This is a genomic window from Paenibacillus sp. ISL-20 (assembly GCF_018613005.1).
Taxonomy (GTDB): domain Bacteria; phylum Bacillota; class Bacilli; order Paenibacillales; family Paenibacillaceae; genus Paenibacillus_AQ.
In genome coordinates this window covers 564-115906 of record NZ_JAGGRD010000024.1, presented here as the reverse complement: position 1 = coordinate 115906, position 115343 = coordinate 564, and the positions used below count along the sequence as shown (strand labels likewise).

At 47.5% G+C, this 115343-nt stretch carries 109 protein-coding genes, 1 tRNA gene and 3 pseudogenes; 81 read left to right on the top strand and 32 right to left on the bottom strand.

From position 1 onward, the window contains the following. Positions 1 to 232 precede the first annotated feature (232 nt). The 8 genes and pseudogenes from J7E85_RS15085 to J7E85_RS34055 form a co-directional block, all read left to right on the top strand. Positions 233 to 1849, top strand: a complete 1617-nt coding sequence (locus tag J7E85_RS15085) for a helix-turn-helix domain-containing protein (protein WP_353049503.1) — start codon at positions 233 to 235, stop codon at positions 1847 to 1849. Positions 1850 to 1944: 95 nt separating this feature from the next. Then, entirely contained in the window at positions 1945 to 2952 is a 1008-nt protein-coding gene (locus J7E85_RS15080) for an ABC transporter substrate-binding protein (RefSeq protein WP_215159077.1), read from the top strand. A gap of 374 nt (positions 2953 to 3326) precedes the next feature. After that, positions 3327 to 4514 (top strand): multidrug effflux MFS transporter, encoded by a 1188-nt coding sequence (locus J7E85_RS15075; RefSeq protein ID WP_215159075.1) that lies wholly within the window; start codon positions 3327 to 3329, stop codon positions 4512 to 4514. 389 nt (positions 4515 to 4903) lie between these two features. Further along, complete coding sequence (locus J7E85_RS15070) at positions 4904 to 5164, top strand: hypothetical protein (protein ID WP_215159073.1); 261 nt, start codon at positions 4904 to 4906, stop codon at positions 5162 to 5164. A 71-nt stretch (positions 5165 to 5235) separates the two neighbouring features. After that, entirely contained in the window at positions 5236 to 6261 is a 1026-nt protein-coding gene (locus tag J7E85_RS15065) for a leucine-rich repeat domain-containing protein (protein ID WP_215159071.1), read from the top strand. Between the two features lie 284 nt (positions 6262 to 6545). Beyond that, a complete protein-coding gene (locus J7E85_RS15060; RefSeq protein ID WP_215159069.1) occupies positions 6546 to 7163 on the top strand; it encodes a DUF2975 domain-containing protein in 618 nt (205 codons plus the stop codon). Positions 7164 to 7181: 18 nt separating this feature from the next. Further along, the gene (locus J7E85_RS15055; protein WP_100538849.1) at positions 7182 to 7412 is read left to right on the top strand and encodes a helix-turn-helix domain-containing protein; all 231 of its coding nucleotides are present in this window, start codon (positions 7182 to 7184) and stop codon (positions 7410 to 7412) included. 28 nt (positions 7413 to 7440) lie between these two features. Further along, positions 7441 to 7729: pseudogene (locus tag J7E85_RS34055) on the top strand (hypothetical protein); the annotation flags it as partial. 86 nt (positions 7730 to 7815) lie between these two features. Here the strand turns inward: J7E85_RS34055 and J7E85_RS15050 are convergent. The 4 genes from J7E85_RS15050 to J7E85_RS15035 form a co-directional block, all read right to left on the bottom strand. Next, positions 7816 to 8652 carry a sulfurtransferase gene (locus J7E85_RS15050; protein ID WP_215159067.1) on the bottom strand — a complete coding sequence of 279 codons (837 nt, stop codon included), beginning with the start codon at positions 8650 to 8652 and terminating at the stop codon, positions 7816 to 7818. Between the two features lie 169 nt (positions 8653 to 8821). Continuing rightward, positions 8822 to 11035 carry an acyltransferase family protein gene (locus tag J7E85_RS15045; protein ID WP_215159065.1) on the bottom strand — a complete coding sequence of 738 codons (2214 nt, stop codon included), beginning with the start codon at positions 11033 to 11035 and terminating at the stop codon, positions 8822 to 8824. Positions 11036 to 11491: 456 nt separating this feature from the next. Further along, positions 11492 to 12652: a sporulation protein YhbH gene (gene yhbH, locus J7E85_RS15040; RefSeq protein WP_076324379.1), complete on the bottom strand. Its 1161-nt coding sequence runs from the start codon at positions 12650 to 12652 to the stop codon at positions 11492 to 11494. A 168-nt stretch (positions 12653 to 12820) separates the two neighbouring features. Continuing rightward, positions 12821 to 13243 carry a hypothetical protein gene (locus J7E85_RS15035; RefSeq protein WP_215159063.1) on the bottom strand — a complete coding sequence of 141 codons (423 nt, stop codon included), beginning with the start codon at positions 13241 to 13243 and terminating at the stop codon, positions 12821 to 12823. 211 nt (positions 13244 to 13454) lie between these two features. On the opposite strand from J7E85_RS15035, the gene J7E85_RS15030 reads away from it, so the two are divergent. Next, positions 13455 to 13835 carry a DUF423 domain-containing protein gene (locus J7E85_RS15030; RefSeq protein ID WP_215159061.1) on the top strand — a complete coding sequence of 127 codons (381 nt, stop codon included), beginning with the start codon at positions 13455 to 13457 and terminating at the stop codon, positions 13833 to 13835. Positions 13836 to 13922: 87 nt separating this feature from the next. Here the strand turns inward: J7E85_RS15030 and J7E85_RS15025 are convergent, their stop codons facing one another. Next, positions 13923 to 14471 carry a hypothetical protein gene (locus J7E85_RS15025; RefSeq protein WP_251035730.1) on the bottom strand — a complete coding sequence of 183 codons (549 nt, stop codon included), beginning with the start codon at positions 14469 to 14471 and terminating at the stop codon, positions 13923 to 13925. Positions 14472 to 14703: 232 nt separating this feature from the next. On the opposite strand from J7E85_RS15025, the gene J7E85_RS15020 reads away from it, so the two are divergent. Next, positions 14704 to 15006 carry a YunC family protein gene (locus J7E85_RS15020; RefSeq protein WP_098748449.1) on the top strand — a complete coding sequence of 101 codons (303 nt, stop codon included), beginning with the start codon at positions 14704 to 14706 and terminating at the stop codon, positions 15004 to 15006. A 171-nt stretch (positions 15007 to 15177) separates the two neighbouring features. On the opposite strand, the gene mtnA is transcribed toward J7E85_RS15020, so the two are convergent. Both mtnA and mtnK read right to left on the bottom strand, forming a co-directional pair. Then, positions 15178 to 16257, bottom strand: a complete 1080-nt coding sequence (gene mtnA, locus J7E85_RS15015; RefSeq protein WP_215159057.1) for an S-methyl-5-thioribose-1-phosphate isomerase — start codon at positions 16255 to 16257, stop codon at positions 15178 to 15180. Continuing rightward, entirely contained in the window at positions 16254 to 17477 is a 1224-nt protein-coding gene (gene mtnK, locus J7E85_RS15010; protein WP_215159055.1) for an S-methyl-5-thioribose kinase, read from the bottom strand. The genes mtnA and mtnK overlap by 4 nt, the downstream gene beginning before the upstream one ends. 307 nt (positions 17478 to 17784) lie before the next feature. Between mtnK and J7E85_RS15005 the strand changes: the two genes are divergently transcribed. The 6 genes from J7E85_RS15005 (at position 17785) to sufB (ending at position 23871) form a co-directional block, all read left to right on the top strand. Beyond that, positions 17785 to 18261 carry a Dps family protein gene (locus J7E85_RS15005; RefSeq protein WP_076324372.1) on the top strand — a complete coding sequence of 159 codons (477 nt, stop codon included), beginning with the start codon at positions 17785 to 17787 and terminating at the stop codon, positions 18259 to 18261. 443 nt (positions 18262 to 18704) lie between these two features. Then, a complete protein-coding gene (gene sufC, locus J7E85_RS15000; RefSeq protein WP_100538838.1) occupies positions 18705 to 19487 on the top strand; it encodes a Fe-S cluster assembly ATPase SufC in 783 nt (260 codons plus the stop codon). Between the two features lie 22 nt (positions 19488 to 19509). Beyond that, positions 19510 to 20814 carry a Fe-S cluster assembly protein SufD gene (gene sufD, locus J7E85_RS14995; protein ID WP_076324370.1) on the top strand — a complete coding sequence of 435 codons (1305 nt, stop codon included), beginning with the start codon at positions 19510 to 19512 and terminating at the stop codon, positions 20812 to 20814. After that, entirely contained in the window at positions 20811 to 22031 is a 1221-nt protein-coding gene (locus tag J7E85_RS14990; RefSeq protein ID WP_215159053.1) for a cysteine desulfurase, read from the top strand. Before sufD ends, J7E85_RS14990 begins: the two co-directional genes overlap by 4 nt. Continuing rightward, a complete protein-coding gene (sufU, locus tag J7E85_RS14985) occupies positions 22021 to 22440 on the top strand; it encodes a Fe-S cluster assembly sulfur transfer protein SufU (RefSeq protein ID WP_215159051.1) in 420 nt (139 codons plus the stop codon). The genes J7E85_RS14990 and sufU overlap by 11 nt, the downstream gene beginning before the upstream one ends. 33 nt (positions 22441 to 22473) lie before the next feature. Further along, on the top strand, positions 22474 to 23871 hold the full coding sequence (sufB, locus tag J7E85_RS14980) for a Fe-S cluster assembly protein SufB (RefSeq protein ID WP_215159049.1): 1398 nt from the start codon (positions 22474 to 22476) through the stop codon (positions 23869 to 23871). 272 nt (positions 23872 to 24143) lie between these two features. Here the strand turns inward: sufB and J7E85_RS14975 are convergent, their stop codons facing one another. Both J7E85_RS14975 and moaD read right to left on the bottom strand, forming a co-directional pair. Further along, positions 24144 to 25190, bottom strand: coding sequence for an HD-GYP domain-containing protein (locus J7E85_RS14975; protein ID WP_215159047.1), 1047 nt, complete (start codon positions 25188 to 25190; stop codon positions 24144 to 24146). Between the two features lie 87 nt (positions 25191 to 25277). Further along, complete coding sequence (gene moaD, locus J7E85_RS14970) at positions 25278 to 26015, bottom strand: molybdopterin converting factor subunit 1 (protein ID WP_215159045.1); 738 nt, start codon at positions 26013 to 26015, stop codon at positions 25278 to 25280. Between the two features lie 113 nt (positions 26016 to 26128). On the opposite strand from moaD, the gene J7E85_RS14965 reads away from it, so the two are divergent. The 10 genes from J7E85_RS14965 to J7E85_RS14920 all read left to right on the top strand — a co-directional run bounded on the left by J7E85_RS14965 (position 26129) and on the right by J7E85_RS14920 (position 36956). Further along, a complete protein-coding gene (locus J7E85_RS14965) occupies positions 26129 to 27562 on the top strand; it encodes a bifunctional metallophosphatase/5'-nucleotidase (protein ID WP_215159043.1) in 1434 nt (477 codons plus the stop codon). Positions 27563 to 27631: 69 nt separating this feature from the next. Then, positions 27632 to 28456, top strand: coding sequence for an undecaprenyl-diphosphate phosphatase (locus J7E85_RS14960; RefSeq protein ID WP_251035729.1), 825 nt, complete (start codon positions 27632 to 27634; stop codon positions 28454 to 28456). 108 nt (positions 28457 to 28564) lie between these two features. Next, positions 28565 to 29650, top strand: a complete 1086-nt coding sequence (locus J7E85_RS14955) for an HD-GYP domain-containing protein (RefSeq protein WP_215159041.1) — start codon at positions 28565 to 28567, stop codon at positions 29648 to 29650. A gap of 29 nt (positions 29651 to 29679) precedes the next feature. Continuing rightward, complete coding sequence (locus J7E85_RS14950) at positions 29680 to 31941, top strand: MMPL family transporter (RefSeq protein ID WP_215159039.1); 2262 nt, start codon at positions 29680 to 29682, stop codon at positions 31939 to 31941. Between the two features lie 138 nt (positions 31942 to 32079). Beyond that, positions 32080 to 33219: a radical SAM/CxCxxxxC motif protein YfkAB gene (yfkAB, locus tag J7E85_RS14945; protein ID WP_215159037.1), complete on the top strand. Its 1140-nt coding sequence runs from the start codon at positions 32080 to 32082 to the stop codon at positions 33217 to 33219. 25 nt (positions 33220 to 33244) lie between these two features. Continuing rightward, the gene (locus J7E85_RS14940; RefSeq protein WP_215159030.1) at positions 33245 to 34570 is read left to right on the top strand and encodes a hemolysin family protein; all 1326 of its coding nucleotides are present in this window, start codon (positions 33245 to 33247) and stop codon (positions 34568 to 34570) included. Between the two features lie 34 nt (positions 34571 to 34604). Next, on the top strand, positions 34605 to 35636 hold the full coding sequence (gene ytvI, locus J7E85_RS14935) for a sporulation integral membrane protein YtvI (protein WP_215159027.1): 1032 nt from the start codon (positions 34605 to 34607) through the stop codon (positions 35634 to 35636). Positions 35637 to 35786: 150 nt separating this feature from the next. Next, on the top strand, positions 35787 to 36008 hold the full coding sequence (locus J7E85_RS14930; RefSeq protein WP_213643601.1) for a spore coat associated protein CotJA: 222 nt from the start codon (positions 35787 to 35789) through the stop codon (positions 36006 to 36008). 6 nt (positions 36009 to 36014) lie between these two features. Next, a complete protein-coding gene (locus J7E85_RS14925; RefSeq protein WP_353049502.1) occupies positions 36015 to 36290 on the top strand; it encodes a spore coat protein CotJB in 276 nt (91 codons plus the stop codon). A 96-nt stretch (positions 36291 to 36386) separates the two neighbouring features. Next, positions 36387 to 36956: a manganese catalase family protein gene (locus J7E85_RS14920; RefSeq protein WP_215159355.1), complete on the top strand. Its 570-nt coding sequence runs from the start codon at positions 36387 to 36389 to the stop codon at positions 36954 to 36956. Positions 36957 to 37063: 107 nt separating this feature from the next. Here the strand turns inward: J7E85_RS14920 and J7E85_RS14915 are convergent, their stop codons facing one another. Both J7E85_RS14915 and J7E85_RS34050 read right to left on the bottom strand, forming a co-directional pair. Further along, positions 37064 to 37906 carry a HAMP domain-containing sensor histidine kinase gene (locus J7E85_RS14915; RefSeq protein ID WP_353049501.1) on the bottom strand — a complete coding sequence of 281 codons (843 nt, stop codon included), beginning with the start codon at positions 37904 to 37906 and terminating at the stop codon, positions 37064 to 37066. A 34-nt stretch (positions 37907 to 37940) separates the two neighbouring features. Beyond that, positions 37941 to 38236 (bottom strand): annotated as a pseudogene (locus J7E85_RS34050) (response regulator); the annotation flags it as partial. Positions 38237 to 38391: 155 nt separating this feature from the next. Between J7E85_RS34050 and J7E85_RS14905 the strand changes: the two are divergent. Beyond that, positions 38392 to 38814 (top strand): DUF6220 domain-containing protein, encoded by a 423-nt coding sequence (locus J7E85_RS14905; protein WP_251035728.1) that lies wholly within the window; start codon positions 38392 to 38394, stop codon positions 38812 to 38814. A 28-nt stretch (positions 38815 to 38842) separates the two neighbouring features. Here J7E85_RS14905 and J7E85_RS14900 read toward each other — a convergent pair whose 3' ends face one another. Further along, a complete protein-coding gene (locus tag J7E85_RS14900; protein WP_215159025.1) occupies positions 38843 to 39103 on the bottom strand; it encodes a hypothetical protein in 261 nt (86 codons plus the stop codon). 193 nt (positions 39104 to 39296) lie between these two features. Here J7E85_RS14900 and J7E85_RS14895 point away from each other — a divergent pair, with 193 nt between their 5' ends. Next, the gene (locus J7E85_RS14895; protein ID WP_215159022.1) at positions 39297 to 39983 is read left to right on the top strand and encodes an HAD family hydrolase; all 687 of its coding nucleotides are present in this window, start codon (positions 39297 to 39299) and stop codon (positions 39981 to 39983) included. Between the two features lie 104 nt (positions 39984 to 40087). On the opposite strand, the gene J7E85_RS14890 is transcribed toward J7E85_RS14895, so the two are convergent. Genes J7E85_RS14890 through J7E85_RS14865 form a run of 6 tightly spaced genes read right to left on the bottom strand, consistent with a single transcriptional unit; the run spans position 40088 to position 46797 of the window. Then, a complete protein-coding gene (locus J7E85_RS14890) occupies positions 40088 to 41203 on the bottom strand; it encodes a YheC/YheD family endospore coat-associated protein (RefSeq protein ID WP_215159020.1) in 1116 nt (371 codons plus the stop codon). Next, the gene (locus J7E85_RS14885; RefSeq protein WP_215159018.1) at positions 41185 to 41724 is read right to left on the bottom strand and encodes a GNAT family N-acetyltransferase; all 540 of its coding nucleotides are present in this window, start codon (positions 41722 to 41724) and stop codon (positions 41185 to 41187) included. Before J7E85_RS14885 ends, J7E85_RS14890 begins: the two co-directional genes overlap by 19 nt. Positions 41725 to 41777: 53 nt before the next feature. Further along, positions 41778 to 42884, bottom strand: a complete 1107-nt coding sequence (locus tag J7E85_RS14880; protein ID WP_215159016.1) for a YheC/YheD family endospore coat-associated protein — start codon at positions 42882 to 42884, stop codon at positions 41778 to 41780. Then, positions 42881 to 44254, bottom strand: coding sequence for a YheC/YheD family endospore coat-associated protein (locus tag J7E85_RS14875; RefSeq protein ID WP_215159014.1), 1374 nt, complete (start codon positions 44252 to 44254; stop codon positions 42881 to 42883). The genes J7E85_RS14880 and J7E85_RS14875 overlap by 4 nt, the downstream gene beginning before the upstream one ends. Next, positions 44251 to 45387: a YheC/YheD family endospore coat-associated protein gene (locus J7E85_RS14870; protein ID WP_215159012.1), complete on the bottom strand. Its 1137-nt coding sequence runs from the start codon at positions 45385 to 45387 to the stop codon at positions 44251 to 44253. Before J7E85_RS14870 ends, J7E85_RS14875 begins: the two co-directional genes overlap by 4 nt. A gap of 15 nt (positions 45388 to 45402) precedes the next feature. Then, positions 45403 to 46797 carry a YheC/YheD family endospore coat-associated protein gene (locus tag J7E85_RS14865; RefSeq protein ID WP_215159010.1) on the bottom strand — a complete coding sequence of 465 codons (1395 nt, stop codon included), beginning with the start codon at positions 46795 to 46797 and terminating at the stop codon, positions 45403 to 45405. A 136-nt stretch (positions 46798 to 46933) separates the two neighbouring features. Between J7E85_RS14865 and J7E85_RS14860 the strand changes: the two genes are divergently transcribed. The 4 genes from J7E85_RS14860 (at position 46934) to J7E85_RS14845 (ending at position 50464) form a co-directional block, all read left to right on the top strand. Beyond that, positions 46934 to 48100 carry a DUF445 domain-containing protein gene (locus J7E85_RS14860; RefSeq protein WP_215159008.1) on the top strand — a complete coding sequence of 389 codons (1167 nt, stop codon included), beginning with the start codon at positions 46934 to 46936 and terminating at the stop codon, positions 48098 to 48100. Positions 48101 to 48175: 75 nt separating this feature from the next. Then, a complete protein-coding gene (locus J7E85_RS14855) occupies positions 48176 to 48523 on the top strand; it encodes a YlbF/YmcA family competence regulator (protein ID WP_215159006.1) in 348 nt (115 codons plus the stop codon). 141 nt (positions 48524 to 48664) lie between these two features. Then, positions 48665 to 48952, top strand: a complete 288-nt coding sequence (locus tag J7E85_RS14850; RefSeq protein WP_076324342.1) for a hypothetical protein — start codon at positions 48665 to 48667, stop codon at positions 48950 to 48952. A 177-nt stretch (positions 48953 to 49129) separates the two neighbouring features. After that, complete coding sequence (locus J7E85_RS14845; RefSeq protein ID WP_215159004.1) at positions 49130 to 50464, top strand: DRTGG domain-containing protein; 1335 nt, start codon at positions 49130 to 49132, stop codon at positions 50462 to 50464. A gap of 71 nt (positions 50465 to 50535) precedes the next feature. Here the strand turns inward: J7E85_RS14845 and J7E85_RS14840 are convergent, their stop codons facing one another. The 3 genes from J7E85_RS14840 to J7E85_RS14830 all read right to left on the bottom strand — a co-directional run bounded on the left by J7E85_RS14840 (position 50536) and on the right by J7E85_RS14830 (position 51771). Then, a complete protein-coding gene (locus J7E85_RS14840; RefSeq protein WP_215158997.1) occupies positions 50536 to 50847 on the bottom strand; it encodes a YtpI family protein in 312 nt (103 codons plus the stop codon). Positions 50848 to 50937: 90 nt separating this feature from the next. Next, positions 50938 to 51441, bottom strand: coding sequence for a sporulation membrane protein YtrI (locus J7E85_RS14835; protein ID WP_215158996.1), 504 nt, complete (start codon positions 51439 to 51441; stop codon positions 50938 to 50940). Positions 51442 to 51444: 3 nt separating this feature from the next. Then, complete coding sequence (locus tag J7E85_RS14830) at positions 51445 to 51771, bottom strand: YtrH family sporulation protein (RefSeq protein ID WP_076324338.1); 327 nt, start codon at positions 51769 to 51771, stop codon at positions 51445 to 51447. A gap of 178 nt (positions 51772 to 51949) precedes the next feature. Between J7E85_RS14830 and J7E85_RS14825 the strand changes: the two genes are divergently transcribed. The 8 genes from J7E85_RS14825 (at position 51950) to J7E85_RS14790 (ending at position 61187) form a co-directional block, all read left to right on the top strand. Continuing rightward, entirely contained in the window at positions 51950 to 55678 is a 3729-nt protein-coding gene (locus J7E85_RS14825; protein WP_215158994.1) for a DNA polymerase III subunit alpha, read from the top strand. A 145-nt stretch (positions 55679 to 55823) separates the two neighbouring features. Next, entirely contained in the window at positions 55824 to 56318 is a 495-nt protein-coding gene (locus tag J7E85_RS14820) for a phosphatidylglycerophosphatase A family protein (RefSeq protein WP_076324336.1), read from the top strand. 155 nt (positions 56319 to 56473) lie between these two features. Next, a complete protein-coding gene (locus J7E85_RS14815) occupies positions 56474 to 56662 on the top strand; it encodes a hypothetical protein (RefSeq protein WP_006212044.1) in 189 nt (62 codons plus the stop codon). A gap of 92 nt (positions 56663 to 56754) precedes the next feature. Continuing rightward, entirely contained in the window at positions 56755 to 57648 is an 894-nt protein-coding gene (gene accD, locus J7E85_RS14810; protein WP_071218063.1) for an acetyl-CoA carboxylase, carboxyltransferase subunit beta, read from the top strand. Beyond that, the gene (locus J7E85_RS14805) at positions 57648 to 58637 is read left to right on the top strand and encodes an acetyl-CoA carboxylase carboxyltransferase subunit alpha (RefSeq protein ID WP_213643621.1); all 990 of its coding nucleotides are present in this window, start codon (positions 57648 to 57650) and stop codon (positions 58635 to 58637) included. Before accD ends, J7E85_RS14805 begins: the two co-directional genes overlap by 1 nt. A 111-nt stretch (positions 58638 to 58748) precedes the next feature. After that, positions 58749 to 60176 (top strand): pyruvate kinase, encoded by a 1428-nt coding sequence (gene pyk, locus J7E85_RS14800; RefSeq protein WP_098748411.1) that lies wholly within the window; start codon positions 58749 to 58751, stop codon positions 60174 to 60176. A gap of 104 nt (positions 60177 to 60280) precedes the next feature. Beyond that, positions 60281 to 60790: an acyl-CoA thioesterase gene (locus J7E85_RS14795; protein ID WP_215158992.1), complete on the top strand. Its 510-nt coding sequence runs from the start codon at positions 60281 to 60283 to the stop codon at positions 60788 to 60790. Positions 60791 to 60794: 4 nt separating this feature from the next. Continuing rightward, positions 60795 to 61187: an FxsA family protein gene (locus tag J7E85_RS14790; protein WP_098748409.1), complete on the top strand. Its 393-nt coding sequence runs from the start codon at positions 60795 to 60797 to the stop codon at positions 61185 to 61187. Between the two features lie 51 nt (positions 61188 to 61238). On the opposite strand, the gene ytvI (J7E85_RS14785) is transcribed toward J7E85_RS14790, so the two are convergent. Continuing rightward, positions 61239 to 62357, bottom strand: a complete 1119-nt coding sequence (ytvI, locus tag J7E85_RS14785; protein WP_215158991.1) for a sporulation integral membrane protein YtvI — start codon at positions 62355 to 62357, stop codon at positions 61239 to 61241. Between the two features lie 376 nt (positions 62358 to 62733). Here ytvI (J7E85_RS14785) and citZ point away from each other — a divergent pair, with 376 nt between their 5' ends. The 5 genes from citZ to J7E85_RS14760 all read left to right on the top strand — a co-directional run bounded on the left by citZ (position 62734) and on the right by J7E85_RS14760 (position 67970). Then, positions 62734 to 63846 carry a citrate synthase gene (citZ, locus tag J7E85_RS14780; RefSeq protein WP_215158988.1) on the top strand — a complete coding sequence of 371 codons (1113 nt, stop codon included), beginning with the start codon at positions 62734 to 62736 and terminating at the stop codon, positions 63844 to 63846. 143 nt (positions 63847 to 63989) lie between these two features. After that, positions 63990 to 65282, top strand: a complete 1293-nt coding sequence (icd, locus tag J7E85_RS14775; protein ID WP_098748407.1) for an NADP-dependent isocitrate dehydrogenase — start codon at positions 63990 to 63992, stop codon at positions 65280 to 65282. A 14-nt stretch (positions 65283 to 65296) separates the two neighbouring features. Continuing rightward, on the top strand, positions 65297 to 66238 hold the full coding sequence (gene mdh, locus J7E85_RS14770; RefSeq protein WP_215158986.1) for a malate dehydrogenase: 942 nt from the start codon (positions 65297 to 65299) through the stop codon (positions 66236 to 66238). Between the two features lie 152 nt (positions 66239 to 66390). Further along, entirely contained in the window at positions 66391 to 66816 is a 426-nt protein-coding gene (locus J7E85_RS14765) for a hypothetical protein (RefSeq protein WP_215158984.1), read from the top strand. Positions 66817 to 67103: 287 nt separating this feature from the next. Beyond that, on the top strand, positions 67104 to 67970 hold the full coding sequence (locus J7E85_RS14760) for an SDR family oxidoreductase (RefSeq protein ID WP_215158982.1): 867 nt from the start codon (positions 67104 to 67106) through the stop codon (positions 67968 to 67970). A gap of 129 nt (positions 67971 to 68099) precedes the next feature. Here the strand turns inward: J7E85_RS14760 and J7E85_RS14755 are convergent, their stop codons facing one another. Further along, positions 68100 to 68471 (bottom strand): hypothetical protein, encoded by a 372-nt coding sequence (locus tag J7E85_RS14755; RefSeq protein ID WP_215158980.1) that lies wholly within the window; start codon positions 68469 to 68471, stop codon positions 68100 to 68102. 218 nt (positions 68472 to 68689) lie between these two features. Between J7E85_RS14755 and J7E85_RS14750 the strand changes: the two genes are divergently transcribed. From J7E85_RS14750 to J7E85_RS14680, 15 genes are all read left to right on the top strand, one after another. Further along, positions 68690 to 70246 (top strand): fumarate hydratase, encoded by a 1557-nt coding sequence (locus tag J7E85_RS14750; protein ID WP_215158978.1) that lies wholly within the window; start codon positions 68690 to 68692, stop codon positions 70244 to 70246. A 163-nt stretch (positions 70247 to 70409) separates the two neighbouring features. Next, positions 70410 to 71381 carry a bile acid:sodium symporter family protein gene (locus tag J7E85_RS14745; protein WP_215158976.1) on the top strand — a complete coding sequence of 324 codons (972 nt, stop codon included), beginning with the start codon at positions 70410 to 70412 and terminating at the stop codon, positions 71379 to 71381. Between the two features lie 25 nt (positions 71382 to 71406). Continuing rightward, positions 71407 to 73221 carry a two-component system histidine kinase PnpS gene (gene pnpS / locus J7E85_RS14740; RefSeq protein ID WP_215158969.1) on the top strand — a complete coding sequence of 605 codons (1815 nt, stop codon included), beginning with the start codon at positions 71407 to 71409 and terminating at the stop codon, positions 73219 to 73221. A gap of 69 nt (positions 73222 to 73290) precedes the next feature. Continuing rightward, the gene (locus J7E85_RS14735) at positions 73291 to 74022 is read left to right on the top strand and encodes a response regulator transcription factor (RefSeq protein WP_076324321.1); all 732 of its coding nucleotides are present in this window, start codon (positions 73291 to 73293) and stop codon (positions 74020 to 74022) included. Between the two features lie 174 nt (positions 74023 to 74196). Beyond that, positions 74197 to 75387 (top strand): methyl-accepting chemotaxis protein, encoded by a 1191-nt coding sequence (locus J7E85_RS14730; RefSeq protein WP_215158952.1) that lies wholly within the window; start codon positions 74197 to 74199, stop codon positions 75385 to 75387. A gap of 129 nt (positions 75388 to 75516) precedes the next feature. Beyond that, a complete protein-coding gene (locus J7E85_RS14725; RefSeq protein WP_215158944.1) occupies positions 75517 to 76518 on the top strand; it encodes a PstS family phosphate ABC transporter substrate-binding protein in 1002 nt (333 codons plus the stop codon). Positions 76519 to 76616: 98 nt separating this feature from the next. Continuing rightward, positions 76617 to 77510 (top strand): phosphate ABC transporter permease subunit PstC, encoded by an 894-nt coding sequence (gene pstC, locus J7E85_RS14720; RefSeq protein WP_372238813.1) that lies wholly within the window; start codon positions 76617 to 76619, stop codon positions 77508 to 77510. Then, a complete protein-coding gene (gene pstA / locus J7E85_RS14715) occupies positions 77511 to 78386 on the top strand; it encodes a phosphate ABC transporter permease PstA (RefSeq protein ID WP_076324317.1) in 876 nt (291 codons plus the stop codon). Positions 78387 to 78434: 48 nt separating this feature from the next. Further along, complete coding sequence (gene pstB / locus J7E85_RS14710) at positions 78435 to 79190, top strand: phosphate ABC transporter ATP-binding protein PstB (protein ID WP_076324316.1); 756 nt, start codon at positions 78435 to 78437, stop codon at positions 79188 to 79190. Positions 79191 to 79239: 49 nt separating this feature from the next. Then, positions 79240 to 79899 (top strand): phosphate signaling complex protein PhoU, encoded by a 660-nt coding sequence (gene phoU, locus J7E85_RS14705; RefSeq protein ID WP_076324315.1) that lies wholly within the window; start codon positions 79240 to 79242, stop codon positions 79897 to 79899. Positions 79900 to 80166: 267 nt separating this feature from the next. Beyond that, on the top strand, positions 80167 to 82827 hold the full coding sequence (gene polA, locus J7E85_RS14700) for a DNA polymerase I (RefSeq protein WP_215158942.1): 2661 nt from the start codon (positions 80167 to 80169) through the stop codon (positions 82825 to 82827). 145 nt (positions 82828 to 82972) lie between these two features. Continuing rightward, positions 82973 to 83806, top strand: a complete 834-nt coding sequence (gene mutM, locus J7E85_RS14695) for a DNA-formamidopyrimidine glycosylase (RefSeq protein ID WP_215158940.1) — start codon at positions 82973 to 82975, stop codon at positions 83804 to 83806. Positions 83807 to 83928: 122 nt separating this feature from the next. Next, entirely contained in the window at positions 83929 to 84669 is a 741-nt protein-coding gene (locus J7E85_RS14690; RefSeq protein WP_215158938.1) for an MntP/YtaF family protein, read from the top strand. Between the two features lie 9 nt (positions 84670 to 84678). Next, positions 84679 to 85278, top strand: a complete 600-nt coding sequence (gene coaE / locus J7E85_RS14685) for a dephospho-CoA kinase (protein WP_215158936.1) — start codon at positions 84679 to 84681, stop codon at positions 85276 to 85278. Continuing rightward, complete coding sequence (locus J7E85_RS14680; protein ID WP_076324310.1) at positions 85275 to 85841, top strand: lytic transglycosylase domain-containing protein; 567 nt, start codon at positions 85275 to 85277, stop codon at positions 85839 to 85841. Before coaE ends, J7E85_RS14680 begins: the two co-directional genes overlap by 4 nt. A gap of 68 nt (positions 85842 to 85909) precedes the next feature. Here J7E85_RS14680 and J7E85_RS14675 read toward each other — a convergent pair whose 3' ends face one another. Beyond that, on the bottom strand, positions 85910 to 86137 hold the full coding sequence (locus J7E85_RS14675) for an alpha/beta-type small acid-soluble spore protein (RefSeq protein WP_053492022.1): 228 nt from the start codon (positions 86135 to 86137) through the stop codon (positions 85910 to 85912). A gap of 148 nt (positions 86138 to 86285) precedes the next feature. On the opposite strand from J7E85_RS14675, the gene nrdR reads away from it, so the two are divergent. Together nrdR and J7E85_RS14665 are read left to right on the top strand one after the other, a co-directional pair. Then, positions 86286 to 86759, top strand: coding sequence for a transcriptional regulator NrdR (gene nrdR / locus J7E85_RS14670; protein WP_076324309.1), 474 nt, complete (start codon positions 86286 to 86288; stop codon positions 86757 to 86759). 176 nt (positions 86760 to 86935) lie between these two features. Further along, positions 86936 to 87008 (top strand) — tRNA-Ala (locus tag J7E85_RS14665). A 220-nt stretch (positions 87009 to 87228) separates the two neighbouring features. On the opposite strand, the gene J7E85_RS14660 is transcribed toward J7E85_RS14665, so the two are convergent. Beyond that, positions 87229 to 88344 carry a tyrosine-type recombinase/integrase gene (locus J7E85_RS14660; RefSeq protein ID WP_215158934.1) on the bottom strand — a complete coding sequence of 372 codons (1116 nt, stop codon included), beginning with the start codon at positions 88342 to 88344 and terminating at the stop codon, positions 87229 to 87231. A 388-nt stretch (positions 88345 to 88732) separates the two neighbouring features. Continuing rightward, a complete protein-coding gene (locus J7E85_RS14655) occupies positions 88733 to 88945 on the bottom strand; it encodes a helix-turn-helix domain-containing protein (protein WP_215158932.1) in 213 nt (70 codons plus the stop codon). A gap of 398 nt (positions 88946 to 89343) precedes the next feature. Here J7E85_RS14655 and J7E85_RS14650 point away from each other — a divergent pair, with 398 nt between their 5' ends. After that, positions 89344 to 91332: a hypothetical protein gene (locus J7E85_RS14650; RefSeq protein WP_215158930.1), complete on the top strand. Its 1989-nt coding sequence runs from the start codon at positions 89344 to 89346 to the stop codon at positions 91330 to 91332. A 159-nt stretch (positions 91333 to 91491) separates the two neighbouring features. Further along, positions 91492 to 92571 carry a replication initiation factor domain-containing protein gene (locus tag J7E85_RS14645; protein WP_215158928.1) on the top strand — a complete coding sequence of 360 codons (1080 nt, stop codon included), beginning with the start codon at positions 91492 to 91494 and terminating at the stop codon, positions 92569 to 92571. 62 nt (positions 92572 to 92633) lie between these two features. Here J7E85_RS14645 and J7E85_RS14640 read toward each other — a convergent pair whose 3' ends face one another. From J7E85_RS14640 to radC, 6 genes are all read right to left on the bottom strand, one after another. Next, positions 92634 to 93125 carry a lecithin retinol acyltransferase family protein gene (locus tag J7E85_RS14640; protein WP_215158926.1) on the bottom strand — a complete coding sequence of 164 codons (492 nt, stop codon included), beginning with the start codon at positions 93123 to 93125 and terminating at the stop codon, positions 92634 to 92636. 35 nt (positions 93126 to 93160) lie between these two features. Continuing rightward, entirely contained in the window at positions 93161 to 94462 is a 1302-nt protein-coding gene (locus tag J7E85_RS14635; RefSeq protein WP_215158924.1) for a stalk domain-containing protein, read from the bottom strand. 22 nt (positions 94463 to 94484) lie between these two features. Then, entirely contained in the window at positions 94485 to 96020 is a 1536-nt protein-coding gene (locus J7E85_RS14630) for a hypothetical protein (RefSeq protein ID WP_215159393.1), read from the bottom strand. 36 nt (positions 96021 to 96056) lie between these two features. Next, positions 96057 to 96221, bottom strand: a complete 165-nt coding sequence (locus J7E85_RS14625; protein WP_165593413.1) for a hypothetical protein — start codon at positions 96219 to 96221, stop codon at positions 96057 to 96059. Then, positions 96218 to 96598, bottom strand: coding sequence for a helix-turn-helix domain-containing protein (locus J7E85_RS14620; protein WP_215158922.1), 381 nt, complete (start codon positions 96596 to 96598; stop codon positions 96218 to 96220). The genes J7E85_RS14625 and J7E85_RS14620 overlap by 4 nt, the downstream gene beginning before the upstream one ends. A 411-nt stretch (positions 96599 to 97009) precedes the next feature. After that, entirely contained in the window at positions 97010 to 97618 is a 609-nt protein-coding gene (gene radC / locus J7E85_RS14615) for a RadC family protein (RefSeq protein WP_215158920.1), read from the bottom strand. Between the two features lie 248 nt (positions 97619 to 97866). Between radC and J7E85_RS14610 the strand changes: the two genes are divergently transcribed. The 17 genes and pseudogenes from J7E85_RS14610 to J7E85_RS14535 all read left to right on the top strand — a co-directional run bounded on the left by J7E85_RS14610 (position 97867) and on the right by J7E85_RS14535 (position 115120). Beyond that, complete coding sequence (locus J7E85_RS14610; protein ID WP_215158918.1) at positions 97867 to 99357, top strand: hypothetical protein; 1491 nt, start codon at positions 97867 to 97869, stop codon at positions 99355 to 99357. 6 nt (positions 99358 to 99363) lie between these two features. After that, positions 99364 to 100224, top strand: coding sequence for a DNA adenine methylase (locus J7E85_RS14605; protein WP_215158916.1), 861 nt, complete (start codon positions 99364 to 99366; stop codon positions 100222 to 100224). A gap of 59 nt (positions 100225 to 100283) precedes the next feature. Continuing rightward, positions 100284 to 101831, top strand: coding sequence for an AAA family ATPase (locus J7E85_RS14600; RefSeq protein ID WP_215158914.1), 1548 nt, complete (start codon positions 100284 to 100286; stop codon positions 101829 to 101831). A gap of 252 nt (positions 101832 to 102083) precedes the next feature. Beyond that, a pseudogene (locus J7E85_RS35145) lies at positions 102084 to 102177 on the top strand (transposase); the annotation flags it as partial. Between the two features lie 898 nt (positions 102178 to 103075). Further along, positions 103076 to 103306 carry an acyl carrier protein gene (locus tag J7E85_RS14595; RefSeq protein WP_215158912.1) on the top strand — a complete coding sequence of 77 codons (231 nt, stop codon included), beginning with the start codon at positions 103076 to 103078 and terminating at the stop codon, positions 103304 to 103306. Positions 103307 to 103336: 30 nt separating this feature from the next. Beyond that, positions 103337 to 104218, top strand: coding sequence for a diiron oxygenase (locus J7E85_RS14590; protein ID WP_215158910.1), 882 nt, complete (start codon positions 103337 to 103339; stop codon positions 104216 to 104218). Positions 104219 to 104220: 2 nt separating this feature from the next. Next, complete coding sequence (locus tag J7E85_RS14585; RefSeq protein ID WP_215158908.1) at positions 104221 to 104493, top strand: phosphopantetheine-binding protein; 273 nt, start codon at positions 104221 to 104223, stop codon at positions 104491 to 104493. Between the two features lie 122 nt (positions 104494 to 104615). Then, positions 104616 to 105467, top strand: a complete 852-nt coding sequence (locus J7E85_RS14580; protein ID WP_215158907.1) for an aminoacyl--tRNA ligase-related protein — start codon at positions 104616 to 104618, stop codon at positions 105465 to 105467. Further along, complete coding sequence (locus J7E85_RS14575; protein WP_215158905.1) at positions 105464 to 106447, top strand: NAD(P)H-dependent flavin oxidoreductase; 984 nt, start codon at positions 105464 to 105466, stop codon at positions 106445 to 106447. Before J7E85_RS14580 ends, J7E85_RS14575 begins: the two co-directional genes overlap by 4 nt. Further along, complete coding sequence (locus tag J7E85_RS14570) at positions 106444 to 107079, top strand: histidine phosphatase family protein (RefSeq protein ID WP_215158903.1); 636 nt, start codon at positions 106444 to 106446, stop codon at positions 107077 to 107079. Before J7E85_RS14575 ends, J7E85_RS14570 begins: the two co-directional genes overlap by 4 nt. Before the next feature lie 23 nt (positions 107080 to 107102). Further along, entirely contained in the window at positions 107103 to 107594 is a 492-nt protein-coding gene (locus J7E85_RS14565) for a hypothetical protein (RefSeq protein WP_215158901.1), read from the top strand. Between the two features lie 40 nt (positions 107595 to 107634). Further along, on the top strand, positions 107635 to 108366 hold the full coding sequence (locus J7E85_RS14560; protein WP_215158899.1) for a metallophosphoesterase family protein: 732 nt from the start codon (positions 107635 to 107637) through the stop codon (positions 108364 to 108366). A gap of 301 nt (positions 108367 to 108667) precedes the next feature. Continuing rightward, entirely contained in the window at positions 108668 to 109450 is a 783-nt protein-coding gene (locus tag J7E85_RS14555; RefSeq protein WP_215158897.1) for a hypothetical protein, read from the top strand. Then, entirely contained in the window at positions 109447 to 111258 is a 1812-nt protein-coding gene (locus J7E85_RS14550) for an ABC transporter ATP-binding protein (protein WP_215158895.1), read from the top strand. The genes J7E85_RS14555 and J7E85_RS14550 overlap by 4 nt, the downstream gene beginning before the upstream one ends. A gap of 16 nt (positions 111259 to 111274) precedes the next feature. Next, the gene (locus J7E85_RS14545) at positions 111275 to 113026 is read left to right on the top strand and encodes an ABC transporter ATP-binding protein (RefSeq protein WP_215158893.1); all 1752 of its coding nucleotides are present in this window, start codon (positions 111275 to 111277) and stop codon (positions 113024 to 113026) included. A gap of 64 nt (positions 113027 to 113090) precedes the next feature. Continuing rightward, positions 113091 to 114704 (top strand): discoidin domain-containing protein, encoded by a 1614-nt coding sequence (locus tag J7E85_RS14540; protein ID WP_215158891.1) that lies wholly within the window; start codon positions 113091 to 113093, stop codon positions 114702 to 114704. Between the two features lie 242 nt (positions 114705 to 114946). Further along, on the top strand, positions 114947 to 115120 hold the full coding sequence (locus J7E85_RS14535) for a hypothetical protein (protein ID WP_215158890.1): 174 nt from the start codon (positions 114947 to 114949) through the stop codon (positions 115118 to 115120). Positions 115121 to 115343: the final 223 nt, after the last annotated feature.

The following is a 115343-nucleotide window of genomic DNA, read 5'->3' as shown; positions in this document are numbered from 1 at the left end:
CTTAATTCAAGCGTAGCACATTTAAGCAAGTGGAGAGCTTATGCAGGTTTAGGGCAGGCATGGTCGGCGAAACCCGTCACACAAGTCGAATGTTTTAGATAGGGCTTCGCCATGATTGCTTGGGAAGGAGGAAGCGTATGAAATGGATTTAACGTAACAGATGGAGCAAGCATCTGGTATAATAACAACACATTAAATTGATAATGATTATCATAATCAAGAAGGTCGTTCCGTGTCACTACCTTCAACGAATAAACTTCCCCCTCATTTTTTTCACGTACCGACTCGTTTAATGGGATTGGATGAAGAGATTCCGAGCGCCAGCGGAAATCATCAAGAGCAGAGCTATCGCATCATGATCATCCAGGAGGGAGAGGGCCTGCTGCATGTGGATGAGCGATCCTATCCGGTTTTCAGAGGAAGCGTATTTGGTTCCGGCAGCCTAACGGAACTCAAGCTGGAATCCATAAGATTAACGCCTTTACGGGGGCTTTATATGGAATATCGATGCTTATGTGTAGATGACAGTGCATCTTACGGACTTGAATGTAAAGTTCCGATTCATGACATTCCGTCCGAGATTTTACGGCTGGCCGAAGAACTTGAGAGCATCTGGGGAGGTGCGGATCACAGGGAGCCTTTTCAGCTGCAGCATCTGTTCATTAAACTGCTGCAAGAGATCCATGCGGAGACGATATCAAGATCATCTTCACAGCAACGATCTTGGGTGGAACAAGCCCTGCAGTATATGGAAGAGAACTACTATAAAGATCTGACAAGAGAGCAGATGGCCGCTAGGGCGGGTGTTAGTCCGGAGCATTTCTCGCGTAAGTTTCGTAAGCATGCCGGACGTACCTTTAATGAATACTTGACCCTGTTTCGAATACGCAAAACGCAAGGACGACTGTTGACCGGATCGCAAGATTTAAATACACTGGCGCAGGAAGTAGGGTATAAGGAGGGCTTGTACCTCAGCCGTAAATTCAAGGAAGCCGTAGGCATGTCTCCCACGGCTTATAAACGTAAACCAAAGCGAATCACCGCATTGAACCTAAACCATACGGCATCCTTGTTAGCGCTTGGCGTTACACCTGAGCTGGGGGTGTATACTCCTTGGATTCAGCAGACCCCATACAGCAATCATCTGAGTGCAGACCAACGTTTCGACCCGTATGCTCTCGCATTCGATCATTATTATGAGACGATAGCTTCATCCAATCCGGATCTGATCATCAGCTACGATTCGGCAATTGAGAACAAGGCGCTGCTCGCTTTGGCGCCTGTCCTGGAGCTGCCGTTCAAGACGATGAGCTGGCGCGAGCAATTCCGCTTCATCGCTTCCGCTATAGATAAAGATGCGGCAGCGGAGGAATGGCTGTCGCGTTACAACGAACGGGTCGATCACTCGAATGAGGTACTCAATGGAGTGCTTGGTAAGCGGGGAAGCGCCGTCGTTTGGGAATTTTGCGCGGATACAGCCTATTGCTTCAGCGGCAGTTTTGGCAGAGGGAGCCAGATTCTATATGACGATATTGGATTTCATCCGCCTGCCGGGCTGGTGGATGAAGGGCTCCATCGCCGCGGATATGTGGAAGCGGCAATCGGCAAGGTCGCTTCTTACGCGGCCGATCATATATTCATAACGTCATTACCTAACCATCCCCACGGTCTGGAGCGAGTCAAAGCATTGTTCAGATCACCGGATTGGCGCCATTTGGATGCGGTACAGCACAATCGAGTCTATGTTCTGAATCAACCGGAATTATTCTTCGGATATGATCCTATCTCCTCGCAAGCACAGCTGAGCGAATTGATGAAAGTGCTGACAAGACATCATAAATTTGCATGAGTAGACATCATTTTAAGGCATAGCCATTGGAGGGGACAGGAGGTAATGTTTATGTGAGAATGATTATCGTTATCGATATATAAGGGGGATATAAAGTGTTTTCTTTTCGTAGTTTAAGCAGAAGGCGTGTAACTCTTGTTACCGCAGTGCTCTTTCTGGCATTTATGCTCAGTGCCTGTGGTGTGGGAGAGACAAGTAAGGGGAATAATACGGAGACCGTACCGACCGCAGCTAGTGATTCATCGCAAGCGCTGGATACGAATTCGGTGGAAGAATCCAAAGTGAAAACCGTCTCTACCGTCAATGGCGATATCGAAGTTCCGTTGAGTCCGAAGCGCATCGTCGCAGAAGAATATTTGGGCAGCCTGATTGCGCTTGATGTCATTCCGGTTGGAGCGCCGGGGCTAACCATCCAAAATTATTATTTTAAAGAATCTTTAAAAGGAATCGAGGATATCGGGGATTACGGAAAACCGTCGGTCGAGAAAGTCATGGCTTTAAACCCGGATCTCATCATTACCGGCAATGGGGAAACAACCTATGAGCAGCTAAGCAAAATCGCCCCCACTATCGTCATTCCATATGGAGATTTAAAGAATGCCCATGAAGAGTTAACTTATTTCGGCGAGTTATTTGGTAAGGAAGAGGAAGCCAAAACCTGGCTCGAGGAGTATGATCGGCGCATTGCGGCAGCCAAAGCTAAAGTCGATGCAGCGATTCCGGCGGATGCGACCTTTAGCATTATGGAAGACGGCGAGAAGACAACCTGGGTGTACGGTGATAATTTCGGCCGTGGCGGTCAGCCTGTCTATCAGGCATTGGGAAGAAAGCCTCCGAGCGGAGTGGCTGCGGAAATATTAGAGAAGCAATGGGCTGAGTTAACGGCTGAAATGATAGGAAAATACGCGGGCGATTACATTATTATGACGTCCAATACACGTACGATCGAAGATTTCCGAGCAGATCCGATTTGGGGCAGTCTCCCTGCGGTCAAGCAGGGGAACATGTATGTATGGCCCGAGGAGCGTTCCTGGTATTACGATCCGCTTGCCGTTCTTGCCCAGACGGAAGAATTGGCAGAATGGCTCTCCAAGAAGAATTGATACATAACAAAGGTGCTCTCCAGAGACTTGTCATTATACAGGGCGATGGTAGGGCACCTTTTTTTGATCGTGACGCAAATACGAGAAATCAATTCCTCAAAAAAATAAAACCTCATCATTTTTCTGTTCTTGCTGTCCCTGGCCCAAAGTGTAAGGCCTCCCGTGGGAGGGAGAGTCAAGAGCTCAAGAGCTCAAGAGCGCATTTTGGCCTGTAATTCTGCTATAATACTCGGTAGATATAACCCCCTTATTCAGAAAAAAAGGTGACTTTTCATGCTTTCATTTACTAGACTAACGAAATGCAAACCCCCGATCCCGTAATTTCTTTGCCAGCCAACTAGAGATTTTTTGAAATAATAAGGGGGATGTTAGCTGTGCAAAGAAAAATCTCAAATCCATCCATATGGTTATTAATTATCCTTGTGGGTTTCCCACAAATTAGTGAAACGATATATACACCTTCATTACCGGACATTGCCCATCAATTGGGAGCAAGCAACAATGCAATCCAACTAACGCTCAGCATTTACTTCTTAGGCTTTGCCTTCGGAGTGTTTTGCTGGGGAAGGCTTTCGGATTCCATCGGACGTCGTCCTGCCATGCTGTGGGGTATCCTGGTTTATGGATTAGGCAGCATGGGCTGCTATCTATCCGGTTCGGCCGAATGGTTATTGGTGAGCCGATTCATTCAGGCTTTTGGTGCCAGCACCGGCTCGGTCGTCACCCAAACCATTTTGCGTGAGAGTATCGATGGAGCCAAGCGTCATGCGGTGTTTGCCCAGATCTCGGCAGCGCTTGCGTTTACGCCCGCTATTGGGCCGCTCATTGGCGGATGGGTGGATCAATCTCTTGGTTTCAGAGCAGTGTTCTTGACGCTGGTTTTGATGAGCGCCGCCATTTTGTTGTATACCTGGACTTCTCTGCCTGAAACCAGGGTAAAGGCGGTCTCGAAGATTAACACCCTCTCCGTGGGCAAACGCCTGGTCTCCGACCCCAGAATATGGGGATTCGGTTTTCTCATTGGAGCCACCAACGGCATATTGTTCAGTTACTATGCGGAGGCCCCGTTTATTTTTATTGAATTTTTTCAGATGAGTCCCGGCGGGTTTGGTTTCTTTGGTATCTTTGTTGCGATGTCATCCATCTTAGGTGCGATGCTGTCGAAGAAACTGCTGACCAGGCTCCAGGCTGAGCGCATTATCGTGATCGGCACGATCATTACGATGCTGGGGGCACTTTGCCTTACCGTTCTTGCTGTTAGCGGAATTAACGCCACAATAATGGATATGGTGTTTGTGGTAGCGTGTATTTTTATTCTGCTGCTCGGCATCGGAATGGCGATTCCGAATTGCCTTAGTCTGGCGCTGAACCAATATGGAGATGTGCTCGGAACGGCAGGAGCGATCTTCGGATTGGGTTATTACATTGTTGTCAGCCTGATTACGAGCAGCATGAGTCTTCTTCACAATGGCTCGTTAATCGTGATGCCCTTGTATTTTCTTGGCCTTGCCGTAGTCATGGTCTGCGTGAGCAAGAAGCTTGCTGGATATGCGCGGAGGTAGTTTGGCATCTTGTTTAAGTTTCATATAGGATTGAAAAGAAGCTGTCCCCTTTCTAGCAGGAGGGGCAGCTTTTTCTTGTTCCACTGAATTAATAGAGCGGCGGCTATCAATAAAATATTCCCTCCGTAGTGGAGTATTTATCCATGGTTTGGTACCATTTTAACTAAGATTTGTCTTCCAATATTTTGACCGAGCCTATCAATACGGGAAGAATAGGGCTTTCCAGGGAAGACCGAAGAAATATCTTGATTATTATCTGGGTCGAATCAAAGGGTAGACCGTGGATGCGGGACAGACTTCGTGTCGATGGCTGCCTGAAAGAGCCTGAACGGTCATTTCCGGAACACAAACGACTGATTATATGGTTATCTAAGGAGTGAACAGAATGTATGGCGAGCAGCCTCCGACCTGCTTCAAGGGAGGAGCAAGCGACCCAAAAGGCACTGAGGGAGGTCACCGATCTCGGTTTGCTGGAAATCTATGAGCGAATGCTGTGCCAGCATAAGATTAACAAGGATTACATTCGCTCCAATATCAAGGTGCGCCTGGAGGAATTCGCCTTTGCCTCATTAGAGGAGATCGAAAGAGAGATTCCGGCAGACTGGACGCATGTGCGGGGCATGTTGAAGAAGATTGTGGTTTCTTCATGATGGCTGGAGACTAGAATCGACCTTTTCATATACAATTCCCATATCATTTTCAAAGAACGGAGGCGAGCGATATGAGCGAACCGTGGGCTGCATCGATGAGCGGGGTCCCCTGGAGCACGGACAGAATGGACAGTGCCGTTAAACAGCTGAGGAACCGTGCAACCATTGGTTTTGTTGTTGGGGCAGACAAAGCAGAAGATCTGCTGAAGCTGGATAAACAGGTGTTCTCCAAGCGTCCGGACTTGATATTGCATATCTATCATGCAGAGGCGAACGGAAGTTATACCGAGGAATTTTTGGAGACACTTTCAGGATTGAAGTTTGTCGCTGCTTTGCACCTGGATCTCAAACAGCAACAGGATTTGAATAGGCTGGCTGCGATGGATCGAATGGAATTTCTAAAGATACGCTCGCCCAAAACGAAAAATCTCGATTTTATCCAGAATTACAAGTTTTTAAAATACCTGGAGCTCAGTGGAAAATTTGATGATCTATCATCGATAGCGGACTGCATTCGGCTGGATACGCTGGTTCTGAACTGCGCGATCGACCAACTGGATTTTGCCGTGGATTTGCCGCTGATGAAGTATCTGGCCATAGATAGCTGTACATTGAACGGTTCGCTTAACGTGCTGGCCGACTCGAATATCAGCATGCTGAGGCTGTCCTCCGTCCGAAATCTGACGAATATCGATGCCCTAGCGGCATTGGATCAGCTGGCCTTTTTGCACTTGTCGCTGCCTAAAGTCGAGTGCCTGTGCGATTTCTCGCATATGAAGAATCTTCGGCAGCTTGAACTGGATTACATGAAATCCTTGCAGGAGATAGAGAACCTGTGGACCGCGGACCGATTGGAGGTTCTAATGCTGAAGGAGATTCCTACAAGGATCAAGGCGGAAGCCTTGGACGGCTTAACGAAAATGGAGTGCCTGCGCCAGATAGACTTCCGGTTTATCGATTCCGGCAAAGGCCGGATTGCCGCCATCCGCAAGCGAATGGCTGAAGCGGGCAAAGAGGATCTTCTCTACGAGAATATCCCTGAGGAAAAGCGAATACGTTCGATAGCTCTTGAGCATTTGTCCGGGATCTTGATGTAAGAGTGAAGATGGCATATAACAAGCGATAAGCCCGCTATCACAGCGGGCTTTTTGCCGATCTTTGGATTCCTCTCCAGTCGCCAGGGGGATCGAGAAGAAAACGCCAGGTAATAAGTATTGCAAGCTCCGGTGCCATGTGAACCGTGCACGTCTTCCTGCCATGAATCAGCGTGATGAGCAGCTCTGCCGTCAGAGAATTTAATGTTTATCATTAAATAATTATTGTTTTTCATAAATAAACCGCTTAATATATACTGTAAGTTCACATGAAAAGGAGATTGCCCATGAACGGAATCGAATTCAAAGCTAAACCTGGCTTCAAAACAATGCACACTGCGCTTAAGATCGGATACTGGGGAGGAATCGGGCTGCTCGTTGCATTCGTCTGTTTCAATCTATGGATCGGATTGAAGCCCCAGGACTTGTTCTCTGCAGAGAAGGGAATTGCACATTGGTCCTTCTCGGTACCGTTATCGGATACGGTGAGAAAAAGCGTCTTGGTTCCTTTTACTTATTTTCAACCGATCAATCCCGACATGTTCGATGTCAAGAACGCATATCTGGTCGTCAGCTTGACTAATATCGTACTTGTTTTCTGGGCCTACCTCTACTCGATCGGTCAGATTCGCCATATGATAGGAAGCATACTTAGCGGAATCAGTCCGTTCATCCTGGCAAATGCCACCCGTCTGAGAAGGCTGGGAATCGCCGTAATTTTGTATTCTTTGCTGGCGAAGCTCATTCTCAATATTCTGATCTGCCTGCTCGTCACTCGCATCTTCTCGATCAATCTGGGCGGTATCTCTTTAATCGGTATTATCATCGGTATACTCGTTCTGTTCGTGTCCGAGATTTTCAAGTACGGCGCTCTTCTACAGGAAGAGCATGATTCGACTTTCTAAGAATGGAGTTTGAAAAAAGTGCCGATTATCATACGCCTGGACCGGGTTCTGGCCGACAAAAAAATGAAATTGAATGACTTGGCCGACAAGGTCGGAATTTCGAACGTCAATCTGTCCAATCTGAAGACGGGTAAAGTGAAGGCCATCCGGTTCTCCACATTAGAAGCGATCTGCGAAATTCTGGACTGTCAGCCGGGAGATATTCTGGAATTCGTTCCGGCCGGTAGCGACAGCTATGAAAACGAATGAAAGGAGCACTTCGGCCGGACATCTGATATACTCCGTGACCATTAAATCCGATGAACAGGCGGAACAAATGGCGTTTCAGGAAACGAAGTATTTCAAGGCGAAAACAAAAGAACACTACAAATTTGAAGCGAAACATCGAGCTAAAACATGGATACGGGTAACGATGTCGCCACACCCTCGGGTCTACTTGTATGCAGTTACAAAGTGCGATTGTCATATTTGCAGTAAATCTAAAACGAATACCACAAAGGATTATTGAGGGGATGCAACCGAATTTGGCCAAAAAAAGAAGACATCCGCCCCTAAACTGGGGATAGATGTCTTCTTTTTGTTTGAGCATGTCGACAAAGATGAAAATCTGGAAGTTCTTCAGTGGCCCGCGTCGGACGCGGGTTCTTCGTTTTTATTTCTCGCCAGTCGCCACCGGATTCTCGCTGTAGGAAATCCAGTCGCTCCAGCTGCCTGCATACAGCTTCACGTTGCCATAACCGGCTTCTTCAAGAGCAAGCACGTTCGGACAAGCGGTGACACCGGAGCCGCAGTATACGATAATCTCGGCATCTTGCGGAATATCGGTAAAATGCTCACGAAGCCCGCCAGCATCCTTCCAATGTCCGGAGTCGTCCAGGACACCCTTCCAAAAGTAGTTCACCGCCCCCGGAATATGTCCGGCTTTGGCATCCAAGGGCTCCTGAGCTCCGGCATATCTCCGTGGTTCGCGTGAATCTATTAGCGTTTTGTTACCATGCTGCGAAGCCTCGCGCACCTCATCTACAAGGACCAATTTATCGGGCTTAAGGTTGATTTCATATGGTACCGGAATGACGATCGGTTGTTCACCCGTTACCGGATACGAAGCGTCCTTCCAAGCCGTAAAGCCTTCATCCATCACATAAGCCTGTTCATGCCCGGTGTATTTCAGCAGCCACCATAGACGGCTGGCCATGGCACCGCCCTGGTCGTCGTAGATGACGACACGGCTGCTGCTCTGAATGCCGGACTGGCCGAGACGCTTTGCAAGCTGATCCAGATCCGGCAGAGGATGGCGTCCGCCATGTTGGGTGATAGGGGAGGAGAGGTCCTTCTCCAAGTCAAGGTAAACGGCACGCGGAATATGCGATTCCTCGTAAGCGGCTCGGCCGCTTTCCGGCTTGCCGAGGGCAAAACGGCAGTCAACGATGACCAGATCCGGTTCATAGAGTCTCGCCAGCAGCCATTTCATTGTCACGATATTGTTCATATACCAGGACACCGCCTTCTATTAAGAAATAATGAGATTAAGTAACCGAATTATATCATATTGCTCCTTCCGATTACGTATATAACTAAAAAGTCGACCTGTCTCATAGAAGGATGAGATCAGGTCGACGATATGAGAATGAATGATGGCAAGAATCAGGATAAACGCTTTATTTCTTGATAGCTTGAAGCAGCATGGACGTGTAAGCCTCGGCACCTTCTGGCTCCAGATGGACGCCGTCAGACCGGAAGTATTCCGGATGATCCTTACTGGCTGAATACCAATCCACCAACGTAACCTTCGGGTTCTGGGCAGCCGCTTTGGCCAGCATACCGTTTACGTTCTGTTCCCAATCACGTGGAACCCGTGTATTGATAAGCAGAATTTGCTTAGCTGAATCCAGAGGACCCAGAAGAGAATCCAGATCCTTTTTCGAGAACGCACCGTTGGTTCCCAGCCCGATGATGATAATGCCGCCATCTATCCGATTCTGGGCTTTCATAACAGGAATCAGGTCATCGGCCTGACGCATTTGGCGGCCTATCACCGCATCGATGTGAATGCCAGGCAGCGATTTCTCCAGATAAGGGGAGACCCCGAGCATGACCGAATCCCCAATGGCCGTGATGGCAGACTTGGATACCGGGGGATTTTGAGGCTTATTCGTTGGCTTCGTAGGCTTACTTTTTCCGCCTGTCGTTTCGCCTGCCGAGTCCTTGGATTGAACTGGCTTATCATCAGCCTTATCCTCACCAGGTTTATCAGCTTTATCTTCATTCGGTTGATCCGGGATTGTTTTCCCGGAATCAGCCTTATCGGAGCTTCCGTTCCCTGCGTCGGTTGGCTCATCTTTGTTGTCAACGTCATTTCCAACAGGATGGTCCGGCTCTTCGTTCCCGCCAGCATCGTCATTGCCAGACCCTGTTGCTCCATCCGGAAGCGGCAGTTGATCCGCTTCTTCATCGGAGTTTGGCTTCTTCACAACACCGGGCTGCTTCGCGTCGGTAGGCGGCGGAGTTACGTTCCCGTTCGTGTCTGCAGGAAGCGGCGATTGTCCTTGTGGTGGCTCCATCGCTCCGGGCTCTCCACCTTCAGTCTGGTCCGGTTCTTCCGGGGCAGGGTCATCGAGGTTTAGCATGGCGGCGATATCACCCACCGTTCTCGCAGAGGATACACTGCTCATCATCCCCGAGCAAAAAACGCCGATTAGAATTAGCGAGCTTATCGACACGACCCAGCCTCTTAACGAAATCGAAGTCGAACGGCGCCGAATGGATCGGGCCTTAAACCATAATTTCTTCAGTCCGCCATGTCGTATCGGTTCTTCAACATACTTCCAAGATAGGGCGGCCAGCAGAACGCTTGACGCGATTTGCAGTGCAACCTGAGGCAAACTCAGATCGCCTGCACCGGATGCAGGTGAGGTCAGGATCATCACCGGGTAATGCCATAAGTAAATTCCATAGGATCGAACGCCGACCCATAACAGAGGTTTCCAGCTTAACAAGCGGCTGATCGAAGCTCCTGGGTGCGCCAACACCGCAACGAGGACGGCGGCGGCCAAGGAGAAGAGGAACATGCCTCCTTGATAGAGGAACGAATCGTAACGGTCCACCTGCCACATCATGGAGAGTATGATAAGCATTGCCGCGGCGCCTGTCACATTGAGTCTGCGCCGGGTAGCCCTTGAAACAGGGGTGGACAGCTTCCAACTGGGCCATACAACAGCCAGCCCAGCTCCGATGAGCAGACCAAACGCTCGGGTATCCGTTCCATAATAGACCCGGCTAGGATCATCTCCCGGCTGATAGATCACCGCCATGGCCAAAGCCGAAATCGCGGCTCCGGCAGCAATGAAAGTGAACAGCTGTCCCCTGCGTGGGAATAGCTTGAGAACCGCTAACATGATCAAAGGCCACAGTAAGTAGAACTGCTCTTCCACAGCAAGCGACCAGAAATGCCCCAGTGGAGAAGGGGGGCCAAATGATTCGAAATACGATTGCTGCTGAAAAATAAACTGCCAGTTGCTTATGTATGTAACGGCGCCGAGCACCTCACCCCGGAGCGTAGCCAGTCGCGATCGGTCAAACAGCGTAACCCATACCACAAGGATGAATAGCATGAGCAGCATGGCCGGCAGGAGCCGCCGGAACCTTCGTATCCAGAAATCTTTCAGATCGATCCGGCGCTGGTGATGCCATTGCGATGCGAGAATATCTGTAATGAGATACCCGGACAGTACGAAGAATAAACTTACTCCGAGAAAACCACCGCCTGCAAAACCAAAACTCCAGTGGTATCCCATCACTCCGATCAAGGCGAGGGCTCTAAGCCCATCGAGACCGGGCATATAGCGTGAGTGTGGCTTATCTGATGCTGGCACGGGAGATCGCTCCTTTCGAAGGATCTGCGCTTATGCCGCCCTGTAACAGCCGCTGCGATAATATGTAGGACATATTCTCAAACGTCTGGGTGCTGAATAGTGAATGTGTCATTTGGAACATGGTAAACCTTCCCTTTCCTTTATAGGAGGATATTTTAAATTAAGGAGACGCATATCGAATCCTGTAATATCCTGCAACAAGATGTCATAGCTAATACTATCACTCCCGGAAAATCAGAAGGTGACAAAAAAGTGAAGCTACGGCTACATTAAGATGTCAATAATAAAACATATTTTTCATTTAAAAGGAAAAGTCTACATCCCTTGTTATCCATGCTTCGGTAACGGTCTGTTAGCCGTATCGCAGCAGGCCATAAGAAAGAGGAGGTCCCAACCTCCTCAATATCTAAATGATTAAATATCCATGATTTTCCTTTAAATAATATAATATATGGATTAGATGGCGGCTCCTTGCCGTTTACGAAAAAAGGTTTTGAGTGCCTCGTAGACTTCCCCTTTGTCTTTGATGACATGGTACATGAATTGGTCCAGCTTGATATTCTTATAGGCTGACATCAGCGTGCTGCTGCGATTGTATTGATTGACCTCACCGTAACCGAACATGTTGCTTACCTTCAGCAGCTCGCCGATGAGTTTGACGCAGCGTTCATTGTCGGACGTGAGATTATCGCCGTCGGAGAAGTGGAAGGGATAAATGTTGTATTGGGAAGGGGGATAACGGTGATGGATAATATCAAGCGCCTTCTGATAAGCGGATGAACATATGGTTCCGCCGCTTTCACCTCGTGTGAAGAACTCTTCCTCGGTCACTTCTTTTGCTTCGGTATGGTGGGCGATAAACACGATTTCTACTTTCTCGTACTGTTTGCGGAGGAAACGGGTCATCCAGAAGAAAAAGCTGCGCGCGCAGTATTTCTCAAAGGAGCCCATGGACCCGGACGTATCCATCATGGCGATAATAACCGCATTGGACTCCGGAATGACGGTATCGTCCCAAGTCTTGTAGCGCAGGTCGTCCGGACTGATGCCGTGGATACCGGGTTTACCGTCTCTGGCATTGCGGCGCAAATTCTCCAGGATGGTGCGCTTCTTGTCAATGTTGGACATGATGCCCTTTTTGCGAATGTCGTTGAAAACGATGGATTCTGTCTCGATCTGCTCTTTATCCTTAGGCTGCAGCAGCGGGAGCTCCAGTTCCTCAAACAGCATGTTCTCCAGTTCTTCCAGGCTGACCTCGGTTTCCACGATGTCCTGCCCTGCCTGATCGCCGGCCGATTCCCCCTTACCGGGCTGGGCTGACGAAGGGTCGCGTCCAAGGACGTCCCCAACCTGACTGTCACCGTCGCCCTGACCGACATGCTTTTGCTTTTGGTAGTTATAGATGAAACGGTATTCGTCAAGGCTTCGGATCGGAACTTTAATGATCTGTTTTCCGTCGGACAGAATAATGTTTTCCTCGGTAATAAGGTCGGGCAGGTTGCGTTTGATGACTTCACGGATTTTATGCTGATGACGTACCTGATCCTGGTAGCCTTTGCGGTGCAGCGACCAGTCTTCACGGGATACGACAAACGACAGAGCGTCTTCATTTTGCATGGACAGTCACCTCCCAAGTGTAGCCTTGACTCGGTTGCCGTCTTTTCGGCTGTAGTAATTCATTATATTCGGGAGAAAGAGCGATATGTGAGTAATGAATCCGGGTTTGTCATGAAAAAGACACTTAACCTAAAGATGAATCAGGCAAGTGTCTCGAAGTGGTGCTTCTTAAGCACTTAATACGAATAGGAAAAGGGCTCCGATGGTGATAATGACTACACCGTTCACGATGGTTGCAATGACGGCAACGACACGCTTGCGCGTTTTGGAGAAGCAGCCTACAATGCCAAGCACCAAGCCGACGATATTAATGACCATGACGAGGATGAACACGGCCGCCAGCGTGGTCATCGCTTCCAGCGTTTCCTGAGTCGGCTCAAGGATCGGTCCATTCTCTGTCATGTAAGGCTCGATCATCGTTGTGCCGAGTGCGCCGAGTAGAATATACCCGAGCAGCGTCACGATCGACAGTATGAATGAGGCGATGCCGAAGCGAGAGTTTTTTCTGTCCTCGGGTGGAATAAATGTGGTTTTAGGTCGTTTGGGTGAACCTTGGTCCTCGGATGGGGAGGAAGGTGAGTGTTGATCCATGTGTTTAATCGCTCCTAACTTAAGAATTCATTCTCTAATAGGTACATGTGGGTCTTCAATAAAAAGACATCCTTATTAATCTTTCACAAAACGGCCCTGAAATCAAGTCCAAAGCGCTTTCATGCCGGTGGAAAAGCTCCTTCGAATCCGTTAAACTTAATTTGATTACATAAGGACACGGGTGTCCACTGACAAAAGGGGTTGAAAAGGCATGAGTCGTAGATTCATTGCATGGGGTTCGATCCTGATGGCATTGTCTGTCGCTATCGGGGCATTCGGTGCCCATATGCTGAAGGATAAGATTACGCCGGACGAACTTGCCATTTATGAGACCGGAGTTCATTATCATATGATTCACGGACTTGCGGTGCTGATTGCGGGGATTGTGGCGAAGGTTCTGGGCGAATCCCGGAAGCTGTTCTGGGCAGGGACTTTATTCATCGCGGGAACCGTCATATTTTCCGGAAGTCTCTACGTGTTAAGTATATCCGGCATCAAGTGGCTTGGGGCGATCACGCCGATCGGCGGTGTCTCCTTTATCGTGGGCTGGCTGATGCTGATGTCTTCGGCGCTCTCCCGAAAAAATACTTGATTCTAAAAAAAGACGGCTTTACCGATCCCTTCTTCTGGGGCGGCGAAGCCGTTTTTTTAAATGGATTCCGCTTGATGTGATACCAACTCAGCTGACGCTGAACTCGTCAATTTCATTGAGCTTGAAGGTATACACCTGTTTCTCATCGACATGATAAACGTTGACCAGGAAATTGCTTTCATCATAGTTGAGAATCCGGCAGGGCAGACTTGTCTGCTTACCGTGGCGGTTGGTTGTCAGGCGAACAAGGCGATTGTCCTTACTGTATACTTTAATCCATTCGAAAGGATCACTTCCCGGGAGTGGAGTTTGGACAGGGGGTACGCTTGCAGCGATCTTTTTTTCCGGCGAGGAAGCCGCAGGTGGCACAGGTGGCGCAGGTTTCTCTTTCTGAGAAGCGGCAGAAGCCATCTTCCCGGAGGCTTTGTTAATAACGGAATCTTTCTTGGCTTGAACCAAGGTGTTGATAATTTCTCCAAGTTCCATTCCGGATTTAACCCGGAAATCAACGACTTCAGCCTTGTCGTTCAGCATTTCCAGCAAATATTGCAAAGCCAGTGCGTTGGAGGAACTCTTGACCAGAATATCAACGTTGAATAAAAAGCCGTTATCATCGGTGTCAGGAATTGTGTTCATAGCTTTTATCATTCACCAGCTTTCACATGTTTTCTACTGAATCAAATATACCATAATTTTCGAATATTAATAGTCCTAATGTCATATGTATTTCATCTTTATTCTATTGACTTGCGAGTCATTCGCACCATATACGTAGGTTGGAATGCATAATATCAGAGACATTCGCACCATGTCGGTTCCAAAAGAATAAACATATTTCTAAGCCGACATGAGGGGAGGTTTGTTGATATTGGTGACTTTACTGCCGATCGATATTGAAGGACATACTGTTATGGGCGTCGAGGTACAGCTTCCGAAAACAACGCTGCTGGCCGTATACACTTCCCGCGGCTATATTATGTGCGGTGCACTCGATGTGGGCCTTCTTAACGAAAAGCTTGCGGACCGCAAGATTATCGCAGGAAGAGCCGTAGGGGTTCGCACATTGGAGCAGCTGCTGGAGGCGCCGCTGGAATCGGTAACTCTGGAGGCGGAGAAATGGGGCATTCATCCTGGCTTGGCTGGCAAGGATGCGATCCTGCGCATGTTATGAGTCATATATGGCTTACGTTACAAGAGTGATTCCCGTGCGGATCGCTCTTTTTTTAGAGATAAGAAAGTATTAACTTCAAATGCACTAACATGCAATTGCAAAAAAACGGACAATACGGCTGGAGGGCCGTTTGTCCGTTTTATGATGCCATAAAACATTCGGATATAGCGGCTATTCGAACAAGCTTTTTAAGCTCTCATGATAAGGAGCCTGCACAACGCCTTTTTCCGTAATGATCGCTGTCACATATTCATTCGGCGTAATGTCGAAGGCAGGGTTGTACACTTTTACGCCTTGCGGCGCTGTGCGCTTGCCGAAACCTTCCGTGATCTCTTCCGCTGGCCGCTCCTCGATCGGAATATCGGCGCCTGTCTTCGTATTCAGATCAATCGTCGACAGCGGGCACGCCACATAGAAAGGAATGCCGTGGGCTTTAGCCAGTACCGCAACCCCATACGTACCTATCTTGTTGGCGACATCGCCGTTTGCAGCAACGCGATCCGTACCGACGATCACCGCTTGTATCCACCCTTTGGACATGACCATGGCGGCCATGTTATCCGCCAGCAGTGTCACGTCGATCCCCGCCTGCTGGAGTTCAAATGCAGTTAAACGCGCGCCTTGCAGGACAGGTCTTGTCTCATCCGCGAACACCTTGATGTTCATCCCTTGCTCATGAGCGAGGTACATTGGTGCCAGTGCGGTCCCGTACTTGGCAGTCGCCAGTCCGCCCGCGTTGCAGTGGGTAAGCACACCCATACCGTCTTTGAAGAACGGCAGCGCGTTTTCGCCGATGCGGCGGCATACCTCCTCATCCTCGGCCCGAATAGCCTCGGCTTCGGCGAGCAGCGATGCATTCAGTCCGGCCGTATCCAGTTTCGATTCTGCCAGCTTCTCAGCCGCAAGCTTGATACGGTCCAGCGCCCAGAACAGATTGACGGCCGTCGGTCTGGAAGTGGCGAGATAAGCGCAAGTTTTTACGACTTGCTGCAGCCATCCCTCGTTATCGTTGGCTTCAACCTGCATGCCGCCAAGGACCGCACCGAATGCTGCCGCGATGCCGATAGCCGGCGCGCCGCGGACTTTCATGGAGTGAATGCCTTCCCAGACTTCCTCCGGTGTGAAGAGCTGAAGATAGACAATCTCTTCCGGGAGCAATCGCTGGTCCAGCAGGACCAGATGGTCTCCCCCCCAATAAACCGAGCTTAGCGGTTCATAGGTGCTGGCATTGCCGGTAGTCATACCGCTCATATCGATACCTCATTTCCTGTAGTTGCTTGTGTGATCAAAGTAAAAATGTCCTCAAAGGACTTGATGCTGCGATGATGACGCACGAGATTTTTGCCGATAGCAAGCGCTTTGCGCTGCGCAGCTTCTCTGGCTTTATCATCGGCTATGGTGTCAATGTCCGCAACATGGGACAATCCGACGATGCGCCGGATCATTTTACAGCCTGCGAATCCTGCGGTGTCCTTCAAAATCTGTGATACATAATGGTCCTGATAACCTGGTGTTCGGGACATTTCGTCCAAGAGATCATCGTTCCACAGCATGCGGAAGTTGTTCTCGAAGTGGGTCCACACGTCGCTTGCCATCTCGAGGAGTCTGGCTTCCCGGGCCGCCATCGTATGCTCGTCCTGACTCCAGCCCGGCTGCGCCGCATAGTTGAGCAGCAGATTGCCGATGACCGCACCGATATCGAATCCCATCGGGCCGAAATAAGCGAATTCCGGGTCGATGACCTTGGTCGATTCCGGCGTGACGAAGATGCTGCCTGTATGCAGATCCCCGTGCAGCAGAGCCTGTGCGTGAGTCAGAAACTTCTCCCGAAGCAGCGCGACTTCAAAATGAAGCGGCAGGTCGGCACGGAGGGCTTCGGCTTCATCGGCGATGCTCTGCGCATAATTGTTATTGGTGGATTCGCGGTATGGATCTTCGAAGATTAAATCTTCGGTGATTTTGCATAAATCCGGATTGACAAAGCGGCCGGCAAGTTCCTTCTTCTTCTGTTGGTTCATCCCGAGATCCGACGTGTAGAACAGGGTTCTGGCCATGAAGCGGCCAATATGCTCTGCGAACTTCGGATAGGCATTGCCTTCGATCAGGCCTGTGCGCATGATGGTATACTCGCTCAAGTCTTCCATTACCGTGTAGGCGAGCTCATCCGAATAACCGTATACTTTGGGCACGAGGTCGGGGCAAATGGAGTACTCTGTCTCCAGCGCCAGACGTTCGATGCGGGCCCGGTCGAGAGACAGCGGCCAGGATTCGCCTACAACTTTTGCATAAGGAACAGCTTGCTTGATAATGATACTATCAGTTGTATTTTTGGCGGTGACATGAAACACCAGATTGAGATTGCCGTCGCCGATTTCGCGGCATTCGAGCTGGGCATGGTCCGGGAACCGGCCCGGTATACTTTTAGCTAATTGTATAGCTTCTTCCGCGTTCAGCGGATGATATGCAGACATGGATGGTCACCCCCAAATATAATAGAAGAAAACAAAGCCAACTTTTTTGCTTGGTATTACCTAGTATAACGTTTTTTCGCGAATTTTGTATAATTTTTTGGCAAGACAAAGGTTTGCGAATCTGATTCGCTTCGTAGTCCTAAGGGTAAACTACAAATAGACGCCCAAGCACAGGATGTACTCATATATTAAGGAAGGAATAGCATTAGCAGATGGTACCAGTTACAATGGGTATACACCGCTCTGCCGAATGTTCCTTTGACGCAGTACAGGGTGCATTTCAATATAGAAAAGGAAGGGATTAACCATGGCAAAAACTACATCTGGCAAAGCTGCAGGAAAAACGAAGAACGCAAGTCTGGAGCAATTGTTGAATCAGCAGGTTGCGAACTTCAACGTGCTCTATGTCAAACTCCACAATTATCACTGGTATGTAACCGGAGAGCAATTCTACTCCCTTCATGTTAAATTCGAAGAACTGTATGACGAAGTTACACTTAAAATGGATGAGGTTGCGGAGCGCTTGCTCTCGATTAAAGGCAAACCTGCTGCAACGATGAAAGAATATTTGGAACTTGCGACAGTACAGGAGGCTTCGGGCAACGAGGATACCCGCGGCATGGTGCAAGCCTTGATTGAGGACTTTGCAACCGTATCCGAGGAGCTGGCGGAAGGTATCGAAATGGCTGAGGAAGCCGGAGATGCGCCAACAGCGGACATGTTCACCGGGTTTAAGGCTGATCTTGAGAAGCATATGTGGATGCTGCGTTCGTTCCTTGGATAAAGCGTGAATACAACAGAATGATGCCTATTCTTTCCTTGTATTTGCAAGAGCTAAGGGTGCCGGTTACCGTGCCGTGTGCCTTAGCTCATGATGTTGACCTGAGCACCGTCTGTCAACGCGCGATAAACGCCGGTGCCGGATGCCGTAATGATTCTCAGGAGCATTAGCAAATATGAAGGGGAACAGGTTGAACGAAACAGGCTTGGCCGGTCTATCGGTCATGCCTGTTTTTTAATTGTTACGGTTGTCTGAATGTTGTCTGCAAAACGCTTGTCCGGTTGAAATACGTCATATTTTATTATAAAATGGCTTGAGAATCATTGATAATCAGTTTAGAATGATTATAAATAAAGAATTATTTTTTGTTTTATGAAATCAGGGCGTCCAATCCTGTTATCATATAGGACAACAATACACTACCTATTCAACGGAGGGAATCTAATATGTCAACCAAGTTTGTCATTGAAGGATTGAAAGCAACAATCGAAGGCAAGGAGATCCTTAAAGGTATCAACCTTGAGATGAAGGGCGGAGAAGTTCATGCCATCATGGGACCAAACGGTACAGGCAAAAGTACTTTGGCTTCCGCGTTGATGGGGCATCCTAAATATGAAGTTACAGAAGGTAAAGTATTGCTTAACGATGAAGACGTGCTGGAGATGGAAGTTGACGAGCGCGCACTCGCAGGTCTGTTCCTGGCCATGCAATATCCGAGCGAAATCGCCGGCGTTACGAACTCCGACTTCCTGCGCAGTTCCATCAACGCACGCCGCGGTGAAGGCAATGAGATTTCCCTGATCAAGTTCATTCGTCAAATGGAAGGCAAAATGAAGGAGCTTGAGATGAATCCTGAGTTCGCTCACCGTTACCTGAACGAAGGCTTCTCCGGCGGTGAGAAGAAACGTAACGAAATCCTGCAAATGATGATGCTGGATCCGAAAATCGTTGTGCTTGACGAAATCGACTCCGGTCTTGATATCGATGCTTTAAGAATTGTAGCGAACGGTGTAAATGCCATGAAATCCGAAGAACGCGGTTTCTTGATTATTACCCACTATCAGCGTTTGCTTAACTATATCACTCCAGATTACGTTCACGTGATGATGCAAGGACGCATCGTAAAATCCGGCGGTCCTGAACTGGCACAGCGCCTGGAGGCAGAAGGTTATGACTGGATTAAGGAAGAGCTGGGCATTACTGATGAAACTGTAGGTCAAGACGCGTAAATAGACGGGAGGAGGAAACGATATGACTACACAAACCATTCTTCCGGTCAACGCTGAGGCTCTGAAGGCATTGTCCGAAAGTAAACAGGAACCGGCCTGGCTGACAGACAGCCGTCTGGCTTCCCTGGAACTGGCTGGCCAGTTGGAACTGCCCAAGCTGGAGAAACAACGCATCGAGCGCTGGAACATCCAAAGCTATGGTGAATATAAAGAGAGCAACAAACTTGCTTCCCTTGACGAATTGCCAGAACAGGTAGCCAAACTTGTCGAAGGTTCAAGAGAAGGCGGCTTGGTTATTCAACGCAACTCGGGAACCGTATATGTAAGTCTGGCTCCGGAACTTGCCGCCAAAGGCGTGATTTTCACCGATTTGGAAACAGCGGTTAAAGAACACGCGGATTTGGTTAAACCTTATCTGCATCAAGCGCTTAAGAATGACGAGCATTCGATGGCCGCTCTGCATGCTGCCGTATGGAACGGCGGGGTGTTCCTCTATGTTCCTAAGAATGTGGAGGTCGATGTACCTCTGCAGGCGGTGATGCTGACGGATGATGCCGAAGCAACATTTGCTCCGCATGTGCTGATCGTAGCTGAAGCGAACAGTCAGATCACTTATGTAGACAACTACGTATCGGATTCTCTGGCAGCACCGTTGACCCATAACGGAGCGGTGGAAGTATTCGCCAACAATGGCGCAAAGGTGCGTTATGCTTCCGTTCACCAATTGGCTGGGGAAGTAACCGATGTTACATTCCGTCGTGCGATGCTGGACAATGATGCTTCGATCGAGTGGATCGTTGGTGAGATGAACAATGGCGATACAGCTAGCGATACCATGAGTATCCTAAAGGGCAACGGCTCGACATCTGATGCAAAAGTCATCGCGGTAGGTTCCGGATCCCAGAAGCTCAACTACACCACGCGAGCGAAGCATTATGGCAAGAGCTCCGAATCCCAGATGATCACCCGTGCAGTCATGCGCGAAGAGGCACAAGCCATCATCAACGGAATTACCAAGATCGAGAAGGGTGCAACGAAGGCGGACGGACAACAGACCGAGCGCGTGTTGATGCTCAGCCCGAAAGCTCGCGGCGACGCGAACCCGATTCTGTTGATTGACGAGGATGATGTAACAGCCGGACACGCAGCGTCCGTAGGACAAGTGAATCAGGAGCAAATTTACTACCTGATGTCCCGTGGTATTTCGCGTACCGTGGCAGAATCCTTGATTATATACGGCTTCCTGGCTCCGGTAGTCAGCGAAATTCCGCTTGAGGGACTTCGCGACCAACTGCAGGGGCTCGTTGAAAGGAAGCTGGGACAATGATCGCCTCTGTCCGTGAGCAATTTCCCATTCTTCATCAGGAGATCAACGGACATCCGCTGGTATATCTCGACAATGCCGCGACATCGCAAAAGCCGCAGGTGGTCATAGATGCTATCAAGCGGTACTACGAGTGGGAGAACTCCAATGTACACCGCGGGGTTCATACACTCGGCAGCCGTGCTACTGATGCTTATGAAGGAGCCAGGGAGAAGGTTGCCCGTTTTATTAATGCCGAGAGTTCGGAGCAAATTATTTTCACCCGCGGTACGACGACGGCCCTGAATCTGGTAGCTTCGTCCTACGCGCGCTCTGTTTGCGGTCCTGGGGATGAAATTGTCCTGACGGAAATGGAGCATCACAGTAATCTCATACCGTGGCAGCAGGCGGCTATTGCCGTTGGCGCTACGCTGAAATATATTCCTCTGCAGCCTGACGGCACGATCCGTGTCGAAGATGTAGAGGCACTCGTTACCGAACGGACCAAGGTTGTAGCCATCGCTTACGTATCCAACGTGATGGGCGTTGTACATCCCGTGAAACAAATGGCGGAAATCGCGCACCGCCACGGTGCCGTCATTGTGGTGGATGGTGCGCAAAGCACACCGCATATGAAAGTGGACGTCCAGGACTTGGATTGCGATTTCTACGCTTTGTCCGGCCATAAGATGTGCGCTCCAACAGGTATCGGCGCATTATACGGCAAGAAGGCGCTGCTGGAATCAATGGAGCCGATCGAATTCGGCGGAGAAATGATCAATGATGTTGGATTGTACGAGTCGAACTGGAAGGAGCTCCCTTGGAAGTTTGAGGGAGGGACGCCTATCATTGCAGGGGCTGTCGGTTTGGGCGCTGCCATCGATTTCCTGAAGGAAATCGGAATGGATGCCATCGAGCAGCATGAATCGCAGCTTGCGGCTTACGCCATGAACCGCCTCTCCGAGATCGAGGGCATTTCCATTTACGGTCCCCGTGAGCGTAAAGTAGGCCTCGTTACATTTAACCTTGGCGACGTTCACCCGCATGACGTGGCAACCGTGCTGGATGCACAGGGGATTGCGATTCGTGCAGGACATCATTGCTGTCAACCGCTTATGCGTTGGTTAAAAGTATCCTCTACGGCACGCGCGAGCTTTTATCTGTATAATACAGAAGAGGACGTTGATCGATTAGTTAGCGCCTTAATCCAGACAAAGGAGTATTTTGGCGATGCAACTTGACGATTTGTACAGACGTGTCATCATGGATCATTATAAGAACCCCCGCAATCGCGGTAAGTTTGAAGACGATACGGTAACCATCGATTTGAACAATCCGACTTGCGGAGATCGCATTTCCTTGCAGCTTAAGGTAGAGAACGGCGTAGTAGCCGATGCCAAATATACAGGGGAAGGCTGCTCCATCAGCATGTCTTCCGCTTCGATGATGACGGACGCTGTAAAAGGCAGAACGCTGGGTGAAGCGATCAGTCTGGCGGATCGGTTCTCCTCCCTTATGAAAGGCGAGGCTGTAGATTTTGACGAGTACGAGGATATTGAAGCCCTATCCGGTGTTAACAAGTTTCCTGCACGCATTAAATGCGCAACTCTTGCGTGGAACGCACTCCGAAAAGGAATAGACGCGAAGTAAGTGAATCAATAGATCGATAGGGAGGTAAGTTAAATGGCTAAAAAAGCACCAGAAATTGGAGAATATAAATATGGTTTCCGTGACGAGCACAAAGCTATTTTTCAAACTGGCAAAGGTTTGACGCGTGAAGTCGTAACGGAAATTTCCAAAATCAAGAACGAGCCGGAATGGATGCTGGAATTCCGTTTGAAATCACTGGAGCAGTTCGAGAAAATGCCAATGCCTCGCTGGGGCGGCGATCTCGACGAGCTGGATTTCAACGATATCCAGTACTATGTAAGACCTTCCGACAAGCAAGGCAAGACTTGGGAGGAAGTTCCTACTGAGATCAAGGAAACCTTTGATAAATTGGGTATTCCGGAAGCAGAGCAGAAGTTCCTTGCGGGTGTATCCGCACAGTACGAATCCGAAGTTGTTTACCATAACATGCAAAAGGATCTTGAGGATCAAGGCGTTATCTTCATGGATACCGATACAGCTCTCAGAGAGCATCCTGAGATCTTGAGAGAATACTTTGCAACAGTGGTGCCTCCAACGGATAACAAATTTGCTGCACTGAACAGTGCCGTATGGTCTGGCGGAAGCTTCATCTATGTTCCAAAAGGCGTGAAATGTGAAATTCCGCTGCAAGCGTATTTCCGAATCAACTCCGAGAACATGGGCCAATTCGAACGTACGCTGATCATTGCGGACGAGGACAGCTTCGTGCACTACGTAGAAGGATGTACAGCGCCAATCTACAGCACGAACTCGCTTCACAGTGCGGTGGTCGAGATCATCTGTAAAAAGAATGCGCGCGTTCGTTATACAACCATTCAGAACTGGGCGCCGAACATCTACAACCTCGTGACCAAGCGTGCCGTTGCTGAAGAGAATGCAACAATGGAATGGGTTGACGGCAACATCGGTTCCAAGCTGACAATGAAATATCCTGCCGTTATTCTGAAGGGTCGCGGTGCAAAAGGGATGGTATTGTCCATCGCTGTAGCAGGCAAAGGCCAGCATCAGGATGCAGGAGCCAAAATGATTCACTTGGCACCGGACACGACTTCTACCATCGTATCCAAGTCCATCAGTAAGCATGGCGGTAAAGTAACGTACCGTGGACTGGCTTCCTTCGGCCGCAATGCAGAAGGCGCGAAGGCCAACATCCAGTGTGATACACTCATCCTCGATAATGAATCGACGTCTGATACGATTCCTTACAACGAGATCAAGAATGACAACATTACGCTGGAGCATGAAGCGACCGTATCCAAGGTGTCCGAGGAACAATTGTTCTACCTCATGAGTCGTGGCCTTAGCCAGTCTGAAGCTACGCAAATGATCGTTATGGGCTTCATCGAGCCATTCACCAAAGAACTTCCGATGGAGTATGCCGTTGAGATGAATCGACTCATCAAGTTCGAGATGGAAGGAAGTATCGGCTAAATAGTTCTTATATACACAGGGGGCAAATCACTCGGGCACGAGTGGTTTGCCCCTTTTTTATGCTGGGGATGCTTGGATTGTTTATATTATGTTGATTCATTGTGACCTTTATAGTTGCGTGAGCTCGTCTCGATAGGATACACCTTTTATTTTGCCAGAAATCAAGAGTGAGGGGATGTGAGAAATGTCACAAAAGCGAACGAAAAAACCGCCAGCATACAGTCTGACGGTTATATGGGCTATTTATAAGGGGTCTTAGGCGAAAATGCCGGTTACAGAAGAATCTCTTGAATCTCGGTATTATATTCCTTGGAAAGGTCGATGAATCGATCCTCAGTCTTCACGAGCGGACGGAAGTAATCCGAAGGATTGTTCATGACGATATTGCCGGATTCGCCGGTCGTCAGCAGAACCTTTTTACCGATAAAATTCGGCAGCATCTGCTGGATGAAGGCATGCGTTGGCTTGCCGTTCAGCTTACCGAAACTAAGACGATACAGCTCCCGAAGTACGGTTAATAGCTGCTGCTTGGATTGATAGACCCGGTTCGTTGTCATCGCGCTATATACATCGGCTACAGCGCAAATATGAGAGTATGGATGAATCTGGTCTGCACGGAGCGCTCGCGGATAGCCGGAAGCGTCATCCCGTTCATGGTGCTGGAGTGCGACCATAGCGGTGACCTTATCTTCCATGGATTCGGAGATCATCTCGTAACCATAGATGGTATGCAGCTTCACTTCCTCATATTCTTCAGAAGTCAGCTTCCCTGGCTTGTCCAGTATATTCCTTGGAATCTTGCTTTTGCCGATATCATGGAGATAGCCCGCTTTGCCGATTTCATAAGCTTCCTTGTCGGAGTAACCCATCCAATCCGCGATATAGTACGATAACATTCCTACTTGAATGGAGTGCCTGTAGGTATAATCGTCTTTACCATTAAAAAGCAGAAGCAAGGAGACCACGTCCGTATGCTCATTCAGAGAGCCGACTAAGGGTTTGAAAACATCGTCCACAACGGACTCATTGAATTTACCGGTTTGTGACGCTTCGGTAAATAAGGTGGAGCACCCGTCAAATGCAAGATTGAAATGGGGTTTAACCTTGTTGTATGAATCTGAAATTTCAGATGATGAATCGAGGGATACGGACAGTGCGCGTGGGTTTATTTCTATGTAATCGATACCGTGCTGCAATAGCTTGGATATATCCTCTGAACGAAGGGTAGTCCCTTTTTGTAGAACATGAACGCCGTTTGTGTTGTAAGTATCATCCTGCATTTGATCACCGGGTATCAGGTCCGTGACATGTACTCTCAAATCATTGCACCTCTTGCCCTTATATAAGTAAAAAGATCAAAACTATCTTAGCAAGAAAATTATGGTTTTACAATGTGTAATCATGACTTATTGCCTAACGGTTGGGTCCCAGGGTCCGGTCTGCGGTCCTTTCCATTCCGAACCATCGTCCCAGACCTCCTTTTTCCAGATTGGAACGGATCGCTTCAATTGTTCGATGGCATAACGGCTGGCCTCATAACATGCATTCCGATGCGGGGAGGATACAGCGATAACCACACTAGTTTCACCAATACCGACCGTACCGATACGATGGGAAATCGCACATTGTGTGCCGGGCCATTGTCGAAGAATGTCAGCGCAAATTTGCTGCATCTCTTTTAGCGCCATCGGGATATATGCTTCATACTCCAGCGTAACCGTTCGCATCTGGCCGGTCATCTCTCGTGTTGTACCTACAAAGGAGAGCGTTGCTCCATGATTATCATGATGAACTTTGGCAATGGTCGCTTCTACGGACAGCTGGTCGTAGGATATAGAGCACTGCCCATCTGCCGAGGACCTGGATCCGGAGTCTTGCGGGGCGGTTCCGTCACCACCGGACACAGGTGGAATCAGAGCTACCTCGTCACCGCTTTGAATAAGCTGATCCGATAGCGCATACTCTTGATTGACCGCGACGAAAGCCGTGGCAATCTGGGGCTGGACATCAGGATAAGCCTCACTAAGAAGCTGCTTCAATTCCCCGGCTGTAAGGGGAAAGCCCGGCACGTTGAATGTAAGTGAAGCTGTGCCGATTCGATCAGCTAATCCTGCAAATAATAATATGGAAATGGTTGTTGACATTCTTCATCACCTCGTAATTCTTATGGGCTACAATATACCATATTCTTCGCTAAAATGTTATGCTTGTAAGACCGGAAATTATGGAATAACGAACATGGGGAGGGGGCCGCCAGATGGGGTTAGGGAGCAACAAGCAGAAGCTGACGATATTGTATACCAACGATATTCACAGCCATTTTGAAATGATGAGTAATGTGGCGGCACTTATTTCCCGGGAAAAGGCGGTTGCCGGTGATAAGGCAATTGTGCTGGATATCGGTGATCATATGGACCGGGCATCGGTGGAAACCGAAGGCACGATGGGCCAAGCCAATGTGGATGTCATTAATTTGACAGGATACGACGCCATCACGATTGGCAATAACGAAGGGCTCACGATTTCGTATGATGTTCTGGAGAGTGTATACGCCGGACTGCAGTGTCCCGTTGTGTGCTGCAACATAAGCGAGACAAAGAGCGGTAATCCTCCTTCATGGATGAAGCCGCATGTGATCCTGGAACGAGAAGGCATTCGAATCGGGCTCACCGGCGCAACGGCTGCTTTTGCAGGATTTTATCAATTGTTAGGCTGGGAAGCCGGAGATCCGGTGCAGGCTATTGCTGAGCAAGTGCGAGTTCTTCAGGGCCAGTGTGATATTATGATCGTTTTATCCCATTTAGGACTAACGATTGATAAAAGATTAGCAGAAAATGTTGAGGGGATTGATGTTATTCTTGGCGGTCATACCCACCATATCCTTGAGGAGCCCCTAATGATTGGGAAGACTGCCGTGTGCGGTGCAGGCAAGTTCGGACAATACGTAGGTCGCCTCGTCATGCAGCGCGGTCATGCAGAAGATCGCTTTACCTTTATTGAGGGAAGTCTGCTGCCCGTGGATAAAAACTTGATGGAACCCATCGTAGAGCAGGCGATCATGAAACACCATGAGCTGGCAAGGGAGAAATTAACGGAGGCCGTAGCCGTTATTGACCGTAGTCTGTCCATTCACTATGAGGAGGAGTCGCCGTTTGCGAACCTGCTGGCTCAGGCAGTGCTGCAGCACACGGATGCCGATTTTGCTATCGTGAACTCGGGGCAGCTGCTCGGACCGCTGCCGGAGGGCGAGATCAGCACCGGTATGCTGCATGGCCTGTGCCCGTCCCCGATTAATCCCTGCGTAGTGAAGCTGCGCGGAGAACATATTTATCAAGCACTTGAGGAGAGCCTGCTCCAGGAGTTCAGCGGGAAGAAGATACTGGGCTTTGGCTTCCGCGGTTATATATTAGGCGGCCTGGCTGTCGATGGATTGAAGATTCACTATGACAAGAACGGAGAGCCTTATCGCAAGATCACGCATATCTCCATGAAGGGACAACCGCTAGAGCCGCAGCGAGAATACAAGGTGGGAACACTCGACATGTTCACTTTCAAAATCGGATATGAGTCATTGTCACTTGGTAAGGATACGGTATATATGCTGCCGGAGTTTATTAGAGACTTGCTGCGAAGTGAGCTTTCGAGGCCCGGTTCGATTGAAGAGTCCATGATTCCACGCTGGATATCCTGACAATCCCCGACTAACTTCCTTTGGCCGAGCATACATATGAGGAGGACAAAGGTAAGGAGGGGAAGGATCATGGATTTTATCACATCCATTATACTGGGGATTGTGGAAGGACTGACCGAATTCATCCCGGTGTCTTCCACAGGCCATATGATCTTGACGGCTAAGGTGCTCGGTTACGACGATCAAACTCCGATCATGAAGACGTTTGAGGTTGTTATTCAGCTTGGCGCTATTATGGCGATCGCGATTGTTTATTGGAATCGGATTTTGAACCTGCTCGGCTGGAGCCGAAGTGAACCATTGACCAAGAAGATGCCTCGAAGACGATTGAATTTGATTCATATCTTTTTGGGGATTGCGCCGGCCCTGCTGGTTGCTTTTTTTGCGAGGGATTTCATCAAGAGCCTGTTCCATGCACAGACGGTGTTGTTTGCCCTCGTTGCCGGTGGTATTTTTATGATTTTTGCAGAATGGTACAATAAACATAAAGTTCAAGTGACATCGCATGATTTGGATGACTTGACATATAAACAGGCCTTTCAGATTGGCGTCTACCAGATCATATCCGTATTATGGCCGGGCTTTTCCCGTTCGGGATCCACCATCTCCGGGGGGATGCTTAGCGGTGTGAGCTATAAGGCATCGGCCGACTTCTCGTTTATTATCGCAATTCCCATTATGTGTGCTGCATCCGGATATGAATTGCTGGATTCTTATCGATATTTTACTTTAGATACGACCGGTGTATTTCTTGCCGGATTTATCGTTTCGTTTGTTGTCGCTTATTTTGTCGTCTTGGCCTTCATGAAGCTCATACAGAAGATAAGGCTTACTCATTTTGCGATCTACCGTTTTGTTCTCGCTGCCGTTTTTTGGCTGTTTATCATGCATTAAGCAGGAGGAGACACAAGGAGGAGATCCGGCTTCTTCGTATCGTGACCCACTGAAGACTAGACGCTATATCCCACACAAGTTTGAGAATAGCAGAGGAAGTGACGGATTTTGCGTCTTATACCTATCAACGCGTTGAGGCCGGGGATGGTTCTTGGTAAAAGAATATATAATAGCGATGGTTTAATCCTGCTTGCCGAAGGCGTGGAACTGACAACAGGGCTGATCCGCCGTCTGGGCACGTTGGAACTCGGGTATGTCTATATCGAGGAACCGATGACAGAGGATATCGTGGTTCCGGAGTTGTTGACCGAGGAAACTCGGCTGCACGCGATCCAGTCAATTCGGACGAGCTTCAAGACCCTGGAGAGCCAGGCTGCTCTCAAGGGAAGCTTCCTTCATTTAGGCAAAACGTTCTCTGGAATGATGGAGTCTATTATGGATGAAATATCGGATCATGACGAGTGCATGGTGCTGCTGACCGATATGAATACGAACGATTACAACTTGTATCGTCATTCTCTTAACGTATGTCTGTATTCAACGGTTCTTGGTGTGTCTTACGGGTATAGTCGGCAGGATCTGAAGGTGCTGGGCTTGGGGGCATTGCTTCACGATATCGGCAAGACGAGGATATCCCAGGTGCTGCTGAATCATCCAGGACGTCTGAGTGAAGAAGAATTTCGCGAGGTTCAGAAGCATACCGAGATCGGGTTCAAAATATTGAAAGATGAACCCAACATTCCGCTGTTATCAGCGCATTGCGCCTTGTCACATCATGAGCGCCTGGATGGCAGCGGTTATCCCAGAGCCTTGAAGGGACCTGAGATCCATGAATACGCCAAATGGATTGCGATTACGGATTCTTACGACGCGATGACAACACAGCGGGTGTACAAGCCTGCCTTGTTGCCGCATCAAGCGGTAGAGGTGATGTATGCAGGCTCGGGAACACTGTATGAACAGTCATTCCTGGCCATGTTTCGGGATCGGGTTGCGATATATCCTCCAGGAATCACCGTGAAATTGCATACGGGTGAGAGTGGAGTGGTATCCAAAATTCACGCACATGTGCCTCATCGCCCCGTTGTCCGCGTATTAACGGATGCCGAAGGCACCCCGCTATCTGCACCTTACGAATTGGATTTGTCGGAGACACTGGCGATTATGATCACTGGTATCGGACGAGCACCATAGATCAAACTTGACCTAAAGGAGGTTGACTCGTGAGACGTAACGGCCATACAACATTGCTGCATACATGGGGGCGACAGATTTACCGCTACCGTAAAGCCATTGTTGTGACCTGGCTTCTTTTGTTTTGCGGGCTGCTTCCGTTTGCATTCAAGCTACCGTCCATTCTGCAGCACAACGGGTTTACGCCGAAGGATAGTCCGGCCCAGATCGGGATTGAGAAGCTGGAAGAGGGACTAGGATTGTCGGCAGCCTCATTGGATGTTGTCGTAGTCAGTCAGCACAATGAGAATCTGACGGCAGGCACGGCGCAGAGGCGAATATTGACGGAGCTTGCGCCTTTGCGAGCCCGTCCCTATGTCAGGGATATTTATATGAATATGGCAGCTCATAAGGCAGGCCAAGATCATATCGTATCCGTGACGGTGCTGCTGGATCTGGATTCTACGGAAGCCTTAAAGCAGTTTGAAGAGATTCGAGATTCGGTTCCGGGCATCACGGGAGCGGATACTTACATAACAGGGAATACCGCCATCTTCGCCGACATGAACCAAGCCGTCAAAAGCGATATCATCCATGCCGAGATGGTAGGCATTCCCGCAGCTCTGCTCATCCTGGCGGTCGTATTCGGAACATTGACTGCCGCGATCCTGCCATTGTTAGCCGGTGTTGCCAGCGTGGTGGTCACGATGGGAATCCTGTATTTCGTCGCTTTAGCCGACGGTTCGATCAGCAATTTCCTTCCGAATGTTGTAACGATGCTGGGGCTGGCCGTGGGTATCGATTATGCTTTGCTGGTCGTAAGCCGCTTCAAAGAAGAGATGCGGGCACGGAGCGGAGATGTGGGGACTGCCCTGGCTGTCACTTGCGCGACCGCCGGCAAAGCGGTGATGTTCTCCGGTGCGGCTGTGTTGATTGGTTTCGTGGCGATGAGTTTTATAGACCTGCCGATCTTCCGTTCCTTCAGCATAGGCGGCATTACCGTCGTGCTGTTATCGGTGCTGGCCGGTAACACGCTTCTTCCCGCATTATTGGGAGTATTGGGCCCGCGTATAGAAACACTCCCTCTATTCCCTGCCGCATATCGGACGCTCCGAGCACGGCAGACCTCCGGTATGTGGAGAAAGCTCTCCAGATTTGTCATGGCGCATCCTGTGACCATCTCTATCGCAGCGATCGGTTTACTGTTGGTGGCGATTTATCCTGTTAGGCACTTGAATATCGCGATCCCCGCAGCCGAAGTGCTTCCCCCGGCCTATGAATCCCGTTATGGTCACGACCTGCTCATACAGGCTTATGACGAACGTGAATTGAATTCGATCGTTGTGGCGGTGGAGCTTCCGGCCTCTTATGAGGACTTTCGCAGCATCGAGCTAATGAAGGCATATACGGATGAAATCAGGATGATGCCGGGCGTGAAGCAGGTAGAGAGTTATCTGAGCATTGGCAGAGGTTCGGTAGCGGAAGCATCGAAGTATTTATCCCGCGAAGATATCCGCCAGCAGCTAGAGCAGCATCGTTTTGTAAGGGGGAATATGGCAGCCGTCGCCGTTATCCCTGAATATGGGGAATCCCATGCACTTACCATGCAGCTTGTCCGAGCGTTACGGACGATGGACACAAATGAGCTGACGACCTATGTCACCGGAAGCCCCGCGTACAAACTGGATATCATTGAAGTCATCCATCAGAATATCTCCTTCGTTCTGATCTTTGTATTTGTAGTTACGTATGTCATTCTCCTCCTGGCGTTTCGATCGATCGTACTCCCTTTAAAAGCAAGCATAATGAATATGCTCAGCCTGGGCGCCGGACTCGGTATCGTGGTGTGGGTATTTCAAGAGGGGATAGGCGCGCAGTGGCTGGGTGTTTCCTCTACGGGATCTATCTTTGCGCTTTTGCCAATTCTGATATTCTGCGTGGTGTTCGGCATATCGATGGACTATGAAGTCATGATGCTCTCGCGTATGATGGAGAACTATGAACGGACGGGGGACAACGAATTCAGCACAGCTGAAGGTCTGGAGAGCACGGGCGGACTGATTACAAGCGCTGCCCTAATCCTGGCCGTCGTTGTGGGTGCGTTTGTCTTTACGGATAATGAAGTGATGAAAGCGATCGGTTTAGGCCTGACAGCAGCCGTTCTGCTGGATGCTACCGTGATTCGGGTGCTGCTTGTGCCTGCGTTTATGAAGATGATGGGCAAAGCGAATTGGTGGAGTCCAAGATGGATGTTTCCGGCACACAAACTTACTACCGAGGAACGCTCAGACAAACATGGGGAAGCCGGATGATTCCCAGCCGAATCAAGCAGAAGCCTTCTGTTTGGGTATGTTATAATCATATAATGTACATTATCAAAGCCGTAGAGTACATAAAGCGTAAGTTGTACTGCATGAATCGGTAATTCAAAGAAATCAGGTGAGTGAACCATGAGTAATACAGCACAGCCATTTCCATCAGCCGTAAGGCCCATTTCGCCGAGTTATGATCCGTGGGATCCGATAACTTCACTGCGCGAGCATGGTCGCCATGTACTGACCAGTGTGGAAATGACAGTGACGCATCTTTGTAATATGCGCTGTGAGCATTGCGCTGTCGGTGATATGCTTGTCATGAAGGAAGCCCCGATGCTGCCTCTCGATACGATGCTGAAGCGACTGGACGAGGTAGAGCATCTACAGACGATTAGTCTGACGGGTGGAGAACCGGCATTTTTGGGCAAGACGGTGGACAACGTGATTGTTCCCTTGCTCAAGTATGCCAAGGAAAGGGGCATCCGGACCCAGATTAACTCCAATTTGACACTCGATATTAGTCGGTATGAGAAAATGCTGCCTTATCTGGACGTTATGCATATCTCATTCAATTATTTGAACGGGGATGACTTCTATGAGGTCGGATTTGCTAATAGCGCACGTTCTGTCTCCAAGGAGACGGCATACAAAATGTACGATACGATGCTGGTCAATTCGGAGAAGCTGAGTGCAGCGGGCATGTACATATCCGCTGAATCGATGATTAACTACCGGACGCATACGAAACTCAGCGGCATCCACAAGCTGATCAAGGATATGGGCTGCAAACGGCACGAGGTTCACCCGATGTATGCCTCAAACTTTGCTTCCGCTTTGCCCGTATTGTCCTTGAGTGATACGAAAGCTGCCATCCACCATTTGCTGGATGTCCGGGATCAGGACATGTGGATGCTGTTCGGAACGCTGCCCTTCTATGCCTGCAGTTCCGATGATCATGACCAAGAGATCATTCGCCGCCTGCGGCAAGAACCGAACGTAACAGTCCGGAATGATCCAGATGGCCGTAACCGGGTGAATGTGAATTTATTCTCGGGTGACGTGTATGTAACGGATTTTGCTGATATCCCGGCTTTTGGTAATATTAAGGAACAGAAGCTTGACGATATTTTTAACGAATGGACAACGGGACACCCGTTGAACCAAACGGTTAACTGTCACTGCGATGCAGTGAGCTGCTGTGGGCCGAACCTGTTGGTGGCTGACATGTACTACCGGGGTGTGGATTTCAAGTCAAGGCAAGCAAAGACAAACTAGAACTCTAGAAAGAAGGCGTGTCATCATGGCGGAGGAATTTGAGGTCGGGAAACTGATTTTGAATTTGCTCTTGGTTTTCCTGCTCGTTTTGTTGAACGGCGTGTTTGTAGCTGCCGAATTTTCACTGGTGAAAATGCGTCAATCCCGGTTGACCCAGCTCGTTAGCGAAGGGAACCGGCTGGCTGGCATTGCCCTGAAAGTAAATCAGAAGCTGGATGCGTATTTATCCGCAACTCAGCTTGGGATCACATTAACTTCCCTGGGTCTTGGCTGGATTGGGGAGCCTGCCATTTCAGAATTGCTGGTGGCTCCCATTATGCATAGCATTGGCTTTACGGATGAGCGATTGGTTAGCACGATATCGGTTGCGGTGGGATTCTGTATTATCACTTTCCTGCATATTGTGTTAGGGGAGCTTGCACCGAAGTCTTTGGCTATTCAGCGGACCGAGGGGACGGCTCTGATTCTGTCGGCGCCGCTGCTCTGGTTTTATCGCATTTTTCTGCCGGTGATCTGGGTTCTGAATGCTTCCGCTAATCGTATTCTGAAGATGGTCGGCATCGAGCCGGCAAGTGAGGCCGAAGCAGCCCACTCCGAGGAAGAGATTCGGATTCTGATGAACGAGAGCGCAAAGAGCGGTGTCATTGACGAGAACGAGATGAAATTAATGGACAACCTGTTCGATTTTTCTGACTTGAGAGCCAGAGAAATTATGCTGCCAAGGACGGACATGGACGTTCTTTTCACCAATTATACCTTGGAAGAGAATCTTCAGATCGTCAATGAGACGAAGCATTCCCGTTACCCGGTTGCAACGGACAACAAAGACCGCATTATCGGGTTTGTCCACATTACCGATCTCTTGCTGGCGGAGCCTGATAAGCAGCGTGATCTGGCTTCCTTGATGAGACCGATTATGGACGTATCGGAATCGGCGGAGATCAGCGAGGTGCTGCGGAAGATGCAGGCAAGACATGAGCAGCTTGCGCTCGTGGTTGACGAATATGGGGGGACAGCCGGTATTCTGACAGCTGAGAAGATTCTGGAAGAGATTGTTGGGGACCTGTACGATGAATTTGAAGATGAGCGGCCTGAAATTGAAATGTATGATGAGTACTTTTCGGTGGATGGGCGGATGCTCATTGAAGAAGTGAATGATTTGACCGGCTTGATGATTGAAGAGCATAACGTGGATTCCATTGGCGGTTGGTTATTCAAGGAGCTTGAAGGCAACCCGGCGGTCGGAAAGAAAACCACCTTTGACGGGGTGGTCTTTGAGGTAGAGGAGTCTACACGGTTGCGTGTAACTCGCGTCATGATTCATCAGAAGCTCGAGAGCAGCTTCACCTAGAACTAGCAAGACTCTATTTGTTAGGAAGTGGATTATGTCGATTAAGCAGCTCATATTTATCGGTCTCGGCCTCCTGTTGCTGTACGGAATGTTTACGGTTGGAGCTCCGTTCTTGTTGGCCATCGTGATTGCTATTGCATTGGAGCCGTTAAATCGGCTCTTAATGAAAAGACTTCGGTTGAATCGCATCGCTGCCGCAACGGTGACAAGCACGCTATTCCTTCTTTTGATGCTGCTGTTGGTCTATTTGATCGGTCTGCAGGTGTTTAACCAGCTCGTCGAATATTGGAGCCGGGCTCCGCAATATTTTGACGGGGCTAACGAATTCCTTCAGCATACGATTATTCAAGCGCAAGACATGCTGAACGGCATTTCGCCGGGGCTTGCCGACAGTCTTACCGAATTCATGTCGAATATTTCTTCCTATATACGGTCGCTTGTCAATTCGGTATCATCAACATTTTTGTCCTTTGCCAAAACGCTGCCGAACCTGTTCGTCACGTTCATTGTATTCTGTGTAGCGGTGTTCCTGTTCGCTTTCAGCCTCGATACGATGCGTGAGAAAGTGTTGTCGCTATTCGATGAGACATCACAGTCGCAGGTGAACGAAGTGCTGATCAGCCTGAAAAAATCAATTTTCGGCTTTTTGCGGGCACAGCTGATCCTCAGCCTGTTTACGTACGTGATTACGCTGCTCGGCTTGCTGGTATTAGGCGTTAACTATCCGCTGGCCATCGCCCTGCTTGTGACCATTGTCGACATTCTGCCGATTCTGGGTGTAGGTTCCGTCTTGATACCATGGTCCATCTACCTGCTTGCAGTAGGCGATATTTTTACAGGGGTTGGCTTGATCTTCATGTTCATTCTGATTACGGTAATCCGCCGCGTGCTGGAACCGAAGGTCATAGGGGATGCCGTCGGAATCGGCGCACTGCCTGCCCTGGTCAGCATGTATATCGGATTTAAACTGGTGGGTGTGATCGGATTTTTTATCGGCCCTTTGGTCGTTATTATCTATTCCGCTATGCGTAAAGCCGGCTTGTTCCAAATCAAAATTAAATTTTGAGGACAACTCAACGAGAACCCTTTTCCCGGAAATGTTCCAGGGGAGAGGGTTTTTTTGTCAATTTGCAGTTCATTTTCTGGGCGGAAGACATATGTTAAATACGAAGAGTCCTTGATAACGACGGATCGTAACGATAAGGAGGAATACCTTTTGAAGGAAAATCCAGAGGTGCGCGTATACCCGGTATTTCATTCGCCATTTGATCCATGCCCTCCCAAGCTCTACAGATCGTATGTGGTACCTGTTAACCAGTATGTGGTGTTTCAACCGGCAGGACTGCCGCAGTTCAGCCCTGCCGAGGCGCTGAGACACGGAACGTTATGGCCATCCTTGTACAGCCCGTATACCTCGCGAAAATTTAAAGGAGAGTGATCGGCGGTGAATGAAGCCAGACCCCAGGTTGGAGATCTGAAATATTACGAAATGCTGGAGCAACTGCAGGCATTGGATTTTGTCCTGGTGGAGCTGAATCTGTATTTGGACACCCATCCGGATGATCTCAAGAGCATTGAGCAGTTCAATAAACTGACGCAGGAAAGGACCGTGCTCGCGAAGCAATTTCAAGAGCTGTATGGGCCGCTGCAAAATTTTGGCCGTGCTTATTCCAGATATCCGTTTGAATGGGCCCAGGGGCCTTGGCCTTGGCAGGTTTAACGGTGACGGTGTTGGCAAGCGGGCTGCTGCTTTTTTCACCACATGCATGCAGCCCTCACGCAGAGGAAACGCGAGAACAAGGAGGCGGACGATCCCATGTGGGTATATGAAAAAAAGCTTCAGTATCCGGTACGCGTAAGTAAATGTGATCCAAGAATGGCGAAGTTCTTGACGGAGCAATACGGGGGAGCCGATGGGGAGCTCGCAGCAGCGCTCCGCTACTTGAATCAGCGGTATACCATTCCCGACAAGGTCATCGGATTGTTGAACGATATTGGAACAGAGGAATTTGCACACCTTGAGATGATCGCCACCATGGTGTTTAAATTGACGAAAGATGCAACGGTTTCGGAGATGGAGGCTGCCGGATTGGGTGCGCATTATGCCAATCATGATCATGCGCTGTATTATGAGAATGCCGCCGGGGTCCCTTGGACAGCAACCTATATTCAGGCAAAAGGCGATCCGATTGCGGATTTGTATGAGGACATTGCGGCTGAAGAGAAAGCACGCGCTACATATCAATGGCTCATCGACATGACGGATGATGTGGATTTGCAGGACAGTCTTAAGTTTTTGCGGGAACGTGAGATTATTCATTCCATCCGCTTTAGGGAAGCTGTAGAGATCATCAAGGAAGATCGGGCAACGAAAAAAATATTCTAAGGGAGAGGATATCGTTTCGACATCTGAATGAATAAAACAATGACAGGCCCGGTCGATATCTGTCCGGGCCTGTCATTGTTTAGGTTAGATAGGAGTTATGGGGGCTATTATATCCCGTGCGGCTGCTGATCCGAGTCATGATAGGGCAGCCGGACCGTAAATGTAGTTCCTTGCCCCTGCTGGCTCTCTGCTTGAATCGTGCCACCATGAGATATGATAAATTCCTTGGCAATCGCCAGACCCAATCCCATGCCGCCTTGATGCCGCGCACGTGCTTCATCCGTGCGGTAGAAGCGGTCAAAGAGATAGGGAAGATGCTCCTCCTCAATCCCTGGACCTGTATCCCGAATATCAATTCGAAGCATGCTGGAAGCGTGCTCTTCTTGTAACGTGGTGTGGACAAGCCCGCCTTGGGGTGTATACCGAACCGCGTTGATGAATAAATTCAGAAACGCCTGTGTGATTCGGCTTGGATCCACAGGAACGGAAGTGTGCTCCGTAGCGCTCGTCAAACGCAGGGCCAAGTTCTTGGCATCGGCATCTGGCTCGATGCGCTCCTGAATCTGACCCAGAAGATCCAGCATGTCCGTGGGTTTCCGAACCAGCGGCAGCTGCTTCGCTTCGGCCAGAGATAGTTGATGGAGGTCGCCCACGAGACGGGTTAAGCGAATCAACTCATCCTGGATGGGAAGCAATAGTTCCGGCTGGATCGGTTGCCTGCTCTGTTGAAGCAGATCCAGCTTGCCTCTGACGATAGTCAGCGGTGTTCGAAGTTCGTGCGCGACATCAGCCACCAGATTGCGGCGGACCGTCTCGGACTGCTCGAGCCTGGAAGACATTCCGTTGAAAGCAACCGCGACCCTCCCGTATTCATCCTCCGAGGTGACGGGAGCCTGAACACCGTACTCGCCTTGACCGAGTCGTTCGATGGCCGGTATGAGTTTGCGCAAGGGCGCGGTCAGCCTCCGCGATACCCAGTAGGCGGTAATCATCCGCCCCTACCTCAAGCCCGATTAGTTTATCTGTCTCCTCAATCCTTGCAGTAACCATAATGATGCCGACACGGCTTGATTTTCTGAGCTCGCGGCATACCTCAATGCCGCTTAATTCAGGCAGCATCCAATCGAGTATGACCAGGGAAGGCTTGAAATCCCTCGCTTTGGCCAAAGCCTCCGTACCTGTCGCAGCGGTAATAATCTGAAATCCTTCTTGCCTGAGGAATGACTCCATAAATTCAATGACTTTGCATTCATCGTTACAAGAAGCAAGGTATGTGCCATGCTGAATCCTGCCTTTCTTTTGATTCGTTAGGTTTAACCCTAAATCCACCCCATTATATACGGTTTTCAGCCGCGAATGGAAAATTTCACGGAATCCGCAAGCCATCATCACAAGATCACAACATTTCGGTGATAGGATGGTATCCGTAACGATCATGAAACAAGAGAGGGGTATCGAGATGAATCAACAAGCTTCATCTGTCAGAAAAACACCGCTCGTCGGTTGGATTTCACTAGGGCTGGCCTGGATTTTTGTTGTTTGTATTGCCATTCAGACGCTATTTGCCGGTATGGCGCTGTTTCACGATGGATCGATGTGGAGAAGCCATACTCTATTTGTTCATTTTTTTGAAATTGTGCCGATGCTTATGCTGCTTTCGGGTTTTGCAGGCAAGCTGCCCGCCAAGTATAAATGGAGCTCGTTGGTCATGTTGTTATTGGTCCTCAGCCAGTATTTCACGGCCAATTTCCCTGGTGCGGGTGCATGGCATCCGGTTATTGCCATCGGATTGTTCTGGCTCGCGGTGGATACGGCGCGCTCCGTACCGCCGTCCTATCGACAGGGACAGGAGGGGTAGATTGAAATGAAAGGCCTTGCGGTATTGGTTATGGCTTTAATCGGAGGATGTAGAACAGAATGGGGATCATCATTCCCATGGACAGCAGGAGCCATACGAGCGGCGTCCGGATCATCTCTTTAACAACTACGATCGGACTGCGGACATACCGTTCTTTCTTAAGGCGGCTCACCATCCGCTTGAGAATGACAGCTTGTTCATGGGGATCATAGCGGCTCAGCTCAGCCAATAGCTCGGCTTCCAACTGCCCAATTGGCGGTGCAGTATCAGACTCCTTTATTCCAGGCATGTAAATCCCCCTCATCGTAGTACGTGTTATATGTATAACAACTTAAAGCACTCCTGGTCACGCATATTTTATAGGCGGAAGATCAAAAGTAAATGAGGAGATGGGGTTTGCAGATGTGATATGGTTCCTATATGATGAGGAAAGATTAGACTAGAATCAGATTATATGGATTGAAGGGAAGGGAAGGACCAAATTGGAAAATACAGCAACGTTGATTAAGCCGGAAGCGATGATATTTGACATGGATGGAACGCTGTTTCAGACGGAGACCCTGCTGCTGCCCGCCTATCACAAATTGTTCGACATTTTACGTGAAGAGGGGCATTATGAAGGAGAAACGCCGGATGAGGAGCTCATGCTTGGATGTCTGGGCATGCTGCTCGAAGACATTTGGAAGATTGTCATGCCAAATGGAACGCCAGCAGCCCATCGCCGTGCAGACGAGCTGCTGCTGCAGCTGGAGCTCGAAGGCTTAAACAATGAAGCAGCCGTATTGTATCCAGAAGTGAAGGAGACGCTGGAGGAGCTTCATCGGCGCGGCGTCCGATTGTTTGTTGCCAGCAACGGCCTGGAGCATTACGTGAAAGGCATAGCCGAAGCGAGAGGGATCATGTCGCTCTTTGAAGGCGTCTACAGTGCCGGAGAGCATGGAACGGCTTCCAAGGTGGATTTGGTAAGACTGCTGCTGGATGAACATGATATCCGGGACGCCTGGATGGTAGGGGACCGGTCATCGGATGTGGAGGCAGGCAAAGAGAACGGACAAACCGTCATTGGCTGCCACTATGCAGGCTTTGGCGGGGAGCAGGAGCTGAAGGGATCAGACGTCGTTATTCATTCTTTTTCAGACCTGCTGAAGCTTCATAATCAAGCCGAGTAGATCGATAGGAGTCACAAAGGCTGTTCCCAAGGGTATCAATCAACCTCTTGGAAACAGCCTTTGTGCATTTTCTAATTCTAAAATACGGTTTCGTATGATTTATCTTAAGCATTTTTCGCGGATTTTTTTTGACTGTATACCCACATTGCATATTCTAAAGGTTTCACCATGGATTCACGGTAGGCAGCCATATCGCCGATTTGTGAGAAGACTTCCCTTGATGGCTTAGGATTCACCTCGAGGAGAAGAACTCTTCCGGTTTTGTCCACGGCCAGATCCAGGGCAAGCTCGCACAAACCTCCATACTGTCCGTCAAGAAATTGGGCTACATCCACGCCGAGGGAATCGGCTTCCTCGCGGATGCTGGCGCGCTTTACCGGATCTGTGATCCATCTACTTAATAATTCTTCCATCATGGTCGCGATTCCGCCGCCATGCAGGTTGGAGGTAACGCTCTTCGGCGCCCCGACGCGTCCCACGCAACCAGTCACCTGCCATTGACCGGATCCATCTTTCTGTACGAGCATTCGGTAGTCATGCACTCTTCCGTCGGTCAGCTCCAGCTGTATCCCCTCTTGAACCAGATATCGATCTTTATTGCCCCAGCCCGACAGATATTGCGCCAAATGGCCTGAAGGCATTCGTTTCGGTTTAATAATACTCCGATTAGAATTGCGCCCCCGGATTTCATACGTGCCCGCAACCCCCGGGACCTTCGTAATCCGCAGAATTCCGCGTCCGCCCGTTCCGTTGATCGGTTTAAAATAGACGGTAGGATGAACATTTAGCATCCGGTGGATGTCACCTGTGCTTGTTACGATCCGAGTATCCGGCAGATGGGGCCGGAAGCGTTTCTTGGTGGACAATACTTGATGAATCGTCCATTTGTTGCGTAAAGGTCTGTTCAGAAACAATAAATGCCGATAGCGGGAACGAAATCGCAGCAGCTGTTGAAAGCGGGGGCTCTTTTGAATGCGGCAGCGATCAAAGATCATATTGGGAAACGAGCGCCATCGCCGGCTCCATCTCCGATGATCTGGATCGTATTCCATGGCGTTGATTAGGCCTTGGGTACTGTTGACGTCGGCAGGAGTGAAGACGTAAACGTCGAGCCCCATCGCTTTTCCTTCCCTGATCATATGCTCGTAGATATGCCGCTCCTCCAGCGTTTTTCGTTCATCCAAGTATAACGTCATAATACCTAAGACGGGTTTTGACACAGAAATTCACCTTCTTGAATAGAGTCAGCACTAGATGTTGAACCACTTTGGAATGGGTGCAGGGGCAGGACTCCGCTCATAACGAGCGTAGGTTTGCTCGTCGGACCTTGCTCAAGAGCAATGGCCTTAAGCCCTGCATGAAAGCACATTTGCAAACTTGCGGAATGATCGGCGGCCACTTTGCATCGCAGCCGTCCAAATTTGGATAATTGTGAGCGGATCAGGGAAGAACCGATATGCCGGTTGCGGTATAGAGGGTGTACAGCAATCATACAGGCACCTTCTCCATAATCCGCCGCAAAGCATATCCCCACAGGTATGCGGCCGATATCGCTTCGAACCGTAGCCGCCATGATTGAGGTGCCGGGCTGCAGCAGCCCTTCATAGGATAGCGAGGCCAGACACTGGTAACCTTCGCGGGTTAGACGTTTGTTGCCGTACCGTCGGAAGAAATCGTTGCACTGCTGTCTGGCATGCGGCCATTCTTCCGGGCTTGAGAGAGAGAGACATGAGATTTCCACATGATCCCCTCCTTTCACATCTTCCTTAACGGTTGCTCTTGAGGATGCAAGGACTACCTTTGATTGATCAGGTATTCGGAATATTGAAAAATCCGCTCCAGTGATTTTTTCCGGATCGCGGGTTCGTCAAATTTCATGGGTCTTGAATTGGCTTCGAAGAACCAAAGGACGCCCTCGTTATCAATTCCGAGGTCCATGGACATTTCGCCATGGATTTGACCAGAGCTCTTCTCAATCTGCCGTGCCATATGCACGGCTGCTTTTTTAACTTCGCTAAGGATGGCGTTGGACCGTTCCTGACCGAATACAATCGGAAGCAGCTTCTCTGGATCCTCAATCGTTCCTCCGCGAGGAACATGCGTGGTTATGCTCTTGGCGCCTGCCATTCGAGCTCCAATTCCTGTAACTGCCCAGAAACCGTATTCGTTCTTCTGCACAAGTATACGGAGGTCGAAGGCGCGACCGTGGACCTGGGCCAGCTCGATTCCCTGCTGGATCAGGTATGAGCTTCCTTTAGTCTCTTGATAAACCCGGTTCCAAAGCCGCTCCAAGGAGGCTGCTTTGTATGTGGTGCTGTTTTTGTTATTCTGTATCTGTATGCGGTAGGGGAGCGATTTGTTTTTCTGATACCTTAGCCTCATGATTCCTTGCCCGGCTTTGCCGTCCTCGGGTTTAAGATACAGGTAAGGCTTCCGCTTCATCATTTCATATAAAGTAGGGTAACCTTTCAAACGTTTTGTCAAAGGAGCCCATTTTTTAGTTAACCGGGATTTGTTCAGCCAAGCAAACAGCCGCCATTTATTGAAAAAGTGTGGATTATAGATATCGATATGGGGATGATCTTGGCATTCCTTGATTTTGCGGCGAACCCAGGGAAGAGCTTCATCCTCTCGGTAGGGGATCCGGTTATATATAACCTGGGGCAGAGGGCATAGCCTCTGCTCCCAGGAATGGTCGTTGTTCAGGATGTAGCCCTTGGCAGTACCCGTATCAAGCTTCAGATCACGTACAGTCACTACGTAGACTATAAAGCCCATATCTTTTCCCGTCTTGATGATTTCCTGAAAGTTTTGCCGGTTGCCCCTGAACATCGTATGCGTATCGTGCATGGTCAGGATGGCTACAACCGGTCTTCCATCACTCTCCACTCGGTTGATCACAAATCATTCCCCCTGTGGAAGCCGCTGAGATACATACTGTGTTCAAAAATATGCTCGACCGATGCTTTTCCTTCCCCTTTAAGGGAAGGGTGGTTGAATATCGATCGGCCCGGCTTCGAATTCGCTTCAAACATCCATATTCTCTCGTTGTCATCTATTCCGATATCGAACCCGATTTCTCCTAACAGATGCGGATGATGATTCTCGATGGCTTCCGACATCGCGATGGCAGCGTCCTTGGCACGCTCCAGCACATCTTTCGCTTTGGAGCCGAAGGCCCGGCTGAGCGCATGCTCCGGCGTCATCAAGGAGCCCCCGTTCTTGATATGCGTCGTGACGCTGCCCCTTCCGGCCTTTTTCGCACCGATACCAACCACGGACCAGCGGTTTTTGCTGTTCTTATGCATGTGGAATCTGAAGTCGATGGGGCAGTTGTCGATTTCAATGAGGCGGATTCCCTGCTGGATGACATAGTTCCGCAGCCTGGAGCCGTGTTTCGCCTGAAGCATGCGCATCAGACTATTAAAGTTCGGGAACTTGAGGAGGGTGTTGCCCCCGTTTCCATGATAACGCGCGAAGTATCCTTTTTTGGGAAGATAGGTTAACCGGTAAATCCCGAGGCCTAAACTCCCGGCTGAGGGCTTATAATACACGAAGTTGTGACGCTCCATCATATCCTTAATCCGCTCGGGACTAGGATTATTATACGTTTCCGGCAAATATTTGCCTGCCTGCACATCGCCGTCCAGTTGTGAGTACACATCGGATTTATTGAAGAAGGCCCAGTTGAAAAATTTGATGTTGCGCTTCAGAAACCGATCTCTCAGTTGATTGGTAAAAGGGGAGAAGTCGGTTTTCCGGCTAGGCAGACGATTATAGACGACATTAGGGAGCGGAACGGTTTTGCGGACAAAACCGCCGCCGGAACCGAGCATATAGGCATGAACGGTTTCGCGCTGCCAGTTGATATCCCGGGGGGCAAAGGCATATACGAACATTTTTTTGTTGCCCTCACGAAGGAGCTGCCGAATATACGAGGTTCGGGCTCCAAAAGGGCTGGATGGATTATGCGGTCCGTCGGAAAGAACCCCAACCACGGGCCCCAGCTCGATTTCTCCCTCACGGGGGGAATGGATATGGACAGGGCCCTGTCTGGGAACGTGAATACCGTTTCTAACACCGTTGCTTAAATAGATGTGTTTCCCCGATCGCTCAATCGGTTTCACAGCAGCGGACACCGTATTGGTACCGATGCGAAGCTTAATCGATTTCCTGCTCGATAGCCCCAGGCTCTTTAGAAGCGAACCGGATAAAAAGACGACTTTTTCGGGCTGCTGCGAGAAATGAATATTTCCGAAATTCAAACTCATGTATTTACCCTCCTAAGTTGTCGAAGCAATAAATAACGGGCGTATTGAATCGGATGTTCGACGGACAGCCGGGCTGCGTGACCATCTCCCGTTAGTGTAAATGCGCGGCGGCCCGGTTTGGAGTTGACCTCCAGAATCCAGATCCGTCCCTTTGTATCCACGCCAAAATCGATTCCCAGCTCGCCAAGTCGGCCGAATCCTTCTTCGAGCAAAGATGGAAGCTGAACGGACAGATCCCGGATGTTCTGAATGATCTTCATAGCCTGTTCTTCTCCGAAATCAGTCGTTAGATAGGGAAGGGCTGGAAATGCCGTACCTCCCCCGTGTAGGTTCGAGGTCAGCCCTTGGCTTACGCCTTGCCGTGCGGCGATTCCTGTGATGGACCATATGCCGCGATCATTCTTTTGAACCAATGACCGAATATCAAACGGGTCCCCGTTACGGTTGCAAAGCTCCAGGTAGGGTTGAATGATAAACCGGCGTCGGCCGGTAAAACGCCTCACCCATTCGTTCATCTCTTGTGCGGGAATGGTCTGCTGGAACATGCGATTGCTCCGATCCCTTCCTTGCAGTCTGACACGCTGTTGATCTGTCAGAGCGAGGTACAAAGTATGACGCCCTTGAGAGCCTCCGCTAGGCTTCATGAAAAGTCTGCTGCCAAAAGACAGCAAAGCCCTGCTCAGTGTTTCGGCTCCCGTATAGTTTAAGGTTGCCGGCAGATAAGGCCTTAAGGCGGAGGAGCGCTTTAATACTTGATGCACTTTCTGCTTGCCGGGCAGACCTCGTGACCACAGCTTTGCGCCCTGCTGCAGCAGTTGGTTCAGACATTGCCCGGCAGCAGCCGTTTCCTCACCGTTTCGGTGCAGACATCGGTCATAGATGACGTCAGGAGGAGGAAAGGTCCCGATGGTCCAGCCATCTCCCGGATTGAATTGATATCCTTGTATCCTGTCTATGGAGCCTTCTGCACCAGCAGCAGGAGAGGCATCATCCGGACAAAAAACAAATACCTGCATGCCGAGTTCCTTGGCCTTCGAGCTTAGTTCACGGAGAAATTCCTTCTCGCTAAAGGGAGGGAAGCCCGGTTTGCGGCATACCATGACACCCAGGGTGCCTATCTTGTTTGAGGACATAGGGTTCTCCTTTTTTTAGAAACCCGTCAGATATTGACAGTACTGAACGAGTCGTACGGCTGACGGTCTTACTTTGGAGTCGGCATTCAGCGGTGCGTTTTCGCCTTTGGACGGCTTGGAGTTGACCTCCAGGAGCCAAATGCGTCCTGTCGTATCAATTGCCAAGTCAATGCCCAGCTCTCCGAAATGATAGGGAATGGCAGCCTCCAGACTATGAGCAATATCGAGCGCCACTTGATTCATTCGAGCGGGGGCCGTTTGCTTGGAGTTTAACGGGATACTGCTCATGGCAAGTGCATCCTTGACGGAAGAGAGTGTACCGCCTCTGGCGAGATTGGAAACAAAGTGGTTTCCGCCGGCAATGCGGGCCACGACCGAGGTCACTGCCCATTTGCCGTTTTTGTTTTTATGAACAAGCGCGCGAAAATCAACGTTTCGCCTATTGATGCGGATTAAATCCAATCCTTGCTGAATTTGATAACGCGTTTTTTTTATTTTTCCGGATAAGCTGCTAAACAGCTTTGGAAGCGAGGAGTAGGTATTCTTCTTGCTTCCTTCAAGAGAGGTGGTCATCGTTTGATAATGGCCGTTCTCTTGGCGGGATATCCGGATGATACCTTTTCCCAGACTACCCCGCACCGGTTTCAGGAAGACCGTCCGATAAGCAGCGCACATTTTTTTGAGCGTCGGATAACCGCTGAGCAGGTAGGATTCCGGCAAGTATTTCTGCAGTTTCGCATCAGGCCCGAGTGCCTCGAAGACATCGGATTTATCAAGAAATTTCTCATTAAAGATATGGGTGCCGAATTGTGATTTTACTTCTCTCATAAAATGCTGTACGCTAGGACTATTCTCCAGTTTGCGGGTAGACAGCCGGTTATTAATGACGTCCGGAGCTGGAACGCTGAGCTTTTTCCATCCCGCGTCATAAGCAATGGCTTCAAGTGTTGCCGGGTTCGAACCGATCATGTCAGGTGTGAAAAAATATACATATGCGCCTTGTTTCTTGGCCGCGTTGACCATTTCCAGACAGAAAGCTGAGATCGATCCGAAAGGTTTATCAGGTTCATCCGGTTGATAGCGGCTGACCATGATCCCGATAAGCGGACCGAGCTTCAGTGTTCTTTCCGTTGGATAATATTTGACATTCATGACGGTACGAGGAAGAAGTCCCGAATGGCTGAATACGGAAGGGCTTAGGGCCAGCGAGTTCGATTTTCCTCCTAAGGTAACGCTGACTTCCTGCTTGAAGGAGCCAAAGGCAAGCTGTACCTTTGAATCTGTCGGGATACGGAGCTGTCTTATGAGCCGGTCACCAAGCTTGATATCGTTATCCGAGAGCTGGGCTGAGCGGATTAATTGAGCCGATATCTTGGATTTGGTGTTGGATTTAATCTTGGATTTGCGCATGATGGATCTCCTTCCGACAACAACTGGATACTTAAGTGAACAGACAAAGACTTCATCTGATCATTGCATGTAATGCATCATATGAGGACATATATCCCTTGGTGATTGTACTGCTCGGGAAAAAGGAGTGCTTAAAATGCAGAACTGGCTGTTTATTTTGGTGAACGTGTGCGTTGCTGCTTTTGTTGGCGGCATAACGAACCACTTTGCGATAAAAATGCTGTTTCATCCCCGTGAAGAAAAAATCATCCTGGGTCGCCGCATACCCTTTACACCAGGGCTCATCCCCAAGCGTAAAGACGAAATAGCCGAGTCGTTGGGACGTGTGGTCTCGGATTACCTGGTAACAAGCGAAGGCTTGCAGGAGCTTATTCGTAAGCCGGTGTTTCGGGGTAAGATAGAGGACAGCCTCTATCGGAAGCTGGAGGAATGGAGCCAATCGGAGCTGAGCTTCCGGGACTTGGCGCTAAAGGTATGGAGTTCCGAACAGTGGGCGCAATTGAAGGTCCGTGCTGAACAATCGGCCCGCCAGCTTACGGCCCGGGGTGCCGCAGCAGTATGGCATGGCTACGGGCTGGAGGCAAAGCCGCTGAAGGAGCTTGTTCCCGGCTGGTCGGAGGAAACGATCCAGGGCTGGAGTGGGGCTGCCGCCGATATTGTGCTGAAGGAGCTGAAGAACACGCTGCTGTCCGCTAAGGGGCAGCTTATGCTTTCGGATGTGGCTTCTTCACTCATCGATAAGGCAGGCGGATTTCTCGGGACCATGGCTTCGATCTTTGTAGATGAAGATAAGCTGGTCCAGAAGCTGACGCCCATGCTGATTCAGCAGTTGGAGGGAGAGAAAGTCCGCAAGACCATCACGGATATCATCTCAGGAAAGCTGTCGTATTACGGTGATATGCCGCTTGGGAATCTCATCGAACATGCCGCAGATGAGCCGGGCCTAGCATGGATCACCCGAACTTTGGATGATAAGCTTCCTTGGTCCAAGTGGATTGAGCGGATCGAGCTTCTTCGCGTTAGCGAAGTGATCGGACCGCGAATGCCGGCCATTGGGGCAGCCTTGCCTGGACTGCTCGATAAGGGACTGGGCTTCCTTGAGCGAAGCATCCCGGCGGCCATGAAGGCTGTTAACTTGCCGCAGCTCGTTCAGGAGCAGGTGGAGAAGTTTCCAATTGAGCGGCTGGAAGAGATCATTCTAAGTGTGTCCGGCCGTGAATTCAGGGCCATCACATGGCTCGGGGTTCTGCTGGGCGGAGTGATCGGATTGTTCCAATCCATGATAATTGTGCTGTGGAGATGAGATGTTTGATGGAGTAAGGCGAAAGGCGAATTAAAAAAAACGGCATTTCGGCCGAATATATTGGAGGAATTAAAAATGAACATTTATGACAAGGCACATGATTTGGCAAAAGCGATGAGGGAAAGCAAGGAGGTAGAGGAGATCACCTCTGCTATGAAACTCGTGGATGCAGATCCGGAGAGCAGACGCATGCTGGATGATTTCCGTCAGCGCCAGATGGAGCTTCAACAGCGTATGATGTCCGGCGATATGCCGGCTCAGGACGAAATGGAGAAGATGGAGAAACAGTTTGAGGTGCTTAGCTTGAACCTGAACATTCGTCGTTTGTTTGACGCTGAGCGGCGTTTGAGTGTCATCATCGAAGACGTGAACAAGATTATATCGGACAGCCTCCAGCATCTGTACGGACCAGCTCAATCATAAAGCAATCTATTTGTAACCATGGTGCGGGCTGTTAATTTCGGATCGATTTCGAACAATTTTTAAAAACTTGTCTCATAAATTGCGCAAGCTCCTCATAGAGTAGAAATATAGATTTCAGAGAGTAGAGGAGCTGCGTTTACAATGAAAAAAAAGAAGAATAAGTTTAAACACACCGCTTATTTATTGGTTGCACTCGGCATGTTGATATACGCCCTTCCCAGCATTTCCTTTTCTGGCGGGTTCTCGTGGGTTTCGCTGTTCGGTGCAGTCTGGGCAGGATTTGCCCTGCTCGTGATCGGTTCGCATCTCTATTATCTTATCGGTGTAGATGAAGCGAAACAGAAAGCGCTCGATGAGATCCGTAAGGAGAAATTACGCCAATGGGAATTGAAATGGCCTGAGGAACAGAAGAGCCAGGAAGCCAATTAAGAGTTGGATCACAGCGAGAGCTGTGATGAACAAAAACCTCCTTTAAGGGATACGGTTGGATCGCCCATCCGTTATCCTTCATGGGAGGTTTTTTTGTATCTGACAGGTATGGGAGTGTCATAGGACGTGATATAATAGATACAGTATGGTACAGATAGTGTTCTGGGGGTGTAACAGTTGGACGTTCGAGATGATACGATTACTAAACACGAGCAGTTGGTTCAGCATATTGAAAGTTTGAAGGTTGGAAGCAAAATATCGGTACGACGGTTAGCTAAAGAGATGGGCGTCAGCGAGGGCACCGCTTATCGGGCGGTGAAGGAAGCGGAAAGCCTGGGCATTGTGGTCACGAAGGAGCGGATCGGCACGGTTCGTGTGGAACGGAAGCCGCGGAACATATCCGAGCAGCTTATGTTTGCCGATGTTGTTGAAATAGTGGAAGGGCATGTGCTTGGCGGTGCGGAAGGGCTTAATAAAAGCCTGCATAAATATGTGATTGGCGCTATGAAGGTAGAGGCGATGATCCGATATATCGATGCCGGAAGCCTCATGATTGTCGGTAACCGTGAAGATGCCCATTTCCTGGCACTTGAGCAGGGAGCGGGCGTATTGATTACAGGCGGTTTCGGAACCAGCCGGGAAGTGAAGCAGCTGGCAGACCAGTTGCATCTGCCCATTATATCGTCCCGTCATGACACGTTTACCGTCGCCTCCATGATTAACCGCGCCATTTTTGACCGTTTAATTAAGAAGAAAATTATGCTGGTGGAGGACATCGCTCATGATAAGCCGAAGAATCACCAGTTGAAAAACTCCGTCACCGTTCAGGAATTCAAACGGATTTCACAAGCAACCGGGGAAATCCGGTATCCGGTAACGGACGAATGGAACCGGGTCATCGGCATTGTTGGTGTCCGGGATGTGGAAGGGCTCGCCGAAACCCAGCCGATCGAGAAAGCGATGACCCGTAACCCGGTGACGGCAAGCATGAAAACTTCACTTGCATCAGCGGCGCAGATTATGATGTGGGAAGGGATCGATTTTCTGCCGATTGTGGATCGGAACCGCAAGCTGCTTGCAACGGTCACTCGTAAAGAAGTGCTAGGGGCACTGCGGGATGCGCGAAATCAGCCTCAGCTCGGCGAAACGTTTGATCAGTTGATCTGGAATGGGATTGCAGAGGATCGGGACGAGGAAGGGCGTTTGTTCTTTCACGGTTTTATCACGCCTCAAATGGCTTCAGAACTTGGAACGATTTCGCAAGGGGTGCTTACGACCGTGATGAGCCAAGCGGCGGTTAAAGCGGCCAAGGATATCAGCGGCTGGGACCACGTGCTGGACCATCTGTCAACGTATTTCATCCGGCCCGTGCAGATCGAGGATCCGATCGTCATTATGCCGAAACTGCTGGAGATCAGCCGCCGTACCTGCAAGATGGAGATTGAGATCCAGCATCAGACGAACCTGATTGCCAAAGCGGTCATGACGATGCAGGCGATCGATCACGGCTAAACTCCGGACAAAATAAAGGGGCATCCCGCAGGTCTTAATGGACCTTCTGGGATGCCCCTGTTCCGTTTAATTTAGCTGGCCGTCCTCGAATCCTTCTGTCTGCTGTAATAGGTGCGGCTTCTTAGGCCGGAAAATATATTAAATGCGCCAAGCACCAAGAATACGGCTTCTACAATGACAGCTGGCGTGGAGCCGCTGAACAGAAACATGCAGACTAGCGAAAGGGAAACCAGCATAATGCCCATATAGAGGTTCATCATGGACATATAGATCCCGCGGTCAGCGGGATCCGCTACTCGTCGTGCGCGAATGCTATACAGCGCGGCAGCGATTACGGACAGAACGAGGATAATGTATAGGATATAGTGGATGACTGTGATCATGGGATGGAGGGCTCCTTTATATTCAGTAACATGCTTACGATATAGCTAAAAAGCGTGTTAGATTCGATCATGTACAATACCGGTATTGTATCATGATACCGTTGACTTTGCATCTACATGATCAAAGCTAACCCAGATTTGAAGTACACCCTCCATGACGAGCATGGTCTTGATCTGGACCTTGTAATCCTTTTCGCGAACCGTATATATTTTGTCGCTGAGAAGTGAGCGCGTCAGTTTGCTGTCCGCGTCGATATCAAACACATTACGGCCCCGAAGGGCTGCCAGATCATCGCCCATAAGCCTGATGAGTTCTTTGATGATCACGGGATCCAGCGGCGCCCTGTCGTTTTGCTCGCTCCGGATCTTGATTTCTTTGATGACCGTGGATTGTTTATTGTATTTTTTTAACGAATCGATGTCTTTTTTATACTGAGTGATTTGGATCTGCTGGTCTTGATTCGTTTCCCATAGTTTATTGTAGGCTGCATGATAGACCGAGTTGTAGACGATGCTGCCGACAACCATCCCCAGCACGAAGATGGATGCGACCTGATAGAAGGGGCGGAAGCGGTGGGTTGGAGGTACGCGCATTGTTTAACTCCGGCTGGAGCACACCCATTTGACCAGCTCGCTGCCCATATGTGCTCCAAGAAATGCAAAGCCGAGATATAGAATTTGTTTGATCACAGGGGATAAATTACCGCCAAGCATATTGCTCTCAATGACCCGCATGGGATCGATGGTGCCTCCAATGGCGGCCGCAAGCGCCCAGATCTTAATTCGGTCTGCGACCTCCATCATGGTGTGGGTGGGGGGCTGCAGGGACAGCACGGCGCCTACACCTCCCACCATGGCTCCCCCCAGCACGATGCCAAAGGCTATAAAAAAGTCCAGGATCGCTTTTGATAAAAAAACGCTCATGCCCTCATGTCTCCTCTCTTCTCTTGGTGGATGTCACGGCAACCGCCTGTCCACGTATTCCCTAGTTTCATTCTATGGGCGGGCCTAGCGGGATTATGATAAAATGGTATAAAGACTTTTAAAGATATTCTTGGATTGATTTTAAATATACATGTACCGGCGAAAGGAAGGCGTTACGATGAGCTCTTTCGTGCATTTGCACGTGCATAGTGAATACAGTTTGCTCGATGGAGCGGCACGTATCGGTGACCTGGTGCGGGAAGCGGCGGCGCTTGGAATGAAATCGCTGGCGCTGACGGATCATGGTGTGATGTATGGTGCCATTCCATTCTATAAAGCCTGCCTGGCGCAAGGCATCAAACCGATTATCGGCTGCGAGGCCTATATCACGGCAGGCTCCCGCAAGGAGCGGGGAAGCCGCAAAGATCAGCCGATCTATCATTTGATTCTGCTTGCCAAAAATGAGACCGGCTATCGCAATTTGATGAAGCTGTGCTCGATCGGGCATCTGGAGGGGTACCATTACAGACCCCGAATCGATATGGAGGCACTCGCCGCCCATCATAAAGGCATCATATGTCTCAGCGCTTGCTTGGGCGGCGAGGTTCCCCAGCATCTGCTTCATGGACGTGAGGCGGAAGCGAAAGCCGCTGCGCTTCGTTACCAGGCGATTTTTGGAGAAGACTACTACTTGGAGCTGCAGGATCACGGAATTCCGGAGCAAAAGCGCGTGAATCCCCAGCTGATTCAGCTGAGCCGCGAGATCGGCATTCCGCTGGTCGCTACCAATGATGTGCATTATCTGGCTGAGAGCGATGCCGAAGTTCAGGACGTCCTAATTTGCATCGGCACGGGCAAAACGGTGGAAGATGAAGACAGGCTGCAAATCCAGACGAACCAGCTCTATTTGAAGAGCGGCAGCGAAATGGAGCGTCTGTACCCCCATGTGCCTGAAGCTATATTGAATACGGCTAAGATTGCGGACCACTGTAACCTGGAACTGGAGTTCGGCAAGTCCATTCTGCCGGAATACAGCACTCTTCCCGAAGGGAAAAATGCAGCAGAATACTTGCGGGATCTCTGCTTGAACGGGCTGAAAGGACGTTATGAGAATTCGGAGCGGTGGCAGGATGAAGCGCTGCGCAGCGAGCTGGAGCAGCGACTGAACTATGAGCTCGGTGTCATTGAGAGCATGGGCTTCAGCGATTATTTCCTGATCGTATGGGATTTTATCGCCTACGCCCACAGGCAAGGCATCGCGGTTGGACCGGGCAGGGGTTCATCGGCGGGCAGCTTGGTAGCTTACACGCTTCACATTACAAATGTTGATCCGATGAAATATAAATTGTTGTTTGAACGCTTCCTGAACCCGGAACGGATTACGATGCCGGATATTGATATCGACTTCAGTGACGAGCGCCGGGAAGAGGTCATTGATTATGTGGTGGATAAATACGGGAAAGAACATGTCGCTCAGATCATCACGTTCGGTACGATGGCGGCAAGGGCGGCCGTCCGTGATGTCGGACGTGCGCTGAATGTGCCGTTCGGGGATGTGGACAAGGCGGCCAAGCTGATCCCTAACCACCTGGGCATCAGCATCGCAGGAGCGATGGAGCAAAGCCCGCAGCTGAAGGAGCAGTACGAGACGAAGCCGAAGGTGCGCGAGCTGATCGATATGGCGATGAAGGTCGAGGGCATGCCCCGTCATGCTTCGACGCATGCGGCGGGCATTGTCATTTCCCGCGATCCGCTGACGGATGCGGTGCCGCTGCAGGAAGGCAGCGAGAAGACGGCGCTGACGCAGTATTCCATGGAGAGTCTGGAGAGCGTGGGGCTGCTCAAGATGGATTTTTTGGGTCTGCGGACGTTGTCCATCATTGAGCGTACCCTGCGATGGATTCAAGAATTGACCGGCAGAACACTCGATTTCGAACAAGTGCCGGATGACGATTTTCTGACGTATGAGATGCTGGGGCGCGGCGATACCACGGGCGTGTTTCAGCTTGAATCTGCGGGCATCCGGCGGGTGCTGAAGGATCTGAAACCTTCGGTGTTTGAGGATATCGTATCCGTCAATGCCTTGTACCGCCCGGGTCCCATGGAGTTTATTCCAAAGTTCATTCAAGCCAAGCACGGCCGGATAGAGCCGGAGTATCCCCATTCGGATCTGATCCCGATATTAGGCGATACGCACGGAATTATCGTCTATCAGGAGCAGATCATACAGATCGCTTCGACGATGGCCGGCTTCTCGCTCGGGGAAGCGGATTTGCTGCGAAGAGCGGTTTCGAAGAAGAAGCGCGAAGTGCTGGACCGGGAGCGGAGCCATTTCGTTTCGGGCAGTCTCAAGCTCGGCTATAGCGAGGATGAGGCCAACCGTGTGTACGATATGATCGTCCGGTTCGCGAATTACGGATTTCCCCGTGCGCATGCTGCTGCTTATGGCGTGCTGGCCTTCCAGACGGCTTATCTTAAGGCGCACTATCCGGTTCCGTTCATGGCTTCCATGCTGACTGCGGTTATGGGCAGCCACCGAAAGGTAGCCGAATACGTGCTGGAGGCCCGGCGGCTCTACATCGAGGTCATGGCGCCGGACGTCAACGAAAGCGGAACGTATTTCACGCCGGTCATGAGCGGCCCTGCTGCGAAGGGCGGCGATGATGAAGCCGGTCGTCCGGCAGGAGGCGGAATCCGATTCGGGCTTGCCGCGATTAAGAATGTTGGCACGCAAGCGGTGGAGAATATCGTCGAGATCAGGCGTGAAAAGCCGTTTGAAAGCCTGCTCGATTTTTGCCGCCGGGTGGACCTCCGCGTATGCAACAAGCGCGTGATCGAGTCGCTTATTCAGGCGGGGGCTTTCGATTCCTTGCAGGGTCACCGCTCCCAGTTGGTCGCCATGCTGGACGAAACGGTTGAAGCGGCCGTGAAGTGGAGAAAGGAACGGGATGATCTCCAGATTCAGCTCTTCGACTTCGTGGAAACGACGAATTGGGACATTGAATATCCGGACATCCCGCCATATACCGCAAGTCAGCAGCTCGAATTCGAACGCGAGCTGCTGGGCATGTATTTGTCCGGCCATCCGCTGGACGGCTTCGAAGATACGCTGACGGAATCCGGAGCGGATCGGTTAATGGATCTGCATGAAGCGGAAGATGAGTCGATGGCTACGGTTGCCGGGATGGTGGTTACACTAAAGACCATTACGACGAAACAGGGGAAGGCGATGGCCTTCATGGAGTGCGAGGATCAAATCGAGCGCTGCGAGGTCGTTCTCTTTCCCGAAGTGTGGAAGCGAAGCGCGCATCTGATTGAAAAAGGCGCGCTGCTCGCGATCCGGGCGAAGGTCCAACTGCAGGACGAAGGCTTCAAGCTGCTGGCCGAAGAAATCGCTCCGCTTGAGGCGCAAACCTTGAGCCAAATGGTTCAACGGAGCAAGGTTCGGGGACCAGCAGGCGGAAGAGGAAAATCCGGCGGAGAGAATAACGGCAGGGGTGTAAAATCGGGCGCAGTCGGCATGCCGACTGTTTCGGCCGGTAATCCATCGGCCGTCCCGACCCCGGAGCCGCTTGCCGCCCGGAGTGGCGATGATTCGACCTCAATCCGAAATGAAGCATCGGGCAGCAGCTTATCGCCCGAGAAGGAATCTCGTACCGTCGTATCGAATCATAAGGCTGAGCAGCGCGTGTTTGTGAAAATAACGGCCGATGCGGAGCAATCGGAGCTGCTGGTGAAGCTGAAAGAACTCCTGCAGCAGCATCCGGGGCATGTGCCAACGGTGCTGTTTTATGAGCGAAGCCAGAAGGTGCTTGCGCTTAGCGATGCCTATCGGATTAAGCCTTCGACAGAGCTTTTTGCCGAAATGGAGAGCATGCTGGGTAAGGACACCGTTAAAGTGAAGTGACATGAAAATTTAAGAACGTTTCCCATCCCTCCCGCATACAATTAGGACACTACAGGTAATGTTGGCCGAGTATTCGCATGAAGAAGGCTCTTCATGATAGAACCGGATTGAAAGAGCGCGGCCAAAGACGCGGGGGGGATTTGTGATGTCAATGGACTTGGCAGAAAGCATGCTCAGCCGCAGAGGAGTCAGCGTAAGCTCCATCGCGGATATTGTGTTGAAGCTGCAGCAGCGTTATCATCCGAAGTTAACCATCGAGCAGTGTGAAGAAAGTGTCCGGGCCGTTCTCGGCAAGCGCGAAGTTCAGTATACGCTGTATACGGGCATTGCGCTGGATGAGCTGGCGGAGAAGAAACTGCTGCCGGAGCCGCTGCAATCGATTATGGAGCAAGACGAACCGCTCTACGGAGTGGATGAGACCATGGCGCTTGGTGTCACGAGCATATATGGCATGATCGGACTGACCAGTTTCGGCTACCTGGATAAAGAAAAAATAGGTGTGATTGAGATATTAAATGAAAAGTCGGACGGGATACATGTGTTTCTGGATGATCTCGTTGCAGGCATCGCCGCTGCCGCTTCCTCACGCATCGCGCATAATAATCCCGATGCGGCCCATTATACCGCAGGTTCTGACTGATTTGCGCGAGCGGTGTCGAATCACTGCATACGGGTAAGATTTGGCTTTCAGCCCCCTGCTCTCTTTGTTGAGGTAAAAACTGAAGTATGTTATCATTATCCATTATATCGGCTCAGGATATGCCTGTGGGACGAGATTAGGGGGATCTGAAAGGCATGTGGACGGTAATCTATATTGCGCCAACTGCAAAGGTGGCGGAAATGATCAAGACCAGGCTAACGGAAGAAGGTTTTTTGGTTCAAAGCCGTCCTGTGAATCTTTCCAAACAGCAGTTTGAGATTTTGGTACCCTCCGGAGAGCTTGAGGAAGTACAGGAAGTGTTGAATTCGATATTGCACCCCTAGTTTCATCTGGGTTACATAGCGAAGCTTAGCGTACGGATCGGCGATGTGCTATTGCGGCGGCCATTCAAATTTACGGCTGGAGAGGTGTAGTTGTGTTTAAAGACTTATTTCAGAAAAAAAGGAAATACGCAACGATCCCATCGGAACGACTTGGGACAGCAGGGCAGCCTCAGGAAGGCGAACGCCCGAAACGGGAAATTCCGGAAGGTCTGATGAATAAGTGTGCTAAGTGTGGCACCATTCAATACAGCAAAGAGCTTGAGAAGAATCTGAAGGTGTGTCAGGAATGCGGACATCATATGCGCCTGAACGCAGTAGAACGGATTGCCATGACGCTGGATGAGACAGGCTTTGAAGAGTTTGACGCGGATATGATCTCGGTGGATCCGCTCAAATTTCCGGGATATGCGGCCAAGCTCGAGCAGCAGAAGATGAAATCCGGTCTTCATGATGCGGTTATTACCGGTCAAGGCTCGATTCTCGGCCAGCCTGTTGTGGTGGCTGTGATGAGTTTTGATTTCTTCACGGGAAGCATGGGCTCCGTCGTCGGGGAAAAAATCACCCGAGCGATCGAGTTTGCAACGGACAAGCGTTTACCACTTATTATTTTCTCCACCTCCGGCGGTGCCCGGATGCAGGAGAGTATTCTCAGTTTGATGCAGATGGCCAAAACAAGCGCAGCCCTGTCCAGGTTTAACGAACTCGGTGGGCTCTATATTTCAGTGATAACGGATCCGACGACCGGCGGTGTATCCGCCAGCTTTGCGACGCTTGGCGATATCAATATTGCCGAGCCAGGAGCCGTATTCGGTTTTGCGGGCCGTATCGTTATTGAACAGACCATTCGCCAGAAACTGCCGGATGATTTCCAGACAGCGGAGTTCAACTTGGCGCATGGTCAGCTTGACATGGTTATTCATCGGAAAGATATGCGCTCCATGCTTGGTAAGCTGCTGGAGATGCATACCGTGAAAGGGGGATTCTGATGTCAGGCGAATTGCCTTTTGAAATGCCACTTGCCGAAATGCGCAAGAAGATTGATGAACTGAAACAATTCGGACAGGAAAAAGGGATCGATTTCACGGATGAAATCGCCCGCCTGGAAGAACGATATAGTCGTTTGGAGGAAGAAATTTATTCTTCGATTTCGCCTTCCCAGAAAATGCATCTGGCCCGTCATCAGCAGCGACCGACGTCGCTTGATTTGATCCAGTTGATCTTTACGGATTTTATCGAGCTGCATGGAGATCGTCTCTACGGGGACGATCTTGCCATTGTCGGCGGCCTGGCCAAACTGGACGGTGTTCCCGTCACGGTGGTCGGTCAGCAGCGCGGTAAGGATACGAAAGATAATATCGCTCGTTTCTTCGGAAGTCCGCATCCGGAAGGTTTCCGTAAAGCCCTGCGACTTATGCAGCAGGCGAACAAGTTCAAGCGTCCCATTATCACGTTTATTGATACAAAAGGCGCATATCCGGGTAATACAGCAGAAGAAAGAGGTCAGTCCGAGGCGATTGCTCGTAATCTACGGGAAATGTCGTCCCTTGGGGTGCCTATTGTTTGTGTGGTCATCGGCGAAGGTGGGAGCGGCGGTGCTCTTGCGATGGCTGTAGGCAATCGTGTGTTGATGCTTGAGCATGCCATTTATTCCGCCATTTCACCGAACGGCGCCGCATCCATTCTGTGGAAGGATGCATCCAAAGCGGACCAGGCTGCGGAAGCCATGAAGATCACCGCTAAGGACCTGCTTGAAATGGAAGTCATTGAGGAAATTATACCGGAGCCTAAGGGCGGTGCGCACCGCAACTATGAAGAGACGGCTGCCGCCATTCAAAGCGCACTGATCAGCCAGCTGAAAGAGCTTTCCGTCATGGATGCCTGCGAGCTGAAGGAAGACCGGTACCGCAAGTTCCGCAAGATTGGCGAATTCGATTTTGCGAAGGCGGAACAGGAAGACGATTCTGTAAAAATCTGATGAGTATGTGACGATATGACAAAGTTCCTATACAAATTAGACTTTTTGTAGTAGATTTAGTTGTTGGAAAAAGAGATATAGAGAACCCTTTAATAAACGGAGGAAACCCAAATGCGCAAAACAAAAATTGTATGTACCATCGGTCCTTCCAGTGAATCGTTGGAAAACACCAAGAAGCTCATTATGGCCGGCATGAACGTGGCTCGTCTGAACTTCTCTCACGGCGACTTCGAGGAGCATGGCAACCGGATCAAGAACATCCGCCAAGCTTGCGAAGAGTTGAACAAAACGGTAGCGATCCTGCTTGACACCAAAGGACCGGAAATCCGTACAGGTAAACTTGAAGTGGAACCGATTGAGCTTGTACAAGATGAATATATCACCCTTACTACCGAGGAAATCCTTGGTGATAAGAATCGTTTGTCCATTACTTATAAAGAGTTGCCGCAAGATGTTCAAGTCGGATCCACGATCTTGATCGATGACGGTTTGATCGGTCTGACCGTGGTGGAGATTCAAGGCTCCGAAATCAGATGCCGCATCGTCAATGGCGGAACCATTAAGAGCAAAAAAGGTGTAAACGTACCGGGAGTCGCGATTTCGCTCCCAGGGATTACGGAAAAAGACGCCAACGATATCGTTTTCGGGATCGAACAGGGCATCGATTTTGTTGCCGCTTCCTTCGTTCGTAAAGCAAGTGACGTGCTTGAAATTCGCGAATTGCTGAAGAAGCATAATGGCGAGCACATCCAAATCATCTCCAAAATCGAGAACCAGCAGGGCGTTGACAACCTGGATGAAATCCTCGAAGTATCCGATGGCTTGATGGTAGCCCGCGGCGACCTCGGCGTTGAGATTCCGGCTGAGGAAGTTCCATTGGTGCAAAAACGCATGATCGAAAAATGTAACCTGGCTGGCAAACCGGTCATTACGGCTACGCAAATGCTGGATTCCATGCAGCGCAACCCACGTCCTACCCGTGCGGAAGCAAGTGACGTTGCCAATGCGATTTTTGACGGTACCGATGCCATCATGCTGTCCGGCGAAACGGCTGCAGGTAAATATCCTGTAGAATCCGTGTTGACCATGTCCCGTATCGCAGAGAAAGCGGAATCCGCACTGAACTATCGTGAAATGTTCTTGAAACAGCGTATTGCTCAAGATACCAGCGTTACCGAAGCAATCAGCCAATCCGTTGCGATCTCGGCACTCGACCTGAATGCCAAAGCAATCATATCGTCCACGGAATCCGGTCAAACGGCTCGTATGGTATCCAAATACCGTCCAGAGGCTCCTATCGTCGCTGTCACGACGCAAGACAGAACGATGAGACGTTTGGCACTGACTTGGGGTGTAACGCCGGTTAAAGGCGAACAGGCTTCTTCTACGGACGAGATGTTTGATTACGCGCTGCAAGGCGGCGTGAAGTCCGGTCTCGTTAAAGAAGGCGATCTTGTTGTGATTACAGCAGGCGTGCCGCTGGGCCGTTCCGGTTCGACCAACCTGCTGAAAGTGGATCAAATCCCACAACAGAAGTAATACAACAGTCAAGAATCCGTTGGATTCTGAATATAGCAGCATATGAGCAATGGACGATGATTCTGTCGACCATTGCTTTTTGCATAGATAAGGGGGTGATGTTGATGCCTAAGCCATCCGTACCGACACTAAGCCGCTGGTTCTGGACGTCATTTCGGGTGCGTTATCAGGAAAGCGATCAAATGGGTGTCGTATACCATGCTAACTATTTAAACTGGTTCGAGATCGGGCGCACCCAAATGATCCGTGAAATGGGATTTACGTATCGCGGAATGGAAGAAGAAGGCGTCCTGCTCCCGGTGGTTGATCTTGATATCAAGTACCGCCAGCCTGCGCGGTATGATGATCTCGTAACGGTATTTACCAGAATGACTGCTTTCTCCCCGCTTCGAATACACTATGAATATGAGGTCCGTTTGCTGAACGAACAGGAGCAGGCAGATTCGGGGACGATGGAGTTGTCTCCCGAATCCAGGCTTCCCGGTACCTTGTTAACGGCAGGTGCGACCCGACATGTATGGCTGAATCGAGAGTGGAAGCCGGCCCGACTGGATAAATGCTCCCCAAAGCTGTATGATGCATTGAGGGACACCCTTTGGGGGAGGAAGGAGTAGCTTCATGTTCAAATGGTTGCTGGCAGCGATTATCTTTGTGCCTGCTATTGAAATATTCGGCTTCCAGTTTGTTGCGGATCGCGTGGGTGGCATGAATACCTTGCTATTGACACTGCTGACCTCTGCGGTTGGCGTGGCCATGATGAGGTTCGAAGGTCGCAAAGCGATGGAAGATGCCAAGCAGAGAATGAACTCAGGCATGGTTCCGGGTGCTTCCATGGCTGATGGCCTATGTATATTTGCAGGTGGAGTACTACTTATTCTGCCGGGCTTTGTAACTGACATTATCGGCTTTACGCTGATATTTCCGTTGACCCGCCCGCTGTATCGGATTTTGCTGTTGAAATGGATGAAGAAAAATATGAAAAACGGCAAGATTACGATCTTTCGCAGATAATACAAACAGGATCACCCATAAGACCGGCCCCTTCGTGGGCCGGTCTATTTATTACCTGAACCTGCCTCCGATAATATAATTCCTTAGGTCCTTGAATACATGGGCCCGGTGGAATGCATCCAGGATGACAAGCGACACAGGACCTACAATCAATCCCAGAATGCCAAACAGCTTGAGCCCGACAAACATGCCCAGCAGGGCGGCGAGCGGGTCCAGTCCCACACTGCTAGCGAGCACCTTGGGCTCCATGATCTGCCTGACGATCAGGATGATGCTGTACAGGACGGTCAGTCCGATGCCGAGCGTCAGGTCGCCCGACATAAAGGCATACAGCGACCAGGGGATCAGGACGATGCCGACGCCGAGGTATGGGAGAAGATCCACCAAGCCGATCAGAAGTCCGATGGAGAAGGCGGAATCGACCCCGAGCGCATAAAGCGTGAGCATGACGATAAGGGCCGTGATGGAGATGAGGATCAACTGGGCCCTCGCGAATCCGAACAACGCTTTTTTCAAATCCGAGAAGATATAGATCATGGGTTTGCGAATGACGTCGGGCAGGATGCGGATAAGCACGCGATTATGGCGCTCCCAGCTGTTGCTGAGAAAGAATGTTGACAGTAAAACAACAATCAGAATCGTGCCTAAGTTCGGCAGGTAATAAATAATTTGCAAAATTCCGTTAAAAATACTGGTAACTAAATCGGTCACGGCCGTGCCAATCGTTTGTGTCGTGCGGGTAATATTCTGATTGATGGTATCGTGATAATTCGGGTTGTTCTGATAGAACCGGCTAATCTCATTGATGATATTCTGGAAGCTATCATTCTGCATCCAGGCCGTCAGCCATTCCATCCAGGTATCAATATGGAGATTGAAGGACTGGGACAGAATAATCAGTTCCTTGACCAGTCTGGTAACAGCCGCAGTAAGAATCAGCAGAGCCGCTCCGAAATACAGCAGCAGGGACAACGTGACGGCGAGCCACCGCGGCAGCTTCAAACTCCGCTGAAGCAGGTGGACGCAAGGATTCATGGCATAGGCGATGATCCAGGCCAGCAGGAAGGGATAAAGCAGCGGTAGCAGTACATATACCAAATAGGCAATCACGAAGATGGAAGACAGCACCCACACTCCCCTGCCAAAACGCTTGAGCATCAATCGTTCCAAACAATCACACTCCTTTGCAGCACTTCAGGGACGAGCAGAATCGCTCATTCCTATACGTATGCAAGGAGTTTCAATATAAGGATAAGGAGTTGGAAAACGCTTGTCTTCATGATTCGACAATGAGAATTATCACAGGTATAATGGAATTGTAAGTGATTTCAAAAAAATGTTTATGGTGTCGATAAAACAATTTGATGCGGCGAATGTCGCTGCTCATGTTCACATATCAGACAAAATCCAGTATGATATGAGAAGGTTTATAACTAGGACCATAGCAATTTTTTTCGCGTTTTTCTTTTTTATCCGACTTCATGAAAATGTTTTCATGAATGTCAAAATAGTTCAGTTTATCCCGATCATAAAGGAGAGATGTTGCATGACAGCTACCAAGGGTTTGGAAGGCATTGTAGCTACCACCTCCGCGATTAGTTCGATCGTCGATGGCGTTCTGACTTATCGTGGGTATGATATTGACGATCTCGCAGAACATGCAAGTTTTGAAGAGGTAGCCTATCTGCTTTGGTTCGGAAAACTTCCGAATGCCGAAGAGCTTAAGGCCCTTCAACAAGATTTGAGCGACTATGCTGCCATTCCAGATGAGCTTATCCAGCAGATCAAATTGTATCCGAAGGATACCAATACGATGGCTGCGCTTCGCTCGGCTGTATCCGCGCTTGCTCTGTATGACGCCGAAGGCGACGATATGAGCCGTGAAGCAAACGAAAAGAAAGCGGTTAAACTTCAAGCTCAGCTTCCGACGATCATTGCTGCCATCGCCCGTATTCGTCAGGGTAAAGAGCCGGTCGCTCCGAAAGCCGGCGTCTCCATCTCGGAGAATTTCTTGTATATGCTCAGAGGCGAAGATCCTGATCAGACTTCGATCAAGGCTCTGGACCAGGCACTGGTACTGCATGCGGATCACGAGCTTAACGCATCCACGTTTGCTGCCCGTGTAACCGTAGCCACGCTGTCTGACATATATTCCGGCGTTACTTCCGCCATTGGTGCGCTGAAAGGTCCTCTGCACGGCGGCGCGAATGAAGCCGTCATGAAGATGCTGAACGAGGTCGGTTCGATTGATCGGGCTCAGGCTTACATTCAGGAGAAGCTGGACAACCGTGAAAAAATTATGGGCTTTGGACACCGCGTATACAAAAACGGCGACCCGCGCGCGAAGCATCTGCAAAAAATGTCGCGCGAGCTTGGTGAAATGAAAGGCGACACCACGCTGTACGACATGTCGGTACTGATCGACGAAACGGTTACCAACCAAAAAGGGCTGAAGCCGAACGTTGATTTCTATTCCGCATCGGTCTATACGCAGCTCGGCATCGAGCAGGAATTGTTCACGCCGATTTTTGCCATCAGCCGTGTATCCGGATGGACTGCGCACATTCTTGAGCAGTATGAAGGCAACCGTATTATCCGCCCGCGTGCAGAGTATACAGGTATGACCGACCAAAAATATGTGCCGATAGAACTTCGCTAAGTGGCTGGCAATCATGTACAATAGGCTAGAGAACCGCTCAAACGTGAGTGAATCGCGGGTGGCGGGTTTCTCTGTGCCTATTCTGGTGGAATTTTTGGAATAGTTAGAGACAAGAACCATATTCAAAGGAGGAACTCATACTCATGAAATTGGAAAAATTCGCACTACCAACTGAAGGCGAGAAAATTACGATTGATAACGGAACTCTGCAGGTGCCTAACAACCCTGTCATTCCTTTTATTGAAGGTGACGGTACTGGCCGTGACATTTGGAAAGCTTCCAAACGCGTCCTTGATGCAGCAGTAGAAAAAGCATACAACGGTTCCAAGAAAATTGCCTGGTATGAAGTATTTGCCGGTGAGAAGGCATACAATACATACGGTGAATGGCTCCCGAACGATACGCTTGAAGCGATTCGCGAGTATATCGTTGCGATTAAAGGGCCTCTTACAACGCCTATCGGCGGCGGTATCCGTTCCCTGAATGTTGCCCTTCGCCAAGAGCTGGACCTGTACACTTGCCTGCGTCCTGTTCGTTACTTCGACGGCGTACCATCTCCGGTAAAACGCCCTGAGCTGGTTGACATGGTTATTTTCCGCGAGAACACGGAAGACATCTACGCAGGTATTGAGTATAAAGAAGGCTCCGAAGAAGTGAAGAAAGTGATCAAGTTCCTTCAAGACGAAATGGGAGCCAACAAAATCCGCTTCCCGGAAACGTCCGGTATCGGCATCAAGCCTGTATCCTCTGAAGGTTCCAAGCGTCTTGTACGTGCAGCGGTTGAATACGCAATCAAGCATGGCCGCAAATCGGTGACATTGGTTCACAAAGGCAACATCATGAAATTTACAGAAGGCGCCTTCAAAAACTGGGGTTACGAAGTGGCTGAAGCTGAATTCGGCGATAAAGTGTTCACTTGGGCTCAATACGATATCATCAAGGATAAAGACGGCGTAGATGCAGCTAACGCAGCTCAAAAAGCAGCTGAAGAAGCTGGTAAAATCATCGTTAAAGATGCGATTGCTGACATCGCGCTGCAGCAAGTTCTGACTCGTCCAACCGACTTTGATGTCATTGCGACATTGAACCTGAACGGTGACTACCTGTCTGACGCGCTGGCTGCACAAGTTGGCGGTATCGGTATCGCTCCAGGGGCTAACATCAACTATGTAACTGGACATGCGATTTTCGAAGCGACTCATGGTACAGCTCCGAAATATGCAGACAAAGACGTAGTAAACCCTGGTTCCGTTATCCTCTCCGGCGTAATGCTGCTTGAGCACCTCGGATGGCAGGAAGCCGCTGACCTGATCTACAAAGGGATGGAAACATCGATCAACAACAAAACTGTGACGTATGACTTTGCCCGCCTGATGGAAGGCGCTACCGAAGTGAAATGCTCCCAGTTCGCAGACGAAATCATTAAAAACCTGTAAGGAGGAGATTCATCGTGGCAATTACTCGTAAAAAGATTACGGTAGTAGGTGCTGGCTTTACAGGTGCGACTACCGCCCTGATGCTTGCTCAAAAAGAATTGGGTGATGTGGTGCTGCTGGATATTCCGCAGCTCGAGAACCCAACGAAAGGTAAAGCGCTGGATATGCTCGAAGCAAGTCCCGTTCAAGGATTTGACAGCAACATAGTCGGTACATCCAACTATGAGGATGCAGCTAATTCCGATATCGTAATCATTACAGCAGGTGTAGCCCGCAAGCCGGGCATGAGCCGCGATGACCTCGTTAATACCAATGCAGGGATCGTGAAATCCGTATGTGAGAACGTGAAGAGTCACGCACCGAACGCCACGGTTATCATCTTGAGTAACCCGGTCGATGCCATGACCTATGTGGCATATAATACGCTCGGATTTCCCAAGAACCGCGTAATCGGCCAATCTGGCGTACTGGATACGGCTCGCTATTGCACCTTCATCGCGCAAGAGCTGAACGTATCGGTTGAGGATGTCCGCGGATTCGTCCTTGGCGGTCATGGTGATGACATGGTTCCGCTCGTTCGCTACTCCAGTGTTGGGGGCATTCCGATCGACACGCTGATTCCGGCTGAGCGCATTGAAGCCATTGTGCAGCGTACCCGGGTTGGCGGCGGCGAAATCGTGAACCTGCTGGGGAACGGCAGTGCATACTATGCGCCGGCTGCGTCCCTGGTACAAATGACGGAAGCGATTCTGAAGGACAAGAAACGGATCATTCCAATTATTGCTCTTCTGGAGGGCGAGTACGGTTATGACAACCTGTTCATGGGCGTACCGGCCATTCTCGGCGGAGATGGCATCGAGCGAATTTTCGAGCTTGAGCTGACGGTCGAAGAGAAAGCTGCACTCGATAAGTCTGCGGAATCCGTACGTAATGTAACTGCGGTCGTGACCCTGTAATTGAATCAGGATTCACAAAATCGTCTAATAATGCAATCCCGTCCCGTGATTCGGGGCGGGATTGCTTTTCTTTGGCTGATCTCTCCAGTATAATAAGAGACGATGAACTTGATGTAACAAAAATCACACTAACGACTTTGGAGGAATTGTTTATGTGGAACGTAACATTTTTTCTGCATATGGTCGGTACGGCGGCGCTAGGATTTTACTTGATTCTGCCGTTTGTTGTTGGCGGTATTCAGAAGCTGTCCCTCGGCGCACAAGAAGGAGCCGTTAATACGATTCGAGTAGCGAACCGTTTTGCTCAGTACGGCTTGGTTATTCAACTGTTAACAGGCGGCTATATGATGTCTCAAGGTGATTATTCGGTTCCTTGGATGATCATTGTAACTGTATTGCTGCTGGCGATGTTTGCTATTGGAGGCATTATGGGCAAGCCATTGAAGAATGCGCTTGCAGGAATTCGTGAGAAGCGTGAAGTGAAGGAAGAAACAAGCAAGCTGGGCACGCTTAGTGCACTCCTCTCCTTGCTGCTTCTGGTTATGATCTTCTTCATGGTATTCAACCATATCATCTAAGAACAGCTACATACGAAAGAGAAGTCGTCCGTTTAACGGGCGGCTTTTTTTGACATTATAGCACTTATAAATTACCGGGGTCCTCGCAAAGTATCTGAATGAACCTCGGAGCAATGCCCCACTATGTGGGGTTATTTTGTTGGGCGAAATGGGCTTCACTTACGTTTGATCCCGTTCAATCTGGGTAAAAACAATAGCGAAGGGCATTTTATGAGTATAAAGAGGTGTGTCGTACGCATCCTATAAGTGGTAGTTTGAGATACTGACCCGAAAGGAGAAATGTTCATATGCCACAAGATCAACAGAAACAAACCTTGCCGCCTCAGCATCAGGATCACAGACCCGGAACGGAATCGGAGATGAGTCCGAAGCCGGAGTTTGAGAGCAATGAGTACAAAGCAGCCGGTAAGTTAAAAGGAAAGGTTGCGCTGATTACCGGAGGTGACAGCGGTATTGGCCGTGCGGTAGCGGTCCACTATGCCAAGGAAGGTGCGGACGTATCCATTGTGTACCTGAATGAGCATAAGGATGCGGAAGAGACTAAGCGTCAGGTGGAGCAGGAAGGCCGTAAATGCTTGCTGATCGCCGGTGACGTCGGTGACGATGCGTTTTGCCGCGATGCGGTTACCGAAACCGTGAAGAAGCTCGGAAAGCTTGATATTCTCGTAAATAATGCAGCCGAACAGCATCCGCAGAAGAAGATTGAGGATATTACCAAAGAACAATTGGAGCGGACATTCCGTACGAATATTTTCGGTATGTTCTATCTGACTCAAGCGGCGATGCCGCATCTATCTAAGGGCAGCTCCATTATTAATACGACCTCCATCACGGCTTACCGGGGAAGCCCGCAGCTGCTGGATTACGCATCAACCAAGGGGGCCATCGTTGCCTTCACACGCTCGTTATCGATGAACGTGGTCGGGCAAGGGATCCGGGTGAATGCCGTTGCGCCGGGACCGATCTGGACGCCGCTGATTCCTTCGACGTTCCCGCCGGATCAGGTAGCCGAGTTTGGGGCGACCCAGCCGATGAAACGTCCGGGTCAACCGGAAGAGCTGGCTCCTGCCTATGTATATCTGGCCTCGACGGACTCCTCCTACGTGAGCGGTCAAGTCATTCACGTGAATGGCGGCGAAGTGATTAACGGTTAAGGTGTTTGTTTCACTTACGTTGTGAAGACATACTCAATGAATAAAATAGAGCGGACATCCGGGGCTCCAGCCCGGATGTCCGCTATTTTATCATAGGTGATTAGGAGAGATTACGGAGCTTACGGAGAATCAGACGGTTCTAAAACCGTTTGGAAGTGTACCGGTATCGCGGATTGCCCGGATTTGAGCCAGCGTCAAACGACGGTTGGAGCTGATAATGGATTCCGGCTCTTCGCCACGAATAATATCATCAAGATCGGCGATGTTGGTGTTGCCGCGGAATACTCTGAATCTGCCCCTGAAATTCGTTTCCGAGAACAGGACCAGGGTTGCATTGGGGTTGGTGGAGAAGAATCTCAAGCTTTCAATGTCACCGAAAGTTCTCTCGAGATTGCGGATACCTACATTTCCACGTACCACAAATCGGCGTCCTCTATAAAACTCGTTTCTAAACAGGGCAAGTCTTGGAAAGACAACTTGGGAGATTGAGGCTTTCGTCATAACTATCACCTCCTTTCCTTAACCAATATATGTGAGATTCATAGATTGGTATGGTTGATGCGACGGGGAAAATCAACACATTTTCTCTACTCTTTCATTTTTTGAAGTAAACCCTTTCATGTGCGAAATGATATGATATGATAACAATATTGGCAGTTTATAATGATTCTTTTTTACCATCATGTTTGGGTTATGAGAGAGAGGAGTTTACTAACGTTATGAAGTCATTTGAAGAGAGCATGTATCGACTGATTGTAGAAACCTCCACGAATTTGCCTGGAGATGTGCGAAGAGCAGTCAACCGTGGGCGAGCGTCTGAGGATGCCGCAACGCGAGCGGGGCTGGCACTGGCAACAATCGCTCAAAATATTGAGATGGCCGAGCAAGAAGTATCGCCGATCTGCCAGGATACCGGCATGCCAACATTCATCGTACATACACCAGTGGGTGCGAACCAAATCGAGATGAAGAAGGCGATCTACTCTGCAGTGATTCGCGCCACGAAGGATGGCAAGCTGCGTCCTAACTCGGTGGATTCGTTGACTGGCGCTAACAGCGGGGATAATCTCGGTCCTGGCACGCCTGTCATCCATTTCGAGCAATGGGAGCAGGATCAGGTGGACGTCCGTCTCATCCTGAAAGGGGGCGGCTGCGAGAACAAAAACATCCAGTACAGTCTTCCCGCAGAGCTTGAAGGTTTGGGGAAAGCAGGCCGCGATCTGGATGGGATCCGCAAATGCATCATGCATGCCGTATACCAAGCTCAAGGTCAGGGCTGCAGCGCTGGATTTATCGGCGTAGGCATCGGAGGCGACCGGACGACTGGTTATGAGCTTGCGAAGCATCAGCTGTTCCGTCATGTGGAAGATGTGAACCCGAATGAAGATTTGGCGAAGCTCGAAGATTACATATTGGAAAATGCAAATAAGCTGGGAATCGGCACGATGGGCTTTGGCGGAGAAGTCACACTGCTCGGCTGCAAGATCGGTGCGATGAACCGTTTGCCGGCAAGCTTTTTTGTATCGGTTGCTTATAACTGCTGGGCATTCCGCCGTCAGGGCGTATTGATTGAACCGAAAACCGGGGAGATTACGGACTGGCTGTATGAAGCGGGCAGCGAGGTGCAGATGAACGCAACGAATTCCGAAACGGCTGTGTCCCAAGCCGAAGACTCCGGTCCAAGTGATTCCAAGGGGCGTGAGGTGGTGCTGCAGACACCGATCAGCGAGGAGCAAATTCGTTCCCTGCGCGTGGGGGATGTGGTGGTTATCCGAGGCGAGATGCATACCGGACGGGATGCGCTTCATAAATACCTGATGGATCACGAGGCTCCTATCGATCTGAACGGATCCGTGATTTATCACTGCGGCCCGGTTATGATGCAGGATGAAGAGGGATGGCATGTCAAGGCTGCAGGCCCGACAACCAGCATTCGCGAGGAGCCGTACCAGGGCGATATTTTGAAAAAATTCGGCATTCGCGCAGTCATCGGAAAAGGTGGCATGGGTTCGAAGACGCTGCAAGCCCTGCAGGAGCATGGCGGCGTGTATTTGAATGCAATCGGCGGGGCCGCTCAGTATTACGCAAGATGCATAAAAAAAGTAAACGGCGTGGATTTCATGGAGTTTGGCATTCCGGAAGCGATGTGGCATTTGGAGGTTGATGGCTTTGCAGCTATCGTCACGATGGATTCACACGGAAACAGCCTGCATGCCGATGTGAGCAAGGATTCGGCAGAGAAGCTGGCCATGTTTAAAGAGCCGGTGTTCTCCTAATCCAGAGCATCTGAAGAAGCATCGATTGGCCATTATGTGCCGGTCGATGTTTTTTTGTTGAACAGGGGAGGGGGGGCCTTATTTCGAATTTTCGTTGCGGTTTTCGCACACTCCGGTTTATGATGAAAGTCAAATACGTCAATTCAATCATGGGAGGAAACAGGTGAGAAGTTTTGGACTAGCCTTTGCATCTTGGTTTGAAAAGTACACCTTTCTCTTGATTCCCGGCTCGCTGGTGCTAGGCTGGCTGCTCTCGGATGTGTTGCTGGACTTTGTTCACTGGATTCCTTATCTATTCGGTTATATTACACTGGTTATGGCGCTTGGCTGTGGGATCCGTCATCTGCAAGGGGTTCTAAAACGCCCCTTTGCCGTTATGTTGACGCTGTTTCTTGCCCATGCGGCCGCACCGGTGCTTGCCTATGGACTGGGCTTGGCTGTGTTTGGTGCGCACTCGGATTATACGATCGGCTTGCTGCTGTTCGCGATCATTCCGCTGGGGATATCCTCGGTGATGTGGGTCGGGAGCTCCGGCGGCAGCGTTCCGTTCATCTTAGCGGTGGTCGTGCTGGATACCATACTCAGTCCGCTAGTCGTTCCGGCTTTGATGGATATGTTTATCGGGGATGCTTTGGTTACCTGGAATGCGTCTGAGCTGATTCTCGATTTGCTGACCATGGTGGTATTGCCCACTGTGATCGGGGTGATGCTGTATGAAGGCTCCAAAGGACGGATTAAGGACTGGTCGGCTCCCGTAGCCCAGCCGATATCGAAGGTGTTTTTTATGCTCGTGGTTATGCTGAACGCAGCTGCCATCGCTCCCCATGCAGCAGGCATGAAGGAGGAGATGCTGGTGGTTATCCCGGTTGTCTTCACGTTGATTGTGATCTGTTATTTGCTTGGTTATTTTGGCTCGTATGCGATGCTGGGACCGACACGGGAAATGCAAATTACATTTACATACGCGTCCGGAATGCGTAATATATCACTCGGAATGGTGCTAGCTACAACTTATTTCTCACCCCAGGCTTCCATCCCGGTGGTGCTGGGCATTATGTTCCAGCAGCCGGCGGCAACCATCATTCATGCGTTATTTCACCGAAGACGCACACGGGCGGTAAGTTATCCAAAATGATCATGCGGCAGAAAGAGGAGAGACCATGAGGCAGTATCGCAATCGTTTGACTCTGATTATGCTTACTTTAATTGGGTTATCTATGCTCGCGGCAGGACTGGCTATGGTGACGGTATTCAAGCAGTCCCATATTCAGCTGCTGGAGGACAATATGGTCCGGGAGATTCGGCTTCTGCAGACCCTGATGGAGTTTCCGGATACGGACAGCGCGGATGCTCCTTCGTATTATACCAATAGATCCGTGCAGCTTGAGGAGCTGTCCGATGCGAGAGTGACGTTTATATTGAAGGATGGCAATGTTATCGGGGATTCGGAGAGTGATCCGTTGACCATGGATAACCACGCTTATCGCGAAGAAATGCTTCAAGCGGTAAAAGAAGGCCGCGGGAGCACCATTCGCCGGAGCCATACGCTTGAGCAGGACATGCTCTACGTTGCTCTTCCGGTCAAGGCTGGAGAGAGTTTCGACGGATTCGTCAGATTGTCCGTCAGTCTCAAAGAAGTGGACCAGGGAGTCAAGCAAGGCTGGACCGTCATGGGGATTGGCCTGCTGGTGCTATTCCTGATTGCTGCCCTGGTGAGTTATCGGGTCGCCAAAGGCTTGACGTCACCGCTAGAGAAAATCACGCGCGTTGCCAGACGGATATCGAGCCTTGAATATGATGCGAGGGTGAAGATTCACCGTAAAGACGAGATCGGTCAATTGGCGCAAGCGATTAACGGAATGGCCGACAGCCTGCAGACCCAACTGCGGACGATACGGGATAATGAGGATTTGCTGCAAAGCGTTCTAAACAATATGACAGGCGGTATCGTCATGGTGAACGGAGCAGGTCAGATTATTCTTGTGAACCGGGCTGCCGAGCGAATGCTTGGTATTAATGCCGAAGTGATAACAGGCAAATCGTACCGTGAGCTCAAGCAGCATTATGAATTGACCAAACTGATGGAGCAAGGCCTGGAGAGCAAGGAAGGCTTCCATGAAGAGCGCAACATCTATTATCCGGTGGAATCGATTATCCGCCTGGATGGGGTTGCGATGATGCAGGAGGAAGAGCAGGAGTCTTATCGAGGCATGCTGTTCCTGCTGCAGGATGTAAGTGATATCCGCAGATTGGAACGCATGCGGAGTGAATTCGTAGCCAACGTGTCTCACGAGCTGAAGACTCCGCTTGCTGCGGTTAAAGGGTTTGCCGAAACGCTGCTTGGCGGCGGGGTTACGGATGAGAAGACATCGCGCTCCTTCCTCCAGATTATCTATGACGAGTCCGAGCGGCTAAACCGTCTAATTGGTGACATTCTAGAGCTGTCCAAGATCGAATCCAAGCGGATTCAGATGGATTACTCGCCGATTCATTTATCGGCATTCTTTGATACGATATCCGAAATGATGCGCACGGTCGCAGAGAAGAAGCGGATCAGCCTGGAGCTCGACATTCCGGAAGAGCTGTTTATGGAGGGGGACGAGGACAAGCTCCGCCAGATATTTATGAATCTGCTCTCGAACGCGATCAGTTACACGCAAGAAGGCGGACGAGTAAAATTAACGGCTCTTGAAAAGCATAGTCATGGGAACGCCGATGATATTGTGGAATTCATAGTTAAGGATTCCGGGATTGGCATTCCGAAGAAAGATCTTCCCCGTATATTTGAACGATTCTATCGGGTCGATAAAGCGCGTTCGCGCGGGTCAGGCGGAACGGGGCTTGGACTATCGATCGTGAAGCATCTGGTGGATCTTCATCACGGAACCATCAAGGTGGAGAGCGAACTGGGAATTGGCAGCTCCTTCATTATTGAGCTTCCGATATTGCAGGAAACGCAGGAGACAGGGAGTTAACACTCCGTTAACATTCTGTTGATATACTTGCATAGCAGTCCAATTATCAAGATAAGGGCGGGGGTAACATTGACGCAACGCATGCTGGTTATCGAAGATGAGCCGACACTTTCGCGGCTGTTGTCTTACAATCTGACGCAGGAAGGTTTTCAAGTCGAGGTAGAGGAACACGGTACCGCAGGTTACGAGAAAGCGTCGCATCATGAATATGATCTGATCCTGCTGGATGTCATGCTGCCTGGCATGAACGGCTTTCAGATTTTAGAGAAGCTTCGCAGTAACGGAATTACCACGCCGATCATCATTCTGACCGCGAAGAACGCCGAGGAAGAAGTTGTTCAAGGTTTGAAGATGGGAGCGGATGACTATATTACCAAGCCATTTGGCGTATCTGAGCTGCTGGCCCGCGTATCGGCCGTTATGCGCAGGGTTTCTGGTCACGCCGATGAAGTGAAGACGACAGACAATCAAGGAAATGTCATCTCACTTGGACAACTGGAAATCTATCCAGAGAAATACGAGGTTCGTCTTGGCGGCCAGAGCATTAATCTTAGGCCGAAAGAATTTGAGGTGCTGCTCTACCTGGCCAAAAAACCGGGCGTTGTGTTAACAAGGGATGATCTGATGAACGTGGTCTGGGGCTTCGATTATATCGGCGGGCAGCGAACCGTGGACGTTCATGTGAGTTCCCTGCGCAAGAAGCTTGAGCTTGATCCTGAATCTGTACACATTGACTCCATTCGCGGGGTTGGTTATAAACTTGTAGTAAATCCGAAAAAAGGCTCCCATCATTCCGTTTGAAATGATGAGGAGTCTTTTTTTTGGGTCTTTGGTCAGATCCTGACGTGTCTAACGTCTCATTCCCCACGATTATCCTTCCGTAGTTTACGCTCCCTTAATCATTCGAGTATATTCCCATAATACTTGTTCGGTAAGATGCGTCTAAAGGACCAGATGAAGAAGGGGTGAAGGCGCATGACACTGCTTCAAACCAAACCAAATCAGACAGAGAGAATGAAGATGGAGGTAGAGCCGGAACTTGATGGACAAGTAGCAAACGAGCCTGAAGCAGGCGCATTATATCGGCAATACATAAGAAGGGTCCCTGTTATAGGAAAGTCTGAATCCTGCCTCGATGTGTTGAATGTTTTTGCGAAGGATCCGCGTATTCTGTGTGTTATTTATTGCGATGAGGCAGACACACCAGGGGGACTGATCATGCGGGATGTGTTTTACCAGCGAATGATGGGCAGGTTTGCCGTTGACCTGTATTATTCCAAGCCCGCCTTCCAGTTTGCGGACCATCAACCGATGCGTGTGGATATATCCGAGAAGGTGGGGACGCTGCTGGAATTGTCCTTGCAGCGTCCGGATTCGAAATTTTATGATTGTGTCCTGATCACGGATGCAGGACGATTGCTCGGCGTGCTTACGGTCCGGGATCTGATGAGTCTGTCCAGCGGGCTCCAAGCGGAGGCAGAAGAGAAGCGGGAACTGATCCTGCAGGAAAGCTACCGGCATACCCGGAACATTCAATCCTCTTTAACCGACGTCCGAACGGCAGCAGCGAGAACGAACTCGGAATGTATACGGATGAGAGAGTGGTCTCAAACCGGGAAGGCGAAACTGGATCTTGTCCAAACCTCGTACCTTGGCCTTGTGGAGGATATGACGAAGCGTGAAGGCCAGGCCTCCGAGCTCGCGGCGGATGCCAGCCGCATATTTTCCATAACCGGCATGATTACCGAGCTTGCGAACCAAAGCAGTCTGCTGGCAATGAATGCCTCGATTGAAGCCGCACATGCCGGCGAGCATGGGCGGGGATTTCAAGTGGTTGCGGCAGAGGTACAATCGCTGGCAAAACAAACGCGCAAGCTGTCAGGGGATATATCGCAGCTGCTCGAGCAAATCCAGCGGCTGGCAGCAGATACAGCCAAAGGGGCCGTGTCATCTCTGAAGGAAATCCAATCCTGCGAGGGGTATGTAACGGAAGGTGCCCAAATGTTTAATGAAATGGACCACGCCGTTCAAGAGGTTCAGAAGTCCGGTAATCAGGTTTATCAACTGGCCGAGGAAACGGTTAGGCGTGTGGAGCGGGTCAAGGATGAGCTTGCCGGAATGAACACTGGCCAAGCTGCGATCATGGAAGAAAGATCGAATCTATAAGCCTACTTTTCATTAAATATTTTACACAGAGTTTACATTTCTCCAAAACTGCTATTACATTACGGGATTAATATTAATATTGTGAAAAGGAAAGTAGAGACAACAACCATTTTGAAGGAGTGGATTCGTTTGTTTAGAAGAAGGGGTCGTAAACCAGCAGGTATTCTCGTATTGGTGTTGATGTTGAGCACGCTTTTGGCGGCATGCGGAGGAGGAACTTCCGGCAGTGCTTCAGGAGAAAATACAGACAATGGTTCAGCACAGCAAACAGGAGAAAGTACCTCAACAGCTTTGACAGGAACGATAGAAATTGACGGTTCAAGTACACTGCATCCATTAACCGAAGCGGTTGCCGAAGAGTTCGGCGCAGCTAACCCGGACGTCCGCATTCCGATCGGAACAGGCGGAACAGGCGCTGGCTTCAAACGTTTTAACAACAGCGAGATCGCAGTGTCCAATGCTTCCCGTCCGATTAAAGACAGCGAAGCTGAAGAAGCAAAAGCCAATGGCATTACCTATCATGAGGTTCTGGTAGCTTATGACGGACTGTCCGTCGTTGTTAACCCAAGCAATGAGTTCGTAGATAAATTGACCGTTGATGAGCTCAAGAAAATTTATGAGCCGAACAGTACCGTAAAAACATGGGCTGACGTTCGTGAAGGATGGCCGGCAGAGGAAATCAAGATTTACTCGCCAGGTACGGACCACGGAACATTCGATTACTTCACAGAAGCAATTAACGGTGAAGCACAAGCAAGCAGAAATGATAGCCAAATTACATTCAGTGCCGATACAAACGCAGTCGTACAAGGGGTAGCTGGTGACAAGAACTCCATCGGATACTTCGGATTCTCCTTCTATGAAGAGAACCAAGACAAGTTGAAGCTGGTTCCGATTGATAACGGTACGGCTACAATAGCTCCAAGCATGGAAACGATCAAGGATAACAGTTATGCTCCATTGTCCCGTCCGCTGCTGCTCTATGTTAACGATAAAGAGCTTGAGCGACCAGAAGTGAGTGCGTTCATGAACTTCTACCTTGATAATGCCGCTAGTCTTGCTGGCGAAGTTGGTTTCGTACCGCTTCAAGATGAACAGTACAAAGCAGAAAAAGACAAGTTGGCAAAATAATTAAAGACTAGATGCCCGGAGGGAATCCTCCGGGCAACCCGTAGAAAGGGAAGAGGAGAATGAACAAAACTTCACCCGTGGCGGTAAACACAAAAAGCATGACATTCCGTCGAAGCAAAACACGCATCTCAGACAAAATCATTCCAATCTTACTCGGCTTGTGTGCCCTGCTTTCGGTGTTTACTACCATCGGTATTGTATATACGCTTCTGCAGGAATCCGTGATCTTCTTTAAGGAAGTACCGGTATGGTCCTTTCTGACTGGAACGACATGGAGTCCGATTCTCCCTCCAAAAGAATTCGGCGTGCTGCCCCTGCTGGGCGGCACATTGCTGATTACAGGCATTGCGATCCTATTCGCAGTGCCTATCGGCTTGGCATGCGCTATTTATCTCAATGAATACGCTCCTGCCCGGGTTCGGGGGGTTGTAAAGCCAGTGCTTGAAGTATTGGCTGGTGTACCAACGATTGTTTATGGATATTTTGCGCTTGAAACGGTAACGCCATTCCTTCAAAAGATTTTTCCCAACATGGGTATATTCAATGCGCTTAGCGCGGGTATCGTGGTAGGGATCATGGTCCTGCCGATGATTTCATCTTTAAGTGAAGACGCGATGCGCGCGGTACCTAAGAGTCTTCGTCACGGTGCATACGCGCTCGGTGCTACCCGATTTGAGGTTGCACTGAAAATTGTGCTGCCTGCTGCTCTGTCGGGGGTCGTGTCGTCCTTCGTATTGGCATTCTCGCGTGCGATTGGTGAGACGATGATCGTAACGGTGGCTGCTGGTGCTACGCCGCAGCTGACGCTGAATCCGCTGGAAAGCATTCAGACGATGACTTCATATATCGTTCAGGTAAGTATGGGTGATGTTCCGCGCGGAACGATTGAATACGGCACGATTTTTGCGGTAGGTCTGACCTTGTTTGTCATCACCTTCTTGCTTAATATATTGGCGCAGTGGGTCGCTCGCCGCTTCAGGGAGGAATACTAGATGGAACAATTGAATCTGGGAGATAGCAAAGGAATCAACCGGAGACGCCGTAGTGACCAGACGCTGCACATTATATTCCTGGCTTGTACCAGTATCGGTATTCTTGCCTTGATGGCTTTGATTGTTACGATTGTGACGGATGGCATTTTCAGACTATCGCCAGATCTGTTCACCAACTATCCGTCACGTATCGCGGATAAAGCAGGACTGAAGTCGCCGATTGTCGGCACGATTTACTTGCTTCTGCTCATGGCTCCGCTGTCCTTCATATTAGGCGTTGGCGCAGCGATCTTTCTCGAAGAGTATGCGGGCCGCAGCCGCTGGGTTCGGCTGATTCAGTTGAATATCAGTACGCTTGCAGGGGTTCCTTCTATTATATATGGTATCCTGGGGCTCGCTATTTTCGTACGTGGGATGAATCTAGGCCGCAGTCTGCTCTCCGGGGTATTAACGATGACGCTGCTGGTGCTGCCGATTATTATCGTTGCCGCCCAGGAGGCGCTTCGGGCCGTGCCTAAGAACCGGCGCGATGCTTCTTATGCGCTGGGCGCAACGAAATGGCAAACGGTATCCAGCGCAGTACTACCTTCAGCGATTCCAGGAATCATGACCGGGGTTATCCTGGCCTTGTCTCGTGCGATCGGCGAAACCGCACCGCTGATCATGATCGGTGCCTTAACGTACGTGGCCTTCTTGCCGGAAAATCTGCTCGATTCGTTTACTGTCATGCCGATCCAGATCTTTAACTGGATATCAAGACCAAGTGAGGCTTTCCACGAGCTGGCGGCTTCGGGTATTATTCTGTTGCTCATCATGCTGTTCATCATGAACATTATCGCCGTGTGGATCCGGAACAAGTATTCGAAGAACATCTAAGAGACGCTTAAGCAGATCTAATCGTGAAAAAGGAGACATGAATAAGATATGGAATCCATCATACAGATTAAGAAATTAAACCTTTATTATGATACGTACCATGCGCTTAAAAACGTGGATCTGGACATTCCGGAGAAAACGGTGACGGCGTTCATTGGACCGTCGGGCTGCGGTAAATCCACGCTGCTGCGTACGCTGAATCGGATGAATGACATGATTCCTTCCACCCGGATTGAAGGCAGCGTGCAAATCGGCGGGACGGAAATCTACAGCGAGGAAGTCCACGTTGAAGCCCTGCGCAAGCAGGTAGGGATGGTGTTCCAGCAGCCGAATCCGTTTCCTAAATCGATTTATGATAATATCGCCTACGGTCCGCGACTCCACGGTATCCGCAGTAAAGCGGAGCTTGACCAAATTGTGGAACAGAGTTTGAAGCAGGCCGTGCTGTGGGATGAAGTCAAGGATTATCTCAAGCGGTCCGCGCTGAGCTTGTCCGGGGGTCAACAGCAGCGTCTGTGCATTGCCCGGGCACTTGCCGTACAGCCGGATATTCTGCTTATGGACGAAGCTACTTCCGCGCTGGACCCGATTTCGACCCTGAAAATCGAAGAGCTGGTACAAGAGCTGAAGAGCAAATACACCATCGTTATGGTAACGCACAATATGCATCAGGCTGCCCGCGTATCCGGGCAGACGGTATTTTTCTTGAATGGCGAAGTGGTTGAATCGGCAAGCACCGATACGCTGTTCTCAACGCCGTCAGATGCACGTACCGAGGACTATATCTCGGGCCGATTTGGTTAACCCACACTCATATGATCTTTCTTAAAAGTAGATAGGAGGAACATCACACATGATCCGGAGAATTGAGTTTGATCAGCAGCTTAATGAGCTGAAAACCTTGCTGCAGGATATGGGCAAGCATATGGAGGAGGCACTGGCGAGCAGTGTAGAGTCTCTCCAGACCCTGGATGCGGAGAAAGCGCAGGCGGTTATCAAGAACGATGTGCAGTTAAACACAATGGAAGAGCAGATCATGGAGATCGGCTCCCGCTTGATCGTAACCCAGCAGCCTGTGGCGAAGGATTTGCGACGGATATTGGTTGCTTTCCGGATTGCCAGCGATTTGGAGCGGATGGGCGACTTGGCTCGTGATGTCGCTAAAGTCACGATCCGTCTGCAAGGCCAGAAGCTGATCAAGCCCTTAGTGGATCTTCCGCGGATGTCGGATTTGGTGCGTGCGATGGTCTCGGAATCCATCGAATCCTATCTGATGGAAAACACGGATCTGGCTTATAAAATGGCCCAGGATGACGATCAGGTCGATCATTTGTACAGCGTCATTCTGCAGGATTTGTATTCGCATCTGACCTCCGATCCGGACTCGGCCAATCAAGCGATGCTGCTGATTATGGTGGGCCGTTACATTGAACGGATCGCCGACCATGCCACGAACATTGGCGAGAGCACCGTGTACCTCGTAACAGGTCACCGTCCCGACCTCAATCAATAGCATCATGACAGTCTAACGCTGGCGAAAGCTGGCGTTTTTTTGCGAGAATTCAGAAAACTCCAGCGAAGCGGAAGCAATTCTTTAATCGCATTTATATATTTGGGGCCCCCGCAAAGTATTTGGAATAAGCATCGAAGCACAGGCTCCACTTTGTGGGGTTATTTTGCGTTTCATCAAGAATTCATCGTTAATCGAACGGATTGTTCGGAATTGGCGGTAACCTATGTTATCATGTGGAAAGGAAGTAATATTGGTGCGAGGTGTTCTATGGACAAGCTGATTTTGATTGATGGAAATAATATCATTTACCGTGCATTCTTCGCGATGCCGCCGTTGACCAATGCCAGCGGACAGCAGACGAATGCAGTTTACGGCTTTACGACCATGCTGCTTCGCTTAATTGAGGAGCATAAACCGACCCATATGATGGTGGCATTCGATGCAGGAAAGGAAACGTTCCGGCATGCGGATTATCAGGATTACAAGGGTGGTCGTCAGAAGACTCCTCCCGAGCTATCCGGACAATTCCCGCTGTTGAAAGAGCTGCTGAAGGGTCTTGGCGTCTCCCAGTTCGAAATTGGCGGTTATGAGGCCGATGACATTATCGGGACCATTACCCGTCAGGCTGACGAAGCTGGCCGGAAGGTGATGGTCGTATCCGGGGATAAGGATATGCTGCAGCTGGCTTCGGAGCATACCACGATCGCGATGGTCCGCAAGGGCGTTACCGATATTGAGTATTACGGACCGGAACAGATTAAGGAGCGGTATAACCTGACGCCTGATCAGATTATCGATCTTAAGGGACTGATGGGCGATGCTTCTGATAACATTCCCGGCGTTCCAGGAGTGGGTGAGAAGACGGCTCTGAAGCTGCTTCATGAATTTGGATCCGTAGAGGCCGTGGTGTCACGTACAGATGAGCTGAAGGGCAAGATGAAAGAGAAGATCGAAGAGCATGCCGATTCCGCCATACTCAGCAAGAAGCTGGCCACGATCTTCCGCGAAGTTCCGCTGGAGCAGTCGCTGGATGACATGGCGTTTACAGGCCTGAATGAAGAGACGGCAGGACCTGCACTGGCGAAGCTGGAGTTTAAATCGCTGATTGAACGGTTAAACCTGAGCACAAGCGGAATGGGCGGAGATGCGGCTGAGTCGAAGCCCGAAGCGAAGATTGAAGTGACCCTTGTGGACACGAAGGAACTTGCGGAGGTTGCGGATAACCTGGCCCAGGTGACCATGCTCCATGTGGAGACGCATGGGGAAAACCCTCATCATGCCGAGGTAATCGGGCTCGCACTCGCTACAGAGGAACGACAGTACTTCATTCCATTTGAGGTACTGAAGTCGGAAGAGGCCGAGCCTGTCCGTACTTGGCTTGCCGATAGCGGGATCCCAAAACGAGGGTATGATCTGCACCGCATTGATCTGGCTCTCCACTGGCAGGGCATCGCTTTTGCCGGTGCAGCATTCGACGTGCATCTGGCTGCATACCTGCTGGACCCGACGGAAGCGAATCAAAGCCTTAGCGGGCTGGCTTCCAAATACGGGCTTGCGTATCTTCAAGCCGATGAGGATGTGTTCGGTAAAGGGGCCAAATACAAGGTTCCCGATGTGGAGAAGCTCAGCGAGCACATGGCCAGAAAATGCCTGGCTGTATCCGAACTGGTTCCCGTTCAGGAGAAGGAGCTGGCTGCTAATGAAATGCTGCCGCTGTTCCATGAGCTGGAGATGCCGCTGTCCCGCATTTTGGCCGATATGGAGAAGCAGGGAATTGCCGTGAATGCGGAGGATTTGAAGGAGCTGGGTCGCGAGTTTGAAGGACAGATCGCGAAGCTTGTTCATGAGATCTATGAGATCGCTGGAACGGAATTTAATCTTAATTCGCCTAAACAGCTGGGCGAGATCCTGTTTGTGAAACTGGAGCTTCCGGTCATCAAGAAGACCAAAACCGGTTATTCTACCGATGCCGAGGTGCTGGAGAAGCTGGCGCCTTATCACGATATTGTCCGCCTGATTCTGAAGTATCGTACCTTGGCCAAGCTGCAATCCACTTATGTGGAAGGTCTTCTGAAGGAGATTTCGTCACAGACTGGCAAAGTGCACACCTATTATCGCCAGACGATTGCCGCGACGGGGCGTTTGAGCAGCCAATTCCCGAATTTGCAGAATATTCCCATCCGTCTGGAGGAAGGCCGTAAGCTGCGCAAGGTCTTCGTTCCGTCCGAGCCGGGCTGGAGCATTTTGGCAGCGGACTACTCCCAGATTGAGCTGCGCGTGCTTGCGCATATCTCGGATGATGAACGGCTGAAGGAAGCTTTCGTCCACGATATGGACATCCACACCAAGACCGCGATGGACGTGTTTGGAGTCGGCGTGGATGAGGTGGACTCCAATATGCGCCGGTCTGCCAAGGCGGTTAACTTCGGCATCGTGTATGGAATCAGCGACTATGGCTTGTCCCAGAACCTGAACATTACCCGGAAGGAAGCTGCGGCATTCATTGACCAATATTTCGAGGTGTTCCAGGGCGTACGGCGTTATATGGACGTGATCGTCAAGCAGGCAAAGCAAGACGGCTATGTGAAAACATTGCTTGAACGTAGACGGTATCTGCCGGAGATTAACGCCAGCAACTTTAATCTGCGGTCCTTTGCGGAGCGGACGGCAATGAATACGCCGATTCAGGGAACGGCCGCCGACATAATCAAGCTGGCCATGGTCCATATGGACAAGGCATTGTATGATCGTCAATTGAAGAGCCGCATGCTGCTTCAGGTGCATGATGAATTGGTGTTTGAGGTGCCGGAGGATGAACTGGAGATCATGAAGGAATTGGTGCCGGAAGTGATGAGTAAGGCACTGAAGCTGTCGGTACCGCTGAAGTCGGAAGTCAGCTATGGCGAGAACTGGTACGAAGCGAAGTAAAGCTGCACATTGTGTCAGTCGATAGAAGATCTTTTATAGGGATCATGGCGTGAAGAGGGGCGCAATATGCACCATACCTTTCCACAAAACCATGGTCCCGCTCTGTCCCAACTTCCGGTATAATGGGAAATGAGGTGAAGTCATTATGCCGGAATTGCCGGAAGTAGAAACCGTGAAACGAACACTTAACCAATTGATTAAAGGTAAGCATATAGATCATGTATCCGTACATCTGCCGCGGATCATTCAGCGTCCTGACGATATTGAGGCATTTGCGTTTATGCTGAAGGATCATACCGTGGAAGGTGTAGAGCGCAGCGGGAAATTTTTACGAATATTGCTGGACGGGCTAGTGCTCGTCTCGCATCTTCGGATGGAAGGGCGTTACGGGGTGTACCCTGCCGAGGAGCCTGTGGAGAAGCATACCCATGTCATCTTTCATTTCTCGGATGGCACGGAGCTGCGCTATAAGGACGTACGCCAATTCGGAACGATGCATCTTTTTGCAACGGGGGAAGAGTTTCAGCACGCTCCTCTTGCCAAGCTGGGTTATGAGCCGCTGGATGAGACGTTTACGTTTGGAACCTTTAAGGAAGTCATCGGCAGCAAGAAAACGAAGATCAAGGCGGTGCTGCTGAATCAGGCATATGTGGTCGGTATCGGCAATATATATGTCGATGAGGCATTGTTTCGAGCCAAGATTCATCCGGAGCGCAATGCTAACAGCCTGAAGGATGCCGAGCTCAAGCGATTGTATCATGCGATTGTGGATACACTGACCGAAGCCGTAGACGCGGGTGGTTCTTCCATTAAATCCTATGTCAATGGACAGGGTGAAATGGGGATGTTCCAGCACAGTCATCAGATTTACGGACGGAAGGACGAGCCGTGTAATACATGCGGAGGACCGATTCATAAGATCGTGGTTGGCGGACGGGGGACTCACTTCTGCCCGAAGTGTCAGCCGTTAAGGAAGTAATCCAATAGGCGTGCACCCATTCTTTTCCTCACACATATAATGTGGAACATATGTGGAGCGCATGGAGCTGCTCTTCTTCATGAATGAGCCGCTTGATGTGGAGCTTACGAGGAGGGAAAAGGGTGCTCAGTCATATTTTCTCGTCTGTGCTGCTGGCTATGGCATTAAGCCTGGACGGATTTGGGGCGGGGGTTACATACGGTCTGCGCAAAACCAGGATACCGCTGCTGTCTGTATTGATCATCTCGCTATGTTCCGGCTTGGTGCTTGGCGCCTCCATGCAGGCAGGCGCGCTGTTACAGCGGTTCTTATCCCCATCTGTGGCGTCCGTGATCGGAGCCGCCATTTTGATTCTGCTGGGCCTATGGTCTCTATACCAGCAAGTTCGCAGAAAAAACGAGTCTGATGTGCAGCCGGTTTCTAATAGGGACATTTCAAAGTCTCTTATGGAAACGCAGGGGGCTGACCATCAAGTGAAATTACGACGTGAGGTTAACACGGCAGGTCATGAGCATCTTCAGCGGGCGGTATTCTCTCTTGAGATTCCGAAGATCGGCGTTGTCATTCAAATTCTCCGCAGTCCGTCGAAGGCGGACTTGGACGACTCCGGCAGCATCTCTCCGTGGGAGGCGATGTGGCTCGGGATCGCGCTATCGCTCGATGCGTTCGGAGCTGGGCTTGGCGCAGCCATGCTGGGCTTCTCACCGCTAGGTACCGCAACGGTTGTTTCCTTGTTTAGCGGGATATTCCTGGTGCTGGGCATGAGGGTTGGATTACGCTTTGCGTCCAAAGGTGGCATGCGTTTTATCTCTTATTTGCCTGCTTTTTTGTTAATCGTCATGGGTATAATGAAGCTGTTATGAGGTGAAGTCATGAATATCGGTTTAACCGGAGGAATTGCAACAGGCAAGAGCACCGTGTCCTCCATGTTGACCATGAAGGGAGCACTTCTCGTCGATGCGGATCTCATCGCCCGGGAAGTGATGCTCCCGGGTCATCCGGTGCTGGGTAAAGTGACCGAACATTTTGGACAAGCGATCCTGTTTGAGGACGGTACGTTGAATCGAAAAAAACTCGGGGAGATGATCTTTCATCATCCCGAGCAGAGAACGGTGTTGAATGAGATCACACATCCGGCGATCCGGCAGGAAATCCGGGAACGGACGGAAGCGTATGAGCGGCAGTATCCGGACCGGCTCGTGGTAGCGGATATACCGCTGCTGCTTGAGGCTAAGGAGCATTATTCTTATCTTGACCAGATCGCTGTCGTTTATGTACCGCGAGAGCTGCAGTTAGAGCGTCTGATGGTGCGCGATGATCTTAACAGGGATGCGGCAGAAGCGCGTTTAAACAGCCAGATGGATATCGAGGAGAAGAAGCGTCTGGCGGATATCCTTATCGATAACAGCGGAACATTGGCTGAAACACAGCAGCAGGTGGACAACCTGTGGGGCAGGCTGGTTCGGTTATGAGGTGGCTCCGTAAAAAAAGAGTGCTGCTTCTGCTGTTTGTCTCTTTTGTAGCGCTGCTGTTTCTGAGCTCGAACTGGATGACCTTGCTGTATCCGATTCATTATAAGGATGAGATCAGGAAGCATGCCGCTTACTATGAGGTCGATCCCTTCCTGGTGGCTTCCATCATTCGAGTGGAGACGAACTTCAAGCCAGGCAAGGAGTCCAAGAAAGGCGCTCTGGGCATTATGCAGCTGATGCCGGATACGGCGAATTGGGCGATGGAAATGGCCAAGCTGCCATCGGTGAACCTGCTCAACGTGAAGAATGAAGTGGATGCGAATATCCAGCTGGGCACCTGGTATATTCAGAATCTGCACAAGGAAATGGACGGCAACCCGATTGCCGCCATCGCCGCCTATAATGCAGGTCCCGGGAACGTGAAGAATTGGATCAACAAGGGCATGTGGGATGGAACCTACGAGAATGTGAAGAGTATTCCCATCGGGGAAACCCGTCACTATGTACAGCGCGTGATTTATTATTATAATCAGTATACAGATGTGTATAAGGACGGCTTTTAACGAAAAAAGAGCGCTGGACAGGCTCTTACATCGAGCCGTCCAACACTCCTTTTTTAAGGAAGAATCGATTATTGACCGGAGAATTGACCAGCCAATTGTTGCTCGGCCAGGGTTACAAGACGCTTTGTGATGTATCCCCCGATCGAACCGTTCTCGTAGGAAGTCATGTTACCTTGGTATCCGTCTTGTGGAATGGAGATACCAAGTTCTTGAGCTACCTCGTATTTCAATTGCTCAAGAGCAGCGTTTGCGCGAGGAACAACCAGGTTGTTGGAGTTGTTGTTGCTTTGTGCCATGTTAAGTTCACCTCCTTGGGTTGGTAAAAGTATTATGTCTCGGGTTTCGCATTTTCATAACATAAAAGAACAAAGTTTTGCTGGTAAATTTTTCTCTAGCGCCATCCAAGGCGAAATACGCTAAAACGAAGGAAGTGAAGATGACTTTATGAAGTGTCCATATTGCAGTTATGCCGGAACGAAAGTGCTTGATTCCAGGCCGGCCAACGAGAATAAATCCATCCGCCGCCGCAGGGAATGCGAGCAGTGCAGCAAGAGATTCACAACCTTTGAGATGGTGGAGGAAACGCCGCTGATCGTCGTGAAAAAGGACGGAAGCCGCGAAGAATTCAGCCGGGAAAAGGTGCTCCGTGGTTTGATCCGGGCATGCGAGAAGCGTCCGGTATCCGTGGACCAGCTGGATATGATTGTCTCGGATGTAGAGAAAGCACTGCGCAATACCGCAGCAGCAGAGGTGGAGAGCCGCCAGATCGGGGAGCTTCTGATGGAGCGGTTATATCCGGTCGATGAGGTAGCTTACGTCCGCTTTGCATCCGTGTATCGCCAATTCAAGGATATCAATATGTTTATGAAGGAACTGAAAAGCCTGCTGTCCAAGGGTACGGACGTTTCGGAGCTGTAAGAGCGCCATGGTTCTGCCCGATCCAGGTGCTCTTCTGGTGCTCTCATAGCGCCCATTATCATCATCGATAAGTGACATTATATAGAGAAGTAAAAGGGATACAGCACGTCATCAAAAAATGTGAAAAACATGTTGACATGCCTGCTGATTTTTTATATGATATAGAAGTCGCTTACGGGGCCTTAGCTCAGCTGGGAGAGCGCATCGCTGGCAGCGATGAGGTCAGGGGTTCGATCCCCCTAGGCTCCATAATAAAAAAAGCCGCTAAACACAAGGATTTCTGAGTGTTTGGCGGCTTTTTGCTATGGATTGATGTTGAAGATTATGGGGCGTGGTCACACGTTTGGTCACACTCAGGATTTTTTTGAGTGATTTCGAGCAAGATTAAGTTGAAAACGCAGAGTTCAACTGTACGGTTTGATGCGTTCTCTTTATAAGGTATTTTAGGGATAGAGGACTTGGTGAAATATTAGCCGAACAGCATCTCACCGTATTGCGAAGCGGTCTCTTTGTGAACAGATGGTAAAACATGGGAATAGGTATCAAGGGTTACTCTGATGTCAGAATGACCAAGAATTTCCTTTACCACCTTAGGATTTACATTTTTTGATAACATCAAGCTCGCTACTGTATGTCTGAGATCATGGAAACGTATGCGAGGAACTTCCGCTTTTTTCATGAGTTTATAGAATGTTCGAAGTAGATTACGGGGATTGAGGGGTCCCCCAAACTTAGTGCAAATAACTAAGTCCTTATCCTCATAAATGTTGCCAGCAGAAAGCTTCTGCCGCTTGATTTTCTTGTGATGTTTTTTCAGATCGTCTAATGTTCTTTCGATTAAAGTAATCGATCTTGCACTTGATTTGGTTTTAGTGTCTTGAATCAATTCTTTGCCATCATGACTTAAGGTTTGGCGTACACGTAGGACACCAACTTCAAAATCGATATCCTTCCAGCGAAGACCAAGTATTTCTGACTGTCTCATCCCCGTTGATAAAGCGAGAAGAAACACAATATGCAGATCATTCTCTTCAGCAATTTTGAGAAAGCGAACTGCTTCATCGAGATTCCAGACTGCCATTTCTTTATGGGGCACCTTAGGAGCCTCAGCATCTGCTGCGGGACTATAGGAGAGATATTTCCGCTTTACAGCTGTTTTAAATGAGCTTTTTACGATCTTTTGAATATCTTGTATCGTGCGTTCGGATAGTCCTGTTTCTTTGAGAAGATAGCCGTAAAAACTTTCGATCATTTGGGTCGTAATCTTGCCCATTTCCTGATTTTGAAAATAGGGTGTGATATGCTTCTTGATATTTGATTTATATGTTTTAAAAGTCACGGTTCTGAGTTTATATTCTTTGCTTGAGAGCCATTCACCTTCGAGGAACTCAACATATTTTGTATTGTTCTGTTTTACATAGGTGTGATCATCCACTTGTTTTAACAGGGTTCTCATTTCTTTCATGGCTTCCTTTTCTGTCCTAAAGCCACGTCTCTTGATTTGTCTCCGTCTGCCATTCTCATCTTTTCCAGCGCTAACGACAAACCAATATGTTCCCGTTTTTTCATCCTTATGAACTTTCATCTGCATGTTGCCTCCGTTTCGGATCGTTTTTTTGAAATGCAAATAAGCAGGAGCGATATGCCCCTGCCAATTACAAGTCTGTTACCGACCGAATTATTTTTTATTTAGTCTTCATTGCATTAAGCAATTGGTCACGCTCCGTTCGAAGGGATTGGACTTCCTTCTTGATCTTCTCTTTACGTTCCATCGAAGTTCCTCTTTGACTGAATTCCAAGGCCAACTTCACATGTTCCGTAGCGAGAACTAAAGCCGTTTATGCGTATACTCATTTTCAAGAGCTATCCCAATATTGTTACTCATCGTTCGCTAACAACCTTTCAGGTTCGGAAATACAGCCAATACAAATAAACTGCGACAATATTGTCGCAGCTTATTTTCCAAGGGTTATTTAATCTACCGTTAACTCTTTAAAGCGTTCCATGTTCAGTTTCGCTTCTGACAATACAAAGTCTTTTACAGCTACTTTAGGAATTCGATATCCCTTCATCTTGAACGACTTTATTTTTCTACTGCGAAGAAGCTCGTAGACTTTGGAACGGCCAATGTCCAGCGCCTCCATAACATCTTCCACCGACATAATATCATCGTACTGCGAAAACATAGCATCACCCTTATCGTAAGATATCTTTCTTGCTGTGGAAATAATGTATATTTGAATTTGTTGAGTGTTCGATTACGATACTGTTCAATGCAAATTGCTTTTGATTAGTTGAGGTTGCTTCAGATCGTATGGCATTAAATACTGATTGTCATGTAGGCTTAAAAAAAGACTTAGAACGTAGTAAAATAATAATGATGATATTAAAACGCACAGTGTGGGCAGATTCTTTTTCATCTTTGCTAAAACAATGCTCAAATGCTAGAGAGATAATTGATGGTTACATACTTAGTGAGTAGTGTTTTGCAGGGCTATCTAGAGCAGGGAAATTGAATTTGCTACCTAAATACCTTACTACCTTACTACTCCAGAACCTTAGATCATTCGAATGGGGATACTTAATGAATAGGGGAAGCGACTTATACAAAAATTCTTATAGCATAGAGGATGCCTTTTCTCATGGGGATTTTAAAGAATTAGAGAAAATACGAGAAAAGTTCAACGGTGCTTTTCGAAAGAACGGCATCGATATCTTTGTGGATAAGGACTTTACACTAAACCGATTATCAGCATATGAAGATTTGAATTATGAATATGATCAGTTGGACAGGAAGACTATCGAAAAGCTGAATTCAGACCTGCTTATAAATAACTTCTTTTTCTTTCCAAGCCATAAGCTTGTTTTTATGAATGACACAAAGGGACAAACGAAAGGAATGAGGATTTGTTTCATCAAGCAGGGTAAGCGCCGTCTAAAAGTTCATGTATTCGATATCACAAACAAACAATATCAAACCATCGGAAAGTGGATGACCGAGCAGTATTTCGGCAAAAAATTAAAGTTTAATGAAAGTTTCCGAGAGATGTATCAATCATACATAAGGATATTCAAAAAGTATGCTGAGGAATTAGATGCAAAGTCTGCAATCGTTTATACAACTCAAAGCGGATGGATACAAGGTGGACATAAATGGTTCTATGTCCCTGTGTCTCCTGTTGACGAATATGATTTGTTATACGATATGTCGCTTCAACTTAAATATAAAATGAGTGCATTAAATCAATGGACATTGGATGACGCCTTTCAAAAGACATGGAGTCTGCTTAATATTGCAGACAAGAGAGTTACGTTACCACTATTGTCCTATACCTTTCTTTCTTTGATTACAAGCCTGATTGGGTATAATGAAGATCGACTTCCAAAGTTTACGGTATGTATCTCGGGAAACAACAAGGTGTTGGGTAGACAAGGCTTTGCTAATTTGTTTTGCAACTTGTATGCAAGGAAATCAAATATTTTCACTTTAAATTCGATATATCATCTAAAATCGAACATCGACAAAAAAATGTTAGAGAAGAAGTCATCCAAAATTAGGGATGGAATCTTTATTATAAATGCGGATAAGAGACCAAAAATCATAGATAGGGCAATGCAAGGTTTACAAAACTATAGTGTAGAAAATATGGTTCTGATGTTGAATGAAAAGCAACTTGATAGAGAGTTCGTGTTGAATCTTAACATAAGCGACTTGGCTGTCAGCTCTGATCAGGTAGAGAGTTTGCGGAAGCTTCCAGATTCTCTATCGGCATGTATTTTCTATGTTACCGAAAAGATCAGGGAAGTTCATGACATATCGAATAAAAAGAAAATCGAAAAATATTTTCATAAACGATATAAGCACTTTCGCCAGCTTTTAGAGAGTGACAATCTCGCGCAAGAAGAAGATAAGGTGCATATGTATTCTTGCTTGCTGATTGGACTTGAACTTCTGCTAACTGTCGTTAAAAATGATCTTGTTGTTTACGACGAGAGGGTATGGGACGATGAAGTACAAGCATATATGAACGAAGCTGTGCAGCTTTTTCAACATGAATGTGTTATCCAACCTGAAGTTAAGGATACCAGGGAAAAGTGGAGTGCATTAGCAGAGGAGAATAGTGAGTTATTAAAAGAGGAACATGTTATTTTTCTTGAAAAACTGCTTGAATTATTACCAACCTCATTGCCACGTTATGAAGATAAAAACGATAACCCTGAAGTATTCGTTTGGATGTCGGAAGATGACGAGAACATTTTATCCGTTGAAAATGTAATTTTTCGAACGATTTTATTTTCGCTTGATGAAAAATTCGGCTCATTAAGTGGTAAAGAGCAAAAATCCAATATAACCAAGTACAAAAATAGAATTTACAAGAAGTTGCGTTCAGAGGAAATACGGATCATCCTTCCTAAAAATGAAGAGCCAGAAAATCGAATAAAAGTTAACATCGGTACTACTGAAAAAGATGATTACACAGGGAATAGAAGTGCTGCAACTAGACGAGACATCAAGGTTTTTAGAATACACTGGGGAAAGGCATTGGCATATCTCGCCTCCTTCCAACACTAATCTAGCCAAGTTTCATATACGTATATATTATCTTTTATTATTTATCTCTCTAAATATTGTATCTATTGCTGCGAATATTAGAGTGTAGGCACTGTTGAATTACTTTTAAAACTGCGCATAACAAAAACCTAAGTCCCATTCTGACTGGAGGTTTTTGTTATGCAGCATACCGTTCATATGTTTTACAAACTCAATTATCACTTCTATACGGCCTTGTTTGAAGTTCTACAGCAATTATCGGCTTCCAACCGAACCAAATTTTATAAAGAAGTGGATGGCACTTATCATTGTCATTTGCTTTTAAAGGAAACAGGGATAAAGCTTATACTGCGAAGTAAAGAATATGAGGAAGGAATCAGCTATAAAGCCTTAGAAATCATTATGAATCCCATGAGACTGTTAGATGAAAACGATTATTTGCAGCTAGCTTCAATGGAAAACTCCAAAGCGATTTACGCTGCTTTTAAAAGAGCATTTGAACCGATTAAAAAGAAATTTGAAAGTAAAAAACGTAATCGAAAATTTATATTCAAATTACATTTACTAGACACCTACAGCTTCAAGAGAGTCGATTTTGCGGTTAATTTCTATACAGAGCATATCAAGCTCTACATGAAACTGATTAGGCGTTCTAATGTTCCTAGTGGCTTTCAACAATTCGTAATGTATAAGGAATCAAGCAAGCGTTGCGAACCGCCGGAACATAGCTTCTACCTATTCAGAAAGAGCAAATCAGGTTCAAAGTCGAGTCGTGTCACCTTGAACATTCAATGTTATGATAAAGGCGAGCAATTAAAGGAACACAATTTAGACCGTGATGAAAGAGCAGAATATACAATTCGATTCGAGGTTCAATGCCATTACAGCAAAGTATACCGGATTATTAAGCGCAACGGCTTAAATAGGCAAGGGTTTTCTCAGTTTTTGCGAGAAGATATATCTGAACATGAACTCCAAAAGTATTTCAAAAAAACAATTGGCTACGGGGATTATTATACGCTATCAAAAGCAAAGGAGTTTATCGGAAGCAAACGATTAGGTCTGGAAATGAAACAATCACTGATTGAAACACTTGAATTAGTGAGTGCTAAGAGAGGTATTTGGAAAGCAAAAGAAGTAGTGGCGGACAAGAAGGAATTTGATAAGCGGATAAAAAAATTGCATGAACTTGAAGTCAATCCTGTGACGATTCCAGTGACAGAAGGGATTGATTATTTGCCCTGTTTATTTGATTTGTAGAAAAAATGGCGCAGCAGCACTTTATTGAATTTCAATAAAGTGCTGCTGCATTGAGCGATTTATCAGCTATATTTCTGTTTCCAATCCCATTTCTTCCATAGTATTTCTTCACCGTGTTCACTCTTTACTGAATCCTTGAGCATCCAAAGAAAATTGTTCGGGTTATCAAAATCTCCGGTCAAGCAGCCTGCGCAAAATTGGTGGCAATTATCCATGACAAGGTTATAAGAACGACTCTGACCTACCATTTCATAGGCCCTGTGGCCAGCCATCGGGAAGCTAATCGTACTATCGTAATCGTGATAGCATGGAACATAAATCTCGTGATCAAATGTTGTGATGTGGCTGGTAAATTCCCTCAAGCTAACACGACGAATGTAGCCATCGCCATTTAACTGTATGACTTCACCATCCGACATATAAATACCTGAATGCTCCATTGTCCCAAAACCAAGCTCAGTATAAATGATGGAGCCGTAAGAAGGTTCAAGATTTTCACGGATCATCATACGGTTTCGAACAGATTCAATTTTGGATATTAGCCATTCGCTCATTTATTCTTACTCCTTCTTTCAAAATGGGATGCGTTTTAACTTTCAATGGTCACGTATTTGGCTTCCATCCACTGATTTGTAAGCCACTCGATGCCAAATATTTTGGCAGTTTCTTGTTCTTTTCCTTTTTCAACTATGAAGGATGCATGATTCCAGTAAACAAGTATCTTTGCTCCACTGATTTTTTTCACTGTACCACTGAAGGTTCCTAATCCTACCGTGTCACCAACATGAACAAGCTTCCCGCTGTAGTCCAGTGGATTGCTGTCATTGTATTGAATTTTATCGTGTTCCTTTCGTATGTCTTCCACTGCGTCTGCAAGGTTCTGCCGATTGTCCTCCTGCTTTTGATAGCCGTCAAGTAAAGCAAGTTTATAACCATATACAAGCCAGTCGCTTTCTTTAGATTCTGCTCCGCCGTTATATATAAGGACCATCTGCATTTCCCCATCCCAAGCTACCTTTGCTCTCAAATTTTCAGTGACAAATCGAACGGGTAGCATTGTACGCCCTTTAATCACGGTAGGAGGAACGTCCAATGTTTTTTCCAATCCGTTTACATTTGCTGACTTACTATCTATCCAAAGTTCAATTGTGTTTTTATTCAGCTTTATTGTTACTTTTCTTTCTTTATTATTCCAGCTAACGCTCCCGCCAAGTTGTTCTATGATCGGCCCGATAGGAAGCAGGGTCGAACCGTTTTTGACAATTGGCGACACACTATGATCCGAGCCATCGAACAATTGACCGTCGTCCTCCGTCAGCAACCAAGGGTTGTTGATTTGCATGGCGAGAGTTACAGGATTCGCAATTTGTTCTATATCGGTTCCGTCCCTTGTCAACAAGCTGAATTCTAAATTACCATCTTCCGTATAATGGGTTTGAAACTTTTTTCCGTACTTTGAGTTGGCTACAATGTCGCTGATGAAGCTAAGCGGTACAAAAATCCCAAGCTTGTAATCGTCTAAATAGGTGGCTGGTGATTCAAGTTGGTATAGCTTTCCTGTCGCATTTACACAGGCACCATATTCGTCAAGCTCGTATTCCTGTACCTCAGTAAGCCCCTGCGTGATCTTAAAGCACTCACCTTGGAAGCTAACTATGGAGTAGGGCGGTGTCTCGTCCCATACCACCGTTTCTGTCCCCGAAGGATCAAGGAATGCAAGGATCTCTTTGAGTGGAAAAACAGCAAGATCATCCACGACAACAGGTGTATGTACAAGGTCTTCTTTTTGACCGACAAGTTTGATTCCGATGTCACTTGCTGCATAAGCTGCTTGGGACATACAAAACGCCATAAGTAAGGACAAGCAAACAGCCACGATTCTCTTTTGCATAGTTCAACCTCTTTTCATTTGATTAATTCTTCTTGTAAAGAGCATCGGATATCGGAGAGTCTTGATTTGGACCGTAAAATTCGAGACTGTAGTCGCCAAATGAGTAGGAAATTGTATAATTACCATCCAAGTCCGAAAACCCACTCTCGTCAGGCTCTCCAAATTTGTCGATAACATCCTGTAGTGTCGATTCTCCAATCTTGACACCTATAACTGTATGTCCATCGATAAATCTCACAGCAGTTACTTCACCCTCTGTGATATTCCCGTTAATATTCAATTGGCTTGTTGTATAATAAACGACATCATTGAACTCATAAGCGAATCCTGTCCCGGTATCCACTTCCTGAAGCACTTCGCCGTTCAAATCGAATAATGTGATCGTGCTATCCCCAATTCTTGAAGCAACCCCCGGGATCTTCCCGCCAAAAAGGCTATTCGGCAATAGAGAAGGTTCAGGCTGCGGCTTACTTGTTGCTTCAGATGCAACGGGCTTTTTTGTGCTCGGCTTGACGGGTTCCGGTTTCGTTGTTTCCGCCGCGACTTCCTTATCATCAGCTGATGAAGCCACTTCATACTTAAGAGGAATTTCAAAAGTAAACGGTTCTGTACGTACTTCCCAATTATCGCTACTGCCTTCGAACGTTGCTTTGAAATTTTCTCCGTTCACATTTATGGCTGGGAATACGATGATCCCTTCTGCTGTGACTCCGGGGCGAATGTTGTCCGAATTAATTTCAGGATAATCGGCGTAAGTATTACTTGTTCTCTCGTACTGTTTTCCTTCTTGAATCAGGACAGACGAGTAAGTATGAAAATCAATGTTGTCTGCTGATTCGTTACTGATTTTGAGATGAACGCGAGTTTCCTGCTTAGCCAACTCCACTTTGGATATCGCCATAACGTATCCATTTTGATTTTGCATTTGCTTGACTTCGATCGTCTTAATAGAAGGAGCAAATGCGGTAGGGTAGTCTGCCTTCTCGACATTTTTTGCTCGAATGACCGGAATTTTTAATGTTGCACCAAAGGCGTTTTTCCCTTGAAATAGCTCCTGAACTTCACCTACGATATGCAAAATGTCTCCTTCTTGAATGTCAAGTGTCGTATCGTCCAAGCGTACTATTGTATTTTTATTATCGTCGTTTCGTGCATACACTTGGAAGGATTGGAATTTGTCTGTCTTTTCGGGCGACTGAAACACTCGACCATAAAAATCAACCTGATAACCTTCTAATGGCTTTGCATTTACATAAAGCTGATCGAACTGTTCGGAGGCCAAGAATACATCCTTGCTCTTTGGCTGGCTGCTTTCATCGCTCATAACAGTTCCTACCACAAATAAGAGTAGGATGATGAGGCTAAGGGCAACTAGGCTATATTTTAGTTTTTTGCTCATATTGACTGATTGTTTCTCTGGTAGCAGGAAGCCAACACCAGATAACAGTGCTGAAGATGCACCTATCATGGCGGCAAGGCCAATGTCACCTACCATAAAACTACCGATGATAAGGCCTGCTACACCTAACAGTATTTGCAGTACTCCAATAACTTTCATTTTCTGCTCCTTTTAAAATGTGATAAGTACTTGAGACTATTTTGAGCTGACTTTCCTTGTTTTCAGCAGAAAGCCAATCCCGGATAAAAGGGCGGATGTTGCGCCGATTATGGCTGCAATACCAATGTCACCAAACATGGAACTTCCCATAAAAATTCCCGCCGCTCCAATGATTATGAGAAGAATACCGATGATTTTCATATTGAATGATCTCCTTTTGTTGTGGGTTTATTGTTCTTGCAATCTGCCGGATGATTGGACACATTGTTTTTAATGGTATCAATGATAAGTTGCTTTAAATCGTCGGTCGTAAGTACAGCAAGGACAGCGTTTTTATCATTTGTGTGATCATTTCGCTGCACTCCGGTACCAAATAAGCTTTCAAGAGAACATCCAAGACCAGTGGCTATTTTTTCAAGTGTATTGATGGTGCAATTGTTTTTTTCTCCCCGCTCAATTTGTCCAAGATAACTGATGTTTACGGATGAGTTGAGCGCCAATTGTTCCTGGCTCATTCCCTTTTGGAGTCGCAGGAACCGAATTTTCTCGCCGATATTCTGTCTTGGGTTCATATTCATATATTCATCACCTCCATAAAAAGGATAGAATTTTACTATCTTTGCTTCAATATGATAGAGCCATTAAAAAAGTACCTGTGGATACGATATCGTGATTATTTGTTTAGATTACACTGCTGCTAAATATACGGAATCCCCCCCTTTTTGGACAATAAAAAAGACGCCTACCACGAAGGCAACTATAAGACTGCATGAGAAATAAACATTTCCTCATGAATCTTTAAAGTTGTCTTGTGTCTGCGTCAAATGTTGGATATTATGGCAGCTAATGCAAAGATTGAAGGCTTTGCGGCTGTGGAACCTTTGCTGAAATCGCGAGTTCCAATTATTAAGTGGGGAAAAGCAATGTTTGAGAATTAATATACACATTTTTAGTGATTCTATCAAGGGTTAATCTTCACCTGCCCATATTCACATTAGGCCTCTTTCTTTAAGGGACACAAAATTACCTGCTCCAATTATTATATGGTCGAGAACTTCTATCCCAACGATTGCGCCTGCATCCACCAGTCTTTTCGTTAATTCAACGTCCTCGGGACTTGGAGTAGAATCCCCACTCGGATGATTATGTGCACAAATAAAAGAGGCGCTACAACGTTTAATTGCGGCACGAAAAACTTCTCTAGGGTGGACGATTGTAGCGTTGAGAGAGCCTATAGAGATGGTTTCTTTAAAGATCACTTTGTTCTTTGTATTCAAAAAGAGGCAGATGAAAGATTCTTTCGTTGTTGAAAACCTGAATTCCGGTTCAAGCAAGTCAAATGCGTCTTTAGGACTACGTATTATCGATTGCTCGTAAGGTGGGACGTTCAGTGTTTTGGCTAGCCTTAACATGGCAGTTAATTGTCGAGCTTTGCTCATGCCGATGCCTTTTATGTTTATTAGCTGCTGTTCTGTTACCTCCATTAATTCTGCTGTAGTCGGAAACTGGTCAAATAGCTGCTGAATCAGATAGCTGTTAGGGCGTTCCCGCAAGCTTTCTGAAATCAGTTGTTTAAGTTCTTCATTGCGATTGTTCATAAAATGTGCCTCCTGATATTGTGATGGGGATAAAAAGACCGGACACGTTTGACCGTGTCCGGTGTATTGATTGCCTCTCGCGAGGACTACCTATCTGTATAGGTATCGGGGGTATAATATAGAATTAAAATTACTGAGTTTACAATTTGGCAATAGGCTATTTGATTTATATTTGCTGTGATTTATAAAAAGGAAAATGACGGTAGGTGTCGAAATATAATATATGCTGTGTTAGAGGGAGTGTTGATATGGCTGAGTACAAGAATATAAATATTACGAATTTATTACTTAATCCAACCAATCCGCGTCATAATGCCGTTGAACATCAGTCGGAATCAATTTATGCAATGGTTCAAGATCAGAAAGATAAACTTATATATTTAGCTCGTCATATAGTAGATAATGGGCTTAATCCTACAGAATTCATCCTTGTAAAAATTGATGATGGAAAATGGGTTGTAAGAGAGGGAAATAGACGTATTACAGCTCTAAAACTACTAAATGAGCCATTATTGGTTCCACCTGAATATCCTAAGATTAAGAAGGAATTTCAAAAACTCAGTAAGGCTATGGATAAAGGCTTTTTAAAGGCGATACCGTGTGTAGTTCTAGAGGATGAATCCGAGATTAACGAATGGGTTCGCTTGAAGCATACAGGTCAGAATGAAGGGGCTGGGGCAGTAGGGTGGGATGGGCAACAAACTAGTCGCTTCAAAGCATATGTTGAAGGAAAACCAGATATTAGGACAGTTTTTTTGGATTACCTTCTCACTTTTTCTGGTTTATCAGAAGACCTTCGTTTAAAATTATATAATATCAAGAAGACAAACTTTGATCGTCTTATGGGCGACCCTGATGTCAGAGATTTTCTTGGATTGAAGGTTGAAGATAACTCTTTAATATTAGTTGATGGTATTAATCGATTCCTGAAGATGGTGCTAGATGATTTAGCTAATGATAATTTAAGTGTCGGAAGAATTTACTATAAGTCTGATAGAGAAGCATATGTACAAGAACTTATGGACAGAGCTTTGCAGCAAGATGCTGAATCTCAATCTGTATCTCATGATCTTGGTACAAATGAATCTGAGGACAATTCAGCATATACAGGTACATATGACCACTCTTCTTCAACTGGTAAGGACCACGAAGAGAATTACTCGTCGGAGAGCTCGGCAGGTGATAAGTTATCTGAAGGCGACGTTACAGATTCAAGTTCTACAGGAGAGGGGAAAGCGAATACTCAGAGTAACAATAGTGAAAAATCGACATCTGGGTCTCCTCGAAAAGGTCGGAGTTATCCAATTCATAGAAACACAGTTGCAGCAAGTGTTCACAAACTAGTAATTGGACAACCTCGAATATTAAAACTCTTCAATGAACTCAAATCATTAAATTTAAATGATTATCCTAATGCGGCTGCTGTTCTATTCAGAACTTTCATTGAGCTGAGCGCAGATCATTATTTAGAGCAAAAAAAACTAATTCAAGGTAAAATAAGTGTTGAGAGTACTCTTGGTGTTAAAATTGATGCTATTGCAAAGCACATCCAAGATAGTGGGTTCATGACAGAAAATCAATTGCGTGCAATTCGTCAGATGACCTCAAGTCCAACTCAAAATCAGTCTGTTAAGACATTCCATGCTTATGTTCATAACAAAAGTGTTACCCCTACAGCGACAGATTTAAAAGCAGCTTGGGATGATCTTTGGCCCTTTATAGAAAAAATGTGGAGTTGATTGTAAATGGATTTTTCTTCTCCGTTAAGGTATCCAGGAGGTAAAAGAAAACTTACTAATTTTGTGAAAGATTCAATAGTCGAAAATAATGTATTAGGTGGAACTTATGTTGAACCTTTTGCTGGCGGCGCTAGCGTCGCCTTATCTTTGCTCTTTAGTGAATATGTTAATAGAATCATTATAAATGATTTAGATAGGTCTATTTTTTCATTTTGGTATTCTGTTTTGAACCATACGGAGGAGCTTTGTAGAAGAATTAGAGATACAGAAATTTCAGTTGAGGAGTGGAAAAGACAAAAAGTTTATCAGCAAAATAAAGAGGATGCAGATATTATTGATTTAGGCTTTTCAACCTTTTTTCTAAACAGAACAAATAGATCAGGAATCATTAAGGGTGGCATAATCGGAGGTAAAAATCAAAATAGTGATTGGAAAATGGATGTCCGATTTAATAAATCGAATTTAATAAATCGAATTGAAAAAATTGCTCTTTATAGGCAGAGAATAAATTTGTATGGTCTTGATGCTATTGAACTATTAAATGAAATCGGTCGAGATATAGATAATCAAACACTAATCTATTTTGATCCCCCATACTACAATCAAGGAAGTGCTTTATACGTTAATCATTTTACTGAAAACGATCATTTAGATTTAGCAAATGAAATCCAAGCTCTTGATTGTAAATGGATGTTAACATATGATTATACTCCTCCAATTGTACAAATGTATGAGGAGAGGGAGCAACGATTGTTAACTCTGAATTATACCGCAGCCAATAAAGAAAAAGGGTATGAATTGCTTGCGTTTAGCGATAATTTCATAGTACCCGAAAGGGAATACTCAGCAATAACAATTGCAAGATAACTAAGTTTTCATGTGAGATGTTTGTTGCAGTAAAACAATAATCAGGAGTTGCAAATTCAATGATCAAATCATTGTATGTTAATAAATTCAGGGCTCTAAGTGAGCTTAATGTGCCCCTTGGGAAAAAAATGACTGTCATTGCAGGTCAGAATGCTACATGTAAGTCGACCCTTCTAGGAATGCTTGGGCAACCATTTGGGTTGAAAAATGAAAAAACTATATTTCTGAAAAGCTTTTCCACAAAATTTTCGGATATTTTCAAATGGTCAAGTAACTATGATATTCCTGGGGAGCATACATATCAAATTGAGTTCTATGATGAAACGATTTTTGGCAAATCAATTGAATATGTAAAGTCATATAAACGCAGTGATCAACCTCGAATGCATATTCGATTGGTTGTAGGTAAAACTAGGACTAAAGGTGAAGGAAATCTTGATTATCCAGTCATCTATTTGGGGTTAAAGAGAGTGTATCCTATCGGTGAACTAAATGAAATAAATATCTCACTTCCAACTTTGACAGAAGAAGAGATTAGAACATTTAATGAATGGTATAAACAAATATTCTTTCCTCTCGAGAATGTTTCACCCGTTCAAATAACTTCAAATCTTCATAAAGACACACTGGCAGTTAATTCCGAAAGTTATGATTATTTTGCTAATTCTGCTGGACAGGATAACATTGGTCAAATTTTAGGTTCTATTTTGTCTTTTAAGCGTTTAAAAGAAGAGAAGAGAGATAGTTATAAAGGTGGGCTTTTATTAATTGATGAGTTTGATGCAACATTATTTCCAGCTGCTCAAATCAATCTCATTAATTTGTTATATAAGCTTGCGGGAAAATTGAAACTTCAAATAGTTCTGACAACGCATTCTTTAGACGCATTGCAGCATATTATTGAGCAAAGAAAGCATAATAATGGTGATACAGAGGTACTGTACTTTACAAAAGTACATGGATCGCTTGAACTAATCTCTGGTGTAACAATGGAGAGGATTAGGAGGGATCTCACTATGTCATCACCTGGTCAATTGAATCCTAATATTGTTGAAAAGCTAAATGTTTACTGCGAAGATGCCGAGGCATCATGGTTTATAAAAAAAATGCTGGGTAGCAGCAAAACAAAATTCATTAAAATATGTGATGCAACTTTCGGAAGTGAAGAACTCAAGTCATTGGCTAAGAAAAACATAACGGAGTTTGATAACAGTATCATTGTCCTAGATGGAGATGCTGCACTTAAAAAAACATCACATAATATCATTTTACTCCCGAGTAAAGAAAAAATGAATCCCGAAAATTTATTTCGAGATTTTCTCCAGGAACTACCCCCTGACGATACGTTTTGGAAAAATGATTGGGGGTATACAAAACAAGTTTTTATGAAGGAATTAAGTGATTTAACTAATGGTCAGTATAAAGATCGAGAAAAAATGAAAGCATGGTTTAACAGTCAAAAGTCTAAAAAATATTGGGGTTACAACGCAAACAATCTATACAAACGTTGGTTACAAGACCATAATGATGAAGTTACTTTGTTTACTGATAAATTTGTTAGAGCATACAACGAAATTGCAAAACGAAAATCAATCCCATTAATATGAGTTGGAGTTACTGTTGCGCTCACTCTGGTCACAGTTTTGGTCACACTTTTTCTTTTCTGAACATCGCGGCGTTCTCGAATGTGAGAACACAAAATTTAAAAAAGCCTTGTAGGGCAAGGCTTTCCTCCGCTTTATCCTTAACGTACAAAACCCCATCTCTCCACTGGCAGCGATGAGGTCAGGGGTTCGATCCCCCTAGGCTCCATATGAATGAAACACCATCACAATTTGTGATGGTGTTTTTCGTTGTTAAAAAGATTATCGAGCGTGGGCGTCATTACGGTTATTCATACATTCGGCAGGAACTTAAAGTTTAATCCGTATTATTCATCCGCTGGTGACAGAAGAAGTGTGACTGAAATAAGCAGGGGAAGAGCTGGGAAATGTTTCAAATACAAATAACGCCCCTTCATTATTTTGAACTTCGGTAACATTTAGAACCCCCGGTGCGGCCTGCATGTTCGGTGGTGTGACAAGACAAAAGCTAGGAGTTCCTCCTTATTCGACTATAAGGATTTGTTGTGTAAGCTTAAATTCATTTTGGCAAGGTAAATTTTTTACAAAATAGGGATAAAATATTATTATATACAGAATAGTTAATTTTACGTTAAAATAGGATCTGATTCCAAGGAATGATATTGTATAAATGGTAATTTTATGTGATTTACTTTTCTGATCTTGGGATCTATTGAATGTTGTATTCATAATGAAGGCATGAAATTCTAACTGAATTCCAAGAGAGAAAGGAGATGTTTATAAAATAAGATATAAATAAATTCATTTTCATTTTTTATTAGCTTAACTTACATCAAAATGGAAAAATTCCCTCCCCAAAGTTCAGAATTGTTCGTAATATGAAGCACATGCAATAAACAACACCTGTAACCTATTTTTGTTTGGAATAAAGTTACTGCGTGCTCCTTCCTACATATGCTTATCAACATCAAGCCCAAGATATGAAGTCAACTCAATATAAACAAACATTAGTGGGCACGCCACCAGAGTAATAAACTGAAATGAGAGCGCATTCATTCTGTAATATTTCATGTAAAAATTAAATGATATAAAGAGGCGTGCTTAACCGACCCATATTTATTAGGTAATAGAGGCCTTTTTTAGGATTTAGGGAAATTTTCCTATGACGGACAGATTGAATTGTCGTACTTTGCTTAACAAATAGATCAAATTGAAGGTAAGGATAATCCCGAGTGAATATATCATATGATGAAACGGTCCGGATCATAATGGACAAGGTAAAGCGGGAAATTAGGGCAGAGCATGACATTGAAGCCTCGGCCTCGTTGGCTGATCTCGGTTTAGGCTCAATGGCAATGGTGTCATTAATCATCGAGTTTGAAGAACATTTTGATATTTCATATGAAGATAATGAAATGTTATTTGAACATTTTTCTACTATTCAAAAAATCACAGAGCGCATTATGGGAAAACTATCCTCTCAGATAAGTCAGAATTGACTGGATAATATAAAAAAAGGGGTTTTGAATATGTTGGTATCAAGCAAACTATATGATAATTACGTTCAAGTGCTTCAAAAGTTAGTCGATATAGCCGCAGAGGAACATTATAATCCTTACAAAGAGTTCGAGTGGACAGAAATGTTGGATACTAATCAAATGTGGATGAGCGAAAAGCTGTTGTCCATTTATAACACGCCTTATATGGAAACACTGTCAAAAGAACAGATTATGGTGCTCAGCAAATGGGAGAGTATTAACTTCTACAGCTTAAACGTCCACGGTATTCGAGAGTTATTAATAGAGGTTATTAAACGGATTCATACCGAAGGCTTTGAGCTTCCGTCAGAATTTTTCCACCATTTTGTCGGTGAGGAAAACGAACATATGTGGTTTTTCTCGAAATTCTGTCTGAAATACGGCCGGAAAATCTATATTGATAAGAAAGTTAAAATCGAAAATAGTGGACATTCCGATTTTGAGGATTTTCTTGTATTTGCCCGGATCCTTATTTTTGAGGAAATCGTTGACTATTTTAATATTTGCATGGGCAACGATCGTACACTGGATCCTATTATTCAAAAGATTAATAAGGTTCATCATATGGATGAATCACGGCATATTTCATTCGGCCGAGAAATTGTCAAGGTGCTTCATGAGAATCTTAAGGAGAAATACGATGGGGACAAGTTGAAAGAACTGGAGGATTACATCAAACGTTATATGAAGGCGAGTATTCATTCCTTATATAATCCTATTGTTTATAAGGATGCAGGCATTGACGATCCATACGCTTTCCGTAACCGTTTGCTTGAAATGCCTGAACGGGCGATAGAGAACGAGAAAATATTGAAGCGTACGTCATCCTTCTTTTTGAGAAACGGGATTTTTACAGAAGGAGTTGTAATATAAAGTTGGGAGCTCAAGCGAAAATCCAACAGGTTAAAACATGGATCTGGGATAAATATGACGGAAGCGATAAAGATACACTTGAAATTGGTTGGCATACCGATTTGATTGACAATAGAATTATAGACTCATTGCAGTTTGTCGAGTTTTTGCTCTTTTTGGAGGAACTGACTGGAACCGAAATCTATACATCTGACTTTACTCTCGATAGAGTGAGGACCTTGGCGAAGATAGAAGAAACCTATTTTTATGCAAATGTAGAAAGCGCGTCACTATAAGTTTTCTTGCAGTTGCAGGAAGATGTTGATATTGGTTTTTGGAATTTGTGAAATGAACCTATTTTGTTGTAAAGAAATTTGTCTTGGACACTTGGGTTTAAATTAAAGGAGATGAACAGCAGTTGAACAACGGAATTGATACAGCGGACAAGGCGTTATATTCGATTGATCAAGGCTTGGCTACGTTTGGCGAGGGCGCAATAAAAATAGTTGAGAAGCTGGATAGCATCTTTCTAAAGCTGGCGCGAGAAGTGAACGCGGAGTATAATGTCTATCCTCCTTTGATGAAGGTACAAGAGCTTGCCAGACTGGATTATTTCAAAAATTTTCCTCATCTCGGTCTTACAGTATCACAATTGTCTCCTGAATCCTGTGATTGTTTTACTAACGATACTTCAGTAGATGCCATACAGTCCGAGTATCATTTGGACAGCCAATATATGCTGCCTTCTGCAGCGTGCTACAACATTTATTTGAATATGCAGGGCCAGGTATTGCCACAAACCAAATACGTGACCACAATCGCCAGATGCTACCGGAATGAGAACGAATATAATGAACTCAAACGGCTATGGAGCTTCCAGATGCGCGAGATTGTCTGCATTGGTAGCACGGAGGACGTTCAGACCCATTTGAAGCAGCACAAAACCAAAATTTTAAGTTTGGCCGAGCAACTGGGACTTAAAATTGAAATCCAGGTGGCAACAGATCCGTTCTATGACAAGGACGGCAGCAAAGCGTTGCTTCAACGTCTTGATCCGGTGAAAGAAGAGTTCGTGTATGAGGGTAGCGTTTCCATTGCTTCCGTCAATTATCATCGCAACTTCTTCGGAGAACGCTGCAATATTAAAGACTCCTCAGGGAATAGCGTATTTTCCGGCTGCGTTGCCTTTGGTATCGAAAGATGGCTCCATGCTTTGTTGGAAACTTATGATCAAAATATCGATGTAATTTTAGAGAAGCTTAAGCTATGAGTGAGGAAAAGCTGTTGACAGCTTTTCAGTTAAAGTTGCCTTTGATTCAGGCTGGAATGGGTGGTGTTGCGGGTCCGGAATTGGCTGCTGCCGTCTCGAATCACGGCGGCCTTGGCGTTCTTGCAGTGTACAAGAGCCTCCCGGAAGATATGCTTAAAAATATCGAAAAAACCAGAGAGTTAACTTCTGGTTTTTTCGGGATTAACGTCATTCCGGAGGTTTCCGGTGAAGCGCGTTTGAAACAACAAATTGAAGCAATAGTAGCTAGTGACGAGCGTCGAATTGCAGTTGTATTCTATGGGCTGCCGCCCTTTGCTGTTGTGAATCTCCTTAAGATGGAAAATATCCCTGTGATTATTCAGATCGGAACGGAAGCAGAGGCACAAACGGCAGTGGGAATGGGAGCGGATTTTCTCGTTCTTCAGGGTATTCAAGCCGGAGGGCATCATCTGGGCAGTCAGCGGACAGAACAATTAATTGAGGCGGTAGCTGCCCGAGGGTTCGATGCGGGGTTAATTGTAGCAGGTGGAATTGCAACAGGCAGAGACTACGCTGTTTATCGGCAGATGGGGGCGAGCGGCTGCCTGTGCGGAACTCTGTTTGCCTCAGCGCTCGAATCATCCGCGCATCCGCGTTATAAGGATATGATTTGTCAGGCCATGCCTGAGGATACGATAATAACTAATCTTTTTGAGATCGGTTGGCCGGGGAGGCAGCACCGAGTCATTCTGAATCAAACGGTCAAGATGGGGAAAAGTCAGCCTACTCATTTTATTGCTAAAACAGTCGTGGATGAAAAGCTTTATCCTGTTGCGAGATTCAGCGCAGCCGCGCCAACGGAGCATACTCAAGGAGAGATAGACAACATGGCGCTTTATTGCGGCGAGTCTTGTCGCAACATCCATATGGTCAATTCTGTTTCCAACATCATGGATCAATTTACGGCGGAATTAATGGAAAGTTTAGGAGGAAAACGATGAGAGAATTAATTCTCATCCGTCATGGCGAGGCAGAGCATTTAGTCAATGGTACCGGTGGAGGTTGGGCGGATACGCCTCTGACAAGAAAGGGACTGAGTCAGGCCGATCTTACGGGCAGGAAACTGAGGGATCTACTTTCACGGAAGAAAGTAAACATGTATACAAGCGATCTTGCCAGAGCTCGCGAAACAGCATTCATTATCGGACAATATCTGGATGTCGAGCCACGAATAGACTCGGATTTAAGAGGATTGTCCTTAGGTGTAGCAGGAGAAATGAATAAAGAAGAGGCTGCGAAAATCAAGAAGCCTCTTACGCTTCCTATATTTGATTGGATTCAATTTCCCGAAGCGGAGAGCCAACAGATGATGCAGCATCGCGTAAATCGGTTTATGGACAACAACGTCAATCAGATGAACGAGACATCAATTATCGTAGCCCATGGCAATTCCTGCGTATCGGTGCTGTATTGGTGGTTTAATATTCAGAGAGAGCTTCTTACGAAAATGATTAAGCCATCCTTCACTGTCGAACCATGCTCCTGCACGCATGTACTGGCGGATGATGCATCGGGCAAAAGAACGATAAAATATTTGAATGACAGCAGACATCTTGAGCAAATGAACGCTTAAAACTCAATCAGGAGAAGAAGTGAATGAAGCATCTCTTTTTAGTACATATCGAACAAGAGAATGAACAGGAGTCAATGGAACTACAGGAGCTTAATCGAAGAAAATTGGCGGACAGCGCAACCATCATTCAATCGTATCTCGGGCAATTGGAGCCACTGCTGCTTAGTGGCGATGATCCAATATCCGTGCAATCATCCACTGTTTTCGCCGAAAACTTTCAAACGAAGCATGAGTATCACGAGGCGCTTCGGAGGGGCGGCGAAGGCGAACTCGGACAGCTTCCAGGAATTGAACGATTTGCTCAGATCAGAAGGATGATGGAGGAACTACAGAAAAGAAAGCCCGAAGCAGTAATTGTTGTTATGGATTCACTTCTTATACCTCATTGTATCGGTTGGTGGCTTATGTTGCCGTCTGAGCATATTGAACAACTCGATGTCAGTATGGAGGTTGGCAGTTTAACTTATTTGAACATTAATAAAACGGGAGATAGAGCGTTGCATGCCTGTTTGTAATGGGAGAAAGAAAATATATTAGAGTGAGGGAGAGCTTCTCTTGAAAAAGTCACGTACCCTCGTCATTAGCGATATTCATGGCTGTGATCAGGAGTTAATAGCATTGCTGAAAGACGCTGAATTTGATTCTTCCAAAGATCAGTTGATCCTCTTGGGCGATTATGTGGATCGGGGGTTGCGAAGCAAGGAGGCAGTATCCTTGGTCCAAAACTTGGTTCAGCATGAGCATGCCATTGCATTACAGGGCAATCATGATCACCGTTTTGTGAATGTTGTGGCAGGTCTGGCAACTTCGGAGGAAATTGCGAAGTTTTGGGATAAGGGCGGAGTCCAGACATTTGCCAGCTATTGCGGGGATGTTGTTGCGGGCAGTGAAGAAGAACTTGTGAATTGCAGTTCGCGTATTCGGACTACTTACTCCGAGCATATTCGTTTTTTGAAGGATTTGCCTATGTATTACGAGGACGAGCATTTCATCTATGTGCATGCCGGTTTAAACCCATCATACGATGAGTGGAAGCTGCAATCACCGCGTGATTTTCTTTACATTCGGGAGGAGTTCTATATGGTCGACAAGGATAGGGGAAAAACAGTCATATTTGGCCATACGAAGACGGTGGACTTGCATGGATCGCCTGAGGTTTGGTACGGACCTGGAAAGATTGGCATTGACGGTGGCTGCGCGTTCGGGTACCAATTAAATGGGCTGGAGATCATGGATGGCCAGGTCAACCGAATTTATCGGCAAAAAGCAAAAGTGGAATCAAAATAGTACAAGTATTTAAGGACGGTGACGTATGAATAACGCATCTTTGCCGATCCAGCCATTCACAGATGTTTGGTTGGATTGCAGAACCAATAATCTTATTGCCATGCTGGTAGAGGTAAACCCCGTATTTCGTCAACTTCCATATCTGATCTCAGGTTATTTTTATAACAAGCATCACGACGTCCGTTTGTTTGATAGGCATATGTTTAATATGGAGTTTATGTTTCCGTTTGAGGCGTTCATAGATACGACGGTTGTGAGGGTTTCCAATCAACAAGAAGCACATGAAGCCATTCGGGAAGGTTTGGAAGAAGGAGATTATCTTTTCGTTAATTTGGATCGTTATTACTATCCGACAGGTTATGATTCCAACCAAATTCATCGGATTCATCCTGCATTTATATATGACTTTTCCGATACGGAGCACACATATATGTTGCTGGAGGATTGTATTGAAATCGGCAAGATTGATGTATATCGCTTAGCGTTCAGCGATTTTGATCATGCATTAGTGTTTGATTCGCAGGCTAAGGCGCAAATTTGGCGATGCCGTCCTAAACAAACTGCCAAGTTGGATAATCAAAGTCTGATTCCGCCCGATTATCGGATACCTGGTCTGTACGTCGGTTCAGATATTCCGAATTATGCCATATCCAATGAATTGAGAGCACTTACACGCACAGAAGAACGGCTTTATGGGGTAGAGGCCTTAAAAAATACGGCCAACCATTTAAAGGACATGTTGTCGGAGGTTAATCAGGCAGGTTTAATAACATTGAAAAAATCGGTAAGACGCCCCTTCTTTTATCACTCGGCAAGAATACAGTTACCGGCATTGTTGCGTTCAAGCGGTCTGATTAGTCCGTCGGATGAAGCTGAACTCATTCACATCTTCAAGCAACACTCCGATCTTTGGGAAACGGGGAGCTATCTCATCATGTTTTACACATTGAAGAAAGAAAGAGGGTTGAAAATTAATCCCGATATGCTGGATCAGCTTGAAGAAAAGTTTCTGGAGTTATACGAAGCGGAGTTGGGTTTGCAGCAGATAGGCTTGAAAGTGGATGAAATGCTGCTCCGTTCTTGAATCAATATGTAGAGATAAATTGGCAATGGGGGATAATGAGCAATATGCAGAACAAGACTGGGTCGATATCTTCGGAAAGGACCTCCACTTTGAAGGTCTACTTTTGGATCTTATCATTTGTAAAGCCTTATATTGGGCTTGCTGTTTCACTAGTTACGTGTGGAATCATTATTGCATCCTGCGAGCTGGCTTTCGCAAAAATCATTCAGCATTTTATCGATGTGATTTATCCCAATCGGGATTACCGAACTTTTATTAATTGGTGTATCGGTCTAGGGGCACTGGCACTGCTTCTTATTTTTGCAACCCTAGGAAGCAATGTTTTTCGTAGAAAGCTTTCGGAGCATACGGCACGCGATCTGCAATTCGCGGCTTTCCAGAAAACAAGAGAGCTGGGCATTCCTTTTTTCGAAAGTCGACCAACAGGCCATACGCTTTCGCTGCTCAATAATGAGGTTGCATCGATACAGGAAATTTATAAAACGTATCTTCCGACGATCATCCAGTTTTCGATATTTTCCATCATATCTTTACTAGTCATGATAACTACGAATGCTAAGCTTACCTTGCTTTTAATTCCGATCTTTGTACTTTATTACTTGATAGGTCCTTATTTTGCAAAAAAGGCGATCATTCATGGCAAGCAGGCTGCCGAGCATCGTACGGATTTAAATAAACAAGTCTATGACAGTGTATCGGCCCTATCTGAATTCAGAGCATACGGACGACAGAAGTGGAACTTGACAAGCCATATGGAGAAGATAACCCGCTATTTGCAGTCCTATTTAAAGATGAATATGTTTTCTTATTTAAGAGGGAGCGTCCGAAGATTCAGCAACAACGCAGGGGCCATAGGCATTATTGCATACGGCGCCTATTTGACGCGTCATAATGAGCTTACCGTGGGTGAATTTGTCGTATTTTTACTGATCTATTTTTATACTATTTTCGTTATGACAAAAATTATTTCCCTTGCTACCGAGCAGAGGCAGTTAATGTTTCAAGGAGAAATTTTATATCGATTTCTGAATCAAACGCCCGAGGTCGTAGAGGATCAAGATGGTGTTAAGCTACCTGAGATCAAAGGAGATATTGTATTTAAGGATGTTCACTTCAGTTACAAGGACCAGCTTATTATAAATGGATTAAATTTACACATCCGTGCTGGTGAAAAGATAGCTATTGTAGGGGCAAGCGGCAGCGGCAAGTCGACCTTACTCAAGCTCATACCCCGCTTTTATGACCCTATCCAGGGAAGCATTGAGCTGGATGGGGTTCCGATCGCGCGCCTGTCCTTCAGCCAGCTTCGTGATAGCATGGGATATGTGTTTCAGGATACCTATTTGTTTGGAAAATCGATTAGAGAAAACATCAGGTTCGGAAATCCGGATGCGACGGAAGAAGAAATTATTGACGCCGCTAAGGCAGCGCATGCGTATGATTTTATTTTAAAACTGCCGGAGGGGCTGGATACGCTTGTCGGCGAAAGAGGAGTAAAGCTTTCCGGAGGGCAGCGTCAACGGCTATCTATTTCCAGAATGTTTATTAAAAAACCGTCGGTGATTTTGCTTGATGAGGCGACTTCGGCTCTGGATAACATTAGTGAGAAGGAAGTACAGCTAGCCCTCGACCATTTAATGCAAGGTCGAACGACTATCGTGGTCGCACATCGCCTGACGACAATCCGCAACGCAGATCGCATTATCGTGTTGGAGGCAGGGGAAGTTGTGGAATCCGGCACTTATGATGAACTGATTGACCAACGAGGGGCATTGTATGAGTTGGCTAATGGTAAGGTGCTTGCATAGGAATGGGGGCTTATAGATGAAAAGCAATGCATGGATATTGGAACTGCTCAAAAAACATAAATGGTTATTGCTGCTGGCGCTGGGGCTGGTGGGCATTCAAAGCGCTTTGGGTGTTCTCATTACCGGTTTTCAGAAGTATATTATTGACGATATTTTCATTCTAGGCGAATATGACAAGCTTGTGCCTTTATTGCTGCTGTTCGGAGCAGTGGTGCTTGGATATTCGTTATTATTTACCATAGCTCCATACATGTCCAAAAAAAATGAGTCGAGAATTTTTGAATCGCTGAATGAGTCGTTAATGTCGGCCCTTCAGCGACTCCCGATGTCTAAAATTCAAGGTGAACGAACCGCCCAATATGTACAGCTCTTTACATCCGATATCAAGAAAGCGTCCACGCTTCTGGGCGTCGAACTGTTTACCGGTTTTCAACTTCTTACGACCATTGTAATACTAAGCGTTGTCATTGGCATCATGAATCCGCTTCTTCTGGTTTTTGTATTTGTCATTAGCGCAGCCTATGTTTTAGTCGGTCGTTATTACTTGCCCAAGCTCCGCGTGGCCTCAGGAGAGGTTCAAGAAAATAGGACCAATTTGACGGTCATGATGGAGGAGGGAATTTCCTCCACGAGAGAAGTGATTGCTTTTAATCGTTTATCCTGGGAGCGAAAACAATATCAGCAATTATATGAGCGCTTTTTTAGTAAAGCAATGAAAGAAGAGAAGTTGTACAACAGAAAGGTTGGCTTTACCAGTCCTCTGAAGTGGGGAGTGAAATTAGCCGTCTTTAGTTATGGAGGATACCTGCTTATGCAAGGCGATATTACAGTCGGAATGTTTGTTGTACTGTATCAATTTTCGGATCTCTTAATTGATGAAATCAATTTGTTTTCCAATTTCCTGGCAACAACATCGATTAATATGGCTTATCTGGATCGGATCAAGCGTATACATGATGAACCGAAAATAAAGGAAGGTACTGAGAGTTTATCGGGTCCTATCGACAACGTTCATTTCGAAAACGTAACGTTTGCTTATAGCGAGGCGTCAAATCATGTCTTATCCCAGCTCACTCTTGATTTGCCGATGAACAAGAAAATTGCTTTTGTTGGCCCTAGCGGCGGCGGCAAGTCTACGATGAGCCAGTTATTGATTCGTTTCTTTGAACCTACGCACGGCGCGATCTATGTAAATCATCAATTACTCGATGCCGTTAAGAGGGAGGAATGGTCCTCGCGTGTTTCTATTGTATTCCAAGATCCTTATTTACTGCCTGATACCATTCGTAATAATATAACCTTGGGACGAGAGCATGTCAGTGAGGAACAAGTCAGGAAGATGTGTGAAATGGCAAGGATAGACACGGTAATCGAACAATTGTCAGACGGTTATGAGACGATAATCGGCGAACGTGGCGTAACCCTGTCGGGCGGTCAACGTCAACGGCTTGCGATTGCCCGCGCACTGTTGGATAATCCGGAAATTCTAATTTTTGATGAGGCCACATCCTCTCTGGATATGGAGACTGAAAGAGTGGTCCAGCAAGGAATCGACGAATATCGTAATGGTAAAACGACGATTGTAATTGCCCATCGCTTGTCTACAATTCAGAATGCAGACCTTATTTATGTATTGGATAAAGGTCGAATCGCCAGTTTCGGGACACATGAAGAGTTGCTAGAGAAATGCAATGTTTACTATGAATTGTATACAGCTCAGGATAAAACGGGGCTTGATCCAGTAGAAATGTCTGCAGTAAGTTCTTAAACCTGTCATTTAAGTAGATGCAGGATGGATATAAACGATCGTCACTGAGGAGGGCAAGAGTCATATGGATATTTTTTCGAATGTACTGTTTTATAATTATATGAGTTGCAGGAAGTCGCAAATTTTAAGAGGGTTGGATCGCAGATTTCCGCTGTATCTATTGTTTAGCCAGGTTTATGAAGAATCGGCTGATGTATACGAACAAATCATGGTGAACGGAAAAAATGGTTGGGGATACCCTTGGGATATCCATATCAATCATCCTTTGCTAGGCATTAAGGAAGAGGTTCGTTCGTATTCAGATTTTCCGTCGGCTAAATCGGATATTTTAGAAATAATGAATGATGGTAGAGAAGTTTATATTTGGACAAGAAATCGTTATATCTCGCATATGGAAGTGAATCAAGCCGATCCTCACGGAATTCATTCTTTAACCTTGATGGAATACTCAGACAACAAGTTCACCATTATGGATTATCCATTCCAGCGGGAATATGAGACTGAAGTTCTGGAACAAGCGTTCAACGATGTACCGGAAGATAAAAGGATAGTCACTGCTTATCAGATGACCACATTTGATATTTCAAAAGAAACGAAGCATGAAATCAATAGGGAGTTTCAACAGCGTATCCTAAACAGTAATGATGATTTTTCTATGTATGATCGCCTGATTCATGAGTTGGAGCTAAAGGGGGTCAACAAGTTCATCCAGCAATCGATGCATGTTTTCGGTGTGATTTCACTATCCCGGTTGCTTACCGCTATCTTTATGGAGGCAAATGGTTATTCCGAAGGAGCTGTGTATGCGGCGCAACAAGCGGCAAAAGCAGCGGAAAGCATGAAAAATAATTTTTTGAAATTAAATATGAAGCCGTCAAGATTAAAGGCCGACGAATTATCTGAGAAATTCGAGCAAATCAAGCAAATTGACAGAAGCTTCTTGCAACTTATTCAGCATGAGATTAAAACGGGCGAACGAAAAAATATTGAAGCGAAACCGCTAGCCATGCCCGAGAAATTGAAGATTTTGCAAACAACCGATTCGAGCGCATGGATCTCCTGGGAGGATTCTCAATCTGAGCGGGAAGCCATTGAATATGAAATCAGGTTAAATGACGTTCTGTTGGATTGCTGCATCTCCAAAGATTATATTGTAGGTAATCTGCAAGAGTCCACTGCATACACGATTGGTGTTCGGGCTAAAAATCGGTTCGGGAATTATAGCCAAGAGGCAAAGCTGAATATGGCAACTGAGAGCTTAAGCCGTTATGGCATATTATCCAATTTCAAACCGGTTTTTGTTTCATCGGCAGAAAATGAGGATTTGATTGGGCGGCGGATAGTCGATAACAATTCGGATACCCGTTGGAGCAGTGAATACAGCGATCAGCAGTGGGCGTATGTTGATTTGGGCAGTTCAAAGGATATTACACGAATTCGGCTTCATTGGGAAGGAGCCTATGCCAAGGAATACGAAATTATGCTATCTAAAGATTTGGAGAATTGGAAGCTAATTGAAAAAGTGAATGACGGTCAGCCGGGTATATTTGAGTTGAAGCAACTGACGGAAAAAGCTCGGTATGTAAAAATAAATTGTTTGAAAAGGGCTAATATCTACGGATATTCCCTATGGGAACTATCAGTATTCAATGATAAACCAGCAGCCATTCCATCATAAATCGAATATCAAATCTTTTTGTCCCGAATTACTCCGATTAGTGAGTAGTTCGGGCTTTGTTTTATAGGATGGCGAACACTGGTCGGACTATAAGCGAAAAGCTAAACTTATACATGTTGCAATAAAAAGGATATGGAGGGGCATATCTATCCGTATATGATCGATAAGGGGGCTCTCGGCTCGAATCCTCATATTTGCTTTGAAGCACAAAAATTTCGAAGTGGCAGTGTGGGGGAATGCTGATGGTGTTGGTTACGAAGTACAGATTCAAAACACTGGAGCGGAATCTGGGGCAGCAGATCGAGCAGTTGGGGTTGTGGCCCGTTATTCAGACGGAAACCGTAGCGAAGTCCGATTCAGCGATGAGGTCAGTGGTTTCAAAAATCATTCTTTTTAATAGTATTACAATTTGGTAATATTGCTAATATAATCCTCAGATGTGGCCGATTGGGTAACTAGTCTCAAAATTGCATTCGGAATATAGCTCTTTAATGAAAAGAGGCTGAAATGATAAAGAATTTAGTAGCTGTAGATATATCCTCCTCATATTCTGTTGAATTTTTAGATTATGGATTACTAGGGCCTGTATGCAAACTGTGACCCCATAATTTGGGTAAATAATAAGTATGATGAGACGAT

Excerpts from the sequence above, each read along its gene's own strand:
- J7E85_RS15070 (WP_215159073.1), top strand. The coding sequence starts at position 4,904 with ATGGCGAGCAGCCTCCGACCTGCTTCAAGGGAGGAGCAAGCGACCCAA.
- J7E85_RS15065 (WP_215159071.1), top strand. The coding sequence starts at position 5,236 with ATGAGCGAACCGTGGGCTGCATCGATGAGCGGGGTCCCCTGGAGCACG.
- J7E85_RS15060 (WP_215159069.1), top strand. The coding sequence starts at position 6,546 with ATGAACGGAATCGAATTCAAAGCTAAACCTGGCTTCAAAACAATGCAC.
- J7E85_RS15050 (WP_215159067.1), bottom strand. The coding sequence starts at position 8,652 with ATGAACAATATCGTGACAATGAAATGGCTGCTGGCGAGACTCTATGAA.
- yhbH (WP_076324379.1), bottom strand. The coding sequence starts at position 12,652 with ATGCAAAATGAAGACGCTCTGTCGTTTGTCGTATCCCGTGAAGACTGG.
- J7E85_RS15035 (WP_215159063.1), bottom strand. The coding sequence starts at position 13,243 with ATGGATCAACACTCACCTTCCTCCCCATCCGAGGACCAAGGTTCACCC.
- J7E85_RS15030 (WP_215159061.1), top strand. The coding sequence starts at position 13,455 with ATGAGTCGTAGATTCATTGCATGGGGTTCGATCCTGATGGCATTGTCT.
- J7E85_RS15025 (WP_251035730.1), bottom strand. The coding sequence starts at position 14,471 with ATGAACACAATTCCTGACACCGATGATAACGGCTTTTTATTCAACGTT.
- mtnA (WP_215159057.1), bottom strand. The coding sequence starts at position 16,257 with ATGAGCGGTATGACTACCGGCAATGCCAGCACCTATGAACCGCTAAGC.
- mtnK (WP_215159055.1), bottom strand. The coding sequence starts at position 17,477 with ATGTCTGCATATCATCCGCTGAACGCGGAAGAAGCTATACAATTAGCT.
- J7E85_RS15005 (WP_076324372.1), top strand. The coding sequence starts at position 17,785 with ATGGCAAAAACTACATCTGGCAAAGCTGCAGGAAAAACGAAGAACGCA.
- sufC (WP_100538838.1), top strand. The coding sequence starts at position 18,705 with ATGTCAACCAAGTTTGTCATTGAAGGATTGAAAGCAACAATCGAAGGC.
- sufD (WP_076324370.1), top strand. The coding sequence starts at position 19,510 with ATGACTACACAAACCATTCTTCCGGTCAACGCTGAGGCTCTGAAGGCA.
- J7E85_RS14990 (WP_215159053.1), top strand. The coding sequence starts at position 20,811 with ATGATCGCCTCTGTCCGTGAGCAATTTCCCATTCTTCATCAGGAGATC.
- sufU (WP_215159051.1), top strand. The coding sequence starts at position 22,021 with ATGCAACTTGACGATTTGTACAGACGTGTCATCATGGATCATTATAAG.
- sufB (WP_215159049.1), top strand. The coding sequence starts at position 22,474 with ATGGCTAAAAAAGCACCAGAAATTGGAGAATATAAATATGGTTTCCGT.
- moaD (WP_215159045.1), bottom strand. The coding sequence starts at position 26,015 with ATGTCAACAACCATTTCCATATTATTATTTGCAGGATTAGCTGATCGA.
- J7E85_RS14965 (WP_215159043.1), top strand. The coding sequence starts at position 26,129 with ATGGGGTTAGGGAGCAACAAGCAGAAGCTGACGATATTGTATACCAAC.
- J7E85_RS14960 (WP_251035729.1), top strand. The coding sequence starts at position 27,632 with ATGGATTTTATCACATCCATTATACTGGGGATTGTGGAAGGACTGACC.
- yfkAB (WP_215159037.1), top strand. The coding sequence starts at position 32,080 with ATGAGTAATACAGCACAGCCATTTCCATCAGCCGTAAGGCCCATTTCG.
- J7E85_RS14940 (WP_215159030.1), top strand. The coding sequence starts at position 33,245 with ATGGCGGAGGAATTTGAGGTCGGGAAACTGATTTTGAATTTGCTCTTG.
- ytvI (WP_215159027.1), top strand. The coding sequence starts at position 34,605 with ATGTCGATTAAGCAGCTCATATTTATCGGTCTCGGCCTCCTGTTGCTG.
- J7E85_RS14920 (WP_215159355.1), top strand. The coding sequence starts at position 36,387 with ATGTGGGTATATGAAAAAAAGCTTCAGTATCCGGTACGCGTAAGTAAA.
- J7E85_RS14905 (WP_251035728.1), top strand. The coding sequence starts at position 38,392 with ATGAAACAAGAGAGGGGTATCGAGATGAATCAACAAGCTTCATCTGTC.
- J7E85_RS14900 (WP_215159025.1), bottom strand. The coding sequence starts at position 39,103 with ATGCCTGGAATAAAGGAGTCTGATACTGCACCGCCAATTGGGCAGTTG.
- J7E85_RS14875 (WP_215159014.1), bottom strand. The coding sequence starts at position 44,254 with ATGAGTTTGAATTTCGGAAATATTCATTTCTCGCAGCAGCCCGAAAAA.
- J7E85_RS14870 (WP_215159012.1), bottom strand. The coding sequence starts at position 45,387 with ATGTCCTCAAACAAGATAGGCACCCTGGGTGTCATGGTATGCCGCAAA.
- J7E85_RS14865 (WP_215159010.1), bottom strand. The coding sequence starts at position 46,797 with ATGCGCAAATCCAAGATTAAATCCAACACCAAATCCAAGATATCGGCT.
- J7E85_RS14860 (WP_215159008.1), top strand. The coding sequence starts at position 46,934 with ATGCAGAACTGGCTGTTTATTTTGGTGAACGTGTGCGTTGCTGCTTTT.
- J7E85_RS14855 (WP_215159006.1), top strand. The coding sequence starts at position 48,176 with ATGAACATTTATGACAAGGCACATGATTTGGCAAAAGCGATGAGGGAA.
- J7E85_RS14850 (WP_076324342.1), top strand. The coding sequence starts at position 48,665 with ATGAAAAAAAAGAAGAATAAGTTTAAACACACCGCTTATTTATTGGTT.
- J7E85_RS14840 (WP_215158997.1), bottom strand. The coding sequence starts at position 50,847 with ATGATCACAGTCATCCACTATATCCTATACATTATCCTCGTTCTGTCC.
- J7E85_RS14835 (WP_215158996.1), bottom strand. The coding sequence starts at position 51,441 with ATGCGCGTACCTCCAACCCACCGCTTCCGCCCCTTCTATCAGGTCGCA.
- J7E85_RS14830 (WP_076324338.1), bottom strand. The coding sequence starts at position 51,771 with ATGAGCGTTTTTTTATCAAAAGCGATCCTGGACTTTTTTATAGCCTTT.
- J7E85_RS14825 (WP_215158994.1), top strand. The coding sequence starts at position 51,950 with ATGAGCTCTTTCGTGCATTTGCACGTGCATAGTGAATACAGTTTGCTC.
- J7E85_RS14820 (WP_076324336.1), top strand. The coding sequence starts at position 55,824 with ATGTCAATGGACTTGGCAGAAAGCATGCTCAGCCGCAGAGGAGTCAGC.
- J7E85_RS14815 (WP_006212044.1), top strand. The coding sequence starts at position 56,474 with ATGTGGACGGTAATCTATATTGCGCCAACTGCAAAGGTGGCGGAAATG.
- J7E85_RS14805 (WP_213643621.1), top strand. The coding sequence starts at position 57,648 with ATGTCAGGCGAATTGCCTTTTGAAATGCCACTTGCCGAAATGCGCAAG.
- pyk (WP_098748411.1), top strand. The coding sequence starts at position 58,749 with ATGCGCAAAACAAAAATTGTATGTACCATCGGTCCTTCCAGTGAATCG.
- J7E85_RS14795 (WP_215158992.1), top strand. The coding sequence starts at position 60,281 with ATGCCTAAGCCATCCGTACCGACACTAAGCCGCTGGTTCTGGACGTCA.
- J7E85_RS14790 (WP_098748409.1), top strand. The coding sequence starts at position 60,795 with ATGTTCAAATGGTTGCTGGCAGCGATTATCTTTGTGCCTGCTATTGAA.
- citZ (WP_215158988.1), top strand. The coding sequence starts at position 62,734 with ATGACAGCTACCAAGGGTTTGGAAGGCATTGTAGCTACCACCTCCGCG.
- icd (WP_098748407.1), top strand. The coding sequence starts at position 63,990 with ATGAAATTGGAAAAATTCGCACTACCAACTGAAGGCGAGAAAATTACG.
- J7E85_RS14765 (WP_215158984.1), top strand. The coding sequence starts at position 66,391 with ATGTGGAACGTAACATTTTTTCTGCATATGGTCGGTACGGCGGCGCTA.
- J7E85_RS14760 (WP_215158982.1), top strand. The coding sequence starts at position 67,104 with ATGCCACAAGATCAACAGAAACAAACCTTGCCGCCTCAGCATCAGGAT.
- J7E85_RS14755 (WP_215158980.1), bottom strand. The coding sequence starts at position 68,471 with ATGACGAAAGCCTCAATCTCCCAAGTTGTCTTTCCAAGACTTGCCCTG.
- J7E85_RS14750 (WP_215158978.1), top strand. The coding sequence starts at position 68,690 with ATGAAGTCATTTGAAGAGAGCATGTATCGACTGATTGTAGAAACCTCC.
- pnpS (WP_215158969.1), top strand. The coding sequence starts at position 71,407 with ATGAGGCAGTATCGCAATCGTTTGACTCTGATTATGCTTACTTTAATT.
- J7E85_RS14730 (WP_215158952.1), top strand. The coding sequence starts at position 74,197 with ATGACACTGCTTCAAACCAAACCAAATCAGACAGAGAGAATGAAGATG.
- pstC (WP_372238813.1), top strand. The coding sequence starts at position 76,617 with ATGACATTCCGTCGAAGCAAAACACGCATCTCAGACAAAATCATTCCA.
- pstA (WP_076324317.1), top strand. The coding sequence starts at position 77,511 with ATGGAACAATTGAATCTGGGAGATAGCAAAGGAATCAACCGGAGACGC.
- pstB (WP_076324316.1), top strand. The coding sequence starts at position 78,435 with ATGGAATCCATCATACAGATTAAGAAATTAAACCTTTATTATGATACG.
- phoU (WP_076324315.1), top strand. The coding sequence starts at position 79,240 with ATGATCCGGAGAATTGAGTTTGATCAGCAGCTTAATGAGCTGAAAACC.
- polA (WP_215158942.1), top strand. The coding sequence starts at position 80,167 with ATGGACAAGCTGATTTTGATTGATGGAAATAATATCATTTACCGTGCA.
- mutM (WP_215158940.1), top strand. The coding sequence starts at position 82,973 with ATGCCGGAATTGCCGGAAGTAGAAACCGTGAAACGAACACTTAACCAA.
- coaE (WP_215158936.1), top strand. The coding sequence starts at position 84,679 with ATGAATATCGGTTTAACCGGAGGAATTGCAACAGGCAAGAGCACCGTG.
- J7E85_RS14680 (WP_076324310.1), top strand. The coding sequence starts at position 85,275 with ATGAGGTGGCTCCGTAAAAAAAGAGTGCTGCTTCTGCTGTTTGTCTCT.
- J7E85_RS14675 (WP_053492022.1), bottom strand. The coding sequence starts at position 86,137 with ATGGCACAAAGCAACAACAACTCCAACAACCTGGTTGTTCCTCGCGCA.
- nrdR (WP_076324309.1), top strand. The coding sequence starts at position 86,286 with ATGAAGTGTCCATATTGCAGTTATGCCGGAACGAAAGTGCTTGATTCC.
- J7E85_RS14660 (WP_215158934.1), bottom strand. The coding sequence starts at position 88,344 with ATGAAAGTTCATAAGGATGAAAAAACGGGAACATATTGGTTTGTCGTT.
- J7E85_RS14655 (WP_215158932.1), bottom strand. The coding sequence starts at position 88,945 with ATGTTTTCGCAGTACGATGATATTATGTCGGTGGAAGATGTTATGGAG.
- J7E85_RS14650 (WP_215158930.1), top strand. The coding sequence starts at position 89,344 with ATGAATAGGGGAAGCGACTTATACAAAAATTCTTATAGCATAGAGGAT.
- J7E85_RS14645 (WP_215158928.1), top strand. The coding sequence starts at position 91,492 with ATGCAGCATACCGTTCATATGTTTTACAAACTCAATTATCACTTCTAT.
- J7E85_RS14640 (WP_215158926.1), bottom strand. The coding sequence starts at position 93,125 with ATGAGCGAATGGCTAATATCCAAAATTGAATCTGTTCGAAACCGTATG.
- J7E85_RS14635 (WP_215158924.1), bottom strand. The coding sequence starts at position 94,462 with ATGCAAAAGAGAATCGTGGCTGTTTGCTTGTCCTTACTTATGGCGTTT.
- J7E85_RS14630 (WP_215159393.1), bottom strand. The coding sequence starts at position 96,020 with ATGAAAGTTATTGGAGTACTGCAAATACTGTTAGGTGTAGCAGGCCTT.
- J7E85_RS14625 (WP_165593413.1), bottom strand. The coding sequence starts at position 96,221 with ATGAAAATCATCGGTATTCTTCTCATAATCATTGGAGCGGCGGGAATT.
- J7E85_RS14620 (WP_215158922.1), bottom strand. The coding sequence starts at position 96,598 with ATGAATATGAACCCAAGACAGAATATCGGCGAGAAAATTCGGTTCCTG.
- radC (WP_215158920.1), bottom strand. The coding sequence starts at position 97,618 with ATGAACAATCGCAATGAAGAACTTAAACAACTGATTTCAGAAAGCTTG.
- J7E85_RS14610 (WP_215158918.1), top strand. The coding sequence starts at position 97,867 with ATGGCTGAGTACAAGAATATAAATATTACGAATTTATTACTTAATCCA.
- J7E85_RS14605 (WP_215158916.1), top strand. The coding sequence starts at position 99,364 with ATGGATTTTTCTTCTCCGTTAAGGTATCCAGGAGGTAAAAGAAAACTT.
- J7E85_RS14600 (WP_215158914.1), top strand. The coding sequence starts at position 100,284 with ATGATCAAATCATTGTATGTTAATAAATTCAGGGCTCTAAGTGAGCTT.
- J7E85_RS14595 (WP_215158912.1), top strand. The coding sequence starts at position 103,076 with ATGGACAAGGTAAAGCGGGAAATTAGGGCAGAGCATGACATTGAAGCC.
- J7E85_RS14590 (WP_215158910.1), top strand. The coding sequence starts at position 103,337 with ATGTTGGTATCAAGCAAACTATATGATAATTACGTTCAAGTGCTTCAA.
- J7E85_RS14575 (WP_215158905.1), top strand. The coding sequence starts at position 105,464 with ATGAGTGAGGAAAAGCTGTTGACAGCTTTTCAGTTAAAGTTGCCTTTG.
- J7E85_RS14570 (WP_215158903.1), top strand. The coding sequence starts at position 106,444 with ATGAGAGAATTAATTCTCATCCGTCATGGCGAGGCAGAGCATTTAGTC.
- J7E85_RS14565 (WP_215158901.1), top strand. The coding sequence starts at position 107,103 with ATGAAGCATCTCTTTTTAGTACATATCGAACAAGAGAATGAACAGGAG.
- J7E85_RS14545 (WP_215158893.1), top strand. The coding sequence starts at position 111,275 with ATGAAAAGCAATGCATGGATATTGGAACTGCTCAAAAAACATAAATGG.
- J7E85_RS14540 (WP_215158891.1), top strand. The coding sequence starts at position 113,091 with ATGGATATTTTTTCGAATGTACTGTTTTATAATTATATGAGTTGCAGG.
- J7E85_RS14535 (WP_215158890.1), top strand. The coding sequence starts at position 114,947 with ATGGTGTTGGTTACGAAGTACAGATTCAAAACACTGGAGCGGAATCTG.